Annotated in this window: 125 protein-coding genes and 1 pseudogene (2 of these 126 running past the window's edge); 75 read left to right on the forward strand and 51 right to left on the reverse strand. The window is 32.8% G+C overall.

Going from position 1 to position 115343, the window contains the following annotated elements; genetic code table 11:
* Window positions 1-338, reverse strand: the 5' portion of a protein-coding gene (locus tag AAHN03_RS06630; protein ID WP_342278554.1) for a mobile mystery protein A. The gene continues 115 nt to the left of window position 1, outside the view; the window shows 338 of its 453 coding nt (coding positions 1-338); its start codon is at window positions 336-338; its stop codon lies beyond the left edge, outside the window.
* A gap of 152 nt (window positions 339-490) precedes the next feature.
* On the reverse strand, window positions 491-1339 hold the full coding sequence (locus AAHN03_RS06635) for a transglycosylase SLT domain-containing protein (RefSeq protein WP_342278555.1): 849 nt from the start codon (window positions 1337-1339) through the stop codon (window positions 491-493).
* A 19-nt stretch (window positions 1340-1358) separates the two neighbouring features.
* Here AAHN03_RS06635 and AAHN03_RS06640 point away from each other — a divergent pair, with 19 nt between their 5' ends.
* Window positions 1359-1637, forward strand: a complete 279-nt coding sequence (locus AAHN03_RS06640) for a hypothetical protein (RefSeq protein ID WP_342278556.1) — start codon at window positions 1359-1361, stop codon at window positions 1635-1637.
* A 12-nt stretch (window positions 1638-1649) separates the two neighbouring features.
* On the opposite strand, the gene AAHN03_RS06645 is transcribed toward AAHN03_RS06640, so the two are convergent.
* The 6 genes from AAHN03_RS06645 to AAHN03_RS06670 form a co-directional block, all read right to left on the reverse strand.
* Window positions 1650-2138 (reverse strand): hypothetical protein, encoded by a 489-nt coding sequence (locus AAHN03_RS06645; protein ID WP_342278557.1) that lies wholly within the window; start codon window positions 2136-2138, stop codon window positions 1650-1652.
* Window positions 2119-4533, reverse strand: coding sequence for a conjugal transfer protein TraG N-terminal domain-containing protein (locus tag AAHN03_RS06650; protein ID WP_342278558.1), 2415 nt, complete (start codon window positions 4531-4533; stop codon window positions 2119-2121). The genes AAHN03_RS06645 and AAHN03_RS06650 overlap by 20 nt, the downstream gene beginning before the upstream one ends.
* A 44-nt stretch (window positions 4534-4577) precedes the next feature.
* On the reverse strand, window positions 4578-5396 hold the full coding sequence (locus AAHN03_RS06655; RefSeq protein ID WP_342278559.1) for a conjugal transfer protein TraH: 819 nt from the start codon (window positions 5394-5396) through the stop codon (window positions 4578-4580).
* Between the two features lie 72 nt (window positions 5397-5468).
* A complete protein-coding gene (locus AAHN03_RS06660) occupies window positions 5469-6659 on the reverse strand; it encodes an IS1634 family transposase (RefSeq protein ID WP_342278560.1) in 1191 nt (396 codons plus the stop codon).
* 63 nt (window positions 6660-6722) lie between these two features.
* The gene (locus AAHN03_RS06665; RefSeq protein WP_341760870.1) at window positions 6723-7076 is read right to left on the reverse strand and encodes a helix-turn-helix domain-containing protein; all 354 of its coding nucleotides are present in this window, start codon (window positions 7074-7076) and stop codon (window positions 6723-6725) included.
* Window positions 7077-7371: 295 nt separating this feature from the next.
* A complete protein-coding gene (locus AAHN03_RS06670; RefSeq protein WP_341760872.1) occupies window positions 7372-8394 on the reverse strand; it encodes a hypothetical protein in 1023 nt (340 codons plus the stop codon).
* Window positions 8395-8838: 444 nt separating this feature from the next.
* On the opposite strand from AAHN03_RS06670, the gene AAHN03_RS06675 reads away from it, so the two are divergent.
* Entirely contained in the window at window positions 8839-9123 is a 285-nt protein-coding gene (locus tag AAHN03_RS06675; RefSeq protein WP_342278561.1) for a hypothetical protein, read from the forward strand.
* Between the two features lie 275 nt (window positions 9124-9398).
* Here AAHN03_RS06675 and AAHN03_RS06680 read toward each other — a convergent pair whose 3' ends face one another.
* Window positions 9399-9734, reverse strand: coding sequence for a hypothetical protein (locus tag AAHN03_RS06680; protein ID WP_342278562.1), 336 nt, complete (start codon window positions 9732-9734; stop codon window positions 9399-9401).
* Window positions 9735-9924: 190 nt separating this feature from the next.
* Here AAHN03_RS06680 and AAHN03_RS06685 point away from each other — a divergent pair, with 190 nt between their 5' ends.
* On the forward strand, window positions 9925-10203 hold the full coding sequence (locus AAHN03_RS06685; protein WP_342278563.1) for a hypothetical protein: 279 nt from the start codon (window positions 9925-9927) through the stop codon (window positions 10201-10203).
* 341 nt (window positions 10204-10544) lie between these two features.
* Here AAHN03_RS06685 and AAHN03_RS06690 read toward each other — a convergent pair whose 3' ends face one another.
* Window positions 10545-13796: a tetratricopeptide repeat protein gene (locus AAHN03_RS06690; RefSeq protein ID WP_342278564.1), complete on the reverse strand. Its 3252-nt coding sequence runs from the start codon at window positions 13794-13796 to the stop codon at window positions 10545-10547.
* Window positions 13797-14005: 209 nt separating this feature from the next.
* Between AAHN03_RS06690 and AAHN03_RS06695 the strand changes: the two genes are divergently transcribed.
* The 17 genes from AAHN03_RS06695 to AAHN03_RS06775 all read left to right on the forward strand — a co-directional run bounded on the left by AAHN03_RS06695 (window position 14006) and on the right by AAHN03_RS06775 (window position 35430).
* On the forward strand, window positions 14006-15157 hold the full coding sequence (locus tag AAHN03_RS06695) for a hypothetical protein (RefSeq protein WP_342278565.1): 1152 nt from the start codon (window positions 14006-14008) through the stop codon (window positions 15155-15157).
* 144 nt (window positions 15158-15301) lie between these two features.
* Window positions 15302-16246, forward strand: coding sequence for an IS110 family transposase (locus tag AAHN03_RS06700; RefSeq protein ID WP_342278216.1), 945 nt, complete (start codon window positions 15302-15304; stop codon window positions 16244-16246).
* Window positions 16247-16410: 164 nt separating this feature from the next.
* Complete coding sequence (locus AAHN03_RS06705) at window positions 16411-17448, forward strand: tetratricopeptide repeat protein (RefSeq protein WP_342278566.1); 1038 nt, start codon at window positions 16411-16413, stop codon at window positions 17446-17448.
* Window positions 17449-17523: 75 nt separating this feature from the next.
* Window positions 17524-18714: a hypothetical protein gene (locus AAHN03_RS06710; RefSeq protein ID WP_342278567.1), complete on the forward strand. Its 1191-nt coding sequence runs from the start codon at window positions 17524-17526 to the stop codon at window positions 18712-18714.
* Complete coding sequence (locus AAHN03_RS06715; protein WP_341761148.1) at window positions 18707-18868, forward strand: hypothetical protein; 162 nt, start codon at window positions 18707-18709, stop codon at window positions 18866-18868. Before AAHN03_RS06710 ends, AAHN03_RS06715 begins: the two co-directional genes overlap by 8 nt.
* 145 nt (window positions 18869-19013) lie before the next feature.
* Window positions 19014-20075, forward strand: a complete 1062-nt coding sequence (locus tag AAHN03_RS06720; protein WP_342278263.1) for an IS110 family transposase — start codon at window positions 19014-19016, stop codon at window positions 20073-20075.
* A 479-nt stretch (window positions 20076-20554) separates the two neighbouring features.
* Entirely contained in the window at window positions 20555-25225 is a 4671-nt protein-coding gene (locus AAHN03_RS06725) for a DnaJ domain-containing protein (protein WP_342278568.1), read from the forward strand.
* Between the two features lie 63 nt (window positions 25226-25288).
* Window positions 25289-25459, forward strand: a complete 171-nt coding sequence (locus tag AAHN03_RS06730) for a hypothetical protein (protein ID WP_342278569.1) — start codon at window positions 25289-25291, stop codon at window positions 25457-25459.
* 68 nt (window positions 25460-25527) lie between these two features.
* Complete coding sequence (locus tag AAHN03_RS06735) at window positions 25528-26811, forward strand: Ulp1 family isopeptidase (RefSeq protein WP_342278570.1); 1284 nt, start codon at window positions 25528-25530, stop codon at window positions 26809-26811.
* Between the two features lie 131 nt (window positions 26812-26942).
* Window positions 26943-27784 (forward strand): IS5 family transposase gene (locus AAHN03_RS06740; RefSeq protein ID WP_342278571.1). Its coding sequence is split into 2 segments (ribosomal slippage): window positions 26943-27315 and window positions 27315-27784, totalling 843 coding nucleotides; the frame shifts between segments, so codons are not numbered across the junction.
* Window position 27785: 1 nt separating this feature from the next.
* Entirely contained in the window at window positions 27786-27998 is a 213-nt protein-coding gene (locus AAHN03_RS06745) for a hypothetical protein (protein WP_342278572.1), read from the forward strand.
* A gap of 588 nt (window positions 27999-28586) precedes the next feature.
* A complete protein-coding gene (locus AAHN03_RS06750) occupies window positions 28587-29762 on the forward strand; it encodes a nucleotide sugar dehydrogenase (RefSeq protein WP_342278573.1) in 1176 nt (391 codons plus the stop codon).
* The gene (gene wecB / locus AAHN03_RS06755; RefSeq protein ID WP_342278574.1) at window positions 29759-30871 is read left to right on the forward strand and encodes a non-hydrolyzing UDP-N-acetylglucosamine 2-epimerase; all 1113 of its coding nucleotides are present in this window, start codon (window positions 29759-29761) and stop codon (window positions 30869-30871) included. The genes AAHN03_RS06750 and wecB overlap by 4 nt, the downstream gene beginning before the upstream one ends.
* A complete protein-coding gene (locus AAHN03_RS06760; RefSeq protein ID WP_342278575.1) occupies window positions 30859-31965 on the forward strand; it encodes a glycosyltransferase family 4 protein in 1107 nt (368 codons plus the stop codon). Before wecB ends, AAHN03_RS06760 begins: the two co-directional genes overlap by 13 nt.
* A 118-nt stretch (window positions 31966-32083) precedes the next feature.
* On the forward strand, window positions 32084-33727 hold the full coding sequence (locus tag AAHN03_RS06765; protein ID WP_341760882.1) for a glycosyltransferase: 1644 nt from the start codon (window positions 32084-32086) through the stop codon (window positions 33725-33727).
* A gap of 78 nt (window positions 33728-33805) precedes the next feature.
* Complete coding sequence (locus tag AAHN03_RS06770; RefSeq protein WP_341760883.1) at window positions 33806-34729, forward strand: radical SAM protein; 924 nt, start codon at window positions 33806-33808, stop codon at window positions 34727-34729.
* Window positions 34726-35430 (forward strand): hypothetical protein, encoded by a 705-nt coding sequence (locus tag AAHN03_RS06775; protein ID WP_341757692.1) that lies wholly within the window; start codon window positions 34726-34728, stop codon window positions 35428-35430. Before AAHN03_RS06770 ends, AAHN03_RS06775 begins: the two co-directional genes overlap by 4 nt.
* On the opposite strand, the gene AAHN03_RS06780 is transcribed toward AAHN03_RS06775, so the two are convergent.
* From AAHN03_RS06780 to AAHN03_RS06795, 4 genes are all read right to left on the reverse strand, one after another.
* The gene (locus tag AAHN03_RS06780; protein WP_341762364.1) at window positions 35413-36201 is read right to left on the reverse strand and encodes a 2-phosphosulfolactate phosphatase; all 789 of its coding nucleotides are present in this window, start codon (window positions 36199-36201) and stop codon (window positions 35413-35415) included. The two genes, AAHN03_RS06775 and AAHN03_RS06780, sit on opposite strands and share 18 nt — an antisense overlap.
* Window positions 36202-36460: 259 nt before the next feature.
* Entirely contained in the window at window positions 36461-36763 is a 303-nt protein-coding gene (locus AAHN03_RS06785) for a HigA family addiction module antitoxin (RefSeq protein ID WP_341762363.1), read from the reverse strand.
* Between the two features lie 20 nt (window positions 36764-36783).
* The gene (locus AAHN03_RS06790) at window positions 36784-37062 is read right to left on the reverse strand and encodes a type II toxin-antitoxin system RelE/ParE family toxin (RefSeq protein WP_341760887.1); all 279 of its coding nucleotides are present in this window, start codon (window positions 37060-37062) and stop codon (window positions 36784-36786) included.
* A gap of 384 nt (window positions 37063-37446) precedes the next feature.
* Window positions 37447-37581 (reverse strand): ATP-binding protein, encoded by a 135-nt coding sequence (locus AAHN03_RS06795; RefSeq protein ID WP_342278576.1) that lies wholly within the window; start codon window positions 37579-37581, stop codon window positions 37447-37449.
* Between the two features lie 277 nt (window positions 37582-37858).
* On the opposite strand from AAHN03_RS06795, the gene AAHN03_RS06800 reads away from it, so the two are divergent.
* Complete coding sequence (locus tag AAHN03_RS06800) at window positions 37859-38005, forward strand: hypothetical protein (protein ID WP_341760889.1); 147 nt, start codon at window positions 37859-37861, stop codon at window positions 38003-38005.
* A gap of 42 nt (window positions 38006-38047) precedes the next feature.
* Here AAHN03_RS06800 and AAHN03_RS06805 read toward each other — a convergent pair whose 3' ends face one another.
* Window positions 38048-38344 (reverse strand): hypothetical protein, encoded by a 297-nt coding sequence (locus AAHN03_RS06805; protein WP_341762362.1) that lies wholly within the window; start codon window positions 38342-38344, stop codon window positions 38048-38050.
* Between the two features lie 378 nt (window positions 38345-38722).
* Between AAHN03_RS06805 and AAHN03_RS06810 the strand changes: the two genes are divergently transcribed.
* Window positions 38723-39244, forward strand: a complete 522-nt coding sequence (locus tag AAHN03_RS06810) for a helix-turn-helix domain-containing protein (protein ID WP_341762361.1) — start codon at window positions 38723-38725, stop codon at window positions 39242-39244.
* Window positions 39245-39343: 99 nt separating this feature from the next.
* Here the strand turns inward: AAHN03_RS06810 and AAHN03_RS06815 are convergent, their stop codons facing one another.
* The 3 genes from AAHN03_RS06815 to AAHN03_RS06825 are packed head-to-tail and all read right to left on the reverse strand — an operon-like array spanning window position 39344 to window position 40123.
* Window positions 39344-39445 (reverse strand): helix-turn-helix transcriptional regulator, encoded by a 102-nt coding sequence (locus AAHN03_RS06815; RefSeq protein WP_342278577.1) that lies wholly within the window; start codon window positions 39443-39445, stop codon window positions 39344-39346.
* A gap of 53 nt (window positions 39446-39498) precedes the next feature.
* Window positions 39499-39879 carry a PIN domain-containing protein gene (locus AAHN03_RS06820; protein WP_341762359.1) on the reverse strand — a complete coding sequence of 127 codons (381 nt, stop codon included), beginning with the start codon at window positions 39877-39879 and terminating at the stop codon, window positions 39499-39501.
* Window positions 39866-40123: an AbrB/MazE/SpoVT family DNA-binding domain-containing protein gene (locus tag AAHN03_RS06825; protein WP_375331219.1), complete on the reverse strand. Its 258-nt coding sequence runs from the start codon at window positions 40121-40123 to the stop codon at window positions 39866-39868. Before AAHN03_RS06825 ends, AAHN03_RS06820 begins: the two co-directional genes overlap by 14 nt.
* 226 nt (window positions 40124-40349) lie before the next feature.
* Between AAHN03_RS06825 and AAHN03_RS06830 the strand changes: the two genes are divergently transcribed.
* From AAHN03_RS06830 to AAHN03_RS06860, 7 genes are all read left to right on the forward strand, one after another.
* Window positions 40350-43124, forward strand: coding sequence for an ankyrin repeat domain-containing protein (locus AAHN03_RS06830; protein WP_342278578.1), 2775 nt, complete (start codon window positions 40350-40352; stop codon window positions 43122-43124).
* A gap of 196 nt (window positions 43125-43320) precedes the next feature.
* Window positions 43321-43932 carry a helix-turn-helix domain-containing protein gene (locus AAHN03_RS06835; RefSeq protein ID WP_341760894.1) on the forward strand — a complete coding sequence of 204 codons (612 nt, stop codon included), beginning with the start codon at window positions 43321-43323 and terminating at the stop codon, window positions 43930-43932.
* A gap of 36 nt (window positions 43933-43968) precedes the next feature.
* Window positions 43969-44193: a hypothetical protein gene (locus AAHN03_RS06840; RefSeq protein WP_341762356.1), complete on the forward strand. Its 225-nt coding sequence runs from the start codon at window positions 43969-43971 to the stop codon at window positions 44191-44193.
* Between the two features lie 148 nt (window positions 44194-44341).
* Complete coding sequence (locus tag AAHN03_RS06845) at window positions 44342-45292, forward strand: hypothetical protein (protein WP_342278579.1); 951 nt, start codon at window positions 44342-44344, stop codon at window positions 45290-45292.
* Window positions 45293-45342: 50 nt separating this feature from the next.
* Window positions 45343-45672, forward strand: coding sequence for a hypothetical protein (locus AAHN03_RS06850; RefSeq protein WP_342278580.1), 330 nt, complete (start codon window positions 45343-45345; stop codon window positions 45670-45672).
* Entirely contained in the window at window positions 45665-46942 is a 1278-nt protein-coding gene (locus AAHN03_RS06855; protein ID WP_342278581.1) for a hypothetical protein, read from the forward strand. Before AAHN03_RS06850 ends, AAHN03_RS06855 begins: the two co-directional genes overlap by 8 nt.
* Complete coding sequence (locus tag AAHN03_RS06860) at window positions 46935-47906, forward strand: hypothetical protein (RefSeq protein ID WP_342278582.1); 972 nt, start codon at window positions 46935-46937, stop codon at window positions 47904-47906. Before AAHN03_RS06855 ends, AAHN03_RS06860 begins: the two co-directional genes overlap by 8 nt.
* Before the next feature lie 98 nt (window positions 47907-48004).
* Here the strand turns inward: AAHN03_RS06860 and AAHN03_RS06865 are convergent, their stop codons facing one another.
* The gene (locus AAHN03_RS06865) at window positions 48005-48430 is read right to left on the reverse strand and encodes a helix-turn-helix domain-containing protein (RefSeq protein WP_342278583.1); all 426 of its coding nucleotides are present in this window, start codon (window positions 48428-48430) and stop codon (window positions 48005-48007) included.
* Window positions 48431-48555: 125 nt separating this feature from the next.
* On the opposite strand from AAHN03_RS06865, the gene AAHN03_RS06870 reads away from it, so the two are divergent.
* Window positions 48556-50226 (forward strand): IS1634 family transposase, encoded by a 1671-nt coding sequence (locus AAHN03_RS06870; protein ID WP_342278584.1) that lies wholly within the window; start codon window positions 48556-48558, stop codon window positions 50224-50226.
* Between the two features lie 164 nt (window positions 50227-50390).
* On the opposite strand, the gene AAHN03_RS06875 is transcribed toward AAHN03_RS06870, so the two are convergent.
* Complete coding sequence (locus tag AAHN03_RS06875; protein WP_342278585.1) at window positions 50391-50516, reverse strand: hypothetical protein; 126 nt, start codon at window positions 50514-50516, stop codon at window positions 50391-50393.
* Entirely contained in the window at window positions 50513-51379 is an 867-nt protein-coding gene (locus AAHN03_RS06880) for an Rpn family recombination-promoting nuclease/putative transposase (protein ID WP_342278586.1), read from the reverse strand. The genes AAHN03_RS06875 and AAHN03_RS06880 overlap by 4 nt, the downstream gene beginning before the upstream one ends.
* Before the next feature lie 216 nt (window positions 51380-51595).
* Here AAHN03_RS06880 and traF point away from each other — a divergent pair, with 216 nt between their 5' ends.
* The 4 genes from traF (at window position 51596) to AAHN03_RS07735 (ending at window position 53195) form a co-directional block, all read left to right on the forward strand.
* Complete coding sequence (gene traF, locus AAHN03_RS06885) at window positions 51596-52111, forward strand: conjugal transfer protein TraF (protein WP_342278587.1); 516 nt, start codon at window positions 51596-51598, stop codon at window positions 52109-52111.
* A gap of 121 nt (window positions 52112-52232) precedes the next feature.
* The gene (locus AAHN03_RS06890; protein WP_341762374.1) at window positions 52233-52454 is read left to right on the forward strand and encodes a protein-L-isoaspartate O-methyltransferase family protein; all 222 of its coding nucleotides are present in this window, start codon (window positions 52233-52235) and stop codon (window positions 52452-52454) included.
* A gap of 249 nt (window positions 52455-52703) precedes the next feature.
* On the forward strand, window positions 52704-52955 hold the full coding sequence (locus AAHN03_RS06895; RefSeq protein ID WP_341762375.1) for a ribbon-helix-helix domain-containing protein: 252 nt from the start codon (window positions 52704-52706) through the stop codon (window positions 52953-52955).
* A 90-nt stretch (window positions 52956-53045) separates the two neighbouring features.
* Window positions 53046-53195 carry a type II toxin-antitoxin system RelE family toxin gene (locus AAHN03_RS07735; RefSeq protein WP_375331227.1) on the forward strand — a complete coding sequence of 50 codons (150 nt, stop codon included), beginning with the start codon at window positions 53046-53048 and terminating at the stop codon, window positions 53193-53195.
* A gap of 49 nt (window positions 53196-53244) precedes the next feature.
* Here the strand turns inward: AAHN03_RS07735 and AAHN03_RS06900 are convergent, their stop codons facing one another.
* The 6 genes from AAHN03_RS06900 to AAHN03_RS06925 form a co-directional block, all read right to left on the reverse strand.
* Complete coding sequence (locus tag AAHN03_RS06900; protein WP_341751283.1) at window positions 53245-53478, reverse strand: helix-turn-helix transcriptional regulator; 234 nt, start codon at window positions 53476-53478, stop codon at window positions 53245-53247.
* Between the two features lie 328 nt (window positions 53479-53806).
* Window positions 53807-54235: a hypothetical protein gene (locus AAHN03_RS06905; protein ID WP_342278588.1), complete on the reverse strand. Its 429-nt coding sequence runs from the start codon at window positions 54233-54235 to the stop codon at window positions 53807-53809.
* Window positions 54236-54690: 455 nt separating this feature from the next.
* Window positions 54691-55752, reverse strand: coding sequence for an IS110 family transposase (locus AAHN03_RS06910; RefSeq protein ID WP_342278589.1), 1062 nt, complete (start codon window positions 55750-55752; stop codon window positions 54691-54693).
* Window positions 55753-55851: 99 nt separating this feature from the next.
* Complete coding sequence (locus AAHN03_RS06915; protein WP_342278427.1) at window positions 55852-56220, reverse strand: hypothetical protein; 369 nt, start codon at window positions 56218-56220, stop codon at window positions 55852-55854.
* A complete protein-coding gene (locus AAHN03_RS06920) occupies window positions 56207-57382 on the reverse strand; it encodes a hypothetical protein (protein WP_342278590.1) in 1176 nt (391 codons plus the stop codon). Before AAHN03_RS06920 ends, AAHN03_RS06915 begins: the two co-directional genes overlap by 14 nt.
* A 143-nt stretch (window positions 57383-57525) precedes the next feature.
* On the reverse strand, window positions 57526-57687 hold the full coding sequence (locus tag AAHN03_RS06925; protein ID WP_341761540.1) for a hypothetical protein: 162 nt from the start codon (window positions 57685-57687) through the stop codon (window positions 57526-57528).
* Window positions 57688-57804: 117 nt separating this feature from the next.
* On the opposite strand from AAHN03_RS06925, the gene AAHN03_RS06930 reads away from it, so the two are divergent.
* The 14 genes from AAHN03_RS06930 (at window position 57805) to AAHN03_RS06995 (ending at window position 66525) form a co-directional block, all read left to right on the forward strand.
* The gene (locus AAHN03_RS06930) at window positions 57805-57996 is read left to right on the forward strand and encodes a hypothetical protein (protein ID WP_342278591.1); all 192 of its coding nucleotides are present in this window, start codon (window positions 57805-57807) and stop codon (window positions 57994-57996) included.
* A gap of 150 nt (window positions 57997-58146) precedes the next feature.
* The gene (locus AAHN03_RS06935) at window positions 58147-58308 is read left to right on the forward strand and encodes a hypothetical protein (RefSeq protein WP_342278592.1); all 162 of its coding nucleotides are present in this window, start codon (window positions 58147-58149) and stop codon (window positions 58306-58308) included.
* Window positions 58309-58872: 564 nt separating this feature from the next.
* Window positions 58873-59034, forward strand: coding sequence for a hypothetical protein (locus AAHN03_RS06940; protein ID WP_341761540.1), 162 nt, complete (start codon window positions 58873-58875; stop codon window positions 59032-59034).
* A gap of 145 nt (window positions 59035-59179) precedes the next feature.
* The gene (locus tag AAHN03_RS06945; protein ID WP_342278589.1) at window positions 59180-60241 is read left to right on the forward strand and encodes an IS110 family transposase; all 1062 of its coding nucleotides are present in this window, start codon (window positions 59180-59182) and stop codon (window positions 60239-60241) included.
* A 435-nt stretch (window positions 60242-60676) separates the two neighbouring features.
* Window positions 60677-61165: a DUF6456 domain-containing protein gene (locus AAHN03_RS06950; protein ID WP_342278593.1), complete on the forward strand. Its 489-nt coding sequence runs from the start codon at window positions 60677-60679 to the stop codon at window positions 61163-61165.
* 384 nt (window positions 61166-61549) lie between these two features.
* The gene (locus AAHN03_RS06955; protein ID WP_342278594.1) at window positions 61550-61993 is read left to right on the forward strand and encodes a hypothetical protein; all 444 of its coding nucleotides are present in this window, start codon (window positions 61550-61552) and stop codon (window positions 61991-61993) included.
* Between the two features lie 20 nt (window positions 61994-62013).
* On the forward strand, window positions 62014-62598 hold the full coding sequence (locus AAHN03_RS06960; RefSeq protein ID WP_342278595.1) for a hypothetical protein: 585 nt from the start codon (window positions 62014-62016) through the stop codon (window positions 62596-62598).
* A gap of 314 nt (window positions 62599-62912) precedes the next feature.
* Window positions 62913-63149 (forward strand): type II toxin-antitoxin system prevent-host-death family antitoxin, encoded by a 237-nt coding sequence (locus AAHN03_RS06965; protein WP_341760854.1) that lies wholly within the window; start codon window positions 62913-62915, stop codon window positions 63147-63149.
* The gene (locus AAHN03_RS06970) at window positions 63149-63526 is read left to right on the forward strand and encodes a type II toxin-antitoxin system VapC family toxin (RefSeq protein ID WP_341760855.1); all 378 of its coding nucleotides are present in this window, start codon (window positions 63149-63151) and stop codon (window positions 63524-63526) included. Before AAHN03_RS06965 ends, AAHN03_RS06970 begins: the two co-directional genes overlap by 1 nt.
* 42 nt (window positions 63527-63568) lie before the next feature.
* Window positions 63569-64033: a hypothetical protein gene (locus tag AAHN03_RS06975; protein ID WP_342278596.1), complete on the forward strand. Its 465-nt coding sequence runs from the start codon at window positions 63569-63571 to the stop codon at window positions 64031-64033.
* Window positions 64034-64066: 33 nt separating this feature from the next.
* Window positions 64067-64438 (forward strand): phage terminase large subunit family protein, encoded by a 372-nt coding sequence (locus AAHN03_RS06980; RefSeq protein ID WP_342278597.1) that lies wholly within the window; start codon window positions 64067-64069, stop codon window positions 64436-64438.
* A complete protein-coding gene (locus AAHN03_RS06985; protein WP_342278598.1) occupies window positions 64428-65915 on the forward strand; it encodes a phage terminase large subunit family protein in 1488 nt (495 codons plus the stop codon). Before AAHN03_RS06980 ends, AAHN03_RS06985 begins: the two co-directional genes overlap by 11 nt.
* Window positions 65916-65987: 72 nt before the next feature.
* On the forward strand, window positions 65988-66239 hold the full coding sequence (locus AAHN03_RS06990) for a type II toxin-antitoxin system Phd/YefM family antitoxin (protein WP_341760858.1): 252 nt from the start codon (window positions 65988-65990) through the stop codon (window positions 66237-66239).
* Window positions 66229-66525: a type II toxin-antitoxin system RelE/ParE family toxin gene (locus AAHN03_RS06995; RefSeq protein WP_341760859.1), complete on the forward strand. Its 297-nt coding sequence runs from the start codon at window positions 66229-66231 to the stop codon at window positions 66523-66525. Before AAHN03_RS06990 ends, AAHN03_RS06995 begins: the two co-directional genes overlap by 11 nt.
* Window positions 66526-66554: 29 nt before the next feature.
* Here the strand turns inward: AAHN03_RS06995 and AAHN03_RS07000 are convergent, their stop codons facing one another.
* A complete protein-coding gene (locus tag AAHN03_RS07000; RefSeq protein ID WP_342278599.1) occupies window positions 66555-67034 on the reverse strand; it encodes a hypothetical protein in 480 nt (159 codons plus the stop codon).
* Between the two features lie 350 nt (window positions 67035-67384).
* Here AAHN03_RS07000 and AAHN03_RS07005 point away from each other — a divergent pair, with 350 nt between their 5' ends.
* The 8 genes from AAHN03_RS07005 to AAHN03_RS07040 all read left to right on the forward strand — a co-directional run bounded on the left by AAHN03_RS07005 (window position 67385) and on the right by AAHN03_RS07040 (window position 73488).
* Window positions 67385-67933, forward strand: a complete 549-nt coding sequence (locus AAHN03_RS07005) for a hypothetical protein (protein ID WP_342278600.1) — start codon at window positions 67385-67387, stop codon at window positions 67931-67933.
* Window positions 67930-69399 (forward strand): phage portal protein, encoded by a 1470-nt coding sequence (locus AAHN03_RS07010; RefSeq protein ID WP_342278601.1) that lies wholly within the window; start codon window positions 67930-67932, stop codon window positions 69397-69399. Before AAHN03_RS07005 ends, AAHN03_RS07010 begins: the two co-directional genes overlap by 4 nt.
* A complete protein-coding gene (locus AAHN03_RS07015; RefSeq protein WP_342278602.1) occupies window positions 69356-71239 on the forward strand; it encodes a phage major capsid protein in 1884 nt (627 codons plus the stop codon). Before AAHN03_RS07010 ends, AAHN03_RS07015 begins: the two co-directional genes overlap by 44 nt.
* A gap of 21 nt (window positions 71240-71260) precedes the next feature.
* On the forward strand, window positions 71261-71569 hold the full coding sequence (locus AAHN03_RS07020; RefSeq protein ID WP_342278603.1) for a hypothetical protein: 309 nt from the start codon (window positions 71261-71263) through the stop codon (window positions 71567-71569).
* Window position 71570: 1 nt separating this feature from the next.
* Window positions 71571-72014: a hypothetical protein gene (locus AAHN03_RS07025; protein WP_342278604.1), complete on the forward strand. Its 444-nt coding sequence runs from the start codon at window positions 71571-71573 to the stop codon at window positions 72012-72014.
* A gap of 21 nt (window positions 72015-72035) precedes the next feature.
* Window positions 72036-72425 (forward strand): phage tail tube protein, encoded by a 390-nt coding sequence (locus AAHN03_RS07030; RefSeq protein ID WP_342278605.1) that lies wholly within the window; start codon window positions 72036-72038, stop codon window positions 72423-72425.
* A 38-nt stretch (window positions 72426-72463) separates the two neighbouring features.
* Window positions 72464-72805, forward strand: a complete 342-nt coding sequence (locus AAHN03_RS07035; protein ID WP_342278606.1) for a hypothetical protein — start codon at window positions 72464-72466, stop codon at window positions 72803-72805.
* Between the two features lie 155 nt (window positions 72806-72960).
* Window positions 72961-73488, forward strand: a complete 528-nt coding sequence (locus tag AAHN03_RS07040; RefSeq protein WP_342278607.1) for a hypothetical protein — start codon at window positions 72961-72963, stop codon at window positions 73486-73488.
* 351 nt (window positions 73489-73839) lie between these two features.
* Here AAHN03_RS07040 and AAHN03_RS07045 read toward each other — a convergent pair whose 3' ends face one another.
* Complete coding sequence (locus tag AAHN03_RS07045) at window positions 73840-74901, reverse strand: IS110 family transposase (protein WP_342278608.1); 1062 nt, start codon at window positions 74899-74901, stop codon at window positions 73840-73842.
* A gap of 145 nt (window positions 74902-75046) precedes the next feature.
* Window positions 75047-75208 carry a hypothetical protein gene (locus tag AAHN03_RS07050; RefSeq protein WP_342278609.1) on the reverse strand — a complete coding sequence of 54 codons (162 nt, stop codon included), beginning with the start codon at window positions 75206-75208 and terminating at the stop codon, window positions 75047-75049.
* Between the two features lie 15 nt (window positions 75209-75223).
* On the opposite strand from AAHN03_RS07050, the gene AAHN03_RS07055 reads away from it, so the two are divergent.
* The 9 genes and pseudogenes from AAHN03_RS07055 to AAHN03_RS07095 all read left to right on the forward strand — a co-directional run bounded on the left by AAHN03_RS07055 (window position 75224) and on the right by AAHN03_RS07095 (window position 84116).
* Window positions 75224-75355 (forward strand): hypothetical protein, encoded by a 132-nt coding sequence (locus tag AAHN03_RS07055; protein ID WP_342278610.1) that lies wholly within the window; start codon window positions 75224-75226, stop codon window positions 75353-75355.
* A gap of 70 nt (window positions 75356-75425) precedes the next feature.
* Window positions 75426-75680, forward strand: a complete 255-nt coding sequence (locus AAHN03_RS07060) for a type II toxin-antitoxin system Phd/YefM family antitoxin (protein WP_341761051.1) — start codon at window positions 75426-75428, stop codon at window positions 75678-75680.
* A gap of 55 nt (window positions 75681-75735) precedes the next feature.
* Window positions 75736-76344 carry a DUF2460 domain-containing protein gene (locus AAHN03_RS07065; protein ID WP_342278611.1) on the forward strand — a complete coding sequence of 203 codons (609 nt, stop codon included), beginning with the start codon at window positions 75736-75738 and terminating at the stop codon, window positions 76342-76344.
* Window positions 76341-77198 carry a DUF2163 domain-containing protein gene (locus tag AAHN03_RS07070; RefSeq protein WP_342278612.1) on the forward strand — a complete coding sequence of 286 codons (858 nt, stop codon included), beginning with the start codon at window positions 76341-76343 and terminating at the stop codon, window positions 77196-77198. Before AAHN03_RS07065 ends, AAHN03_RS07070 begins: the two co-directional genes overlap by 4 nt.
* Before the next feature lie 6 nt (window positions 77199-77204).
* Window positions 77205-77666: an NlpC/P60 family protein gene (locus AAHN03_RS07075; protein ID WP_342278613.1), complete on the forward strand. Its 462-nt coding sequence runs from the start codon at window positions 77205-77207 to the stop codon at window positions 77664-77666.
* Window positions 77663-81262 (forward strand): glycoside hydrolase TIM-barrel-like domain-containing protein, encoded by a 3600-nt coding sequence (locus tag AAHN03_RS07080; protein WP_342278614.1) that lies wholly within the window; start codon window positions 77663-77665, stop codon window positions 81260-81262. Before AAHN03_RS07075 ends, AAHN03_RS07080 begins: the two co-directional genes overlap by 4 nt.
* 106 nt (window positions 81263-81368) lie before the next feature.
* Entirely contained in the window at window positions 81369-82601 is a 1233-nt protein-coding gene (locus AAHN03_RS07085; RefSeq protein WP_342278428.1) for an IS1634 family transposase, read from the forward strand.
* Window positions 82588-82956: a hypothetical protein gene (locus tag AAHN03_RS07090; protein WP_342278427.1), complete on the forward strand. Its 369-nt coding sequence runs from the start codon at window positions 82588-82590 to the stop codon at window positions 82954-82956. The genes AAHN03_RS07085 and AAHN03_RS07090 overlap by 14 nt, the downstream gene beginning before the upstream one ends.
* Window positions 82957-83055: 99 nt before the next feature.
* Window positions 83056-84116: pseudogene (locus AAHN03_RS07095) on the forward strand (IS110 family transposase).
* A gap of 639 nt (window positions 84117-84755) precedes the next feature.
* On the opposite strand, the gene AAHN03_RS07100 reads toward AAHN03_RS07095, so the two are convergent.
* Together AAHN03_RS07100 and AAHN03_RS07105 are read right to left on the reverse strand one after the other, a co-directional pair.
* Window positions 84756-85106, reverse strand: coding sequence for a hypothetical protein (locus AAHN03_RS07100; protein ID WP_342278615.1), 351 nt, complete (start codon window positions 85104-85106; stop codon window positions 84756-84758).
* Window positions 85107-85171: 65 nt separating this feature from the next.
* Complete coding sequence (locus AAHN03_RS07105; protein ID WP_342278616.1) at window positions 85172-85294, reverse strand: hypothetical protein; 123 nt, start codon at window positions 85292-85294, stop codon at window positions 85172-85174.
* Between the two features lie 538 nt (window positions 85295-85832).
* Between AAHN03_RS07105 and AAHN03_RS07110 the strand changes: the two genes are divergently transcribed.
* Window positions 85833-86033 (forward strand): transposase, encoded by a 201-nt coding sequence (locus tag AAHN03_RS07110; protein ID WP_342278617.1) that lies wholly within the window; start codon window positions 85833-85835, stop codon window positions 86031-86033.
* 139 nt (window positions 86034-86172) lie between these two features.
* Here AAHN03_RS07110 and AAHN03_RS07740 read toward each other — a convergent pair whose 3' ends face one another.
* The gene (locus tag AAHN03_RS07740; RefSeq protein WP_410521333.1) at window positions 86173-86460 is read right to left on the reverse strand and encodes an IS3 family transposase; all 288 of its coding nucleotides are present in this window, start codon (window positions 86458-86460) and stop codon (window positions 86173-86175) included.
* A 485-nt stretch (window positions 86461-86945) separates the two neighbouring features.
* Between AAHN03_RS07740 and AAHN03_RS07125 the strand changes: the two genes are divergently transcribed.
* On the forward strand, window positions 86946-88787 hold the full coding sequence (locus AAHN03_RS07125) for an AAA family ATPase (RefSeq protein WP_342278618.1): 1842 nt from the start codon (window positions 86946-86948) through the stop codon (window positions 88785-88787).
* A 600-nt stretch (window positions 88788-89387) separates the two neighbouring features.
* On the opposite strand, the gene uvrA is transcribed toward AAHN03_RS07125, so the two are convergent.
* Window positions 89388-92255: an excinuclease ABC subunit UvrA gene (gene uvrA / locus AAHN03_RS07130; RefSeq protein WP_342278619.1), complete on the reverse strand. Its 2868-nt coding sequence runs from the start codon at window positions 92253-92255 to the stop codon at window positions 89388-89390.
* 101 nt (window positions 92256-92356) lie between these two features.
* Here uvrA and ssb point away from each other — a divergent pair, with 101 nt between their 5' ends.
* The 4 genes from ssb (at window position 92357) to AAHN03_RS07150 (ending at window position 95186) form a co-directional block, all read left to right on the forward strand.
* Window positions 92357-92806, forward strand: a complete 450-nt coding sequence (gene ssb / locus AAHN03_RS07135) for a single-stranded DNA-binding protein (protein ID WP_341761173.1) — start codon at window positions 92357-92359, stop codon at window positions 92804-92806.
* The gene (locus AAHN03_RS07140; protein WP_342278620.1) at window positions 92787-93635 is read left to right on the forward strand and encodes an alpha/beta hydrolase; all 849 of its coding nucleotides are present in this window, start codon (window positions 92787-92789) and stop codon (window positions 93633-93635) included. The genes ssb and AAHN03_RS07140 overlap by 20 nt, the downstream gene beginning before the upstream one ends.
* A gap of 305 nt (window positions 93636-93940) precedes the next feature.
* A complete protein-coding gene (gene queC / locus AAHN03_RS07145) occupies window positions 93941-94639 on the forward strand; it encodes a 7-cyano-7-deazaguanine synthase QueC (RefSeq protein ID WP_342278621.1) in 699 nt (232 codons plus the stop codon).
* Window positions 94632-95186, forward strand: coding sequence for a GNAT family protein (locus AAHN03_RS07150; RefSeq protein ID WP_342278622.1), 555 nt, complete (start codon window positions 94632-94634; stop codon window positions 95184-95186). The genes queC and AAHN03_RS07150 overlap by 8 nt, the downstream gene beginning before the upstream one ends.
* Before the next feature lie 251 nt (window positions 95187-95437).
* On the opposite strand, the gene AAHN03_RS07155 is transcribed toward AAHN03_RS07150, so the two are convergent.
* From AAHN03_RS07155 to AAHN03_RS07165, 3 genes are read right to left on the reverse strand one after another with little or no spacing between them, the layout of a single operon-like run.
* Complete coding sequence (locus tag AAHN03_RS07155; protein WP_341761177.1) at window positions 95438-96199, reverse strand: 3'(2'),5'-bisphosphate nucleotidase CysQ; 762 nt, start codon at window positions 96197-96199, stop codon at window positions 95438-95440.
* A gap of 10 nt (window positions 96200-96209) precedes the next feature.
* Window positions 96210-97043, reverse strand: a complete 834-nt coding sequence (locus AAHN03_RS07160; RefSeq protein ID WP_342278623.1) for a DUF2608 domain-containing protein — start codon at window positions 97041-97043, stop codon at window positions 96210-96212.
* Complete coding sequence (locus AAHN03_RS07165) at window positions 97027-97923, reverse strand: DUF2608 domain-containing protein (RefSeq protein ID WP_342278624.1); 897 nt, start codon at window positions 97921-97923, stop codon at window positions 97027-97029. The genes AAHN03_RS07160 and AAHN03_RS07165 overlap by 17 nt, the downstream gene beginning before the upstream one ends.
* Window positions 97924-98676: 753 nt before the next feature.
* Here AAHN03_RS07165 and dcm point away from each other — a divergent pair.
* Window positions 98677-99678 (forward strand): DNA (cytosine-5-)-methyltransferase, encoded by a 1002-nt coding sequence (gene dcm, locus AAHN03_RS07175; RefSeq protein ID WP_341762319.1) that lies wholly within the window; start codon window positions 98677-98679, stop codon window positions 99676-99678.
* A 3-nt stretch (window positions 99679-99681) separates the two neighbouring features.
* Window positions 99682-101001, forward strand: a complete 1320-nt coding sequence (locus AAHN03_RS07180) for a type II restriction endonuclease (protein WP_342278625.1) — start codon at window positions 99682-99684, stop codon at window positions 100999-101001.
* Window positions 101002-101108: 107 nt separating this feature from the next.
* Here the strand turns inward: AAHN03_RS07180 and AAHN03_RS07185 are convergent, their stop codons facing one another.
* Together AAHN03_RS07185 and AAHN03_RS07190 are read right to left on the reverse strand one after the other, a co-directional pair.
* Window positions 101109-101909 (reverse strand): DNA polymerase III subunit delta', encoded by an 801-nt coding sequence (locus AAHN03_RS07185; RefSeq protein WP_342278626.1) that lies wholly within the window; start codon window positions 101907-101909, stop codon window positions 101109-101111.
* A gap of 193 nt (window positions 101910-102102) precedes the next feature.
* A complete protein-coding gene (locus tag AAHN03_RS07190; RefSeq protein WP_341761183.1) occupies window positions 102103-102378 on the reverse strand; it encodes an HU family DNA-binding protein in 276 nt (91 codons plus the stop codon).
* A 445-nt stretch (window positions 102379-102823) separates the two neighbouring features.
* Between AAHN03_RS07190 and AAHN03_RS07195 the strand changes: the two genes are divergently transcribed.
* Complete coding sequence (locus AAHN03_RS07195; protein WP_341761184.1) at window positions 102824-103339, forward strand: hypothetical protein; 516 nt, start codon at window positions 102824-102826, stop codon at window positions 103337-103339.
* Here AAHN03_RS07195 and ruvC read toward each other — a convergent pair.
* The 11 genes from ruvC to acnA all read right to left on the reverse strand — a co-directional run bounded on the left by ruvC (window position 103334) and on the right by acnA (window position 114357).
* Window positions 103334-103819, reverse strand: a complete 486-nt coding sequence (ruvC, locus tag AAHN03_RS07200) for a crossover junction endodeoxyribonuclease RuvC (RefSeq protein WP_341762323.1) — start codon at window positions 103817-103819, stop codon at window positions 103334-103336. The two genes, AAHN03_RS07195 and ruvC, sit on opposite strands and share 6 nt — an antisense overlap.
* A 78-nt stretch (window positions 103820-103897) precedes the next feature.
* Window positions 103898-104221 carry an HNH endonuclease gene (locus tag AAHN03_RS07205; protein ID WP_342278627.1) on the reverse strand — a complete coding sequence of 108 codons (324 nt, stop codon included), beginning with the start codon at window positions 104219-104221 and terminating at the stop codon, window positions 103898-103900.
* Window positions 104222-104334: 113 nt separating this feature from the next.
* Window positions 104335-104889: a hypothetical protein gene (locus tag AAHN03_RS07210; protein WP_342278628.1), complete on the reverse strand. Its 555-nt coding sequence runs from the start codon at window positions 104887-104889 to the stop codon at window positions 104335-104337.
* Complete coding sequence (locus AAHN03_RS07215) at window positions 104879-105376, reverse strand: DNA cytosine methyltransferase (RefSeq protein WP_342278629.1); 498 nt, start codon at window positions 105374-105376, stop codon at window positions 104879-104881. Before AAHN03_RS07215 ends, AAHN03_RS07210 begins: the two co-directional genes overlap by 11 nt.
* Window positions 105377-105423: 47 nt before the next feature.
* Window positions 105424-105936: a DNA (cytosine-5-)-methyltransferase gene (locus tag AAHN03_RS07220; protein WP_342278630.1), complete on the reverse strand. Its 513-nt coding sequence runs from the start codon at window positions 105934-105936 to the stop codon at window positions 105424-105426.
* Window positions 105937-106012: 76 nt separating this feature from the next.
* Window positions 106013-109045: an efflux RND transporter permease subunit gene (locus AAHN03_RS07225; protein ID WP_342278631.1), complete on the reverse strand. Its 3033-nt coding sequence runs from the start codon at window positions 109043-109045 to the stop codon at window positions 106013-106015.
* Between the two features lie 14 nt (window positions 109046-109059).
* Window positions 109060-109719 carry an amino acid ABC transporter permease gene (locus AAHN03_RS07230; RefSeq protein ID WP_341762325.1) on the reverse strand — a complete coding sequence of 220 codons (660 nt, stop codon included), beginning with the start codon at window positions 109717-109719 and terminating at the stop codon, window positions 109060-109062.
* A 49-nt stretch (window positions 109720-109768) separates the two neighbouring features.
* Complete coding sequence (locus AAHN03_RS07235; protein WP_341761188.1) at window positions 109769-110167, reverse strand: hypothetical protein; 399 nt, start codon at window positions 110165-110167, stop codon at window positions 109769-109771.
* A 226-nt stretch (window positions 110168-110393) separates the two neighbouring features.
* Window positions 110394-111227, reverse strand: a complete 834-nt coding sequence (queF, locus tag AAHN03_RS07240) for an NADPH-dependent 7-cyano-7-deazaguanine reductase QueF (RefSeq protein ID WP_410521365.1) — start codon at window positions 111225-111227, stop codon at window positions 110394-110396.
* The gene (locus AAHN03_RS07245; protein ID WP_342278633.1) at window positions 111224-111580 is read right to left on the reverse strand and encodes a hypothetical protein; all 357 of its coding nucleotides are present in this window, start codon (window positions 111578-111580) and stop codon (window positions 111224-111226) included. The genes queF and AAHN03_RS07245 overlap by 4 nt, the downstream gene beginning before the upstream one ends.
* A 125-nt stretch (window positions 111581-111705) precedes the next feature.
* Window positions 111706-114357, reverse strand: coding sequence for an aconitate hydratase AcnA (gene acnA / locus AAHN03_RS07250; RefSeq protein ID WP_342278634.1), 2652 nt, complete (start codon window positions 114355-114357; stop codon window positions 111706-111708).
* A gap of 131 nt (window positions 114358-114488) precedes the next feature.
* Here acnA and ccmA point away from each other — a divergent pair, with 131 nt between their 5' ends.
* Window positions 114489-115091, forward strand: a complete 603-nt coding sequence (gene ccmA / locus AAHN03_RS07255; RefSeq protein ID WP_342278635.1) for a heme ABC exporter ATP-binding protein CcmA — start codon at window positions 114489-114491, stop codon at window positions 115089-115091.
* Here the strand turns inward: ccmA and AAHN03_RS07260 are convergent.
* Window positions 115072-115343 carry the 3' end of an NTP/NDP exchange transporter gene (locus AAHN03_RS07260; RefSeq protein ID WP_342278636.1) on the reverse strand. 1267 nt of this gene lie beyond the right edge of the window, so only the last 272 of its 1539 coding nucleotides appear in the window; its start codon lies off the right edge, out of view; the stop codon is at window positions 115072-115074. The genes ccmA and AAHN03_RS07260 overlap by 20 nt on opposite strands.

The following is a 115343-nucleotide window of genomic DNA, read 5'->3' on the forward strand; positions in this document are numbered from 1 at the left end:
ATTTTCTTTAGCCTATCTATAGCAGTTCTTTCTGCTTGCTCTTCTATAATATTTAGTAAGTTTTTTTCTGGAACTATAGCATAAACTAACTTGCAACCCAGTTGACTTGCGACTTTTTCTAAAGTTGCAAGGGTTGTCTTCATCAATACCTCATCATTTTCTATACGCAAGATTCTTTGCTTGCTAACCCCACACCGACGAGCTAGCTGCTGACTTGTCATACCGATTGCAGTTCTTATGGTTTTTAACCATCCGTTACTTGGTATTATTATATTTTGTAATGGGCTTAATTGATTCATTAGCTGTTTGCAGGTTAATTTTCTTAAAGACCAATTCATAATTATAAACTCATAAGTAAACTTATATATTACTATAACATCATATAAAAACAATATACATATTGTTTTTATATGGATTCAGCACTACTAATAATTAAAAAAATACTACTACAAATAAACTAATGTAAATTTATAGTACCGTCTTATACCAATTAGCTCCCCAGCCAAGACAATAGTACCTTTCTTGAATATTGCTTATGATGATATGGCTTGGCAGAATGATAAAGTCTGACGACCTTTTGCCAATCACCATGTTGCAGATATAAATCAGTTAGTAGTTTGGCTGCATACTTAACATTATTTTTAGGAGTAAGCATTTCATCAAGACTAGAAAATTGTCTTTTATGCCAGTACCAATTGATCTGCATTACGCCAATATCAATATTTGTATGTCCTTTTCTCAGATAAGAACGTATATTTTTAGACGCTTCCGCCTTAGATTTGGCAATGAAAGCTTTACCACCTAAATTTACTGCATAAACTTTCATTTCAGACTCTACTTCAGCAATAGCTTTCAATAAACCGCTTGGAATGTTATGTTCTTTTTCAACTGTGCTAATTAATCCCGCTAAATCTTGTGCAAACACCATATTTTGTGAAAAACCAACTATTATAATAACCAAAATCTTGATTATTTCTTTACTTAAAATATCAAACCATGATATTATTGATTTAGGTATGCTAAACTTGAGGCTTGTTATGAATTGGATCAAATCACGGCTAAATAAAGATAATTTTTGGAACTTAATGTTTTGGCTGGGGATATGCTTTAGTATGGCAATGAGCAAAATATTTGACAGTATTTTTTTAATATTAATTACAATATTTGTAGTACCCAAATTTCTAGTGATGTTTAATAAAGTAACATATACTGAAGACAAAATATTCTTTAATAAACAAGACCAATCTCTAACTGATAAATTACCAAAAAATCTTGGAACAGCATTTGCACTTACAATAGTACTAACGGCTTTTGTATTTGTACCATTCTTTATGCTCAATGGAGTTATTTTGTTTGATTTGACAGCTACCACATTTCTTGGTTTTTTGCTTGCAATACCTACTTTATACTTCATATACAAAAATTGTCCTATTTCTATTTTATTTAACAAAAATGCTTGGCAAGAAGAAATTATTGGTATGAAAGCAGGAACATATCATGCTAATTTTCCCTCTTCTAGTTTTAATAGCAATTCCTATAGTAGTATTAGTCATAGTAATACTATAAGGTCTCCTGATATTATTAATGATCCTTCTTATAGATATTTAAGTTCTAATATCTATAACTCAGATCGTTAATTGACAACTAATTTATTCATCTTTTGGTTTACTCTGCCTTGCACTTTGATAAGCTCCTTTATTAAATTGCCAGCCTTTTGGAGTTCCTTTAGCTGGTCCTCCTATAGTTTCACCAGCATTTACTTTATTCAAGAACCATGCCGTTCCTCTTGCAGTTTTCCCTTGCCCAATCCTATCTTGTTCATACTTATCAACCTCTGCCTGTAAATCTTTTCGCTCAAGTTCATTAACTTGTCGGATATTATTATATTGTTCAGTATTTTTATCTGTTACTTCTTCAAACTTATTTTTTAGTTTTCCCTCTTTGCCTTTAATATTTGTCGTAAATTCTTCATTATTAATGTTAATACCTCTTTTTGCTGTTGCTTCTTTAACTTGTGAGCTTGGATTTCTATTAATTTTCTTATCATGTTCATTGCTAAAATCATTTAATGCTTTTTCTGCATGCTGACCTGAAACTTGTCGCCTACCACTATTTATTTCAGGTATTAAATTTTGCAAATTTTTCAGCGACCATTTTATTCCATACTTTCATTACGTCAGGATGCTGCTTGTCTGCTAGCTTCCTAACGGAGTTTGCATCCATACCAAACTCTATTACGCAGCGGTCTAACACTTCTTGATACATATCCTTGTTAACTGTTGCTGATTCTGATTCAAGTCTGCTTTTTGCTCTGTGCCAATTATCTACTGTCTCCTGACGCATTGATACTTGTTCTTCTAATCTTTGTTGCCGTTCATAACTGCTTCTTACCGCCTCGCTATAATGTTTTTCAGTACTATTATCCTGACCCCATGCTTTATTTGACGCAGCTTTAACAATATTAACATAGCTTTCATTAGTATTATTTTGTCTAGATATATCAATCTCCTCACCAAATGATTGATCACTAGAGTTTTGACCACTTATTGATCCTTCTATATTACTAGATATACCAACACCAGTAAGACCTTTTAGTGGAGTACTCAATGATGCACCTACTGTCAAAGCTGTTCTTGCAGCTTGATGCAAACCATAACCATATTTCTCGTTAAGCGATCTAGCATTATGTACTGCTTGCTGTAAAGATTTCGTATATTCTCCAGCTTTACTATAATCAATTGTTTCCCCACTATGTTCACGCTGTGCTATATTGGCAACAAAATCAGCTGTGTCACTAAAAGTATCATTCCTTGCCTCTGACAACGATCTTTGATCTGATTTAAGCAAACCTTCAGATGTTTGTATGCCTTGATTCACATGATTTTGATTTGTTTGCTCCAAATTAAATTTGGTGACACCCATAGAAGCAGTGAGACCTTGACCGCCTGTGTAGATTGTGCTGCCATCAGGGTTAATACGTACCATACTACCATCAGCTTGTTGCCAGCTATTGCCTCGTTCCACATATTGCATATTATAGTCCGTTTTATATCCCGACTTCATATAGTGTTGGCTATTTCCTTCTGAAACATTATCAATACTTCTGTTACCACTTGCTATCTCTGCTCCTATACTACCCGATGTTGCTTGCAGTCCACCAATAATTGATCCAGCTAAGTGACCAAGACTGCTAACGCCCGATTGCATAATAGCAAATGCCAAAAATGGTATTACCATTTGCAAACCTGCTGCTACTGTTACTATTGTATCAACGTGATTTAGGATTGTGCTGCTACTACTGAAACTTAACATTAAACTTGAGCCAGTTTTTAAATTACTATAAGTACCCATGATCATATTAATAATAGCATTTAATGACGACCATAATTGTAGTGAAGCAACTAAAGTCAGATAAGAAGTATATTTTGCTATGCCACCACTAAAGATTAACATTGGTACTAAAAACATAAACGAGGCATAGACTATGCATTTTATTACTACTAGTAACATTGGTAAATACAATGTCGCCATATCACTTGATAATAACCAACCACTTTCTTGGCTGGTTCGAGAACGTGCTACTGCATAGTTACTTGCGGTATAATCAGATATACTGTTAATCATCATTTGCTGCCTTAGTATGTCACCTGCTTTTTGACCACCTCCATAAAGACTACTAATATTTTTCTCGAGAATATTTGATAGGATGCTTGATGAACTGCTTGATGATCTAGCTGAAGGGACATAATCTGATCCACCTCTTGCCTTAGCAAATTCTGTATTAGCATTTTTTGATACTACCCTTTTGATCTCTCCATCAAAATAATTCTCAAAGAGATTTGCTGCATCTTGGCAAGTAACATTACGCAGATTCTTACCGTCTCTAATGTAAAGACGGGTCAATGTGCCAGCCTTGCTACTCACTAATTTCCAAATATCAGGAGTATCTATTAATTGTTTAGGAGTAAACTGATAACCTATCATTGCTGGTAGTACAACACATTGCTTGATAAAAGAACGCATATTTTCTACAAACTCTGGGTCTTTAATACGAACCTGACGTAATTCCTTTTTTAGTCTTGCACCAAATAACATACCATAATTATAATAAGAAAATATAGGTGACGTAGAATTAACAAGAGCTTCTATCGGTGCATATACTTGTTCAAAACCAATAGTGACCAAATGACCAAATTCTTCTAATATGCCAACGGGCAGGGCAAAAGCTATAGGAATATTATCAACCTTGCCTATTATTTTACTTACATGATCTTTAATAATCATTTCTGTTTTAGGCAGTAATAATGCGTTAATTAGTACAATCATACCAAGTACTTTAAGCACATATGCCCGCCACACCATAGAATTATTACTGTAAGTTATTCGGATACAATAATAGCAGCAAGTCAAAACACATAAACTATTGACTATATCTGTATAAAACTCACTATTGCGTAGCATTGCAAGGCCATTTAATATATAATACAAAGCATCGTAATAACCATAAGTATGAATTGTTAAATCAAGTTCCATATTTCTTTACCTATTTACCTTATTATCCTTTTCCTACCTAGCTTTTATCCATCCATTTGATTAGTGGACATAAACTCCTGAAATTTCATTTCAAAGTATTTTTCCTCTTGCAACATTCTCATCTTGGTTTGCTCAATAATATTATAACGCCTAAAGGCATTTTCTCTGTTACTTATCAAAAAGCTAATAGTGTTATTGACTTCCTGCTCAAAGTTGGTAAATACTCCTATATCTGCAAGCTGCAAGTAAGAAAGCTCTGATACTGCTTCAGAAGTTTGTTGTAATAATTTAGTAAGGTAGTTGGTTACTACGTCATAGCATAAGCTTTCAACAAATTCAGCTATCCGTACTGTTAAGTAAGCATTATCAGTATTAGTAGCAAGTTCTCTCTGTATCTTGTTAGTTAGTGGAATGGATGATAAAGCAATTAGATTTTCTTCATCCTCAGTAAAATTACCGTTATTATTCTTTATTTTCTTAACCATAGAAAATAGCATCTGATCAATGCTACCATATAGTGTATCTTTATCTGATAACCTAGTTTTGGCTTTTTGGGGGAGTAAGCATAAGTTTGTTTCATCACACTTATACAACTCTACATCTACATTACCACTACGAACTCCAATAAACTCCCCTATTAATTCCTTATTAACCAATGATTTTTTATGAGTTATTGAACGACGTCCTTCAGCATCTTTTTTGCCAATAATAGTCCCTGATATGCTCATGAGTAATTCTTTAAAAGTAGTAGCATCTCCTGAGCTACTTATTTTCTTATCAAGAGCCTTCCATACCAAATTAAAATTATCACCAAGTAAACTCTCAAGTTCTTTATTGCTTTTGGTTGGACCCGACTTCCGCATTTTTTAATAAGGCATAAGCTTAGAAGGCTCATAGTGCTGGGATTTTTAAAATTTAGGCACAACATTATTTTGTTATTTTAAATATATTGCAGCATGGTCTGAACGTTTGATGTTAAAGGTTTTATAGATTTTTCTAGCTTCGTTTTTTATTGCACTTGGTAGTCTATAAAGATCACCAGTCTTTGTATGTCTTAAGATTGAAGCCTGTACTGATATTAATAATTCAACGATGTTAGTTACACTGATCTTTTGGGTCAGAGCAACCTTGTATTCTATAGTTTTAAGCACTGCAAAACTCATATAACACACAGCTATGTGTGCTTCTATCCTTTGTTTAGTCCAGTGAAAAATTGGACGCATTTGTAAATTATGTTTATTGATTCTAAATTGCTCTTCAATTACCCATAATCTAGCATATTTTGCTATTGCTTCATGTGGAGTTATAGTTTGGTCATTGGTGATTACCCCATGCATGCCATCCCACAACGCATCCTGCTCTATCTTCTCTGCGTCAATATAGCTCTTGCCATTTTCACTAGAAGTATATTTTTTTACTCCACTATTAGATATAAGTTTTTTAGTACTACCAGACTCACCAATAGTCTTATTAATTTTATCTAAAATTTTTTGTCGCTCCTGTGCATCATTAATAGCCCTTTTAGATTTATAACTGGTAATTAGACGTTTACCATCATGCTCTAGATCGGCAATCCAAGTAAGATCATTGCCTATAACAGTAGGCTTATAGTTTTCCTCTGATAATATTTCTTCTTTCTTTTCTTTCTTGAGTGTTTTAAGCTTTGCTGCCACAATATAACGATAACCACCTTCATCGAGAGCTTGCAAGTTAGCTTTACTAAACATTGCACGATCAGCAATAAAACAGACATCTTTAACTTTAAGATACGCTTGCCAGCTGTTAATTGATTTAATTAAGGTGCTAACTTCTGCGGTATTACCACTAAACAGCTCATAGCCGAGTGGTAATCCATCCTCATTAGTTGCTAGGGCAAGAACTAGTTGGGTAGTATTAAAGCGATGATCTTTACTATAGCCAAAGGCTCTTAGCTCATCTATTTCTACTGATTCAAAGTATAGTGTAGTAACATCAAAAAATACTAGGCTAATCTCTTTATTAGGAATCAAGGTTAGGGTGTTTTTAAAGCATAATTCTTTAATTTTAGGTATTTGCTCATGTAATTTGTCCATCATCCGATAAGTAGCATCTAGATCATGATGCCTGTCAATTTTACAAACGTCCATTTGCACCCTTTCTCCTAGAATCTTGGAACTATAACGTTTAATCTGTTTACGATAATGACGTTTTTAATTCAACGGAGCTACATTATGTTTTTTAAGCACTTTATGTATAGTAGCTGTAGAAAATGAGATACCATATAAACGCTTTAATTCACTATGAATGCGTCGTGATCCTAGATTCCTTTCTTTCCTTAACTTAAGTATAAGATTTTCATCAACTTCACTTCTTTTTTGAAAAGGAAAGTTTTTGGGCTTACTACTAATATCACACAAACCATTTTTACCTAATACTTCATAGCGTTTGTACCACTTGCGTAATGTAAAGCGTGAAATACCATAATGTTCGCATACCTTTCCTGCATGCTCTAACTGTTTATATAACTTAATCCAACTCAAACGCAACTTAATCTTAGCATCCATTACAAATGACCTTATAAGTCTCTAACTTAATTCCTATTATAACAAGCTGTAGTAATCAAGTTTTTTAATAATTAGATACTATTTTATCTTACATCTCTGTTGCAACAAGGTCTATAAATCACACATATAAGGTACATAGAGCATCCTAGTTTATCGGCGGGAATTTGTGCTTTGGATACCACACACCTGTCTTGCTCCACCTTGCTCTGCAATAACTGCCTAAAGTCATCAGTGCCAGTTAGGATCATCCTTGGTGCTACTATAGTATTTGGAGCATTTGTTGTTGTTACAAATATCAACTTTTTTCTTCAGTCTTACTTGTACCCAAAGTCACAAAGCGTTGACCCGAAGTATCTAAGGCACGGCAAGCAATTGATTGTACCTGCTTAGTTGCATTATCTGCTTTCTCAGTCAGTTCTTTTATATATGTTTCCTGTTTCTTGATTTTCTCTTCAAGATAACCAATACTCTGCTCGTTTAGTTTTAATATGCCATCATATTCTTTCTGCTTCAATTGGCTATCAAACTCATATTGTTGTAATAATTGTGTACGTAACAATTCTTCGGCATTTGCCATAGCCTCTTTTATTTTGTTTGGCATTTCTTCCACTTGCACTTTTAAAACATCATAGTCCTGCTCTTTTGCTACTAAATCAGCTTCTCGTCTTAGTAAATTATCTTTTAAGTCAGATAATTCCTTTTCCATAATGGCTCTTTTGTTATTATATTCATCAGTTTCTTTGCGACGCTTTAATTCCAAAGCATAACTATATTCTTCTTCCTCACGCTTTCTAGTTTTTGCAAGAATATCTTTCTGTTCCTTGTAATCTTGCTCGAGAATTGTACGTTGTTGTTGCCAATGAGATTTTTCACTAGCCATTTCCTGTTGAAAATTCTGTTTTATTTGCTGCATTTCTAGCTCAAAACACTCTTTTTGTTCAGATTGAGCTTGCAATAAAGCTGATAAAGTATTTGCTGTTTCATGAATTTGATATAGTTCCTGTAGATGCGTTTGTTCTAAAATAATAGCCTCACGCAAATTGGCTAATTTTTGAAACTCATCCAACAATTGTTCTGATAAATTATCAATTTTTTTAATAGTCTTTGATTTTAAAGTACTTAAGTCAGCTAATATATCATCCGATGAATTATTGATTGCTTTGGTTACTATTTGTTGTTTCTCTTCCTGCTTTTTATGTTCTTGAGGACTCGCAACCTGTTTTTCAGTTAATTTTGTTACCACCTCATTATAGGCTGCTAAGATCTGATCCTTAGTACTTTTAACCGAAACTTCTTGAATATTCTGTTTTTTTGTCATCTTCTTAAAACTACTTATAATTTTTTACTATAAACACACGCATGGTAAACTTCTCTCTATTTCTTATAATTGTAATAGCAGATTAGATTGTAAACTAATATCAACCATTACACAAGTTAGATATAAAATACTTTTCTTTTTGAAAACATATTATTTTGCTAAAATAGGAGACCATTCAAAAGCAGGGGCAAAGCTAAATTTTGCTAAAAAATATGCCTAGCTTTAGTTGTTCCAAGGTATATATCTCAAGGAATGCATAGATGGGACGTTATAATTTATGCTATGATATGTTTTATAAAAAGAAGTTATTTTGGGCAAATTTCATGCTGCTAGTTCGCTTTTACCCCGTTTCTGTAATTTGACCCCATATTTGTTTTTTAGAAAAACCGCGTTGGTTAGAAATAAACATTTTTGTAAATGCATTTAAAATAATTAGGAATATCTATGAATAAAATGCAAAATAATCAGTTAGTTATTTATCAAACTGAAAGTGGTGAAACCAAAGTTGACGTACAAATATATGATGACACGGTATGGCTTACTCAACAACAGATAGCAGAACTTTTTGATAAAGATAGAACAGTAATTACTAAACATATTAATAAAATCTTAGCAGAAGAGGAGCTTAATAACACAGTATGTGCAATTTTTGCACATACTGCATCAGATGGTAAGAAATATGACACGAAATATTATAATTTGGACATGATAATATCCGTTTGTAATTAAAACTGACCCCATAAGAATTGAAAATTAAAACTCTAGAAGTTATATCTTAACTAGGTTTTAGCATGATTAGGTTAGGGGTCAACTTACATTACAATTTTTACTCAAAAAGGGGCAAAAGTTGATTACATTTTATACAAACTGTTGGTGGTAAGCTATGGTAAGAATAAAACCTTCTTTAGAACCAGTTTGTTAGAAATATGAAATGGCATAGCTATATCTTTTTTTTGGCTATACCTAATTTTTCTACCATTTACAACAGATACGACAGAACCTGATTAAGGAGTAACATCTTCTATTGGTGTTTTTCCCAATGTATCAACATTAGCATCTTGTTCATTTCTAGAATTCATATTACTGCTCTGTAAAAAATCATCAGGATTATAGTATAAATTAGTAGAATCAGGGCGATCACAATAAGGTGCAGAACCGCCTCTTTTACCAATAGTATCATTTAACCAAGGTCGTTTAGGATCACAATAATAAGAGTCTGCGTGTCGGTTACTAGATGATGAATCAGATGAAGTGGTTGTACTGTTTGAAGTGGTTATGCTGCTTGGAGTAGTAGTACTATTTGTAGTAGTAGTTGTGTTTTTTGAACTATCCTTTGACATAAAATACTCTCTATAATATTAGTTAATGGAACTATTGCAAGATAATCTTTTTTGATCATTTTGGCGTCGCGTTAATTTTCGAATCCTCACGTACATCTTAGTCACACTACTGGACAAAAGAGATGGAGGGGTTGCAAGAGCTAGTAAGTAGAGTATTTTAGATTGAATAGAAAAAAATCAGTGGTACTCTATGTTACTAGCTGAATTACTATATAATCATTTTGAGATGAAAGATTCAAGACTAAATACGTTCAAGGGCATAATAAAATCATTAATATTGTGTCGAGGAAGCAAATATAAAAATATGGCAGAAGGAATAGAAGGAGATAAATTATTAGATTCAAAAATAAAAGCGGTATATAGATTTCTGCAAGAAGACAATATCAATATTGACGATTATTATAAGTTTATGAGAAATTATATTCCTCAAGGAAAAGTGGGGTTCGGTCGCATCTGTTGTAAATGGTAGAAAAATGGAGACCATTCAAAAGCAGGGGCAGAACTAAATTTTGCTAAAAAATATGCCTAGCTTTTTATAAAAATATATTACAATATGAATCTATAACACCTGAAACATATTTTACCCTATTTGATGTAACTGATAAATTGCTTTTATATGTCTGATAATACTAAGATTTACCAATTCAAAGTACATCTTAAAGATATAACTCCAATGATTTGGCGTAGTTTTCTAATTCAAATTTAGTTTTGCCCCTGCTTTTGAATGCTCTCCATGTTCTAAATTAATTTTTTTAATGTACGAGGAATCTTCAGGAAAATTATCTTTTAGAATACTAAGGAGCTTGTTAATTAGGTATTTAGCTTTAGTGTAATAAATTTGACTTTGCTTAATATCGCCTTGCTGCTCTTCATAAATTGTCCTTTTTTATATAGGTCTATTAAGCTTTCCAATACTCTATATGCCTTGGGATGCCTTTTATTTTGTAGTATTGCCAAAGATTGATTTAAATATTCCTCAGCTATTGTCAGATCACCTTCAAGAATCTTTGTTTTTCCTATATTATATAACAGAAAAGCAACTTGAGCGGAATTAATACCATAGTATTTTTTACAAAGAATAAGACTTTGGTTGAATATATTATTAGCACTTATAAAATCCCCCAGTTCTCGATAGGTAACTCCTAACTTTTCTAATGCCCAAGCTATTTCATCATGATCCTTGCCATAATGTTGTATATAATATCCAAGGCTCTTTTGTATGAGCTGCTTTGCTCTTGACCAGTTACCAAGGTTACCATAAACTATAGCTAGATGTATCCGTGACCAAGCTACTTCTATATGTTCATCTTCTAAGGTTTCCTTGTAAAATGATAACCCTTTTTTGATTAATTTTTTTGCCTTTTCATTGTTTCCTAAGTTTTGGTGAACAATACCTAAATTAATAACCAACCAAGCACATTCTATCTGATTCTTTGCTTCATTATTTTGTTGAATAGTAATAGTTTGTTCAAGTAAATCTTTAGCCTTCTTATAATTGCCAAAACTTCTATAGAAACGCCCTAAATTTCCAAGTACCCATGATGTTTTTATATCATTTTCTCCATAATAATCTTTATAAATAGCAAGCCCCCTCTCAAAATACTCTTGAGTCTTTTGGTAATCTACTTTTCTATAAAAAGATGCTAAATTTACCAATAACCAAGCTATTTCAATATGTTTTTCCTCACCATAATAGCGTTGGTATAGTGCAAGGCTTTTTTCAAGGTACTCTTGTTCTTTTTTTCTATTACCAAGCATTTTATATGCTATTCCCAGCTGTCCCAAAGTATATGCTTTTCTAGGATTAGGAGTCTTATAATAACTTTTATAAAATCTTAAGGCTTGTTTAAGGCTGTCTACTGCCTTTGCACCATTAAGATATGTAGACCAATAGATATGTCCAAGCTTACTTGTTAAATGAGATTTAGTAAGTTCATTAACCAAATTTTTTTCTAAAAATGAAGTAAGATGAGGAAAAAGTTGTTTTATAATAATAATATCCTCAACTTCTAATATTCGATCTATATATGTTTCTAAAGTTGTAGCTATCGATTCAATTAGTTGGGAGTTTTTGTTTAAATTTAATACCTTAGTGAGGTAATGTAAAATGATAGCTTGCGTACTACGATGAAGGGAAAATGTAGAGTTAGTGTTGTTTTTATAACAATTCTTATTAATAATTGTATATTTACTTAGATTATGCAGAAAATTATCAACAGAGATTTTACCTTTATAAGAATCTAATAAACTTCTTGGAATATTTTGTGAATCCACCATACTTATCAGTAATAAAAGAGAGCTAAAACTAGGTTCTTGTTCCATAAGATGTTTTAACGATAATGTTATAATACCATAACGGTTTTTAATGTAGCTACTTTTTTCTTTTATAATCTCTCCTTGAGTAACAGCAAATTCCTCACTACACTGTTCTTTACGGTTCAAGTACTCCTCATATGTAATGCCTATTTCCTTAATATAGTAAGCTGCTGTTGTTACATCTAAAGGAAGAGGTGGGATGTTTTGTAAAAACTGTAATGTTCTCTCTTGTTCTGAAGTAGAGTAATTGTATCTGTCTTCTGAATTCAAAATCTTAGTAAAAAGATCAAATTGTTCTGAATGACTTAGTTCTTCTAGGAAAATTACTTGTCCTCCACTAACGTAACTGTTATTTGCAATAGTGCTATTACGTGTTGTGATGATAATTTGTCCTGATCCCCAAGCTTTTTGATCATAAGGGAAATAGTCTTTAATATCTGAGAAAGTTTCTACATTATCGTAAATTAGTAACCAATTAGGATGTATTTTGAGTTTATTTCTAATAAATAACACAAGCCTAGCTTGTTTTTTATCAAAGTCCTGTATTTCTTGTATGATCTTTAACTCTTGCTTCTGTTCTGCAGTTTGAGATAAAGCATAACCTAGATTCTCAAAAGAATTCATAATACTATCTTTGGTTTCTGCATTTATTTCCCAAGTAACATTAGCATTTTGTTTACTTGCATACAAACGAGCCAAAGTTGTTTTTCCTGCCCCACCTGTTCCAATTAGGACAACGGTTTGCATATTGTCTTTGTCGTTTAATTTCTCCTTAATTTCTGCAATTATAGAAGAACGTTCTAAAAGCGTACTCTTGTGGGGAATAATAAAATCTGATCTTATATTTTGAGTTATTATTTTATCTGAAACAAAAAAATTATTAGAAATAATCCATACTACTAAAATAGAAAAACAACTAATACACATCAATAAAATAATAAATTTTCTGCTTAATAACTTTTCTTTAAGTACGATAGATTGAGATGTAGGTATAATTTTATCTTTTAAATCTTCCTCTTCTAAATGAGAATTCAGCATATTTTGATATTCTGCTTTAAACTCCTTAATAATTTGATCTAAGTCAGTTTTATTTAAAATTTTCTTTATTAATCTCAGGGTAGAAAGGTAATAATCTTCTTCTTGTCTAAAATCTATATATTCAACAGCATTAATATCTAAAGGGTTTAAATTTTTATCAACTATTAAAACAATACTGGCATTTAACTTGTTGTCATTTACTAGTTCTTTTTCGAAGATACACAAGTTATGAGTAACTCCTGTAGTAGCTTGGTCTTTATCTTCCCTATTTATCAGAGTTATATTAGCTGTTTTTAAGTGTTCTTTTAACCTCTTTAGTAAATCTTCTTCATTTTTATTGATTTTTGTATAATGAAGTAGGCAACTACAATCTTGCCTATTTATAATCTTTCTTATTTTTTGCAATTGTCTTTCAAACAAATTCTGAGCTAATAAGTGCAAATAATATTTAGTTATACATTGTAATTTCCCAGATTTTCTCACAAGATCAATGATGTATTCACGTGAGTTATTGCCTAGCTTTTGCATTATGCTGCGAATATGAGTCTCTACAGTTCTAGGCGAAATTACTAATAAAGTCGCTATTTTCTTATCACCTCTATTATGAATTATACAAGCTATAATATCTATTTCTCTAGGTGTAAATTTTATGCCACCTATTTCATTTAACTTTTTTGAGAATATCTCTTCCCTATCGATATAGCTCACCTTAAATACCAAGTCTAGTTCAGAACTCTCCTACAGTTTAGCAGACTTATAATTTGATTCCTAGGTACTTTTAAACCTACTCATTTTGTACTTAAGGGGAAAAATTAAGGGTATTTTACTGATTACAGTTTGATAAATTGCAAATAATCTAATTTTCCTAACAAAGTGAAAGAAAATACTTTAAAAAATTAAAATTGTAGGAGAAATATATGGCAAAAGAACATTATTCCCCAAAAGTTATAACAGCAAGACTTAAGGGTAAGAGGTGGGAAGATCATCGAGAATATTTAGCTAATTATAATAAATATGAAGAACGTGGTTTTACCGTAATCGAATATGACGTTATGGAAAGGCAAGGAGACTATGCAGCAGCTAGCGTAGGTTCTGTTAATATATTTCATAAACTTGTACGTCATGATAAAAAATATATTGATTCTAATGATAATGAAATAAGAGAAGTAGAAGCACAGAAACTTCGGAATCAGTATATAGCAGAACAGCAAAAAGCAAAAGAAGCAGAAGAAAGAAAGCAGCAAGAAGCTAATAAACAAAAAGCCAAAGAGGAACAGGACAAACAACAAAAAGTCAAAGAGGAACAGGACAAACAACAAAAAGCCAAAGAGGAACAGGACAAACAACGAAAAGCCAAAGAGGAACAGGACAAACAACAAAAAGCCAAAGAAGAACAGGACAAACAACAAAAAGCCAAAGAGGAACAGGACAAACAACAAAAAGTCAAAGAGGAACAGGACAAACAACAAAAAGCTAAAGAGGAACAGGACAAACAACGAAAAGCCAAAGAAGAGGCTGAAGTTAAGGAGAAGGAAGAAGCAATAACTAAAACAGCCCATGAATGGGGAGAAACAGTAGGAGGAATATACGGTGGGTCTACTGGTGGAGAGATAGGCAATTATATAGGAAAAGCAGTAGGAGGAAAAATAGGGAAAAGTTTTGGATATCAAGGGGCTGGTGAGAAGACAGGAAAATGTTTTGGTAGTATCGCCGGAGCAGCAATTGGTGGAAATATTGGAGGAGCATTGGGAGGCTTAGTAAGTCAAGCCGTTGCTACTGAAATAGTAAAGATAGGAGGAATAGACACAGTAGGGACGACCTTACCACCATTAGTCGGAGCTGTGGTGGTAGGAGGGGTAGGAATAGCAACCTCTGCTTTCTGTAAGACTGCAAATAATCCACAAAGCTCTACCTTTAATAATGTAATAGATACAGCTAGTACAAGCATACCAATGGCAGCAATGGCAGTGGCTAGGTCTATACCATTTATAGATAACTCACCAACAGCATTAGGGGTATTAAGCTATGGCACTCAGCAGGCTTATATCTTAAAAACATGTTATAAGTAGTTGTAAGAGGGTGACTTGAAGCAATCTAGACTGAAATAGTCGTGAACAGAATAAGTACCCTCTATCGTTAAGTTTGCTTTGAACAAATTGCAGAAGGTACTGCAGTACAGTAGCCTTGCACAATAAGATGAAGGAGATTATACTATGAAAAAAATAATAGGTCTAGATGTAAGTAAAAAATGGCTTGATGTATGTATATATATTTCAAACAGTAAACCGGAATATCATCGTTTTGCAAATGATAATTTAGGTCATGAAGAGCTTATAAAATTAACAAAAGAGCAAAAAATTGAGCTAATAGTGTGCGAACCCACAGGAGGCTACGAGGATGAAATTTGCCAAAAATTATATAGTAATGAGCAACGGATTCATAAGGTAAATACCTATAGTTTTAATTCATTTAGTAAGTCAGTAAATTTTTGTAAAACGGACAAGCAAGATGCTTTTAAATTAGCGTATTACGGTGATAAGATGCAACTTACAGCAAATTATATACATCAAATTGAATCAGAAAATTTGAAGAGATATCAGCAAAGACGGGAAGATTTAGTATTGATGCTTAGTAATGAAAAAAAGAGGTTGCATAATAGTGTCGATGGTATTGACAAAGAAAGCATAGAAACATTGATGGGATGCTTACAAAAGGAAATATCTAAAATTGATGATAAATTAAATGAGATAATAGATGGATCAGAAGAACTACAAGAAAAAACAAAAATATTAGAAACTGTACCTGGCATTGGCAAATGTCTAGCTAGTAAATTAATTAGTTTTTTACCTGAGTTGGGAAATAAAAATTATAGCGGCAACGAATTATCAGCTATGGTTGGAATAGCGCCATATGCTCGAGATAGTGGTAATAAACAAGGTCGAAGATTCATTAGAGGAGGCAGAAAGATACCACGAGATGCACTATATATGGCAGTACTAACAGGTAAAAATGGCTTTCAATATTTAAAAGCTTTATATGACAGACTTATTAATAATTTTAAACCTAAAAAAGTTGCGACAGTAGCTTGTATGCGTAAATTACTGGAAGTTTGCCATAAGCTTATTCAACAAAAACGTGTATTTGTTGTTAATCAATAATATTTTTTATTTATATAAAATACAGATAAAAAATATTTAATTTTTTTAAAAAGATAATTGCTGTAAACTATTATAAGCACGGAAGTATTGATATAACGTTTACAAATGTAGCTAAAGGTCTTGGTAGCAGCATAGCAACTAGGACGATTTCTGCAGCGATAGCAGTGCCTGTAGGAGCTATCGTAGGTTCAACTATAGCAATAGCAGTACCTGTGCTTGCTGCGTCAGCAACGGCTGCTTTAAGTTATGGAGTTAATCAAGGTGTAAGGTGCTATTCCAATTCATGTGATGCGGAGAAAGCAAAGAAGTTAAACGTGGAAACGACAAAACATCATAGAGAAGGTCAATATGAAGAGGCTCTTGTAAAGTTTAATAAAGCTACAGCACTACAACCAAACAATAAGATTTATCACAAAAACAAGGCTGCGACTCTTATCAAACTAACTAAATATGATGAAGCCATAGAAGCTGCAGATAAGGCATTACATATAGACCTAAACTATAAACAAGCAAAAGAACAAAAAGCTTTTGCCTTGAATGAGTTGGCCAAGGTAGATTCTAATGCTCAAAATTATGAAGAAGCCCTTATAAAATTTAATGAAGCTATAGTACTACAACCAAACAATGAGATTTATCAAAAGAACAAGGCTACAGTTCTTAATGAACAAGGTAAAAAATTATGGAACGATGCTTGGACAGCAGAAGAAACAGCTAGCTTGGAAGAAATTGAAGAAACAGTAGAGCAATATCTTGCAGAAGCGAAAGAAAAGTTTAAGGAAACAAAAGTTAAGTTCAAACAAGCACATAAACTTGTACCTGACAATACTGAATATACACGAAACTTTCATATGATTAGTTTAAAGATAGAAGGTAATTCTAACTTTAATGAAGGAGTTAAATTACAATATGAAGCTAATAACCTAAGAGATCAAGGAAAATACGAACAAGCTTTAAAGAAGTATACAACTGCTATGCAAAAGTTTCAAAATGGTCTTAAGCATGACGCAAGATTTCAAGATTGTATAGACTTAGTTAAAGAATCTATCACAATATGTAATACAAAAATTGAAGAAATAGGTCAGCAACAACATTATGGAAATCTAGAAGAATACATACCTAATCCCAATAATTTATCAGATAATCCACTCACATCTTACGAGCATGTTGTTACTGTGATGGGAGTAGTTGATGTTGATTATTAGTATACAAGTTAATTGATAATAGAGGGAATCACATAAGCTAAATACTGATTTTTTACATAGAAAATGGAAGTAAAAATGAAAAGGTCTGAAGCAAAAAGAATTAATCGCAATACTGAGCTTGGCATAGAAATAACGTCAGAAATATTAACTAACCTTAATTCAGATAAGTGGTACAGTCAGGAAGATATTGCAAAAGTCATGGAACATCTTACTCGGAAATACGGATATGATTTTGTAAAACAATGTGAAGTTGCAGGTAGTATAGATCAATTAGGTAAATTTCTTGAAAAGTACGAAGAAGCTGATTCAGAGCCTAGATTTATTATATATAACAAAGAGGCTAATCACTGGGTTACTTTGTGCATTATGCATATTGGGCAGTCTACCACCATTTTATATAAAGATTCTTTTGGCAGAGAAATTCCCGGCGATATTCATGATGTTTTATTTAAAAAGTTTGGGCTAGGTACAAGACTTAAAGTACACGCGAACAAAGAACAACAAGATTCCACTAGTTGTGGTCCTATGTCTTTAAAGAATATGGAAATAATAATGTCTTCCATAAAAGGTAACCAATTAGACTTTATCGAACACTTTGAGACTACACAATTTTGTCAACATAGACAAGTACAACAAGTTAAAGAATATTTTAAATCAGAACTAGGTCAATACATACGAGTTACTATAAATAAATATATCCTAGAGTTATCAGAAAATGTGGCGTTTAAGGTAGCGATAAAGAACTTTGTAGAAAAAATACCCTACGAAGCTTTTGACAAGATTAATGCTTATGGTCAAGCTTTACAACAGTACTTTGAAAAGCAACCAAAAGAAGTATGCTCTGAAATAGTAGATCATCTGCAAAAAGAAGTGCCAGAGAAAGCCCGAGAAGAAGCAAGAGCAAGGTTAAAGCAACTGCGTAAAGAAGCATTAGAAAATTTACCAAAATTAATGGAGTACGTTAAAACCATACTGCCAGAAGGGATTAAAACTGCAGAGGATGTGGATAAATTAAAAAGAACATTACCAACAGAGGTATCTAAGGTAATACTGCCTTTGGTAACACCGGTTACAAATGGGATAATTGAAGCAGGTGTAGTTGTAATAGCAGATTACTTACCAACTCTGTTAGCAGAACCAATTAAAGTAGGGGGAAGATTTGTTGCACATCAAGTCACTAATAAAATACAAGGAGCAGTGGAAGACACAGTACAAAAAGGAGTAAATAAAGTTAGTGACTCATCTTCGAGACAAAAAAGTGCTTAAAACGTCTAAAGAATCAGGTTTGCAGTGGTTTTGGCATGAAGTTTGTAGTCATGTAAACATCACTTTTCTACTTGACATACTAAAAATTAGTCAACATAATGCTTCTTATGTGTATTACCATTGTTTTGTTTCAAATAAAAACTCTTGTCATTAAAGTACACTTTTATCAGTATTTCTTTATTATAAAATTCCACAGGTGAAAAAATAATGGTATGGATCTCCTGATATACAGAATGAAAAGCAGTTGCTAATCTTCTAAAGTTAATATTAAATATTAAAATAACAATCAGGATGCTAAGATGGAAGTTACCACAATTGGTATAGATATTGCAAAAAGAATTTTCCAAATTCATGGTGTAGATAAAAATGGTAAGACGGTATTAAAGAAAAAATTAATGAGAGATCAAGTTTTAACATTTATGGCTAATTTACCAAAATGTTTGGTAGGGATGGAAGCTTGCGGCGGAGCTAGTTACTGGGCAAGAGAAATAACTAAATTGGGGCATACAGTAAAACTAATGGCAGCACAATTTGTCAAACCGTATGTTAAAACTAATAAAAATGATCAAGCTGATGCAGAAGCTATATGTGAAGCGGTAACAAGACCAAATATGAGGTTTGTACCAATTAGAACTGTAGAACAACAAGATATTTTATCAATTCATCGAGTAAGAGAGAGATTGGTAAAAAATCGTACTGCCCTTGCTAATGAAATTAGGGGTCTACTACATGAATTTGGTTTTATTATTCCTCAAGGGATCAATAAGGTTATGACAAAATTAACCGAGATTTTAGATGAAGGAAATTTAAGCCAGCTGGGTTATCAAACATTTAGTGAACTGAAAGAGGAATTTTTGGATAATGACAAAAAAATAAAAGAGATAGAAAAAAGATTAAAAATAATAGCTAGCAACTTAACTCAATATCAACGATTAACAGCTATACCTGGTCTTGGTTTAATTACTGCTACTGCTTTAATAGCATCAATAGGTAATGCTACAAGTTTTGAGAATGGTAGGCAATTATCGGCATGGTTTGGATTAGTGCCAAGGCAGCATTCCAGTGGAGGGAAAGATAAGTTGCTTGGAATTAGCAAGCGAGGTGATGTTTACTTGCGTACTCTATTGATCCAAGGAGCTAGAGCTGTACTAAATGCCAAGATAAGATTTACATTGGAAGAACAAAAATCTAAAAAAGATTTTAGCAAATTTACGCAGTGGATGTTTAATTTATCTGAGCGAAATGGACATAATAAAACAGTAGTTGCTGTAGCTAATAAACTGGCAAGAGTGGTGTTTGCAGTACTAAGGTCAGGGGATGATTATGTAGAGAGTAAAGTTTGTAGCACAGAGCTATTATAATTAACATAAAATAAAATAAATAGTGGTTTATTAATTAATAGGTAAACAAAGAATATGTAAAAGATTCCAACCCGGAATATGCGTGAGATAATAATATTGATGGTAAATAAGACAAACCTTAGCTTACAAAAAAACTGATGACTACAATGGCTCTTTGAAGCCGATAAAATGATAAGTATATAGTAAATTTGTAAGCCAGCGAATTCCATCAGGGCTGTAGGATAAATTACACATAATTTATTAACTATAAGCCGGATACATGTATGCATTTGCATTTTTGCTATTAGATGTTATTTTTTTCTTGCATTTTACAGGAGGTTCATACATGTAGTCAGTAACGAGAATTTAATTCTACACTCCACTCGTCGCATAATACTCACGTTCTATAGCATAATTTCTGCTCATATTTATCTCGAAGATGAGTCGCGAGTAGTGTCAAAGAAAAAACAATAGAAACTATTGATACCCTACAAGAATTAGTGGTAGATAAAAGCTCGACACTTGCAGCAAATACTACTAAGTCGATAGCTAGTCTGTTTATACGCAAAGCTAACGATATAATAGAATCACAATACTCTGAAGAGCTAAGGAAATTTACTCAAATATTTGATTTGTTAGCAAGATATAAAGTAAACGAGGAATTAGAAAACCTACTTAAAGATACTTGCCAAAAACTAAATTTAGACTATGACAAAGTAAAACCATTTTTTGATTTAATAAAGGTTCGACAAGAAAATAGTTCGCAGCAAAATAATGGTAGTTTACAAATAGATAATGCTAATGCTGAAGAAACTAATCATCTAGAAAAAAGAACAGAGCCTCCACTTAGTACTAATAATAAGTCTACAGAGCCAAACGTTAAGGATTTAGAACAATTATTAAGCGAAATAGTCTTAGGAGAAGATGGTGATAATTCGTTAGAAAGTCAAACATTAAAAGACAAATTAAGAGAACAATTTAACCAAGTAAAAAGTTCTTCTCTGTTATGGAATAGTAAGAGTCTAACAGATATTAGGAGTTGGGCTGATTCAAAAAAGGGAAAGCTCACTGCTATTGATATATACGAAGCTATAGCCATAATGGATAGAGTTAATGAATTAATCACCACTGACGGACATCGTTTAAGAGACACTCAAATATTATCTATTTTGGTATTTTTACAAACAAAAAATAACCAAGGGAAATTATGTCAAATTCATACAGGTGAAGGTAAAACTACTATAGTATCATTATTGGCAGTTATTAAAGTACTTCAAGGAGAAACTGTAGATATTATTACCAGCAACCATGTTCTTGCAGGAGAGGGGGTAGAACAGAGAGAAAATTTCTACAACGCTTTTGGTATAAGCGTTGCCCATAATAATACTGATGAAAATAAGGAATGTTATAAAGCAAATGTTTTATACGGTAGTATAGGTAATTTTCAATTTGATTATCTCAAAGACACTTTTTTGGGCTTGGGTATCCGTGCAGGTAGAGAATTTGCTACTGTTATTCTAGATGAAGTAGATAGCATGATTATAGATAATGCTGGCAGTATTGCGAAATTGTCAACTCCTTTCCCTAGTATGGAAAGTTTAAGATATGTTTATATTAAAATATGGCAAGAGTTACTCAAAGCAGAGAAAAGTTTAGAAAAAGAAATTGATAAAAAACTAAGAGAAAAGGCACAAGAGTTACAAGTAAGCAGTAAATCTGAAAAAGACAAGGAAACAGAATATATAAGCTTCCAACATGAATTAACAAAATCCGCAAGAGAAACAATTAAAGCTCAAATAAAGGCAAGTGATTTTAGCCAAATAGATACTCTAATACCTGAGCATCTTCAGGTTTATAAAAAAGCAAAATTAGAGCAGTGGATTGATAACGCTATTTATGCAAAATATGGTTGTCATGAAAATAGACAATATATTATCAAGGAAAAGGAAGATGAGAACGTTATAATCCCAGTTGATTATGCAAATACTGGAGTCACACTAAAAAATACAGTGTGGTCGCATGGGTTACACCAATTTGTACAATTGAAGCATAATTTACATCTTACCAGTGAAAGCCTAACTAGTAGTTTTATCTCTAATCTTGGATATATCAAAAAATACGGCAATAAAATATTTGGTCTTACAGGTACTTTAGGTTCAATAGCAGAGCAAGAATTATTATCATCTATCTATAATGTAGATTACGCCAAAATCCCTACATACAAAGCAAAAAAGTTTAATGAATTAGGTGGTATAGTCGTAGCAGATGATCACTTTGTTACTGTTGTTGCTTTAGATGCTTTAGAAAAGATCGAAGGTGGCAGGGCTTGTTTAATTATTTGTGAGACGATTGAAGATTTAAAAAATATAGAGAAAGCATTAAAGGTTCTACAGAAATTAACAAAAACAATTTTCTCTATCAAGCCTTATGGAGATGATAGTGACATTATCCCAAAAGAGCTGAAAGCTGGTACTATAATTGTTGCTACTAACATAGCGGGCAGAGGAACAGATTTTCAAACTACTAAAGAGTTGGAAGAAAACGGTGGGTTGCATGTGTGCGTTGTTTTCCTTCTGTGCAACCAAAGAGTAGAAGATCAGGCTTTTGGTAGAACTGCACGTCAGGGTAAGAAAGGTACTGCACAATTAATAATCAAAGTAAGCGAGGTGAAAAATTTAGGTATTGATATTGAACGACTAAATGATAGTGATTTTACTTTTAAAAACATAAAAGAAGCGAGAAATCAGAAAGAACGGGAGAGAATAAAGGAGCTTCAAGAAAGTAAAATATTAGAGTTAAATTTCCAAGATTTATTATTTAGTCAATTTTCAGAAAAATATCAAGATTTGCAGGGTAAGAATCAAGGTATATTAGGCTTTCATTATGTATTAGAAGATATTAAAGAATTTTGGGCTTTTTGGCTTGAGGCAAAGAACTTTAAAGGCAAAGAGCTAACAGAAACAAAAGCTAAAGAAGAGTTTGAAGCTTTTATCTCACTTCCCAATACTAAATCTATAATGGGTGGGAAGATTTTACATAATCCTTATTATAGCATAAGACAGGCAGACGCTTTCTTATTAAATGAACAATTGCAGGACGCAGAGAATGCTTTAAATCACGCCATTGCATTAACTAAAACTCCTGAGATATTACACTCGGCTTACATCAAACTTTTTGAAATTGCCATGGAACGTGGTGGGCAAATGATGGAAAGATTTAAAAAAGCTCTAGCAAAGGTAATTTCTATAAATGTTGAAAAAGATGAAACATACAAAACCAAAGCCATATCGGCTTTAGAAAAAGCAAAAGAGGCTCTAGACCTAGAGGTTAGCTATATTCAGAAATATTTCTTTGCTAATCCTCAAACTGACGAGAGTCAAATTCAAGATTTTCAAAATATATTAATAGTACCTGAAGTACATGACAAAGAAAATATTTTCTTAAAGCATTTAGAGTCAAGAATGGTATGTCTAAATACTTACCGCAATATCATAGAGTGCCTAGACAAAGATGGTAAGGTAATTGGAGGTCTACTATATCAAATTAAAGAGGAATTTAAAGATGGGGTAACCATCCATAAAAAGATTCCTGATTACTTAAAAACCTTAGATACTAATGATAATGCAGATCAACAACTGAAGCAGGCAATTACTGAAGCTGAAATCTCAGAATTAAATTTTGTAGGGCTAAACGCAATCTATTCAACAAGAGAAGTACATGATGTTCCTGATAATGTAATTACAAGGGCACAAGCCCAAATTGGTTCAGGTTTAGCAGCTTTAGCAGCTGGGTTAGTATTCCCGCCCTTGCTAATAGTAACAGGTCCAGCTGCTGGGGTACTGATTTCTGAAGGGATATGCGATATTGTAATGGAGCTAATCAGCAGCGGCGAAACAGAATTTAATGAAGCCGAATATATTAAGGGAAAACTAATTAGTTATGGAATAAGTATAGCAACCATGGGTATTGGGGCGGTAGCAAGTTCTATGAAGATATTAAATAACTCAATAAAAGCTTGTAGAGGTTTATCCAAAGCATTTAAGAATAGTAAAACTATGAAGACTATATGCAATAAAGTCGCTGATAAAATAGACGATATAGAAAAAATGCTAGAGAAATCCTTAACAAAAATAAAGCTTGAAAAATCATTAAAAGCACAACAACTTGGTGAATTATCCCGACTTGAAAAGCTTTCTGTAGTAACAAAGAGTATAGGAAAGGAAACTATTATGGATGTTGCCGGATCTGTAATAATGGAAAAAATAGTAACAAAGGGGTTAGAGGAGTTACTCACTAGCTTAAAACCACAAATTCAAAAAAAAATTAGTGGTACATTATCTCAGAAAATAGATAGAATGAAGATACAGTTAGTAGAACAAATTAAGATATTCGAGTTAGCCTCAGAAATAATTACCGGTAGCAACGGACAAATAGCAGCGGAGATAGCAAAGGAAATAGCACTTGGAGTAGCAAGGCACGGGAATAATTGGAAAATAAAAGCAACTTCTTTGGTAATTGATAGTATAGTTACAGCAGATAGAATCAATCAGTATCCGCAAGATTTCTGTAAGAAATTAAACTATCGAATGGATAAAAAGTTGCAAGAGCAGAGGAGTAATATCCTAAAGAACGACAATGTTGATCTACTAATAGAGCAACTTAGCAAGCAAGTAACAGAAAAAATATACAGTTTAATTATCCATCTTAGTGGTAAATTTGCTCATACTTGTGTAGTAGAACCGACTTTAAGTAAAGTAAGCCAAGAGGTTTTTTCATCAGCAAGTAAGAGTAAAGCTAGTGATTCAATTGATAGTGAACAAAACCGGCAGAGGAAAAGTGAGGAAAGTGATGCACATAAAAATAAATGCCAAGAAGCCCTAAAATTATTAGGACTTGATGAAGGAGCTTCTTGGGTAGAGATACGTAAAGCTTATAAAACAAATGCACTTAGAAATCATCCTGACAAGAATCCAAATGAGGAAGCTAGTATAAGATTTCAACACATTAGGGAAGCATATGATTTTTTAGAAGTTAATCATTTTAACAAGGTCTTTGGGAATAGTGAAGCGGAGCTAAAGAAAACTTACCAAAAAGTAATCATAAACCTTCGTCGTGATAAAGACAGTACTACTGACTTTAACAAAGCATGTGACATGTACGAAATGTTATGACCTCTTAAGCAAATAACAAATGAAGCTGATGTCAGTACACATCGACAAGGTAATTATTTTGATTTGAATGCAATAAGTAAAGCCTTGAAAGTAACTATCACTGTACATTTTAAGGATAAACCTAATTGTAAACCAGTGGTTATTGGTGAAAAGCACAGTAACGGATCAGGCAATAAAGTGGTAGAGCTTGATTATAAGGATGCTCATTATACACCACATATAAGTAGAGGATAAGACTAAGATACAGTCAACTGGTGCGAATAATTGTTTATTTGATTCCCTAGCTGTTCAACTAGATCATCTTGGTTCGTTGGAAAGCAATTTATAGTAGTGGTGAATTAATTAAAATAGCTGATAAAGCAAAGAATAGCTTTAAACATAAAGTTTTTAGGAAAGTTATGGCATTTCTAGAGTCAATTGATCATGGAGTTCCACAATATCTATATGAAAAAGGTCAGTCTATTTGGTTAATGGGAGGAGCAACAAATGCTGATCGCCTTGAAAATGGACTAGACCTAGAATTTTCCATTTTTGGTGGTTCTTATGGACAATTGAACAAAGAGTTTGGTGGTATACGGCAAGGACATACTGAAATTAATCACGTGCCACCACAAGCTTCATACCAAGACACCCCATATTCGGAAATTAAATCACAACATATGCCAGCTATAGCAATGGAGCTAGTACACCATCGTAATGAAGCAGGCTCTCTTGGTGCAGCTTCCTCAACTGGATCAGAACCATATAGAGATATGCTTAAGAAGTATTTGATACAGGGAAAATTTTGGGAGGCTCTAAAAGTAGATTGCAACGATGTATTAAATACTCCTAAAGGAACTAAAGGAGTAGTTCGAGATTATTACGCATCATCAATCGTAGAGATGCTTAACTATATAAAAAATACAGATGTTCCAAATGCTCCAAATATTGTTGGAATACCTAGAGGACGCCTGATTAATGAAGAACAATATTGGCAAATAATTTATGATTTAAATCTAGAAGGCTTTCTAGCGAGGGAAGATCAAAGTAATGCAACTGGTAATGGTTTAAATGATTACGATTACTTGAATTACTGGAATGAATATAGCAAAGTAGCTATGGAAGCATTATTACAACTCAGGCTTGAAAGTGCTAACTTGGATAAATATAAAATAATCAGTCCAAATTATGTATGGGAAGGTTTTGAGGATGAAGGGGAAAAATTAATTAATGAAATTATCTCTAATTTAAAGGCAACTAAAGATAGATTATTAGTACCACTAAATTTATATGGTAAACACTGGGTAGGGATTGTAATAGAAAAGACTGCTAGTGATATCAACATTATTTACATGGATTCAGAACAAAACACTATACCAAGTTTATTGAAAGTGCAATTAACTCACCAAATGTCAACCACATACCCCGGTTATAGGGTCAATTTGGTAGAAACAGAGCTAGAACCACAAAAATATAATAATTGCGGACCAGAAGTAATCGAGAATTTACTCAGTTATTTAACCCATGGTGATCGCTTACCACAAGAATGTACAGTTTTAGGACATTCATTATTACTAGAAGATTTATTACTAATGGAGCTGTCGTGACGAATAAGTCAATCATTTAATTTGTAGTTGTATTTTTTAATTCCAATAAATTTTGTCTAAGAGCTTGTCCTCAAACTAAAATTAAGGTATGATGAAGTGAACAAAGTATTATTAGTAAGAAGTATAAAAGAATGAGCAGAAAAAATTATCCAACAGATTTAACAGATGAAGAATGGTTAAGGATAGAGGGGTTGTTTCAAGTATCGTATGTAAAGGGAGGTAGACCTTTAAAACATAGCAAAAGAGAGATTTTGAATGCAATTTTTTATGTATTACGTACTGGGTGTCAGTGGAGATATATGCCGCATGACTTTCCAATTTGGAAGACAGTATATGAACAATTTAGAAGATGGAAGAAGCAAGGTGTATTTGAACGTATGAACCATGAACTTATCAAGGATGTTAGAAGAAAATTAGGTAGAAATGAGTATCCTAGTGCTTGCATAATAGATAGTCAGTCTGTCAAGACAACAGAAAAAGTGGAGCTAAAGGTTATGATGGAGCTAAGAAAATTAAGGGCAGAAAGAGGCATATTATTACCGATACACAAGGCTTTGTGTTAGGTTGTTATGTCGGTTCTGCGAATGAGAATGATCGATACGGAGCTACAGTGCTACTCAGTAACATGCAAAAAGAGTACACTACTATTAAACAAATGTGGGCTGATATGGGGTATCAGTCTAAAGATTTAAAGGGTCTCATTAAGGAAAAGTATAACATAGATTTAGAAATTGTTAAACGACCAGTGTGCAGATTTTGGATACCAAAAAATACACCACTAGAACTATTGCCAACAAGGGAAGTTGGGTTTAAAGTACAGCCAAGGCGATGGGTTGTTGAGAGAACCTTTGCTTGGATAAATAGAAATAGAAGGCTCTCCAAGGAGTATGATTTTCTTACTGATTCTAGTGAAAATATAATTTTTTTGGCTATGAGTCGATTACTTCTTCGTAGGATTACTTCTATTACTTAGTTTGCGGACAAGCTCTAACTCCGTTATTTTATCTAGAGTGCTAGATAAATATGGAAACCTTGCCAATAATAAAAAATTTTTGACAATACTAAAGAAAATATCGCCAGTTGCTTGGCATCATCATATTCATTTTCTCGGTCAATATACGTTTTACAATAAAGGTAATTCTATAAATATAGGTGAAATAATGAAAGATATCGAATTAACTTATTAATACATCTAGCAATCTACTTGCTTTGTAAATTAAATGCTAGTAAATAACCATTTATTGATTTGTGCTGCAACGACCAACAGCAGAGATAAAAAGTAAATATAAACTTGTCAAACAACTAAATCTTCCATCGTGGGAGAAGGCATACAAAGGCTAAGCTAAGATATTAACCTAGGATTATGAAGACTATATCTTATTCTCATGACTGTCAATTAGTAATTTCAATTCTGCTCGTAATCAAAAAAATCTGGGGTTCTATGTCAGAACGCCTACTTATACAAGTAGTGTGATATTGTTACAACTAAAAACTTATTCTTACAATTTTCTATATTATTTTTCTTATTATCACTAGTAAAATTATTAATTCAATTTTAATATAAATTACTTATCATTTAACTTGACGGTGTAATATAAAGTTTTCAAAAAGAAAAGTATCTTATACCAGTACTCATTCTTGGTAGTCCTTTTGTCTTTGGAAAACGAATATTATCATACATTTTGTTCATAGAACCTAGAGAGTTTAATAAGTGCAATTTAATGTTGCATAAATAGTGTAAAATAATTTTGAAAATGACAGTTTAAGCCAAAATTATGAGTAAAATGGATAAAAAAGTTTGTATTATAGGGTTAGGATATATAGGTTTTCCTATTGCTTGTGTTTTAGCAAATTCAGGTTATTCAGTTCTCGGGGTAGATATTGATGAAAAGGTAATATTGAGAATAAATACAACTAATCATATTACTTTTGAAGCAAAAGTAAAAGATTTATTTATAAAAGGAATGCATGATGGGAATATCAAAATATCTACAAAGATTGAACATTCCGATATTTATATAATTACTGTACAAACTCCTTTAAATTTAGAAAACAAACCAGATATCTCTTATATAAATGCAGCAATTGAATCTATTACACCTTATCTTAGAACTGATAATTTGGTTATTATTGAATCAACATGTCCGATAGGAACAACCGAGATAATGGCTAAACAACTTCGAGCTGTTTGTGCTAATATATTTGTAGCTTATTGTCCAGAAAGAATATTACCTAGTAATATTCTTAATGAATTAATACATAATGATAGGGTTGTAGGGGGAATAGACAGACAATCTGGGATACGAGCATCTGATTTTTATAGATCATTTATTCATGGTGGGATAGAAGTTACTGATTCAAAAACAGCAGAAGCAGTTAAGCTTGCAGAAAATACCTATCGTGATATTAACATTGCTTATGCTAATGAGTTATCTATGATTGCTGATCATATTAATATAAACATAAATGAATTGATTTGGTTAGCGAACAAGCATCCTCGTGTAAATATTTTACAACCAAGTCCAGGTGTGGGTGGTCATTGTATAGCTATAGACCCGTACTTTTTAGCAAATGCAGCACCTAGATTTGCCCAATTAACACTAAAAGCAAGGGAAGTTAATATCAATAAAACTAATTGGGTAATTCAGAAAATAAATAAAGTAGCAAAAGAAAATAATGTTAGAACCATAGCTTGTTTAGGTCTAACTTATAAACCTAATGTACCTGACACTAGACAATCACCGGCTATCATAATAACTGAGACTCTTAAACAAGAATTTGATGTTATTGCTTTTGATCCATATGTTAAAAATATAAAATCAATAAATTATTTACTAATAAAAGCAGATATGGTGGTTGTGTTAGTTGCTCACAATGAATTTTTGGATATATCTAACCATTTGTTTCATGAAAAAATTTTTCTTGATTTTACCGGAGTATTTATAAAATGAAAACAGTAATGACAGTAATAGGGACACGACCTGAGGCGATAAAACTTGCCCCTGTTATTACAGCTTTTAAGGATAATAAGTATTTTAAGAATGAGATATGTATAACTGGACAACATACATCTTTACTTGATTCTTTGCTTTTAGATATGAACATTAAAGTCAGTTATCAATTTGAACCTATAGAAAGTAATGGTTCTCTTTGCCAAAGCACAGTGCATATGTTATCACAATTTAGTAATATATTAGAAAAATCAAGACCAAATTTAATTATTGTTCAAGGAGATACTACAACAGCTTTTGTAGCAGCCCTTGCTAGTTTCTATTTGCGTATACCATTAGCACATATTGAAGCAGGTTTGAGGACAGGTAATATATATTCACCATGGCCTGAGGAAGTACATAGATGTTTTATAGATAAACTTAGTACTTATTTTTTTACGCCAACCAATCAAGCAAAAATCAATCTTATCAAAGAAGGGGTACAAGTTGATAAAATTTGGGTAGTAGGTAATACATCCATAGATGCAGTAAGACTTATTAATAACAAATTATATAGATTGGAAACAGATTATAAATCAAAATTTATCTTAGTTACAATTCATAGAAGAGAAAATCATGGTGAAGTGCTAAAGGAAGTTTGTAATGCTTTACATAATATTTCTAAACGGTTTTTAGATATAAAAATAATATTTTGTTTACATCCTAATCCTTCTATAAGTAAGGCTGTGAAGAAGTTATTATCAGATATAGATAATATTGATTTAGTTTCACCAATAGATCATGTTCTATTTATTAAATTGCTAAAAGAATGTCTTTTTGTAATAACTGATTCTGGAGGGATACAAGAAGAAGTAACATTTATTGGAAAGCCTGTACTCATTATTAGAGATACAACTGAAAGATTAGAAGTAATTGAAGCTAATACAGGTATATTAGTAGGAACAAAATCAGTTAATATTATAAAGAATTGCAATAATTTATTAAAAAATCCGAATTTGCTGGCTGCAATGTCAAGAGTGCATTTTCCTTATGGGGATGGTTACGCAGCAGAGAAGATAGTTAATATCTTGGAACAAGAATTTAAAAAAGAAACTATATGCAAAAGTTAGGTATTCTATTTTTTGCTGATCGTCTTCCTCCATTAATCGGTGGCATGGAAATGCATGCCAAATATTTTACAGAATATTTCACTACTCATTCTAGGTTTCCTATTTTGAGTATAATTACAAAAAATGCTGAAGGGCAAGATTGTATTATATTAAACAAAGAAACTAAACCAATAAATTTAAATAAATTAGATAATGTATTTAATCCAGTTATTATATTTTTTAATAGTGGGCGATGGATAGAAGATCTTAAACAACTTCGTAATATATTTCCAAAAACTAAATTTATATACCGTACAGGTGGTAATGAAATTTTGAAAGCTTCTTTGATTAGTGGAAAAATGTCAGAATATATTATGCGGCGATCATATTGGGTTGATATTTTAAATGATACTGTAGATTTATTAATAACCAATTCTACTTACACGGAAAATCGTTTAAGTAAAATTGGTATAAAATGTCCTTTTAAACGTTTTGTAGGTGGAGTAAATATATCTGCATTAAAGGCAGCAAGGATTTTAGATAATAAACCTTTTACTATCTTCTGTGCCGCTCGTTTTGTTCCATATAAAAATCATTCATTAATGATATCTTTGGTTCATGAGTTAGTGTTAAGAGGCTATAGCTTTAAGTTGAGGTTAGCCGGGGAAGGTTCTTTACTTGAACAAATAAAAGGACTAGTAGATAAGAATGATCTGAGTTCAGTTGTAGAATTTCTTGGAGTACTCGAAAATGAAAAAATATGTGAAGAGATTATCAATGCAGATATTTACATGCAATTAAGTTGTGATAAAGTAACAGAAGTTCCCGGTGGTTCATATATTCATTCAGAAGGAATGGGACGTTCTATTTTAGAGGCTTTAACAGCAGGAACTTTTATAATAGCTGGTAACAGTGGTGCTTTGCCAGAGGTTATTACAGCCGATCGTGGATTACTGGTTAACTTCAATGATTTTCAACAAATAGTTAATCAGGTTGAACAGATTTTAAAATATCCTCAAGTTAGAAAGCCTTTGGACGATAAATTTTGTTGGTTAAAAATTTTTAAAGGTTATGAAGAATTATTTAAGGATATATCTAACCCGATAAGGGTTTAGATATAAAAATTTCTTTTACCAACATATTTTGTTTAATCAATGATTTTTGTAAGTATTTACATACAGAATAAAGTAAATCTTTTGTTACCAAATCCTAAAAGTAAAGGTGTATCTAAACATGAAAATATTATTAGTTACAGAAAAATTTAGTCCTGATAAAACTCAACGTGATGGTGGAGCTAGGTTGGTAGATACCCTAAAACGAGGTTTTAAAAATTGCTTAAGCATAATGCAATTTGGTGGACAAACCAATTCGTCAGCAACTTGGAGTTTTGATTATCCTGTGAATTTGGATAATCGGTTTGAAAAAAGGCTTGCTAATGCTGAGTTTATTGCAAAAAAAGTAAAATCTGTTGAACAGCAATTTACTCATATAATTTTTATCCATATATCAATGCAATTTGGGTTTATTGATATTAAATTACGGGAAGAGATAAAAACATGGACATTCCCTATGTTTTTGACGCCTTCTTACCAAGCATCTGGCGAAAACGTACCATCCAAATATACAGAAATGGAGTTTTTGACTCTAGCTAATACTCAAAATGTCTTAACACCAAGTTACTTGGAAAAAAAGCAATTAATAGAATTTTATGCAGTTTCGAAACGAAAGATTCAAGTAGTTCCAAGAGGTGTAGATACAAGTTTACTTATACCTAAAATTCGTTTTTTTAATAAACTACCGGTATTTTGTAGTTTAGGTAGCATCAAGCCTCAAAAAAATACTCTTGGATTAATAGATTTATTTGCTAAAGTGAAAAACAGATTCTCTGAGGCAACACTCCGTATCATTGGCCCAGTTCAAAATCAGGAATATTATAATGCGGTTAAGAATAAAATTAAAAAATTGGGACTTGATAACATTATAGAATTAACCGGCTATATACCTCCAGCTAAACTTGCATCGGCTATTGAAGATTCACACATTCATATCTCTACCTCAGCTTGTGAAACCTTTGGTCGCTCAATCTTTGAAACTCTTGCTTCTGGTATACCGAATATAGCAAGAATACAAAATAATGCTGCCGCTGAATTCTTATCAGATTTACCTTATGCTAAGTTCGTAAGTAATAATAATGAAGCACTAGATGCTATTGAAGAAGTGCTTAATAATCTACCTAAACTATCAGAAATGTCGCTTGAAATTGGTAAACTTTATAGTGATAAAATACTTGAGAGGTTACTTGTAGCAAAAATTCATAATAAAAAAGCTGTAGCTATAAGTGATTTTGACGGTACACTTTTTCATAAAAATGATTATGAAAGAACAAAAAAATGCATGTCAAAATTCCAGCAATTTTCAACAAAAATTATATGTAGTGCACGTTCACTTAATGATTTGCTTAAAGAGATTAGGCAGAACAATCTAAAAGTAGATTGGATTATAGCCTATAGCGGTGCTGTAATTGCTGACGGTGAAGGTAATATACTATTTATTACCCCAATTGATTTGAAAGATATTAAAAAGTTACAATCCTTAGTTCCAAAAGCAAGGAAGATAACTGTGTCAAAACAAGTTGTGCAAATGTCTATGCCAATAAGTTTATTACTAGATATTTTTGATTTGCATGTTGAAATTTATCAAGAAATAGCTTTTGTAGCTAATTGGCAGTCCTCAAAATTACGTGCAATTCATAGACTTTTAAATCATATTAGTTGGTCTGGAACAGTTGAAGCATTTGGAGATAGTGAATACGATAAAGAATTTTTAACTTACTTTGGTGGAAAGTTTGTTAAAACTATTAATAGAGTTCTTGTGTAATTAAACGATCGCTTAATTACACAAGAACTCTATTAAGGTATCAAAAAAATTAGTAGCTTAATAAAAACGGAGGAATGTATGAGTGATTCATATTACAAAGGCTATTGGATGATAACAAATCGTTGTAATTTAAGATGCAGTTATTGTGTACTTGAAGATGCACCGCATCAGCTCAAGGCAGAACTTAATCTAGAAGCCAAGAAAGAATTAGTGAGCCATTTGTATCACAAACTTAACTTTCGCCGTCTTACATTATCAGGTGGAGAAGTAATTATTTTTGGTAAACATCCACCAAAGGAGTTCATTGAGTTACTTCGTCATATTCGAAAATTTCGTTCAGAAGATCCAGCTAAAAACTTAACTATAGAGCTTTATACCAATGGTACTTACTTAGATGAAAATGTTGTTAATGAAATGCAGGGAGTAGTCGATATTGTTGCTGTTACGATTGATAGTACTGAAGATAGTTTTTTGACAGAAATTGGTAGAAATTTTGGTGGATATAAGGAGTATTATAAAAATATTATGAATAAATGTAGCTTAATTTCAAAGGCTGGTATTGAATTAAAGTTTCACAGTGTTATTAGTACTAAAAATTATTTAACATTACCGAGTCAAGTTAAAGATATTCTTAATTCTCTAAAAAGTGCAGGTGGTAACTTATCATGCTGGAAATTTTATCAGTATATGTCATACGACAACCCTGAAAAAGATAATGCCCATGCAATCTCAACTAAAATGTATGAACAGTTTAAGGATAGTAGTATGGAAGCCTTATCAGGAAGAAGAATAAGTTTGCATTTTAAGGATAATAAAGAAATGGATGCTTCATTATTTAATATCTTGTCTTATGGTAATGCACAATATATGAGAGATGATGATACATGGTCAACTAGTAAACGTACCGAAGACTTGCGTTCTTATGGTTCAATGTCAGAATTATTTGCAAAGCATGATATTAACGAAGAACGTTTTCGTAAATTTCATGAGATGTGCTTATGAGTGTTATAGTAACTGTTGACCTTGATTGGGCATGTGAACCTGCTATAGAAGGAATCTTAGCTTTTTTAGAAGATAAAAAGATTACTCCTACTATTTTTAGTACCCATAATTCATCTATAGTAGAAGCCGTTATAAATAAAATTGAAATAGGACTCCATCCGTATTTTGGTACAAATTCATCACATGGTACTACAATTTCAGAGGTAGTAAAGCACGTTATGGATTTGCCTCATAATTTGGCAGCTTTCCGTTGTCATCGGTTTGCCACATGTAATTTATCTAAGCAAGCTATGTTTGAGGCAGGTATGTTAATATCATCAAATGTATGTACGGATCTAGAAATAATTACTCCTTTTAAAGATCGGTTTGGTTTTCTTGAAGTCCCTATTTCTTTGGAAGATGGTGGATATTTGTGGCGTAATCACCCAATGCAACTGGATGAAAGGTTGCGGAATATTGTTTTGAATCAAGCAACAAAAGTTATTACTATTCACCCTATGCATTTTGCTATAAATACTCCCTATTTTGCTTACATGTATGATATTAAACAATCAGTAAGTCGGGAAGAATGGAAAAATATGACTAAATCTACCCTTAATAAGCTTAAGTGGCAAGGATATGGGATTAGAAATCTAATTATTGAACTATTAGGAATAGTACCGGAAACCTTACCTTTAAGAACGTTAATTACCACGAGTTAGGATTGCATAATTATCCATAATAGTTGCCTTGATTATAAAATTGAAGTGGTCTATTTTAAGACACCGAAAAAAATCTTCTTTAGGATATTGCCACTGGTCTTGAGAAAAAAAGTATTTGCCTGAACTTTCTCGAAGTATAGACAAAAATTTAGTCAAATTTGTCTTTTTTCCATTAATGAGATCTTTAATATATTCAGCACAAACATTATCTTCTAGGGAAGGAGTTGTACCCTCATGTCCCATAGGAATTATTATAACTTTTGCATTTGATAGTGTTTTAATATATTCGGCAGTTGCACCTGCATTAACAAAACCTGCGGCAAGTATTATATCTGCTTCCTTAGCAAGAAGAACTCCCCAAGCCCCTGCTTCTGTCCTATGTAATACACTTCTACCAGCTATAGTAACAGCTCTAACTCTTGTTGGAGAATTTGGAATATCATAAATGAGATCTACTCCTTTTTCTGATTTCCCAATTAATAAAGGGTTATTGAAATTTGTTGCCAAACGAGAAATGATAGTACTTTCTTTTGCCAGCATATATATTGTTGGATTACGGTCTAGGACATAAGCCGCTGTAGTAAAAGCACGAAATACATCAATAATTACTACCACCTGAATTTGGTGCTTTTTATTAAACCTTAATTGTGTTGGTGCTATTATATATATTTTTTGGCAACCTGAGTCACATAGTGAGGTCATCTTTTTTTTTTGTGTACAACCACTAAATATAAATAATATAATAATCACTAAGTAATGATATTGTTTCATAAGAAAAATTTAATTTTATTTAGTTTTTAAATCCTAATTACATATGTTGTACTTGCATGTATCTTAACACTAATAAGTCTATTCAAGACCATTCAAAAGCAGAGGCAAAGCTAAATTTGAATTAGAAATCTACATCAAATCATTGGACTTATATCTTTAAGATGTACTTTAAATTGGTAAATCTTAGTATTGTCAGACATATAAAAGCAATTTGACCTAATCACAACTTGCTCTATGATTAGATTTTTAGAATGAATGTTTAACTTGCTACAGATAAAGTACGTATTTTTTGTTCTGTGGTCTTCCAATCGTTATCTTCGGCAAATTCCAAATCGTATTGATTCTGCATGTTCATCCACCAGCGAGGATTCACATTAAAGTATTTCCCAAGCCTTAGAGCAGTATCAGCTGTGATAGAACGATGGTGTTTAATTATATTATTTATACGGCTAACAGGTACACCAATATCACGAGCTAGTTGGCTTTGACTTATTCCCATAGGCTCTATAAATTCTTCAAGAAGAATTTGACCAGGTGAAATAAGGGATAATTTCTTTGTCATAGCTAATACCTCTTAATAAATTAGTGATAATCAACAATTTCTACATCGTAAGCATTTCCGTCATACCAAACAAAACACACACGCCATTGCTTATTGATACGAATACTATATTGGGTTTTACGTACACCTTTAAGAGCTTCTAGACGATTTGAAGGCGGAACACGTAAATCTTCTAAATTAATGGTTGTATGCAACATATATAATTTTTTGCGTGCCTGCTCGCCAAAAGCCTCAAAACGTTTAACTAGTTCTCTATTATGTAATTTCTCAGTATGTTTACATTTAAAACTTACAATCATTTTATAACATTATCAGTTTAACTTCAAGCATTATAACATTTACTATCAGTAACATTTACATTAATTTTCATGCCGGTACACGTTAGCATTCGTATCTTAATTATTTGTGGTTAGGCGATTTAAAGTATCATACAAAGTAGAACGTTTAATGCCAAAGTTTCTACAGATAGAAGCTTTGGTTTTGCCAACTCTTAAAGCTTCTTGGATTTCTTGTAAATTGTAATCAGGTTTTGCCCCCCTATTGTAATGAACTATTGCCCCCCCTAACCGCATTAAAAATTAGTTAATTTAAGCACTTTTTAATTTAAATTCTAATCGAATCTAAATTAAAATTTAGATAATATTTAGTTACACTCAATTAGTGATTTTCAATTATAGTTTTTGCTAATTTACATCTTTTCCACCTCTAAAACTTTTATTACCGGTTTCTATGATGTGATAATGATGTGTCAGTCTATTGATAATTACTTTTGTTGCTTTAGCATTACCAAATATATCACCCCATTCTTCAAATCTCAAATGGCTAGTGATGATAAGCGAAGACTGCTCATATAATTTAGCAAATAGCCGAGTAACCCACCCCTACCTAGGTGTAGAATAGGGGGTAGTATGAGGGGGCGGTATGCCCCCTTCTTAAACCCCTTTATAATAAAAAAGATGGTAAAGATTTATATAAGGTGGTGAAATAATAGATATAGTCAGTTCATTTAGTTTTTGCTAACTGCGTGCTTATACATTGACTTTCGTCAATGGGTGCGTTTAAATAATGATGTGTACAAATCGAATACAAAAACTTATGAAGTTATTGGGAATAATAGACTTAGCTAAAAGATGGAACTATACTAAGCAAGGGGTGAATCAAAAAATAAAACAGGATAAAAATTTTCTAAAACCAATAGCTATAATTAATAAAAATACACTAGGTTCTTATATCATAATTTAAAGATATAAGAACCTAGTATTACATATTTTTTAATTAATGTTTTTAAGAACGCTCTCTTTCTAGTGTTTCAAGCTTACTCAAAACCATTTTTACGTACATTTCTATTTGCTCTAAATGAAAAGTTGTATGTAACATATGTTCTTCTCTTTTAATACTAAGGTTTATCAATTCTTGTAGCTTTTCAAATAAGGATAAAACCTCTTTTTTTTCATCATTAAAGACAATAGAGGTATTATTAGTACTAAGACTAAGGTAGATATGTTTCAGGAATTTCAAAGAAACTAATATAGATAATCCTTCAATAAGGATAAGTGATATCGTAATTATTTGGTACAACATATTAATTACCTCTATAATCTTTGTTAAAATAAAACACAAAGTGAAAGTATAAGAGGTTTCTATAAAGAATGAAGTTGATTTAACGGGTAAGTTTATTTATCATATTGTTTAACCTTGTTAACTATGGTTGAGACTGATTAACACATTTTGTGTTAATCAGTTTGTACTAAGTCTTCAGATATTTTTCGGTGGTCAAACTTTGAAATATGAAGATTTAGTACAGGACATTAGCACTCTAAGCAGAGATAAACTTTTATACTTGTTACGCTTATTCTTCGCTTTTTGCTTAATTGAGTTTAATATAAGGTTTTAGGAGCGTCAATAATAAATACTGCTTAGCGGTATTTATTTTTTAATTCATCTTATTTTTTTTATAGAATGTCACTTAGTATTAACTTACAAAATTTTTTAAGGATAAAATTTCAGGAAAAAAAACTTAAAAGAAAAGATTTTATATCTCAAAGTGGGATAAATCCAACTACAACAAACAAAATTATTGGTGGTAATTTCCGTAATCCCAGCCTGAAAACTCTATTAAAATTGGCTAATTACTTTAATTGTCACTTAGATGAAGTGATTGGCAGAGATAAAAAGTATTATACTGTTTTTACTAACAACTATAAGAAACTAACAGAAGATGAAATTAATACTAATCTCAAAAAACTAATTAAAGATAAAATTCAAGAAACTGGACTCAGTGCCTTTCAATTAGCTATTCGTATAGGATGTAGCCAAAATACTATTTTTAATTTTCTAGACGATAAAAGAGAGCAAAAAACTCTTGGTAGTCCTGTTATGGTAGCACTAGCCAATTATTTTCAGCTGTCAATAGATGAAATGATTGGCAGAATTTCCATTGAGTCTCTTAATAAAATTCCTAAAGATATTAATAGCCACTAAAGTTATGTTAAAAATTAAAAATCTAAGGTTCACGCTTAGAATCCCAGTATCAGAAGTAAAGGAACTGATTTTAATTACTATTATGGTTGCACATGCAAATCAATTGGCTTCTACTGCAATAGCATATCTATAAATTGTTTGTAGACTTGGAAAATGCTTGCCACTTTCTAAACGAGCAATTACAGACTGGGTAGTATTCATTTTTTCTGCTACCTTGCTTTGAATTTTGAAAGTGAAAGTCAGTTAATATGATTCTAATAACTTAATTCTTTTTGAAGCTTTTTATCAAAGGTTTTTATTTTGTGACTTTTGTTTTTTTTACCTTCTACTAAAATCATATAATCTCCAAAATCAGCTTTGCCAGTTACATATTTTTCTAGAGCTTCTAGTACTACTTCCCTTTGACCTATAACGATACCTGTTGAATCAGTTAGTGTTATTATTGCTTGATATATCTCATCCCTAGAGAATCCTTTTACTTTCAAAACCCATGCAAATTCTAAAATAGCGTAAGAAGAAATAAACAATGAGTTTTCCTGAGTAATTTTTAAAAGAAACTCTTGAGCTTCTTTTGCCTGCTCCGGATCATCCTGTAAGTAAGCTCTAACTAGTACATTGGTGTCAACTCCTATCATTTTCAGCTATCGCTTTACTAATTGCATCATCTATGTCTTCAATAGACATCGGTTTCTCTTGAGATTTACTTTTACCCATACCAAAAAAGCTGGTAATACTTTTCTTTACAGAAAAAATTTCTAAGCTATCATTGTTTTTTATATTAATTAGTAGTTCTGAGCCAGAATGTAACCCTAACTTTGTTCTTAATGTCTTAGGGATTACTAATTGACCTTTTGAAGATAAAATTGCTCTCGCACTCATAAATATAAACACTTAAATGAATAAAATGTATCTAAAGTAAGTTAACATAACTTACTTTAGATTGTCAACATGTTAAAAATTATAAACCAAGTTCACCATGTGAGCCAAGGCGGACTAATTGAGACCATTCAAAAGCAGGGGCAAAGCTAAATTTTGCTAAAAAATGTACCCAGCTTTTTATAAAAATATATTACAAAATGAATCTATAACACGGAGAAATTGAATTATGGCAAAAATTACAATAAAAGAAGAAGAGGTTACTAGATTCAAAGAAAATCCAAAAGCGTTACAGGAGATTTTTATGTATGCTATTTGGGCTGAGGATGTTGAGGCTATTAAATTATTATGTGAACTTACACCAATAAAGTCTCATATAGACAAAAAAGCATTATTTGATGCATTAACTTACGTAGTCTACAATGATAAAAATCTCAACTTAGTAGAATTAGTAATTGATGGTTTAGAGATTGATTTAAGTAAACAAACATTTCCGGATACTGGAGGCACTTTACTTACTCTAGCGGCTTGTTATGGGAGTGTAGAAATTGGTAATTTCTTGCTCAATCGTAACTTTGATTCTAACCATCAAGATATAACGAAGCAAACTGCCTTACATTACGCGGTAATTTATGACAAAAAACCTTTTGTCAATTTGCTCCATAATCATCAAGCTAACCTAAATATTCAAGATAGTAACGGTTATACTGCACTTCACTTGACAGCATTGTATAAACATCGTGCGATGGCAAAGAAATTAGAAGACCTAAGAGCTGATACTACAATCAAAGATAAGCGTGGATATAATTATAAAAAGCTTCGCGAAGATGTAATAAAACAAAAGAATGAATTTCCTCCCCCTAAGTTACCGTCAATTGAATCACTTGAATATTTAAATTTATACAAAGGAATAGTAAGTTTTTATAAAGCCATGTTATTGGACAAAAACAGAGAGGAATATATTCTAACTACTATTGATAGTTTAGAAGAGTTTCTAAACCCATTAACCAAACCTTCAGCAAATGTATCACCTGCCAAAGAACTGCCGGTGAGTGTACCTATCGAAAAAACATTACGTACATTAGCAGCAGTATATGAATGTTATAAAGAGAATAATAATAGTGCTGAACTAAAGGACTATATAATAGAGAAAGCAAAATATTGGGAAGCATTTGTTGTGCTAGCTATGTTATATAATACAATATGTGTAGAGTATTTAGACAATGCAGATTATTACAATGCTAGAAGATGTGCTGAACTAGCTTATGATAATATAAATCGTTGTACAAAAGCTCAAGATAACTCTTTGCAGGAATTATTGTATAATATTTTTTATAATCTTGGGAAAGTGTGGAAATATTTTGATAAAGAAATATCTATTCAATATTTTATTAAGGCAGAAGAATTAATAGCAGGTGATCAGGATACAGTGAAAGAATTATTAAACTATTACATTATTTGCCATAATGTTGAGAAATCCTTAGAGCAAATAAACAAAATAACCGATCCTGATCTTAAAACACTATACTCAATAAAACGGAAGTCCTATTTCCAACATGATGGTCATATTATTGATGAATTAAAGGAACATGCACAAAGTACAGAAGATGCAGAACTTAGAAAATTATACACTATCATGTTGGAATTTGTAGATCAAACAGATTCTACTATTGCAAAATTATGCGAAAAACATGGTTTTACATTTCCAAAACTTGGAAAGCCTGAAAACTTAAAATATGTTCTATGTGTAGAAACTTGGGCTGAAAAATTTTCCCAAGAACAACCTATTAAAGCCATTAATTGTTACCAAGAACTTAGTACCCATACAGAACGATATATCATACCAACATACTTATTTAAAATATTAGAGCTTTGCAAATACTCCAACTCTTGGAGAGAAGGGTTAGAGCATCTTACAACTATGTACGAGCAATATAGTGATATCTTATCAAATCATACTATGCTTCCTCTAAAATATTTAGAGTTTATTTTTTATGAAGCAAATGACTGTCAACAACAATCTAAAGATTGTTGGGATTTTCTAGAAACCCATGCTAAGTCAGGCGATATAGCTTCTAGATTGTTCTCTTATGCTAAAGATTTTGCCTTGTATATAGCTATAGAAAAGAATGATTTTACTAAAGCGTCTGAGTATTTAAATTCACCTCTTGTTTGGGACATAAAACAAACTGGCATACAGTCTCCAAGGTTAGATGAGGCAACCAAAGAAGCTACAAAATTACGGTTATTGCTAGAAAAACTACAAAAAATAGGTAGTTTGACAACAGAACAAACTCCATCTGTTGCCACAGAAAAAACTAGTTTTACAGAGGAAATTGTTGCCATTGAATCAACCGAAAATCCTGATGAATTAAATGAACTTGTTAATACCTTATATCCCAAAGCAATACATGCTTATTTTCAAGAAAAAAAGAAGGGGTTATTACAAAAGCCAATAGAGGCAACAGTAAAAGAACCACCATGCGTGTGGAATACACACACAGGAGTTGTTTACAGTTCTGATCAAGAAGATGTTTATCCTGTAACAGGTAAAGAAAATTTTTATGCAGTAATTAATCGCAAATTAGTTAAGAAATTAGAAAAAGAGGAGTTATTAACTAAATTTACTGATGCTTTATTAAAAGGTTTCACTGGCAGGGAGCAGGGTAGTAATGGGATAAAATTTCTCTCTACAACCTACGAACTCAAAATTACCGGTGATGATCGATTATATACCAAGCATGTATACACAAAGCAAGGTAAGTTTTTAATTGATTTTGATAATTGGGGAGGACATCAAGAAGTAACAGCAGCAATAAACGCAGGTCCTTTGGAAACTACTGAATGCGAGATATCTTATATTCCTAATATTCCTCAGGAGACTAAGAAAACAGAAACATCCTATTCACTTCAACATATCACTAGAGAGATAGAACATGTAAGCATTAGTGAAGAAGAAGGGACAGTTGAATTATCTGGATATAACAAATATTATGCAGATTGAGATGAAAAATAGTACATGGATTGAATGGAAACAAAAATGAGAACTTTTAGAAGGTTTAATTAATAACCAAAAAATACTCTGAAACTCGTATCATAAAAGACTTTGAGAATATATCAGTTTATCGGCGAGGATATGTATACTGCTCGTAAATGAAGGGTTGCAAAGATAGGAGAGATATTGTAGAGTTTAGGAGATTATGAGTAAGAATGTATTGACAGAAGAACAAAGAGAAAAGTTGAAGGAACGTCATAAGACAGAACGAGACGGACGCATACGTGATCGTATTAAGGCAGTTTTGATGTATGACGATGGGTATAGTAATGTAGAGATTGCTAAGGTACTACTCTTGAGCCACGAATCGATAAGAAAATATATTGTTGATTATCAAAAAGCCAATAAGCTTGATAGCAACAATGGAGGTAGCACAAGCAAATTAAGTGATGGTGAGAGGGAAGAATTAGCGAGTCACCTAGAAGCAAATAATTATGTTTATGCTAAAGATATCATGCATCACATTGAGAACAAATATGGGGTAACATATACGATAACGGGAGTAACAAAATTACTATACAAATTGGGTTTTGTTTACAAGAAGCCGAAAATAGTACCGGCTAAGCTGGATTTTGACAAGCAAGAATTATTTAAGTTAAACTACAGTTTACTAATTTATCATAATTTTGAACAATTTTCGGAAGCAATAAACAAATTTTTTAGCAACATTGGTGATTATAAAGATAGGTTACGTACCTTCATAAACGATAATTTCCAAACTATTACCGTTAACCATTTCTGCAACTCTTCAGGTTAATTGAGTATACCAAGCTATACAGTCTTTGTTCAGAGGTTGAATAAATTGGCTGATGCATTTATTGTAATTACTGAGATTTTGCATGAACAAATTCCAGTACATGAAAGTCAAAAAACATGCCAATTGATCAATTCTATGCCGGTAATTTTAGCACATCGTGGAAGAAGATTTAATGCAAAAGTAGCTCTAGAAATTGCCACAGCTAATGGTTATTGTGCAACTAAAAACTACATTACTATGGTGTCAAGTTGTATATTTTAGCTGGCTATAAGCAAGGTTTTCTGCTTATTATGTAGGTACAACAAAATGCATTAATTAATATTAATTATAAATTATGCGTGAACAATCATTGCATTGCTTAAATAGATTAACAAAAATTATATACGGAATATTTTTGTTAATCTTTATAATGTACACTATATTTAGTATATACATACATCAGTATTATCAAAAACAAGCTAGCCAAGAAAAGTTTCATATTTTACAAGAGTATTATAATAGAATATTAGAACTTACTTTAAACCATCTAAATTATTTAGCATTAAAAGTTCCTACAAATCTTGAAAAAAGTACTATTACAATAGATACAAATAACTACATCCAAATTTGTTATAATAAATGTATCAGTTATAACAAATTTAAATTTAGTACATTACTAGATAAATTTATTCCTAAGTTCATTTATTATAAGATTAAATTAAACAATGACATGCTTTGTGCAAATACCAATAAGTCAAAATATACAATTACAAAGGCTTATCGCATTAACGATCATACGCAACTTAATATAAGTATTTTAATTGACAAAGCATTTTGGAATAAAACAGAGCATAAGATTAAGAAACCATTTTATTTATTATCTTTATTTATATTAGTTAATTTCTTACTATTATATCTTTTATATAAAACAATGCTCAGTCATTGTAAAAAAGAATATAAATCTTATTATAAAAATGAAAATAGTGTTTATTTAAAACAACTAAAGGCAGAACATAAAAAAGAACTGTCAGATCGTGAAAAATCTTTAATGAAAAAGATATGGGATATTGAGTTTGCAAAACAAAAAGACTTAGAAATCAATTGCTTATTCTCTCAAGCAGCAAATAAGTTAGTATTTATGAATGAACAACATAGTAATTATGACGAAATGATTAAAAATTACGGAGTGCAGAATATTAGTAATCGTATGCCGTGTTCTATAGTATTATATCAAAACCATATGGTAGAGGAAGTAAGTACTAGTAAACTAATCGAGTTTTTTACAAATAGATTTAAGAAAGAAGATGAAAATATATCAATTAAAATATCAAGCTCATTAGAAGTAATAAAGTTTGTATCTCAGGCAGCTTATATCAGATAATATATAGTTTAATTAATTACATACTATTTTTATTAAAAAAACAATTTCCTGTGGTTAAACGCCAAATTAACTTGTCTTTGAACCAAAAAGATACAAAATTCAAGTTGAATCTAGAATATGATGGTATCCCTATTAAGAATGAAGAAGAATTATTGAATATGTCTAGTAATTTCTTTAAAACTCATGCAAATCCATTTTTATTAAATATAAATCAAATATTTAATATGCTAAGGTCGAATGATTTTTATTGTAAAGTTAGTTATGATAAGATAAACGTGATAGAAATAGCAGAGAAATTTCAAAAAAGTACACGAATTGTAGACAAGAAAAATGATAATATAGTTCACATTACCTCTTTTAAGAAAGAAAAAAATGAATAAATATTTAACATTAACAATATTATTAATCATGCATAGTACATCTCTAGCAGTAGAACGAATATCTAATCTTGTAATACCAGTAAGTTATTTTGTTAATCATGTTAGACAGCTAGAAGAACTTAAAGATAATCTAAATAAATACCGACAAGCTAGTATTATTGGTACTAGTGGCATAGGTAAAACACAACTTGTTAGAACATACGCTTATGACAATAAGACCACTTACAACATCATTTGGTTTTTTGATTGTAATCAAGATATTAATATAGAATTTACTAAATTAGCTAAACAGCTTAATAAGAATCTACAAGCTAATATATCAGAAGATGCTGATCTAGCTAAGAGAGATGTAATGGATTATTTAGTAACTCAAGATAAATGGTTATTAGTTTTTGATAATTTAAAAATTGGAGAAAATAAAAAAATTCAAGATTTAATCGATTGGGAACATAATGGCAATATTATATTTTGCTCTCAAGATGGTAAGATATTACCAAATACCATAGAGATGACTTTATTTGTTAATAGTGATGCTATTACTTTAACAACTAATTTATTAAATAATCCAGATAAGAAAGATATTAAGTTTTTAGTAGAAGCTTTTAATGGGTATCCAATACTAATAGTTCAAGGAACTCAATTGTTAAATCAAGTTAAGGGTTTAGGTAGAGAAGAATATAAGAAAAAGATTTACCAATCGGCTGACAAGATCAAGCTGAATATCGAATTAGCAATGCAAGAGTTAACACCTTCAGCTGTTCAATTACTTAAAAAAATAGCTTTAATAAATAATCAAGCTTTTTCCAAGCAATTACTTGTTATTATTACCGATCATCCAAATACCATAGATGACGATATTTTCCAGTTATCAAAATTTGTATTAATTTCTAATATTGACTCAGATCAAGATAATCCTGTTTTTGAGATGCATGATGTTATAGCTCAGAAAACAATAAAGATTAATGGTTATCAGGATAATAAAGTTTATTTAGAATATATTATTGATAAAATCACTAAAGCTATACCTAATAATGGTAAACAGCCTCCGGAACATACTTTTCGTAGTGGTAAAACAATAAATGAAAATTTGAAAATCATTACAGACTATCAGCAAAGTTATAATCTTAGCATATACAAGTTACTGCCACTCAATTTACAATTATTTATAAATTATATTAATATGTTTCAGTTTTATGAGGCAGAAAAATTATTTAATTGGTTTGATGAATTAGATAAACAAAGAGATATTGAAATTATGGTTAATGAATAATGAAGAAAAATTATTTTATGCTAGATATCTAGGAGTGATCGGAGGGTATTATAAAATTAGACTGGCGAATTGGTATAAAGCTTTAGAATACTCCTTAAGAGCTAATCAAGTGTTAGAAAAAGTAGAAGGTTATCAAGCTATTAAGTGTAACGTTCTTTACAATATAGCAAGTACTCGTATTTCATTAGGTCAAATTAACGAAGCTCAAAGTGAGATTAATGCAATAGAAAAGAATACTAATTTTATAGGTTTAGGGCAAGTAACGCGTATAATGAAATCAAAGTTATATCATTATATTGGTAATGAGCAACAAGCGTTAGAGGAATGTGATAAAGAGATAATGCAAATCTCTAGAAGTGGTACTCGACTCAATGATGTGTTGTATTTTTCTAATAATTACATATTAAAAGCTGAAATATTAAACTCACTTGGTAGATATCAAGAAGCCTATGTACAAATACAACAGTTATATGATACTCATAAACTAGTAACAAAAGAGCATTGTGAAGTATTTGGTCGCATTTTTACTCAAATGGCAAGATCTGAACTTGGATTAGGAGAAATCAATAAAGCCTTAGAACACGCAAAAAAAGCTATAATAATTTTTCTTGCTGATGAGAAAAGAAATCCTAAAAATACTACCTATCTCATTGATCCTGATTTAACAGCTAGTTATGTAGTTCAAGGTGATATTTTATTTGCTTTAAATAAGTTGGAGGAAGCTATAACATCTTATAGACAAGCTTATGGTATATATTTTTATCTATATAAGGATAGAAGAAAGAATGTTGCTTATACAAGTTACTTGTACCTTCAAGGTGCTAAAGCTGCATGTAAAAAACAAGATTTTCGTATTTATAAGGATTTTGGTAAATCACAAGTTGAAGAATTTGGAGTAGATCACCCTAACACTATCGCTATGTTTGAATATTGTAAACAGTATGGTATGAATTTAGAGAGGTGAAGTGCATTAGCATTTCAATTTGATGTATCTAATTTATAAGACAATGGTCAAGTTAACCTTAGCTTTGTATAATAACGCAAGCATCTGTAATAGAATATTTATGGTTCGTAGTATTTATCTATTAACCAATCAACAAATGATTTATTAATAGGCTCAGGCTGTTTTTTTAGAGAGTAGTGATATACTTCTTTTATTAAATTTATAAGGTTTGTAAGTGAAAAGTTTATATTTTTTTCAAGTATAGTTTTAATTGTCACTTCAGTTGCTTCAAAAAAGACGTTTATTTGAGCATGACTTAGTAACTCAAGTGGTATTGCTTTTTCATCAATAAGTATTGATTCTAATGATACATCTAACCCTTTTGCTATTAATTGTAGATTATGAGCCGTAGGATTTTTAGAATTACCTGCTACTATTCCATATATTGTATTTCTGCTTAATCCAGTTTTCTTTTCTATATCAGTAGGACTGATGTTCTTCCTGACTTCCGCAGATTTTTTGATATTAGTTGTTATAAGTGGCATTAGTAAGGAGGTGAAGTGGTACTCTCGTTCTGTTGTGCCTAGTAGATATTTTATTATTGACTTTAACTGCGATGTTGTTTATTATTTAATTAATTGAATATAGCCCCATATTTTATAGCCCTAATATGTACATACGTCGTAAAAAAAGTCCTAATAGTCCAAGGCAATCTATCCAAATAGTAGAAGGTTATCGTGATAGTAAAGGTAACGTCAAACAGCGTATAGTACGTCATTTAGGAGTCTTCGTAGATGAAGTAGAAGAAGCTAAATTAGTTGCCCTAGCACAAGATTTGATTGCCAAGATTAAAGCTGAGAGAGAAGCTGCAACTGGGCAGGGGAATTTGTTTACTGATGATACTAACAAGGTTAAAAGAGGTCGTCCAACTAACAAGCAGTTAAAAGATATTCTACCTGTTAATGAAGTAAAACTAAATGAGGTTGTAGAAGTCAAGCGAGTTGTTGAAGGAGTGCATCAAATAGGAGGGCATGTTTATGATCAAATGCATTTTAACCAGTTACTAGCAAGGAAACGTGACGCTGGGATGCTGAAGGATTTAGTGTTAGCCCGCATGGTAAGGCCAGATAGTAAAAAAGGGATAGTTGAGTATTTAAGCGATCAATTTGACCAGCATCATGATCTAGATGCTACTTATTGGATGATGGACAAATTACATGAGCAAATACCTAAAATTAAAGAATTATGCTTTAAAAACACCCTAACCCTGATTCCTAATAAAGAGATTAGCCTAGTATTTTTTGATGTTACTACACTATACTTTGAATCAGTAGAAATAGATGAGCTAAGAGCCTTTGGCTATAGTAAAGATCATCGCTTTAATACTACCCAACTAGTTCTTGCCCTAGCAACTAATGAGGATGGATTACCACTTGGCTATGAGCTGTTTAGTGGTAATACCGCAGAAGTTAGCACCTTAATTAAATCAATTAACAGCTGGCAAGCGTATCTTAAAGTTAAAGATGTCTGTTTTATTGCTGATCGTGCAATGTTTAGTAAAGCTAACTTGCAAGCTCTCGATGAAGGTGGTTATCGTTATATTGTGGCAGCAAAGCTTAAAACACTCAAGAAAGAAAAGAAAGAAGAAATATTATCAGAGGAAAACTATAAGCCTACTGTTATAGGCAATGATCTTACTTGGATTGCCGATCTAGAGCATGATGGTAAACGTCTAATTACCAGTTATAAATCTAAAAGGGCTATTAATGATGCACAGGAGCGACAAAAAATTTTAGATAAAATTAATAAGACTATTGGTGAGTCTGGTAGTACTAAAAAACTTATATCTAATAGTGGAGTAAAAAAATATACTTCTAGTGAAAATGGCAAGAGCTATATTGACGCAGAGAAGATAGAGCAGAATGCGTTGTGGGATGGCATGCATGGGGTAATCACCAATGACCAGACTATAACTCCACATGAAGCAATAGCAAAATATGCTAGATTATGGGTAATTGAAGAGCAATTTAGAATCAATAAACATAATTTACAAATGCGTCCAATTTTTCACTGGACTAAACAAAGGATAGAAGCACATATAGCTGTGTGTTATATGAGTTTTGCAGTGCTTAAAACTATAGAATACAAGGTTGCTCTGACCCAAAAGATTAGTGTAACTAATATTGTTGAATTATTAATATCAGTACAGGCTTCAATCTTAAGACATACAAAGACTGGTGATTTTTATAGACTACCAAGTGCAATAAAAAACGAAGCTAGAAAAATCTATAAAACCTTTAACATCAAACGTTCAGACCATGCAGAAATATATTTAAAATAACAAAATAATGTTGTGCCTAAATTTTAAAAATCCTAGCACTATGAGCCTTCTAAGCTTATGCCTTATTAAAAAATGCGGAAGTCGGGAGTTATATTTGTCTTTAATCTTAATATGGGTCTATTATACATAATATATCTTATCATTGGTAAGCGATATAGATAGAATTATCTAGAAGATTTTAGTTTTTGGATTTCTTCAATACTTAAACCAGTAACTTTGGCAATATATTCACACGTGGCATTTTCTGCCAATAATTTTAGAGCAGTAACAGTTTGAGGATCGTAAGTCATGATTTTAGATTTTCTATTTGAGATTTACTTAACTTAGTGTATTTAATAATTTTTTCCATCGGCTCATTGTTTAATAGCATTTCTTTTGCCATAGATATTCTTTCTTCCTCTCTACCTTCCTCTCTACCTTTTTCCAGTTGTTTTTTTAGAGTGTTAGCTTCGATACGCAGCCATTTAAGATGGTCTTCATAGGTCTCTCTTTCTTCGTCAGTAAAGTTCATAACATCTAGCACTGTTAGAGCTTTTTTTAAGGCAACATTGTCTAATTCTTTAGGTAAATTATCTTTGTTAAGTAGGTCATGTCTTGTTAGAAAAGCTGTCCACATGTCTAGAGAGTTTTTTACTTTTTTCAGTATATCAGGTAATTCCTCATAAGAATTATCAGTAAACTTATTAAGCTCAATAGTATGTAATTCGAGGTCTTTGAAATATAACAAGCCACTATCTTTTTCTACTATATGGAAAACATTGTGATATTTAGTTACATTCGGAATAGAAGTAAAGTTTAGAATATGAATACCAATGGCTTTGCTTAGGGTAGAATAGTCCTGAGCTACCTTTAATTGTTCAGTATATAATTTAGCCCAATAATATAAAGCTCGCTTATCATAATCAGCTTCGTCGCTAATTTGAATTTCAATATTGAACCTTTTGCCATCAACGGATTTGGCTTTCACGTCTAATATTGAGAGTTTATCATTCTTAAAGTTCTTTGGATTATATGGATTAAGTAGCGTTAGTTCTGCCACTTGATCTTCCTTAGATACAATTGAATTAATCAAGGATATCAGCAAGTCCTTATTCTCTTCTACGCCAAAGATTTTCTTAAATGCCAAATCAACTCGAGGAGTTATTTTATCCATATATGCTATTAGTAGTCATCAATTATAACACTAGTATAGCACAGAAATTATAAAGCACTAAGTAATATAATGTAAAAAAAATCGTAAAATGTGAATTACCAAGTGTCTTTTAGCCGTTTGGTATTCACTTTGCTGAAAGTGATACTAAACAAAAAGAGTTAATGATCAAGTTAATAATTAATTTAATTAGCAATGATTAAATGAGTATAGCAAGTTATGAGATTAATATTGTTTTTATCATTAATATCCTATTTGTCTACTAGCTATGCCCAAGGTTTCTTTGAACAGAGATATCGTGGTTGGTTATGGTTTGAGGAGAGGGAGTTGGCAAAAGAATTAGAGAAGCAACAAGAGACATTAGTCATAGAGCAACAAAGAGAACAAGAATACGCCAAAGCAAGGCAGGAAGTGGAACAATTTAGCAAAGAGTTAGAGGAGCTAAAGTTTATGATGATTAGATACCCAGAAAATATCGAACATGTAAGAAGATATAAAGAAAAGGAAGCCTCGATGTTAGATAATAGTTTAAAACTTGCTCATAGCTTTAGGATGGTAAATTTTCTGTACCCTGAGACTATCAATTTAATTGAGAATCCAATTAATCTGTATGGCAGAAGAATAAAAGAAGAGACTGAGCAACAAAAGCTAGCTAGCAAACTTAAGATACTTGCTACTCAGATAGAACTCTGTGTGATTACTCTCACTAAAAACTTAATAATAGTTGAAATCTAGAATTTTTAATACCTTAAATCAATAAATTTTTGTTATTTGACTGTAAGTTACCTAATTGAATGGCGTAATTTTAGCCATTAATGATAGAATAATGACTTAAACAAGTATTTGGTTTAGCACAATGAATCAAGATAGATTGTACTTTAAAAGATTACAAATGCTAGAAACTCAAATAAAAAGGCGAGGCATTCAAGATGAACAAGTGTTGCGTGCTATGCACATTATTCCTAGACACTTTTTTGTTCCTGAAACTCTTAAGGATTACGCCTATGAAGATGAACCTTTGAAAATAGGATATGGTCAAACTATTTCTCAACCATACATAACGCGAGTTGCCAATTAATTGTTAAGCACAAAGCTGAATTTCATCAAGCCTTTGAAGGTAACTTATAGCATTAAAAGGCTCAAAATTAGTTATATTTTAAAATATAGCTAATTATAACGAACATTTTAACTACGACTTCTAGTTGTAAGCTGTTTTAAATAAGGGTTTACCTATATAATTAATTGGCAACTCGCGTTTGTTTAGTAGTCTTGACAACTACATATGAATATATTAGAATACAATGTATTCACAATACATGACATTATTATGACCACAATTACTACACGTATTCCAAATGATTTAAATAACTCTTTATCTTTGATAGCTAAATCAATGGAAAGATCAAAAAGCTATATTGTTCATAAAGCAATTGAAAGCTACATTAAAGAACAACTAGAAGATATAGAGGATGCAGAAGATGCTTTAGCTAGGATGAAAAGTCCAAACAGAAAATTTTATACTTCTGAAGAAATGAAACAAAGATTAGAAGAAAGATATCGTACAAAGCATGCTTTATAAAACTAAATAGGAGGAAAAAGAAGATGCAGATTTATCAAATATTTCTCCTGATATCGCTTTAAAAATATACAATATAAGTGGAAAACATCGATGCCACAAAAATTAGGAAAGCCGTTAATTGGTAAATACAAAGGTCTTTATCGATATAGATACGGTAACTACAGAATACTTTATGAAATTGATTTAGAAAATAGTTTGGTCATTATAAATAAAATAGGACATAGAAGTAATATTTATTAGTTTAGAATTTCTATATTGATTTATATTATTAGTAAAGGTAGTAGGCTACTTATAACAGTTGGTAAGAAAATAAAAAATCTAATAATTGCCGGTGGTGATAGATGCCAATTTTATTTTTAGCATTTGTTATATGTTTTTCTGCAGTTCTATACGATATGCCTAGTCTAGCTGCTATGTGCTTTTTAGGAAAGCCAAGAGCTGCAAGTGTAAGACATTCCATAGCTCTTTGAGTAAGAATGAAAGACTTGCCTAAATATTTTACGTTAATTTTAGTTGTTTGCATAATAGGGTTATTTTAGTTAGTTGCTTAAAACCCTTTCAGGAAATAATTCTGCCAAGCTATTGGGGCTAAAAATTTTTACGTATAAGTTATTGTTGTGTAAGTTTTGGCAGTATGAATTACTGCATCTTATACTACCTAGAACTAGGTTAACATAAAGACTTACAAGACTAATAAACTGTTCAAAAGATTCAAAGTGGCTAAGGTAATAGCTAATAATTTCTGGACTATTAGTTGATGGCAAAAAATAAAACCCTTCAATTTTATCTTTTGTTCTTTGGTAAATGACAAAACTGTTACATGCTTGCTGACTGTAGAATTGTATTAGAGATTAGTAGCTGAGATTTTTATTTTGGATATTGTGGCTATTGTCAATATTTTTGGTGCAAAAATTTCGGGTACAAAAACCCATAGTTGTGCCATTGCTTAAAAATTGGCGATAGCCAAATTCTTGAATCTGTAAGTTAAACGTATCAGTTAATTGGTCAATCAGTTTTGCTTGTAATACATTTTTTACTAAACCAGTAAACACAACTTCATTGATTAAACACTGGTGCATTAGCCACTCACTCATTGAATATTTAATCATTTTTTTACCATTTTGTTTATGCTTACTCTCACTATTTTTGTAAATTTCGTTAGACTTCTCGCATAATACTACTTCTGTTGGTGATTTAGACAATGAGTCTAGACTCAAATCCGTAACAGAGTTTGAGTGTGCTGCGGGTTGAGGCTCTAGGTCTCCTTCAAATCCTTGCACAGAAGCGAATTCTGCAAGAAGTCTATTAACTGGCTCCTCATCTTCGAGATAAATATGAGCAGAAATTATGCTATAGAACGTGAGTATTATGCGACGAGTGGAGTGTAGAATTAAATTCTCGTTACTGACTACATGTATGGACCTCCTGTAAAATGCAAGAAAAAAATAACATCTAATAGCAAAAATGCAAATGCATACATGTATCCGGCTTATAGTTAATAAATTATGTATAATTTATCCTACAGCCCTGATGGAATTCGCTGGCTTACAAACTATATACTTATCATTTTATCGGCTTCAAAGAGCCATTGTAGTCATCAGTTTCTTTGTAAGCTAAGGTTTGTCTTATTTACCATCAATATTATTATCTCACGCATATTCCGGGTTGGAATCTCTTACATATTCTTTGTTTACCTATTAATTAATAAACCACTATTTATTTTATTTTATGTTAATTATAATAGCTCTGTGCTACAAACTTTACTCTCTACATAATCATCCCCTGACCTTAGTACTGCAAACACCACTCTTGCCAGTTTATTAGCTACAGCAACTACTGTTTTATTATGTCCATTTCGCTCAGATAAATTAAACATCCACTGCGTAAATTTGCTAAAATCTTTTTTAGATTTTTGTTCTTCCGATGTAAATCTTATCTTGGCATTTAGTACAGCTCTAGCTCCTTGGATCAATAGAGTACGCAAGTAAACATCACCTCGCTTGCTAATTCCAAGCAACTTATCTTTCCCTCCACTGGAATGCTGCCTTGGCACTAATCCAAGCCATGCCGATAATTGCCTACCATTCTCAAAACTTGTAGCATTACCTATTGATGCTATTAAAGCAGTAGCAGTAATTAAACCAAGACCAAGTATAGCTGTTAATCGTTGATATTGAGTTAAGTTGCTAGCTATTATTTTTAATCTTTTTTCTATCTCTTTTATTTTTTTGTCATTATCCAAAAATTCCTCTTTCAGTTCACTAAATGTTTGGTAACCTAGCTGACTCAAATTTCCTTCATCTAAAATCTCAGTTAATTTTGTTACAACCTTATTGATCCCTTGAGGAATAATAAAACCAAATTCATGTAATAATCCTCTAATTTCATTCGCAAGTGCCGTACGGTTTTTTACCAATCTCTCTCTTACCCGATGAATTGACAAAATATCTTGTTGTTCTACAGTTTTAATTGGTACAAACCTCATATTTGGTCTTGTTACTGCTTCACATATAGCTTCAGCGTCAGCTTGATCGTTTTTATTAGTTTTAACATACGGTTTGACAAATTGTGGAGCCATTAGTTTTACTATATGCCCCAATTTAGTTATTTCTCTTGCCCAGTAACTAGCTCCGCCGCAAGCTTCCATCCCTACCAAACATTTTGGTAAATTAGCCATAAATGTTAAAACTTGATCTCTCATTAATTTTTTCTTTAATACCGTCTTACCATTTTTATCTACACCATGAATTTGGAAAATTCTTTTTGCAATATCTATACCAATTGTGGTAACTTCCATCTTAGCCTCCTGATTGTTATTTTAATATTTAATATTAACTTTAGAAGATTAGCAACTGCTTTTCATTCTGTATATCAGGAGGTCCATACCATTATTTTATCATTTTGCAGATTTTGTCATTTGGGGCATCGTTAAATCAAATAAATTGAATAAATTTTGTTGAAACTCGCTTAATTTTGGTAATCTTGCAACTTTGCAACCCTTGATTGTGTAATATAAAAAACATACTTTATCCAGCTCTCTTAATGCTTCCTCAATGGTCACATTATATTTACCATCCTTGGTTACGCCACAACCTTGTTTCAACTTATTTTTCATATAGTGCCATATTTTTAATGCCAACATGCAAACAAATACATGTCCCTTCGTTCTGTTGCTTTTCCTTAAAAAGATCGGTCTTACTTCGAGTAATCCTGTCTTCATACTGCTAAAATTCGATTCTACTTCATGTAAATTATGCTTTATCAACCAATTCTTTACTCATCAGTTTAATTTCAATCTGTGTTTCAATCGCATAACAACCATCAAGAGCAAACAACTCTTTTTTCTTATCTTGATCAATTTCAACCACTATTTGGTTGCCGTCTAATTTTAGGTTGATAAATTTATCTATCCGCCATTCTTTGGCAATTTTTTGAATATTATTTAAACCAAGTTCTAGCTTTGCTTTCTTATGGGTTGATACATATATATTACGCTCTTCAATCTTTGCAACCAATTTTTCAACTCGGTTATTCCTATCAAACTCAACTTTTCGGGCTATAGAACCATTCTTCCTTAAAATATATCTTTTGCCATTATTGGTTACTTCGCATAGCTGTTCTTCAAAAAAACTATATTGCAAAACTCCGCTTTTCTTTAAGCTTTCAATCTCAACTTTACTTAAGGTTGTAATATAGTCCCATCCTTCTTTGCCTGTCCTCTTAATCATTCCTTTATCACCAACAAAGACTATATTCTTAATACCAAAATTAGATTTTACTAGCTCAATCTGCTCATAAATGGTAGAAGGATCAGCACTATTACCCTTAAAAACTCTAACAGCCAAAGGTTCGCCATGATCATCAGTTAATAGACCAATCACTATTTGCTTTTTACCCTTCTTTTTATCCCGATTGTACCCATATTCCGCAAGTTCATTCTCTGTTCCTTCGAAATAGCTGGAAGTGACGTCATATAAAAGCATAACAGGCGGCTTGTTATTTTTCTTTTGATAAGTTTTAAATAATTTTAATTCGATCTTTTCTTGGTTCTCTTCTAACCATTCTAGAGCCTGATATAAATGGGTTTCATCAAATGAATCGACAGATAATACATCAGATATCGCATGCGATTTCGCCCATTTCACGCTGGAAAGTCTAGACCCTTGGTGAGCAAAGCGTGCTAAAACCAAAAATAGACTCAATAAAGCTTCTTTGCTTCTAGTACCAAGAGCCTTAGTAATACCAATTTCATCAGCAATTCTTTTTAGTAGAAAAATAGTCCCAAAACTTTCACCAACCTCAGGAACACCATCTAAACCATCAAATTCACCTTTCAGCATCTTCTTAAAAGCCTCAATGCGTAAATCATCCCAGTTAGTTAAGTTAGCTAGGGTTTTATTTAATACTTTCCCGTCTTCGCGACTCATCTTCGAGATAAATATGAGCAGAAATTATGCTATAGAACGTGAGTATTATGCGACGAGTGGAGTGTAGAATTAAATTCTCGTTACTGACTACATTTTTTCACCTGTGGAATTTTATAATAAAGAAATACTGATAAAAGTGTACTTTAATGACAAGAGTTTTTATTTGAAACAAAACAATGGTAATACACATAAGAAGCATTATGTTGACTAATTTTTAGTATGTCAAGTAGAAAAGTGATGTTTACATGACTACAAACTTCATGCCAAAACCACTGCGAACCTGATTCTTTAGACGTTTCAAGCACTTTTTCGTCTCGAAGATGAGTCGCGATAAGAGGTACGAAGCAATATTGCAGGACGAGAATTTCTATTTGGAACAGTTGTAATATACATGAAAGAGATTATATCTCTAAATTCCAGCATTGTCAAATAAAAAATATCATTTACATGACTACAAATCTTATAGCAAAATCCTTATAAACCTTACTTTCCTACCTCTTCAAACACTTCTCCCTCTCGAAGATAAGAAACGTGACGGTGATGGTAAAAAAGATGAGGTACTTAATCCTAAAATTTGGCACATAGATTTAGAAGAAAGCATGAGGATTAAATGAAGAAAAAATACGGAACAAACAATTGCTAGAAAAAACAAAAGTGTAGCAAAGATGCAGCAAAAAAGTACTGCTTTTTTGGACTGCTCGTAAAGCCTTATATTGCAAGGCTTTCAGGGGATATTAAAAGTGCAGTAAAAACGTGCTGCTCTTTTGGAAATACTGCAAAACTTTTTAAAAGACTGGTTTGTAGAGAATTTTAAAAGTGCAGCAAAGATGCAGAAATTTCAAGACGCAGCAAAAAATACTGCTCTTTTGGATTACCTGCAAATCCTTATACTACAAGGCTTTCATGGGATGTTAAAAGTGCAGTAAAGATGCAGTAAAAACGCACTGCTTTTTTGGAATATCTGCAAAACTTTTTAGAAGACTGGCTTATATAGAATTTTAAAAGTGTAGCAAAGATGCAGAAATTTAAAGATACAACAAAAAAGTACGGCTCTTTTTGACTACCTGTAAACCCTTATATTACAAGGCTTTCAGGGGATATTAAAAGTGCAGTAAAGAAGCACTGCTCTTTTGGAAATACTGCAAACCCTTATACTATAAGGCTTTTAGGGGATAGCAAAAATGCATTCAAAAACGCAGCAAAGATGCAGTAAAAAAGCACTGCTCTTTTGGATTACCCGCAAACCCTTTTAGAAACTGGGATACAAGGCAAGCCAAAAAAGCAGTATGCTTTTAAATAAAAATGCGTTTTTGGACTACCCGCAAGACCTTATACTGCAAGGCTTTCAAGGTAGGTCAAAAAAGCAGGATTTTGTATATATATAAATATATATAGCAGACTTATAAAAAGTCTGCCGTAGATATATATTTTTGCTTCTGCTGGCAAAGTGGATCTGCAATAATTTTTACACTCATCTTCGAGACGAAAAAGTGCTTGAAACGTCTAAAGAATCAGGTTCGCAGTGGTTTTGGCATGAAGTTTGTAGTCATGTAAACATCACTTTTCTACTTGACATACTAAAAATTAGTCAACATAATGCTTCTTATGTGTATTACCATTGTTTTGTTTCAAATAAAAACTCTTGTCATTAAAGTACACTTTTATCAGTATTTCTTTATTATAAAATTCCACAGGTGAAAAAATAATGGTATGGACCTCCTGATATACAGAATGAAAAGCAGTTGCTAATCTTCTAAAGTTAATATTAAATATTAAAATAACAATCAGGAGGCTAAGATGGAAGTTACCACAATTGGTATAGATATTGCAAAAAGAATTTTCCAAATTCATGGTGTAGATAAAAATGGTAAGACGGTATTAAAGAAAAAATTAATGAGAGATCAAGTTTTAACATTTATGGCTAATTTACCAAAATGTTTGGTAGGGATGGAAGCTTGCGGCGGAGCTAGTTACTGGGCAAGAGAAATAACTAAATTGGGGCATATAGTAAAACTAATGGCTCCACAATTTGTCAAACCGTATGTTAAAACTAATAAAAACGATCAAGCTGACGCTGAAGCTATATGTGAAGCAGTAACAAGACCAAATATGAGGTTTGTACCAATTAAAACTGTAGAACAACAAGATATTTTGTCAATTCATCGGGTAAGAGAGAGATTGGTAAAAAACCGTACGGCACTTGCGAATGAAATTAGAGGATTATTACATGAATTTGGTTTTATTATTCCTCAAGGGATCAATAAGGTTGTAACAAAATTAACTGAGATTTTAGATGAAGGAAATTTGAGTCAGCTAGGTTACCAAACATTTAGTGAACTGAAAGAGGAATTTTTGGATAATGACAAAAAAATAAAAGAGATAGAAAAAAGATTAAAAATAATAGCTAGCAACTTAACTCAATATCAACGATTAACAGCTATACTTGGTCTTGGTTTAATTACTGCTACTGCTTTAATAGCATCAATAGGTAATGCTACAAGTTTTGAGAATGGTAGGCAATTATCGGCATGGCTTGGATTAGTGCCAAGGCAGCATTCCAGTGGAGGGAAAGATAAGTTGCTTGGAATTAGCAAGCGAGGTGATGTTTACTTGCGTACTCTATTGATCCAAGGAGCTAGAGCTGTACTAAATGCCAAGATAAGATTTACATCGGAAGAACAAAAATCTAAAAAAGATTTTAGCAAATTTACGCAGTGGATGTTTAATTTATCTGAGCGAAATGGACATAATAAAACAGTAGTTGCTGTAGCTAATAAACTGGCAAGAGTGGTGTTTGCAGTACTAAGGTCAGGGGATGATTATGTAGAGAGTAAAGTTTGTAGCACAGAGCTATTATAATTAACATAAAATAAAATAAATAGTGGTTTATTAATTAATAGGTAAACAAAGAATATGTAAGAGATTCCAACCCGGAATATGCGTGAGATAATAATATTGATGGTAAATAAGACAAACCTTAGCTTACAAAGAAACTGATGACTACAATGGCTCTTTGAAGCCGATAAAATGATAAGTATATAGTTTGTAAGCCAGCGAATTCCATCAGGGCTGTAGGATAAATTATACATAATTTATTAACTATAAGCCGGATACATGTATGCATTTGCATTTTTGCTATTAGATGTTATTTTTTTCTTGCATTTTACAGGAGGTCCATACATGTAGTCAGTAACGAGAATTTAATTCTACACTCCACTCGTCGCATAATACTCACGTTCTATAGCATAATTTCTGCTCATATTTATCTCGAAGATGAGTTACAAGGTAACAAACATGAAACATCATAAAACTGAAAGAACAGAATTAAACAAATTCGACAAAAGACCAATAGCTAGATTTTATCGTTGTTGGCTGGAGGATGAGGCAAATGGAGTAGCAGAAGGTAAGAGGCATGGGATCAACCATGAGCAGTTTAGGGCAGCTGATCGCCTAGCTTGTAATTTCCAAAGGGCAATCATGGTTGGTGGTAGAGGTATAATCCAAATTGAAGCAAACAAAGACTTTAGCAAAATGCTGGGGTTGGAGAGGCAAGTACAGGCGAATCAAGTTCATCAACGAATATTTGTTAAGCTTGGTAGGAAGTCACAGGAGATAGTTGAGCATTTTTGCTTACTGGAGCTGCCGTTGCGGCAATTTGAGCTAAAGCAAATACCACAGTGGCCTAAAGGTGCGGGCAGCACTAGATTACGTGAGGCACTAGATGATTTGATTGAGGTTTATCGGCAAGAGGGGCTAAAGAATTCTAGCAAAAGTGTAACTTAAAGTAACATTTTTTGCCTTGAAAGCAGTATATCTCTAAGGGTAAGTAGTAACTTGCAGTAACTTTTAGTTTTAGGCTATTGCAAGCTGGTAAACCTTAGGGTATAATGAAAGGTAATAATGGGATAGTAGGTTTGGTAGCTTGGTGTAAGGGGAAAAGAGGAATAAATGACGATAACAAGAGAAGAAAAAACAAAGAAGATGGCAAGAATTTTGGTAAAATGTAACTTAAAGTAAAATTTTTTGCCTTGAAAGCAGCATAACTCTAGGGGTGAGTAGTAACTTTTAATTAAAAATTATTGCAAGGTAATAAACCTTAGGATATAATAAAAGGCAAGAATGGGATAGTAAGCTTGGTAGCTTGGCGTAAGGGAAAAAGAGGAATAAATGGCAATAACGAGAGAAGAAAAAACCAATAGCAAACTGCAGCAATTGTTAGCACCAGTAGCGATTAATGTAGATAAACTTGATGTAGAGGCGGTGGATGTATCAGGTTTTGAAAGTGGTATTTTTACGGTAATGGTAGGAGCGGCTAACGTGAATCCGAATGATGACAGGCATGTACAAATCAGGTTGCAACATTCAAACGACAATGTTAACTTTACTGATTGCTTGGATACAGAGATTATAGGAGCTGTGCTTGGGGAAAATACTGGCACTTTTGCTTACCTTAAAACTAGACCTGATGATGCTACTGCTTTTATGGCAGGTTATATTGGTGATAAGAGGTTTGTAAGACCAGCAATTAAAGTAACAGGTGACCTTGGAGAGGGAGTTTTAATGGGTGTTGCTGCAATATTACACGGTCCTAAATATCGTCCAGTAGCTTAAAAATTAGAAAGGTTGCAGTTATGAGTTTTACTATTGATGTGAAAAGTGATATAAACAAGATAGCCCGTTATATGGATAATATCGAAAAGAAACAGTTACCATTTGCAGTTAACTTGACTTTGAACAAAATAGCATTGCTTGTTCAAGAGCAAATCTGCAAAAGAGTACCAATTATATTCAATAACAGCAAAAAATGGTGGGACAAACACCAAAGAACTGGTATCAAGGTGGCATTTGCTAGTAAATATGCCTTAATATCTGCTGTGTACACTAAGGCTCATTTTGCCTACATTCAGGAAGAAGGTGGAATTAAAGTGTCATATCGTGGCAGTATGATTGCTGTACCAACCAGTAATGTACCAAAAAAGCAAAGAAGTTCAAAAGCTTTGAGAGATCAACAGGGGAATAGAAGTATATTTAAACTTGGCAAATCTATTTATCGTAGGGTTAGTAGTCAAAGACTGGAAAGGCTATATAGCCTAACCCATGAAGCTAAAGTTAGTCCAAGGTTTGGGTTTAAGGCTACAGCAGTTAATACTTTTAATAGCCGCTTTGATAAGGTGTTTACGACTTCTTTTAACTTTGCCTTAGACACAGCAAAATAAAGGAGGCAGAAGCAATTTAACAAATAGTATGGAAAAAACGAAACGAAACAAGGTACTTTCTAGGCTTGTCGAACCTGGGTGACTGACCACCCCGACCCTTGCCTAGCGATAAAAATTTTTGGTATATTTCGTTTCTTTTAATTTAACAAAAGCTCTGTAACCCTTTAAATATAAGACTCTTACATTTAATGAGCTGTAGTAAAAAACGAAATTAAGTATAAACTTGTAAGCCATATATCTATTTTTAAACATTGTCTATACATATAATAAAATTTAGTTTAATCTTAATTTTTAAGAAGAATTAGAGAAAAGGAATGCAAATAGCAAGTATACATGAAGCGAAAATTCATTTTTCTGACTTAATTAAAAAAGTTCAAGAAGGAGAAGAAGTAATTATTTGCAAAGCAGGCAGACCAACAGTTAAAATAATAAAATATAATGCTTTATCAATTCCACGTAAAGCCGGAGTGTGGAAAGGAAAAATAAAAATTGCTAAAGATTTTGATCAATTGCCACAAAACTTATTGGCAAGTTTTATGGGGAAAGAGTAGTGAGTTATTTACTTGATACTCATACTTTATTGTGGTGGTTAGAAGACAACCCAACCTTAACAGTAGAATCTAGAAAAATTATTAGTAACCCTAATAACCTAATTTTTGTCAGTTCAGTAAATAGTTGGGAAATTACTATTAAAAAAGCTCTTGGCAAACTAGAAGCTCCCAATAACCTTGAACAAGTAATATTAGAGAGCGGTTTTGATCCTTTGCCTATAAATATCAATCATACAATTTTTGTAGAAAAGTTAGAAAATTATCATGATGACCCTTTTGATAGACTCCTTATATCTCAGGCTATTATAGAAGGTTTAACTATAATTACTAGAGATAATAAAATAACTCAATATTCAGTTCCTATTATTATTGCATAAGTATGATTTTAAGAATTGTTATTTTGAAATAAACTAAGTTTAATGAATAACCATAAAGTATCAGACATTGCCAAAGCTTTGCAATTAAGTGAACGTAGAGTGCAACAATTGGTTAAGGAAGCTATACTACCTACCCAAGTAGCTGGTAAGTATGATTTAGCTGACTGCATAAAGTCTTATGCACGATATCTTGAGTCAAGACCAGTTGGCAAAAATACCTCTGATAATTTAAACGCCCAAAAACTACGCTTACTCAAGGCTCAAGCTGATAAAGCAGAATTAGAAGTACAGATACTGGAAGGCAAATACTTAGCTAGCAGTGAGGTGGAACTTCATTGGTCTAATTTGATCATTGCCTTTAGAGCTAGGATGCTAAGTCTTCCAAACAATATAGCTCGGCAAATAATAGTACTTGATAATGATTTTGCGGCCATTGTGCATTGCTTAGAGACGGAGATACATAAGGCACTTTTGGAACTTAGCAATTATGGGACTGTTGTGAACTGATTCAAAAAATCTTCATCTTACAACAATCCCATTATGCCAACAAGCCAAATAATTTGGAGTCAGATTACCAAGAAAATAGCCAAACTAGTAGCACCACCACCAAAGTTAAGCGTAAGCCAGTGGGCGGATAATTATCGTAAGCTGTCAAGTGAGTCCTCGGCTGAGCCGGGCAGCTGGCATACTAGTAAAACGCCATATCAACGCGAAATCATGGATGCAGTAAATGATCCAAAGATAGAGATGATCGTAGTAATGTCATCAGCACAAGTTGGTAAAACTGAAGTGATCAATAATATTGTTGGCTATCATATTCATCAAGACCCAGCACCAATGCTAATAGTGCAACCTACTGAAAAGCTGGCAGGAAAGCTGGTCAACGGATCGTTTAACTCCTATGCTGCGTGATAGTGAGGTATTTAAGAACTTAGTCAAAGAACCAAAAAGTAGAGATTCCGGCAATAAGATTTTATACAAGCGTTTTCCGGGTGGACACATTACCATGGCTGGTAGTAATTCACCCTCTTCACTGGCAAGCAGGCCAGTCAGGATTGTGCTATGTGATGAGGTAGATCGTTATCCTGCTAGTAGTGGTTCAGAAGGAGACCCAGTTAATTTAGCCAAAAAAAGAGCCACAACTTTTTGGAATAGAAAAATTATTTTAACTTCCACCCCAACTATCAAATATTTTAGCAGAATAGAACTAGCTTATCTGCAAAGCGATCAAAGACGTTATTATGTTCCATGTAAATTATGCGGTGAGTACCAAACCTTAAAATGGCCTCAAGTACGATGGCCTAAAGACAAACCTGAAGAAGCACATTATGTTTGTGAGGTAAATGGCTGCATTCTGCACGATAATGATAAAATGTCGATGCTACAGCGTGGTAAGTGGATATCTGAAGCTAAAGGAGAAAGTAACAACATTGCTGGTTTTCATATAAGCGAGATCTATTCGCCTTGGGTTACTTGGTCTAGAATGACGGCAGAATTCCTGAAAGCGAAAATGATGCCTGAAACCTTAAAGACTTGGGTTAATACCAGTCTTGGTGAAACTTGGGAGGAAGGAGGAGATAAGGTAGATGAAACTTCACTATTGTCGAGAAAAGAAAATTGGGGCAATGTTGTACCTAACGGGGTTGTTATTATTACTGCTGGTGTAGACGTACAAAATGATCGACTTGAAGTGGAAATAGTTGGTTGGGGTGTAAAAGAAGAAAGCTGGTCGCTTGATTATAGAGTAATCTATGGTGATCCTGCTAGGAGTGAGATATGGGATGATCTTGATAATATCCTAGAGCAGAACATTAAACACCAAAGCGGCATTAACCTTAGGATTGCCTCAGTTTGTGTTGATTCAGGCGGTCATCACACCCAAGCAGTTTATGCATATTGTAAGAAAAGACAGTTACGTAGGATATTTGCCATAAAGGGTTCATCAATAGCAGGTAAAGCCTTGGTTAGCAGACCATCGATTGCCAATAGAATGCGAGTTAAGTTGTTTTCCATTGGCACTGATACAGCCAAAGAAATGATCTACAGCCGGTTAAAGATTACTGAACTAGGACCGGGATATTGTCACTTCCCAATAAATTATGACGCGGAATATTTTAAACAGCTAACGGCAGAGAAAATCGTTACTTATTATAATAAAGGCTTTCCAACTCGCAAATGGGAGAAGCCAGCTGGTAAACGTAATGAGGCACTTGATTGCAGAGTTTATGCCTTAGCAGCTTTGTACATACTAAACCCAAATTTAGAACTTTTAGCAAATAAAATGCTTGAGCCAACAGCAAAAGTAGAAGTTAAAGAAACTAAGAAAAAGCTGAGTTTAAACTTTATCAAGCCAATCAGAAAAACAACTAGCTTTGTCAAAAATTGGTAGATTAAAATATTGTTAAAACCTAAATTAAGTACTATAATAGGTATATAATTAAATATTAATCATGGTATAACAATGAATCATATTTATACTAATCTTACTGCCAGTATATCAGAATTTAAAAAAAGTCCTACAGCATTGCTTGCTAAGTCTAGTGGTGAGCCTATTGCTTTATTGAATCATAATAAACCAACGGCTTATTTAGTTCCAGCTGAACTATACGAACAAATGGTTGAAATATTAGATGATAGAGATTTACTTAAACTTGCTGAAGAAAGACTAAAAGAAAAGAAAGAAGCTATAGCAGTTGATCTAAATGATTTATAAACTTGAATTTGTTCCTGCTGCAAAGAAAGAATGGGATAAATTAGGTGAAGTTATTAAACAACAATTTAAAAAGAAATTATCAAGCAGATTAATTAATCCTCATATACCAAAAGATGCCCTAAGTGGAGGGACTAATTTATATAAAATAAAGCTAAAGTCTGCAGGATATAGGTTAGTTTATGAGGTTGATGACATACGAATAACAGTACTTGTTTTAAGCATAGGGAAAAGAAACCGTAACGAAGTATATAAACAATTAACTTCTAGGCTGGAAAAAAACAAGTAAGTACGGGAATTTAAAAAAACCTCGATATATTATGCATTGCCGCCTTTATGTAATTCTTCATCATCGAAATCTATTGTTGCTTTAGCAGCATGCATTATAACGTTAAAATATGAGAAACAGAATTTTAATAAATAATGCTTAGTTGCTAAAAAATTATCAAATTTATCTTTTTCAGTATTGGTAGTATGCAATATATTTTCTTGAATATAAAGCCTATTAATCAGCTTAGCTTCTAATAAAGTAGTAATTACCACCCAAGTTACGAAATAACAAATATTACCAAATATACTGTCATCGATGATTAGATTAATAGGACTATTATAATTATTTTGTTTGCTTACTGTATAAATTAATTCGCGAAGTATGCTGTCATCGTATTTATTTGGTGCGTCGATAATTTTTATTATTGTAAAATTATTTTCCTTACAAAAATTGATCAAAGATTGCCTTATGAGTTCAAAACGGGCATGTGATGAATATAATAAGATAATGGCTTGTTGGTTGTTCATAGCGATCCCTTCTCTAATGTTTTAATAATTAAGAGTTTTGATCGCCAAAGATAAAATGATAAAAGAAAAATTTATAGGTTATACATATCTTGGCGATCGGGAAGTTCGCAGAAACCGTCAACAGCCGGTATGGTAGCCTTTAGGCTTGAAGTTTACACCACAAGCCTTGAACATACGCTACCCCCCCCCGATCATAATAATCAAGGAACAACATTTTCGGTTGTTGTATACCGCTGTTGATAGGGGCTGCGAAACCCCAAAATAACCTTGCAGTTACTTCATTTTTAATTTTAAACTACAGTTAGCAAAAGTCAATAATAAGTTTTTTCAATTACTAATCATATCTTACGGTGATTTCTGAACCAACATCATTTTCTGTAGGTGAAACTGTTGAATGGCAACGATATTTAAACAAATATCCTGCTGCTGAAGGTTGGAATTTGTCTTACAACTTTCGTAATTATACCACTAGTTTTGACGTTGCTGCTATTGCTGAAGCAGATTATTACCTTGTGTTGCTAGATTCTGAAACAACAACTGCTTACCTAGCCGGTAATTATTGGTGGCAAGCAACAATACATAAAGAGAATTTGCGTTACATGATTGCTAAAGGTAATTTAGAAATTAAACCTAATTTAGCACTACTTGCAACTTATGATGGTCGCTCGCATGTTAAGAAGGTTTTAGATGCTCTAGAAGCTACCATTGTTGGCAAGGCAAGCCGGGATCAATTGTCATATTCGATCAGTGGTCGTAGCCTGTCACGGTTAAGCCCAGCAGAATTACTAAAATGGCGTGATATTTACAAAGATGAATATGCTAGGAATTTGCAAGAAGAAAGGATAAAGAATGGGCTTAGTTCAGGCAACCTGATTAAGGTTAGATTCAATAACTCATGAAGCTATTTGATTTCTTCAAAGGTAAATCGGTTATCAAGGAAAAGCGTAAATACGCAGCCGCTAGCGTTAATCGCTTTACTAATGATTGGATTACTGGGAATCTATCAGCAGATGCAGAGTTATATAGAGACCTCAAAATACTACGCAGCCGATCACGAGAACTATGTATAAATAACGATTATGCTCGACGGTTTTTAAAAAGAACTTCTACTAATGTTATAGGTGCTAATGGCATACGGTTACAACTACGTGCCTCTAGTAATAGTGAAAATTTTCTGCAAGATAAAAATAATTATATCCTAGAACAATTTGATAATTGGAGCAAAAAAGGTATTTGTACGGTAGATGGCAGATTATCTTGGATAGATTGTCAAAAATTATTTCTAGAATCAGTGGCTCGTGATGGAGAGGTTATTATTCGTTTAGTCAAAGGCTTTAATAATGAGTTTGGTTTTGCTCTGCAGTTTATTGAAGCTGATCATTTGGACGAGGAGTTAAATGAACCTCTAGCGGATGGTGGATATATTCGTATGGGGATTGAATTTAATAAATGGAATAGACCTGTAGCCTATTATTTACTTACCTCCCATCCCGGTGAAATCTTTAAAAAATATGACCATAACCCTAAGCAATACCAAAGAATTACTGCTAATGAGATTATTCATGGCTATATTTTAGGAAGACCTTCGCAAAGTAGAGGTGTGCCATGGATGCACAGTGCCATGTTACGTCTGCGGATGCTGGGAGCTTATGAAGAAGCAGAGCTGGTAGCAGCTAGAGTTGGTGCATCAAAAATGGGGTTTTTTGTTTCTCAAGATGGTAGTGGTTATCTTGGTCAAGATGATGGTTTTGGTGGCAAGATAATGGAAGCTGACCCCGGGACATTTGAACAACTGCCTGCTGGTATGGATGTGCGGCTATTTGATCCTAATCATCCAACAAGCAGCTTTGCTGATTTTGAGAAGTCAATACTCCGGGGAATTGCTAGTGGGCTGGATATTTCCTATGCGACCCTTGCCAATGATTTAGAGAATGTAAACTTTTCTTCAATTAGGCATGGTAGCCTAGAGGATCGTGATACTTGGCGTATGCTGCAAAATTGGGTGATAGAGCATTTTTGTAACTCGGTATTTGAGAACTGGTTATTAATGGCCATTACTACTGGTCGAATTAAAATACCGCTATCAGAATTTGATCAATACAACAAACCAATATGGCGAGCTAGAGGATGGGCTTGGGTTGATCCACTTAAAGAAAGCCATGCCAATCAAATTGCGATTGCTGAGAAAACTAAAACTAGGAGTCAAATATCAGCAGATCAAGGTATGGATATAGATGAATTATTTCAGCAGATAGTATTTGAACAACAATTAGCTAAAAAATATGGCTTAGATTTAACATTAACAACTACCAACAAAGAAAATGAACAGCAAACAATTAGCACAGAAGAATCTAATGACGATTAAATGTAAAACTGAAATGCTATACCGACATACGGTTTTAGATCAACTAGTTAGAGAAGATCGCAGTTTTGAACTGTCTTTTTCAAGCGAAGAACCAGTAGAGAGATTTTTTGGTCTTGAGATACTTGACCACAAACCTGAAAGCGTCAAGCTAGATTGGTTAAATTCTGGCCACGCTCCCCTACTTCTTGACCATGACCCAACTAAGCAAATTGGTATTGTTGAAGCTGCTGAAATAACTAGTGATGGTAAAGCTAGGGGCAAAATAAGGTTTGGTAAGAGTAGTTTAGCTGAAGCAGCTTACCAAGACGTGCTAGATGGTATTAAAAGTAACATATCAGTAGGCTATTGTTATTTACCAAATGGCATAGTACTTGAGCAAGAGTCAAAAGGGGATAATCCTAACATTTATCGGATCAACAAATGGAAACCACTAGAAGTATCATTAGTATCAATACCAGCTGATCATACAGTAGGCATTGGTCGAAACCAACTAGAAATAATTGCTAATAATATGATTAATATGAGGGAAAACATGCAAAATGAAGTAATAGAAAATAGTCAACCATCGATTACCGTTAATACCGAACAAATTACCAAAGACATTAGGCAGAATGAAGCTACTAGACTTAGTGAGATATTAACTATCGGTGATAAACATAATATGCACGATATGGCGATAGAATTTATTCGTGAGGGCAAAAGCATTGATGCTTTTAGGCAGAAGGTTCTCGAAATATTGAGCAACAATCCAATTATCAACACTACTTCACCAAAATCAGCTATTATCGGGATGAGTACAAAGGAAGCAAGAAGCTTCTCTATTTTAAGAGCCATTAGAGCAACAGTGACAGGCAATTGGAGTGATGCTGAGCTGGAAAAAGAAGCATCAATGGCAGTTGCTAAAAAAATTAATCGAGAGCCTTCTAGCTTTTTTGTACCTCTTGATGTCAATTTAGAACAAATAGAGCAAAGAAGTTATGTAGGCAGAACGCTGGAAAAATTATCAAATGTTGCCGGTGGTTACTTAGTTAGTACCGATTACCTAAGCAACAATTTTATTGAACTGCTGCGTAACAAAATGCTTGTTAAGCAAATGGGAGCTAAAGTAATGAGTGGCTTGCATGGCGATGTAGCAATACCAAAACAAACTGGTGGAGCTACTACTTTTTGGGTATCAGAAGGGAGAGGCCCTGAGCATAGCGAGCAAGCCTTTGCCCAAGTAACACTCTCCCCTAAAAGCATTGCGGCATATACTGATTTTACTCGCAAATTAGTGCTACAATCCAGTCCTGATATAGAAAATCTAGTACGCAGTGACCTTGCTACCGTTATTGCTCTTGAAGTTGATCGAGCTGCGATAAGTGGTAGGGGCATTGGGGCTGAACCACTAGGTATTCTTAACACAGTTGGCATTGGTAATGTTACTTTTGATGACGATAATCCAATAAGCTGGGGTAATATCGTAGACCTTGAAAGCCTAATTGCTGCAGGGAATGCTGATATTGGCACGCTTGGCTATTTATGCAATGCCAACATACGAGGAATTTTAAAGCAAACAGAAAAAGCTGAAGGAACTGCCCAATTTGTTTGGGAAAGTAGTAGTGAGCTAGGTTTTGGTTACCTTAACGGCTATAGAGTTGGAACAACCAACCAAATACCAGCTGATACTATATTATTTGGCAATTTTGCTGATCTAATTATTGGACAATGGGGAGTGCTGGATGTATTAGTAGACCCTTACACTTTAGGAACTAGCGGTGGCATTAGAATAAGAGTCATGCAAGATGTAGACATTGCAGTTAGACACGCTGAGAGTTTTGCAGTGCTAACTAGACAATAATTAATATTATAGTAACATAAAATGGCATTTCAAGAAGATTTTGCTGAGTTTTTAGATACAGAACAAGGGTTTGCAGTAGAGGCAACAGTAACGCCAAAAGATGGACTAGCTTACCAACTCAAAGGGATATTTGTTAGCAACTACTACCCTATAGATATTGGAACAAGTGGCTTTGTCGGATTCAATCCAAGCTTTGAATGCTGTGAAGAAGAGGCAAGAAAAATCAATGATGGAGATATACTAACTATCCGGCAAACAAAGTACAAAATTGTTGAAATCAAACTAGATGATACTGGTTGGGTAGTGCTGGGATTAGAGCGACAAAGCTGATATGCTGCATGCTAGAACCAGCATAAGGCAAAGTTTTGTGGATATCCTTAAAGGAAAAACGGCAGCAAAAGATAAAGTTTACGATAGTCGTTTATATAGCATGAATGACAGCAGTTTGCCGGGGATTATCATATTTTCTAGCCAAGAAGAAATAGTAACCAGCACTATCAGTCCACCAAGATGTCAGAACAGGACGGCACGAATAACGGTAGAATGTTATGCCAAGGCTACTACTTCGGTTAATATCATAGTTGATAATATGACAGCTGAAGTGGAAAGTTTAGTGTTAAATAATCCTGAACTAAAGAAGCTTTGCAAAGATTGCCGTTTGGAATCAACCGATATTAGCCTAAATTCAGATGGCGATCAACCAGTAGCAGTAGCAAGCCTAGTATTTGCAGTAAGCTACCAAACTAAAGAGACTTCACCGAATATAATAATATAAATCCAATAATGAGAAACCAATATGTCAACACATGCAGGATCAGAAGGAATAGTTAGAATTGGTACAACACAGGTAGCCGAAGTTAAATCATGGTCGCTGGAAGAGGTATGCGATACGGTAGATGCCAGCACTATTGGCACTGAGTGGCGTAAGTCTCAGGCTACTATTAAGAGTTGGTCAGGTTCGATAGAGGCCTTTTGGGATGAAGCTGATACTGAAGGTCAAGGAAAGCTTACCATTGGAGTGAGTGTACAGCTAAGTCTTTACCCAAAAGGCGAAAATGAAGAAAAGATATATTTTACGGGCATAGCAATTGTTACTGGCATTTCTCGGCAAGCTTCTTTTGATGGGTTAGTTGAAAGTTCCTTTACCTTTCAGGGCAATGGTAAATTATTAGAAGTAAAACAGTAAAATTTAACAATACTAATAGAAAGTAGGAGAAGACAATAATGACTGAAAAAATTATTGACAGGATTAAAGCCCATTTTGATGCTAAGGAGATCAAGGTAATTGAGGTAGCAGAATGGGGAGATGATGAGAATCCGTTATATATTCACTGTTCTCCTTTGACCTTAGCACAGAAGAACCGTCTATATAAAATGGCTAAAGAAGATGATTTGGGCTTAATGGTTGAAGCATTGATTATGAAGGCTAAAGATACTGAAGGTAATTGTTTGTTCAGCAGAGCAGATAAACCAAATTTAATGAGAAACTGTGATCCTGATGTGTTAATTCGTGTCGCAACCTCGATCATGGAGAGCAATGATACTGAGGTAACAGAAAAAAACTAACTAGCCAGCCAGCATTACTTAACATGTTTGCTTTAGCTGAGCATTTAGGAAAAACCATAGCTGAAATCGAACAAATGACAATAGATGAGTGGCATCATTGGCTGGCATATTTTAAAATTAAAAAACAGCACCAATATAACAAATTAACAAAATAAATGAGTTCTAACAATAAAGAAGTCAGAGTAACTTTTAGAGGAGTTGATAAAACCAAAGAAGCATTTGGCAGAATCAAGCAGAATTTCAAGAAACTGCAAGATCAGCTTAGCAGAATTAAACTAGGCTTTGGTAGAATCGGTACGGCAATAACTGCGGCATTTAGTGTAGCAACTTTAAAGAAAATTATCGATAGCGGTGAGGAGATTGGTAAACTTGCTAATAAGCTAGATATTAGCACCCATAGTTTATCAGAGTTAAAATATGCTGCAGAGAGATGCGGGGTGGAGTTTAGTACCCTTACTTCAGGTCTTGAGCAAATGGCAATGAGGGTGTCAGATGCAGCAAGAAACTCCGGAGAGGCAAAAGATGCTTTGAGGTTACTGGGTTTATCAGCTAAAGAATTGAATCAAGTAGCACCCAATGAGCAGATTGGACAAATTGCTGAAAACTTGCTACTCATCTTCGAGATAAATATGAGCAGAAATTATGCTATAGAACGTGAGTATTATGCGACGAGTGGAGTGTAGAATTAAATTCTCGTTACTGACTACATGTATGAACCTCCTGTAAAATGCAAGAAAAAAATAACATCTAATAGCAAAAATGCAAATGCATACATGTATCCGGCTTATAGTTAATAAATTATGTGTAATTTATCCTACAGCCCTGATGGAATTCGCTGGCTTACAAATTTACTATATACTTATCATTTTATCGGCTTCAAAGAGCCATTGTAGTCATCAGTTTCTTTGTAAGCTAAGGTTTGTCTTATTTACCATCAATATTATTATCTCACGCATATTCCGGGTTGGAATCTCTTACATATTCTTTGTTTACCTATTAATTAATAAACCACTATTTATTTTATTTTATGTTAATTATAATAGCTCTGTGCTACAAACTTTACTCTCTACATAATCATCCCCTGACCTTAGTACTGCAAACACCACTCTTGCCAGTTTATTAGCTACAGCAACTACTGTTTTATTATGTCCATTTCGCTCAGATAAATTAAACATCCACTGCGTAAATTTGCTAAAATCTTTTTTAGATTTTTGTTCTTCCGATGTAAATCTTATCTTGGCATTTAGTACAGCTCTAGCTCCTTGGATCAATAGAGTACGCAAGTAAACATCACCTCGCTTGCTAATTCCAAGCAACTTATCTTTCCCTCCACTGGAATACTGCCTTGGCACTAATCCAAACCATGCCGATAATTGCCTACCATTCTCAAAACTTGTAGCATTACCTATTGATGCTATTAAAGCAGTAGCAGTAATTAAACCAAGACCAGGTATAGCTGTTAATCGTTGATATTGAGTTAAGTTGCTAGCTATTATTTTTAATCTTTTTTCTATCTCTTTTATTTTTTTGTCATTATCCAAAAATTCCTCTTTCAGTTCACTAAATGTTTGATAACCCAGCTGGCTTAAATTTCCTTCATCTGAAATCTCGGTTAATTTTGTCATAACCTTATTGATCCCTTGAGGAATAATAAAACCAAATTCATGTAGTAGACCCCTAATTTCATTAGCAAGGGCAGTACGATTTTTTACCAATCTCTCTCTTACTCGATGAATTGATAAAATATCTTGTTGTTCTACAGTTCTAATTGGTACAAACCTCATATTTGGTCTTGTTACCGCTTCACATATAGCTTCTGCATCAGCTTGATCATTTTTATTAGTTTTAACATACGGTTTGACAAATTGTGCTGCCATTAGTTTTACTGTATGCCCCAATTTAGTTATTTCTCTTGCCCAGTAACTAGCTCCGCCGCAAGCTTCCATCCCTACCAAACATTTTGGTAAATTAGCCATAAATGTTAAAACTTGATCTCTCATTAATTTTTTCTTTAATACCGTCTTACCATTTTTATCTACACCATGAATTTGGAAAATTCTTTTTGCAATATCTATACCAATTGTGGTAACTTCCATCTTAGCCTCCTGATTGTTATTTTAATATTTAATATTAACTTTAGAAGATTAGCAACTGCTTTTCATTCTGTATATCAGGAGGTCCATACCATTATTTTTTCACCTGTGGAATTTTATAATAAATAAATACTGATAAAAGTGTACTTTAATGACAAGAATTTTTATTTGAAACAAAACAATGGTAATACACATAAGAAGCATTATGTTGACTAATTTTTAGTATGTCAAGTAGAAAAGTGATGTTTACATGACTACAAACTTCATGCCAAAACCACTGCAAACCTGATTTTTTAGACGTTTTAAGCACTTTTTTGTCTCGAAGATGAGTAGCAACAACAATATTGTAGTTAACATGAATATTCAAACCCCGGATATTAGCTCATTTAACCAAAGCAGAAGTCAAATTGCCGCTGATATGGCAAGGCAGATAGCAAGGAGTTCTAGAAATCTGTGACATATAACTTGACAAAAATTTGTACGTAACGTACATTTGAGTAGTAGATTTAAAAGGGTACAATCCTACTATGAATTTTATTACCACTGTAGAAGCAAGAGAACATTTTTCTGAAGTACTGAATCGTAGTGCTTATGGGAAAGAAAGAATCATTTTTACAAGGCGAGGAAAAAACCTTGTTGCCGTAATACCTATGGAAGATTTAAATTTGCTTGAAGCTCTTGAAGATAAATTAGATGTAGAGGATGCAAGAAAATCCCTAGAAGAAGCCAAGCAACATGGCACTATATCTCTAGCTGACTTTAAGAAAAATGAAGATATTTAGAAGATATATATATAATAATCTTAACTCTCTGATTAACAAGCTAATTTAATCATTTATGATAGTCTTTGCTGAGGTGCAATTTCCGCCTGAGATATCTTATGGTTCTAAGGGTGGGTCAATATTCTCAACTAACATCGTTACAACATTTAGTGGTCATGAGCAACGCAATATTAACTGGCAAATGGCAAGAAGCAGATATGATATTGGTAGTGGTATCAAGACGCAAGCCCAGTGGCAAGAGCTAATAAGTTTTTTTCGGGCAAGACGTGGCAGAGCTATAGGTTTTCGTTATAAAGACTGGTCTGATTATCAAGGTATAAATCAGTTATTAGGCAAAGGGGACGGTCAAACAAAAAAATTCCAATTAGTTAAAAATTATATTAGTGGTGGATATATTTATGCTAGAATTATAACTAAACCAGTAAAAAATAGTTTTTGCAAGATTTATCTTGATTCTTGTGTAGTACAAACAGAAGAAATTGACATTGATTTTACCACTGGCTCAATTGTCTTTGCTCAACCTCCAAGAAGAGATGAAGAAATAAAGGCAGATTTTGAATTTGACGTACCAGTTAGGTTTGACACGGATCACCTTGATTTATCGATGGATAGCTTTAACATAGGCTCTTGGGGTAATATTCCTCTCATTGAAATTAGAATATGAGAAATTTACCGCCAACATTAACTCATCACTTAAAATCCGAGGTGACAAGTCTTGCTACTTGCTGGAAAATTACTAGACTGGATAAAATAATTTTAGGATTTACTGATTATGACCAAAATTTACTAATTGATGATTTGCAATATGACTCTATTGCTAGTTTTACTCCAACCAATGTTGAGAGTAGCAGTAACATGGCAGTAGATAATCTTGACTTATCAGGGCAAATTTTTACCCCTAAAATAAATGCTAGCGATTTACTTGCTGGTAAATATGATTTTGCTGAAGTTGAAATATTTTTAGTGAATTATCAAGAGCCAAATAGTGGTAAGCTAATACAAAAGCGGGGAGTATTAGGGGAAGTAACTTTAAACAGTAACATGTTTTGTGCTGAAATAAGAGGGCTTACACAATTCTTATCACAAACAATGTGTGAAACTTATCTGCCTCATTGTCGAGCTAATCTTGGTGATACAAAATGCAAGTTTAACTTGCAACAGCCAGGATTTACTGTGGAAGAAACAGTATCGAAGGTGATTGACCAGCAAAGCTTTTTTGCCCAAAGCCTTAATCAGCCCAATGGCTGGTTTACTGGAGGTTACGTTATTTGGTATAGCGGTAATAATCATGGACTAAAGATGGAAGTAAAAGATTTTGCTGATACAAAGATAATATTAGCTCTACCAATGCCTTTTGCTATTAGTGTATCTGATAAATTTGCTATTATTGTTGGTTGTGATAAAAATAGTAAAACATGCATAGAGAAATTTCAAAACATTGTCAATTTCCGTGGTGAACCTGATTTGCCCGGCATAGATAGACTGATGAGTACTGCTGGAACACGTAAATGTAACTAAGTAATAATGATCAGCGGTAAAGATATAGTAACAGAAGCAAGGACATGGCTTGGCACTAAGTATCATCACCAAGGCAGACTGAAGAGAAGTTATGCCAGCAATGGCGGTGTTGATTGCATTGGGCTGATTATGGGAGTTGCTATGGAACTAAGGCTAGTTGGGGCAGATGGCAAACTATTAGCAGAATTTGATGAAACTAGCTATTCTCCTCACCCTGATGGGGTAAGATTAAAGCAGTTTCTAGATTTACATTTAAAAAACATTGATACCAACCAAATAAAACTAGGTGATGTGCTATTGTTTAAGCTATTTAGGCATCCCCAACATGTTGGTATAGCCAGCAACTATTTTAGTGGAGGTATAGGCATTATTCATTGTTATTCAGGTTCAGGTCAAGTAGTTGAACATTATTTATCAGCTGCATGGCAAAGAATGCTAGTTGCAGCTTATAGGTTTAGCTACCAATGACCAATGCCATATTACCAGTAGCAGGAGCGGTAGGCGGCTTTTTCATTGGTGGATCTGTTGGAGCGATTATGGGTGCTAATTTGGGTATGGCAGCCAATAATCTTTTTTTACCAAGAAAAAAGCAAAGTATTAAATTACCTACCCAAGAAGGGTCAAGGCTTAGTGACCTAAGAGTGCAGCTATCAAGTTACGGTGAAGTAATACCTAAAATATACGGCTCAATGAGGCTTGCTGGCAATATTATTTGGGCTACTGATATTAAAGAAGTGGCAACTGAGCATGAGCATTCTGAATGCCAAAACAGTGGTGGTAAAGGTGGCGGAGGTAGGCAAACAGTTATTACTACTCAAAGTACTATCACTTATAGCTATTTTGTTAGCCTAGCAATTAGCATATGTGAAGGTGAAGTTAATGAAATTATCAGAATTTGGGCTGATAGCAAGTTGCTTACTGAAGATATCTTAAGAAGTGATCAGGGGAAATTTAACATTCATCTTGGTACTGAAGAACAAATGCCCGATGATATTATTGGTAAGTACAAATCTGCTCAAACATATCCAGCCTATAGAGGTTTATGCTACGTGGCAATAGAGGATTTTCCTCTTGAGCAGTTTGGCAATCGCATTCTGAATTTTACCTTTGAGGTTAAACGTTTAGTTAAGTTTAAGCCAGCAGTAGAGGATAAAATTAAAGAGGTAGTATTAATCCCGGGAGCTGGGGAATTTGTTTATGCTGATCAGCTTTATACTAAACAAGATGGTATGAATATTGGCAATAGCTGGACGCCACTAAAGAACAAACACTATCTTAACATGCATAATTATGCAAACAAACCTAATATGTTTGTAGCACTGGAGCAAATGGCAAGGACTTTACCGAACCTTGAGTGGGTGGCATTAGTAGTAACTTGGTTTGCAACCTCTAGCAGAGCTGTTGATTGTTGCATTGTACCTAAAGTAGAATATTATGGTGATAGCACAAAAATGTTACCAAATGATTGGCAAGTAGCAGGAGTTGCTAGGTCACAGGCTGAAGTAGTGCTTTACATCAATGAATTTACTCCAACCTATGGTGGTACTCCTTCTGATGATAGCGTAGTAGCTATTTGTCAACATCTTAAGAAGTGTGGATATAAAGTAATGTTTTATCCCATGATCTTTGTAGATGAACTTGAGCCAAAGGCGAAGCCTTGGAGAGGGAGGATAACAGCTACCAGCGTCAGTGAAATTGATAACTGGTTTAATAACCCGGTCTCAGGATATAATAGTTTTATTATGCATTATGCAGACCTTATGGTTGTACAAGTTGATGCATTCATTATTGGCTCTGAAATGGTTAGCCTAACCTCCTTTACCGATAGAACTGGATCATACCCAGCAGTTGAGCAATTTATTCAGCTAGCTTCTATGGTAAAAGCAAAATTAGGTAATACTCTAGTAACATATGCTGCTGATTGGACAGAATACCATCATACAAATGGTGGTTGGTTTAATCTTGATCCACTTTGGGCTAGTCCAAACATTGATTTTGTCGGTATTGATGCCTATTTTCCGCTTACTGAAGATTTGCCACATTCTCAGATTACCGAAGAGCTTATTAAAAAAGGCTGGGAAAGTGGTGAAGGATGGGACTATTATTGGGACTGGCAAAGGAAGCAAAAATATTATTTTGCCGCTGAATCACCACAAACCCCTGATAAATATGCTTGGAAAAATTTACAACATTGGTGGACAACTGTACATCATAACCCGAATGGTAGAGCTACTAATTGGCAACCGAAGATGAAGCCTATATGGTTTACTGAATTTGGTTTTCCGTCAGTAGATGCTTGCAGTAATCAGCCTAATGTATTTTATGACCCGACTTCTGTTGAATCGTACTTTCCTAGAAATTCTAAAGGTAGAGTAAATTTTTTAGCTCAACGTCATGCACTAAATGCCACACTAGATTATCTAGCAGAACGTAATAGTAAAGAAGGCTGTGAGCAACTGATACCAAAAAGATTTGTTTGGACTTATGACGCAAGACCTTTCCCTTTTTGGCCTGACTTTAAAAACATATGGCAAGATGGAATATTATGGTCAACTGGTCACTGGATTAACGGTAAGCTGGGAGGTTCAAGCCTTGGGGCTATTGTTGCTGAAATTTTAGCAAGTGTTGGATTAAAGCCTACTGATTATGATGTATCTAGACTGACTCAAGATGTTTATGGCTATATTATCAATCAGCATATAACGGCAAGAGAAGCAATAGAACAATTGCAAAGTGCCTATTTTTTTGATGTAGTAGAAAGTGATGGTATTCTTAAGTTTATGCTAAGACTTGAGTCTATGAGTAATATAGATATAGAAGAAGATAATTTAGTTACGGTAGGTACAGATAGCAAAACTACTATAGAAATAAGCATTACTCAGGAATTAGAGCTACCACAAAAAGTAAGTGTTACTCATATCGACTGCCAACAAAATTATGATTTAGTCACTGTCCAATCACAACGGCAGGCAGTTCAAACCACAGAACAAGTAAATTTTTCATTACCAATAGTGTTAGATGAACAATCAGCCAAACAAATCGCTGACATTACCCTATACAATGCTTGGCAGGAGCGAATTAGTTACCAACTAACTCTGCTTCCCCAATATGGCTTTTTAGAACCAACAGATATTATCAATGTTATCTGTACAGCAGACGACAATCAAGTGCAGCATCAGTTAAGGATTGTTAAAACCGATATGCAGCGTTCAGGGTTGATGAAGATTTTTGCTACTAGCTTTAATATGGCTATGTATGACTTTCATAGCGACACAAATTATCTTACGTCAAATTATGAATTACCAAAACCAGTAGCTGCAACCATCATGGAGCTAATAGAGACGCCTACGCTGCCAACTGATGCCAAGTCAACCCAACCAATTCTACGCATAGCCATAGTACCTGATGGTAGCAACTGGCAAGGAACAGCTATATATAACAGTAGGGATGATGGTTACGATTACAAATTGCTAGCAACTACCACTGTACCATCAGTTATGGGCGTGGTAACTAATCAGCTGTCTTTTGGATATACAGTAATTTTTGATTATCATAACGAAATAATTGTACAATTGCTTTATGGATCATTATCAAGCGTCAGCGAACTTGCGTTACTAAATGGATCAAATGCTGCCTTGATAGGTGATGAGTTAGTACAATTCCAAAATGCTGAATTAATTGGTGACCATAAATATAAGTTAACAAAATTGTTGAGAGGTAGACAAGGAACAGAATGGGCTATTAATAAACACCAAGTTGCAGATAAATTTGTTCTTCTAAATTCAGCAGTTATGGCAGTCAATCTAAATCATCACTTAATTGGTCGGAAGTTACTCTACAAACCCGTGTCAGTCGGTAATTCATTTGGTGAAACTAATACTATAGAGAGCAGGTTTATGGCTAGAAATCTTAAACCTCTTGCACCAGTACATACCAAGTCTGAAAAAGATAAGCAAGGTAACATTATTATCAGTTGGATTAGACGGAGTAGAATAGATAGTGATTGGCGTGATTATGTTGATGTACCACTTGGCGACTTATCTTCGAGAGGGAGAAGTGTTTGAAGAGGTAGGAAAGTAAGGTTTATAAGGATTTTGCTATAAGATTTGTAGTCATGTAAATGATATTTTTTATTTGACAATGCTGGAATTTAGAGATATAATCTCTTTCATGTATATTACAACTGTTCCAAATAGAAATTCTCGTCCTGCAATATTGCTTCGTACCTCTTATCGCGAAGACGGGAAAGTATTAAATAAAACCCTAGCTAACTTAACTAACTGGGATGATTTACGCATTGAGGCTTTTAAGAAGATGCTGAAAGGTGAATTTGATGGTTTAGATGGTGTTCCTGAGGTTGGTGAAAGTTTTGGGACTATTTTTCTACTAAAAAGAATTGCTGATGAAATTGGTATTACTAAGGCTCTTGGTACTAGAAGCAAAGAAGCTTTATTGAGTCTATTTTTGGTTTTAGCACGCTTTGCTCACCAAGGGTCTAGACTTTCCAGCGTGAAATGGGCGAAATCGCATGCGATATCTGATGTATTATCTGTCGATTCATTTGATGAAACCCATTTATATCAGGCTCTAGAATGGTTAGAAGAGAACCAAGAAAAGATCGAATTAAAATTATTTAAAACTTATCAAAAGAAAAATAACAAGCCGCCTGTTATGCTTTTATATGACGTCACTTCCAGCTATTTCGAAGGAACAGAGAATGAACTTGCGGAATATGGGTACAATCGGGATAAAAAGAAGGGTAAAAAGCAAATAGTGATTGGTCTATTAACTGATGATCATGGCGAACCTTTGGCTGTTAGAGTTTTTAAGGGTAATAGTGCTGATCCTTCTACCATTTATGAGCAGATTGAGCTAGTAAAATCTAATTTTGGTATTAAGAATATAGTCTTTGTTGGTGATAAAGGAATGATTAAGAGGACAGGCAAAGAAGGATGGGACTATATTACAACCTTAAGTAAAGTTGAGATTGAAAGCTTAAAGAAAAGCGGAGTTTTGCAATATAGTTTTTTTGAAGAACAGCTATGCGAAGTAACCAATAATGGCAAAAGATATATTTTAAGGAAGAATGGTTCTATAGCCCGAAAAGTTGAGTTTGATAGGAATAACCGAGTTGAAAAATTGGTTGCAAAGATTGAAGAGCGTAATATATATGTATCAACCCATAAGAAAGCAAAGCTAGAACTTGGTTTAAATAATATTCAAAAAATTGCCAAAGAATGGCGGATAGATAAATTTATCAACCTAAAATTAGACGGCAACCAAATAGTGGTTGAAATTGATCAAGATAAGAAAAAAGAGTTGTTTGCTCTTGATGGTTGTTATGCGATTGAAACACAGATTGAAATTAAACTGATGAGTAAAGAATTGGTTGATAAAGCATAATTTACATGAAGTAGAATCGAATTTTAGCAGTATGAAGACAGGATTACTCGAAGTAAGACCGATCTTTTTAAGGAAAAGCAACAGAACGAAGGGACATGTATTTGTTTGCATGTTGGCATTAAAAATATGGCACTATATGAAAAATAAGTTGAAACAAGGTTGTGGCGTAACCAAGGATGGTAAATATAATGTGACCATTGAGGAAGCATTAAGAGAGCTGGATAAAGTATGTTTTTTATATTACACAATCAAGGGTTGCAAAGTTGCAAGATTACCAAAATTAAGCGAGTTTCAACAAAATTTATTCAATTTATTTGATTTAACGATGCCCCAAATGACAAAATCTGCAAAATGATAAAATAATGGTATGGACCTCCTGATATACAGAATGAAAAGCAGTTGCTAATCTTCTAAAGTTAATATTAAATATTAAAATAACAATCAGGAGGCTAAGATGGAAGTTACCACAATTGGTATAGATATTGCAAAAAGAATTTTCCAAATTCATGGTGTAGATAAAAATGGTAAGACGGTATTAAAGAAAAAATTAATGAGAGATCAAGTTTTAACATTTATGGCTAATTTACCAAAATGTTTGGTAGGGATGGAAGCTTGCGGCGGAGCTAGTTACTGGGCAAGAGAAATAACTAAATTGGGGCATACAGTAAAACTAATGGCAGCACAATTTGTCAAACCGTATGTTAAAACTAATAAAAATGATCAAGCTGATGCAGAAGCTATATGTGAAGCGGTAACAAGACCAAATATGAGGTTTGTACCAATTAGAACTGTAGAACAACAAGATATTTTATCAATTCATCGAGTAAGAGAGAGATTGGTAAAAAATCGTACTGCCCTTGCTAATGAAATTAGGGGTCTACTACATGAATTTGGTTTATTATTCCTCAAGGGATCAATAAGGTTATGACAAAATTAACCGAGATTTCAGATGAAGGAAATTTAAGCCAGCTGGGTTATCAAACATTTAGTGAACTGAAAGAGGAATTTTTGGATAATGACAAAAAAATAAAAGAGATAGAAAAAAGATTAAAAATAATAGCTAGCAACTTAACTCAATATCAACGATTAACAGCTATACTTGGTCTTGGTTTAATTACTGCTACTGCTTTAATAGCATCAATAGGTAATGCTACAAGTTTTGAGAATGGTAGGCAATTATCGGCATGGTTTGGATTAGTGCCAAGGCAGCATTCCAGTGGAGGGAAAGATAAGTTGCTTGGAATTAGCAAGCGAGGTGATGTTTACTTGCGTACTCTATTGATCCAAGGAGCTAGAGCTGTACTAAATGCCAAGATAAGATTTACATCGGAAGAACAAAAATCTAAAAAAGATTTTAGCAAATTTACGCAGTGGATGTTTAATTTATCTGAGCGAAATGGACATAATAAAACAGTAGTTGCTGTAGCTAATAAACTGGCAAGAGTGGTGTTTGCAGTACTAAGGTCAGGGGATGATTATGTAGAGAGTAAAGTTTGTAGCATAGAGCTATTATAATTAACATAAAATAAAATAAATAGTGGTTTATTAATTAATAGGTAAACAAAGAATATGTAAGAGATTCCAACCCGGAATATGCGTGAGATAATAATATTGATGGTAAATAAGACAAACCTTAGCTTACAAAGAAACTGATGACTACAATGGCTCTTTGAAGCCGATAAAATGATAAGTATATAGTTTGTAAGCCAGCGAATTCCATCAGGGCTGTAGGATAAATTATACATAATTTATTAACTATAAGCCGGATACATGTATGCATTTGCATTTTTGCTATTAGATGTTATTTTTTTCTTGCATTTTACAGGAGGTCCATACATGTAGTCAGTAACGAGAATTTAATTCTACACTCCACTCGTCGCATAATACTCACGTTCTATAGCATAATTTCTGCTCATATTTATCTCGAAGATGAGTCGCGAGCCACAAAGTGGCGTGGCGATCCAAATAAATAGCTTGCTGTTTTATTTTTGCCACTGCAACTTTATTGCAAAGCACAGTTAAGCACTGTGGCAATCTTCATTAAGCAAGGCCTCCTTCACAAGATTGCCACGTCGCCGCTTTTTCGCGACTCTCGCAATGACGGTTAATTCTTAAACTGACGTCTATGCACTTTCGCAGGGATGGCAATGACTTTTAAATTCCCCCTTCCCCTAATAAATTTATTGTATAATCATCGTGATCGTAATAATAACCTGCATTATGACCTACATCTTCGTTTAAATATCCTGCATTACCGTTGTGTTCATATCTTTCTTTATATGAAATAGTAGCAGTAAATATTTTTTTTACAAGATTGAACTCATCATCCGAGTAATTTAATACTAATGCTGTTGATAATTCTGAGTTAAAAGTGTCTTTATCACTGTTTGGATAGCGAAGAAACTCACTTATCTTTTTTACAACTCTATCGATCTTTGAGTAACCTAGATTTAACTCTTGCAGTTTATTGAATACTGGTTTTGTATTAGGGTAATTTTCCAACAATTGTTGAATTTTTACTTTTTCGGCAACTTGAACTGCCTGTAGTTTGTTTGTTGCTACCCTTGCCGCTATATTTGTTGTTGTTTCAACTTACTTAATATGTTAACATCATTACCATTAGGCTCCTGCTCCTCTAAATTATTAGTAAGTGCTAGGTATTGTTTAATATTAAAGTCTTTAATTTTTGCCATGATTTATAATCTTTTAAAGTTATTTTTTCTATTTTGATAAACTAATATTACCGGCACAAACGGTTTTTATTAAAAATCCAGCACATTATATGAAGTATTTTAGAAATTGCAAGTATTTTTATTGAAATGTTGAACCAAGGCAGTTTAAAAGTTACAACTAACGATAGAAAATACTAAATTACAGAAACAAATAATTGTCATCGCAAGCCACAAAGTGGCACAACTGTTGAAAGTTTACAAATACCTATACCACAGAGTCTATTAGCGAGCGTAAGCGAAGCAATTGTAAGTTAAAAGTATGATATAATAGATATTGAAGTCAATGTAAATACTGACTTATAAGGGGGTATTACAGCGATAGTCATTAATAATATAAATGACTATCGCTGTGCAGGCGTGAGCGACCGTGAAGCAATTGGTTTTAAGATCGTATAGATCCTAGTACTCTAGCCCAAATCCCCGAGACGTTTGAATAGTTGATTGGGATGCCTTTGCACGCCCGCTTACAATCGTAAACATTAAAAGTCTTCGAGGTATTATGCTATTATACAATAATTTTATCGGTTTTGATATAGGAAAATTCAATTTTGTTGTTGCTATTCATGGAAAAAAAGAAACTAAAGAATATAATAACAACTCTAATGGAATAGCTGATTTTATCAAGGATTACAAAAAAGAGATTAGTTCTGCATTGTGTGTTTTAGAAACTACTGGTGGATATGTACTAGTTACGACTTAATCTGACAATAAGTAATAATCAGGCAGCTTGATAAGTAATAGCCAAGTTGTCTGATATTCTCTCTATATTACTAATATTTTTATCTTTAGCAATATATAAGTGAATCTCTAAAAGTTTGCATTAGACTTCTTTCGAAACTCTACTTCTGCTGGTGATTTGTACGTCGATGCGGTACTCGAATCCTCACGTACATTAGAGTACGCTGCGGGTCGAGGTTCCGCGTCTCCTTCAAATCCCTCAGCATAAGCGAGTTTCGAAAGAAGTCTATTGGTGTTTTACCAAAACCATGTTTACCTGAATGAGACCTTTCGTTATTATAATTTGTAAGCCAAGTATCTATATCAGCTTGTAACTCATCTAATGTATTATAGAGCTTTTTACGGAATAGAATGTGATAGCACTCTTCAGAAGCTCTGACAAGGAGCAAGCCTTATGGCAAGATTACTTCCAAAAAGATTTTAGATTTATTATGTCAACAAAAAAAATATGATGTGGCAGTGATTAAAAATTTTAATCACTGTATACCATGCAAACAATTTGAGCTAAATCACCAAAAAAAGCTAAAAAGGTAGTGTACTAGAGATGTCTGTCCTTTTGCATTCATCCTTGAGGCAATCTTTTTAGCAATTATAGAATTCATGCTATTTCTGCATTATATTATTTAGTGCTTTATAGTTTATGTGCTATACTTTATCGTATAAAATGATTGATATAATTTTGATTATCTAGTATGGCTATTTCCCATTTTCTCAATCCAAAAAGATTGAACAAGCTGCAGAAACTAGCGGAGAGGAAAAGAAAAAATTGCTATAGCTAAAAATTTACTTAAAAAAATATGACATCTGAGCATATAGCTCTGATTACTAGTTGAAATATTAAAGAAATCAACAAGCTACTAAAATATCAAGTAATATGATTAACAAACTTTCTGATATCAAGACAAATCTCAAGAACATTAATATTATTGAGAGTAGCAAGACCCCTAGAATGAGGGTAGGTACTGATGACTTTAAAACATTATTGTTAAATAGCGATGTATTTATTGACAAAAGTCTAATGATCAAAGAATTCCTAGAAGATAGTGGAGATGTTATCTTAATCACTCGACCAAGACGTTGGGGTAAAAGCCTTAATATGGATATGCTCAAGAAGTTTTTTGAAATAGAAGTGGATCAAGACGGCAAGCCTTTACCACTAGAACAAAAGATAAATAACAAATTATTCCTTGGAGGTACAGTAGATTTAGGTTTTGATGAAACTAAAGAGTTAAAGTCCTTAAAAATTGCAGACATAGCAAGTAGCATGAAACGCCAAGGGCAATATCCAGTTATTTCTATAAGTTTTAAGGATGTTAAGGGTAGCAGTTACCAAGACATTGAGAACGGGATAAGAAATCAAGTTATTAAGTTATTTGTAAAACATCGTTATTTAAAACATTATATAGCAAAAAATAAGAATTTACTGGATGAGGTACAAAAGGAACAACTAAAACGATATTTTACAGGAAAATTTGATAAAGACGATCTTAAAGATAGTTTAGGCTTCTTAAGCGAACTATTGTTTAAACATTTTAACCAAAAAGTCTACATACTAATTGATGAATATGACACTCCTATCAATAGTTCCTATATTAAATTTGGTGATAAATCAAAAGAGTTTGAACAAGTACTTGAATTATTTCGAGGGATGTTTGGCAGCAGCCTAAAAGGTAATAGTTGTGTAGAAAAAGGAGTAATAACTGGCATATTAAGGATTGCTAAGGCTAATTTATTCTCAGATTTGAATAATGTTACTGAATATACATTACTTGATGATGATTTTTCTAAGTTTTATGGCTTTACCCAAGCAGAAGTTGATGATTTATTGACTAAAGTACCTACAAAAACGGGTCACGAAGAGATTAAAGACTGGTATAATGGTTACACCTTTGGTGGCGAGATAATTTATAATCCGTGGTCAATAATGCAATGTTTAGCACACAAAGGTAAGCTCGATCATTATTGGCTTGATAGTGGGGGGACAGGTTTGATAGATAAAGTATTATTATCAGATGAAATGCAAGAAGATTTACAGAGCTTAGCTGCCGGGAGAAGTATTATCTCACCTATTACCAAACAAATAAGTTTTGCTGATATCAATGAACCAGTAGGTTTACTTAGTTTATTATTGTTCAGCGGTTATTTAAACCCTACTGCCAAAATACCGGAAAAAAATGTTTATGAGCTATCTATCCCTAATTATGAAGTAAAATATATCTATGAAACAAGAGTACTACAATGGGTAACAAACCAACTAAAAATCGATAGTTCTAGATATTATTCGTTTGTTAGCTTGTTAACAGCAGGTAAAGTAGAAGAATTTAAAGAACGGTTACAAGAATTGTTGGTAAATTCTACCAGTTTTTACCAAACAGGGGAGAAAAAGGCAGAATTATTTTATAGTGGCTTTATGCTAGGGCTTGTTAACATGTTAGCCCCTAGTTACATAATAGCAAGCGAACAAGAGTCAGGTCGTGGTAGAGCTGATATTATCATGATCCCCAAAGCTGGTAGAGAAGATAAAGCAATTATTATTGAGTATAAGATTGCTAAAAATGCAGAAGATTTGCTTTCAGTAGCCAAAATGGGCTTAAAGCAAATTATAGATAAACAATATGACACTAAGATAAGAGAACACAAACATGTCAAAAAGATCATTAAAATCTCTATGACCTTTTGTGGCAAAAAAGTAGTACTAGAATACCAAATTGATTAAGAAAAATATTACATACATAAATTCTTTACCCCTATGATTAAAATTTACTCTTTAGTTAGGTTATTTGGGGCTAACTATAAAAGTCCTGTTAAGGCTAGAGCTTTGTTATAATTAGGCTTTAAAGGGATTTGCAAAAATTCTAACCTAAACTGGTAAAAAGTTCGCAACGTATACCATGTGGCATCCTGCTGTAAAATTGCCCCCATGAGAATTGAAAATTAAAACTCTAAAAGCTTATATCTTAACTAGGTTTTAGTATGACTAGGTTAGGGCTTTAGTCACATTACAATTTTTTTTCAAAAGGGGTCAAATCTACACTTTAAAATTATTCAGGCAAGATACTCCCAAAGATTAATTAAATTGATACATCTATACAAATGTACGATAAGGATGCTGGTTTATCACATTCTTACTTCGGTTTGGGTTCTAAAATCATCCACTACGCCCCACCATTCTTCGATTTTAGTGCATTTTACGAACGCATTAAAACTGGCTAGAATATCAGAAAAATGTATTCTTGAAGCGGCTGGCACGAATGCATTTTAATCTATTATCGCTAATAATCTTAGCTAATGAAAATGGCAGCTCATCGCAGCTACCTTAACACTGGTCTAGATAATGCTTTAAATATTGTCCAGTATAACTCTCACTACAAGCAGCGATATCCTTTGGAGTGCCGGTAGCTACTATTCTACCGCCTTTATCTCCACCTTCAGGTCCAACATCTATAATATAATCCGCTGTTTTGATAACATCTAGGTTATGCTCAATAACTATAACAGTATTACCCATATCAACTAACTTATGCAGCACTTTAAGCAATTTATTAATATCATCTATGTGCAACCCTGTTGTTGGTTCATCAAGTATATATAAAGTTTTACCGGTTGAGCGTTTTGATAACTCTTTAGCTAACTTTATTCTTTGTGCTTCGCCTCCAGACAAAGTGGTAGCAGATTGTCCAATTTTTATATAACCAAGTCCTACCTCATTTAAAGTAACAAGTTTTTCGTAAATTAGTGGTACTTTAGCAAAGAAACTCATTGCATCCTCAACTGTCATCCTAAGAACGTCAGCTATAGATTTATCCTTATATTTAACTTCAAGGGTTTCTCTATTATATCTGTCTCCATTACAAACATCACATTTTACATAAATATCAGGTAAAAAATGCATTTCTATTTTAATCAGACCATCACCTTGACATAATTCACATCTTCCACCTTTAACATTGAATGAAAACCTACCAACTTTATAACCCCGTGCTTTTGCAGTTGGTAGTTCAGCAAACCAGTCTCTAATATGGGTAAACGCACCAGTATAAGTTGCTGGATTTGATCTTGGTGTGCGACCTATTGGTGATTGGTTTATATCAATAACCTTATCAATATATTCAAGACCTTTAATTGACTTATATTCTCCTGGAAAATTTTTTGAAGAGGGTTCTAAAAATTTTAAAGCGGCTTTATATAAAGTATGAATTATTAAACTTGATTTACCGCTACCTGATACCCCCGTTATTGCTGTAAAACTGCTCAGAGGAATTGTAATATTAACATCCTGTAAATTATTAGAAATAGCCCCAGTTAATGCTATTACCTTACCCGCAGGTGATACTCTAGTATTTGTTGGCACTTCAATAGATTGTTTACCGCTTAAATAGCTACCCGTTATACTATTGGGACATTGTTTAATTTCCTCAATAGTTCCTTGTGCTATTATATGCCCACCGTGAATACCGGCGCCTGGTCCGACATCTATAATGTGATCCGATTCGTACATTGTCTCTTCATCATGCTCAACAACAAGCACTGTATTACCAAGGTCTCGAAGACTCTTGAGAGTTTCTATTAATCTAGCATTATCACGTTGATGTAAACCAATTGAGGGTTCATCAAGTACATACAACACACCACTAAGCCCTGAACCAATTTGTGATGCCAAGCGAATACGCTGACTTTCTCCACCAGACAGAGTTCCTGATTCTCTAGACAAAGCAAGATAATCAAGACCAACATTCATAAGAAATTGTAATCTTTCCTTAATTTCCTTTAATATGCGTTCGGCGATAGTCATTTGTCTTTTATTGAGCTGTTTGTCTAATTGATTAAACCATTTCTGTAGTTGCAAAATACTCATGGTAGATACTTGTCCAATATGCATATCAGCGATTTTAATACAAAGAGACTCCATTTTTAGTCTATAACCTTCACAAGATGTGCATTTGTACTCTGCTTTGTATTTTAATAATTCTTCTTTTACTAAAGAAGAATCAGCCTTACGCTCCTTTTCTTGTAAGCTAGGTATTATTCCAGCAAAAGGTTGCTGTACCACCTGAGATTTAGAACCATCATGATACTGAAATTTTATAACATCGTCACCTGATCCATGGAATAATACTTGCTGTACAGTATTTGGTAGTTCTATAAAAGGAGTGTCTAATGAGAACTCGTAATGACTTGCTAAAGCTTTTAATGTTTCTAAAAAAAACTTTGAGGATATTTTCCCCCAAGGTGCTATAGCTCCATCTTTAATACTAATTCTGCTATTTGGAACAATTAATTCTTTATCAAGACACAATTCTGTGCCGATACCCTCACATTTAGGACAAGCACCAAATGGGCTATTAAAGGAAAAAATTCTTGGTTCTATTTCAGTAATTTGAAAACCAGAAACTGGACAAGAATATTTTTCTGAGAAAATGATTTTCGAGCCTTTAGTAAGGTTGGTTTCTAATCCGTTTGGTAGGTCAACAATTTCAACATATACTATACCATCTGCTAACTTAAGAGAGATTTCTAAACTATCTGCAAGCCTGTTACCTAAATCATCTTCTAGAGAAATCCTATCAACAATTACTTCAATATTATGTTTTTTATTCTTATCAAATTTTGGAAGATTATCGATCTCATAAATTTCATTGTTAATGAATAATCGCCCAAAACCCTGTTTTTTAAGATCAAGCATTTCACGTCTGAATTCACCTTTTTGTCCTCTGATAATTGGAGCTAATATGTATAATTTAGTACCCTTAGGAAAATTATGAATGGCATCTATCATCTCTGATATGGTCTGATTCTTGATTGGTAGACCTGTTGCTGGAGAGTAAGGTACTCCTACCCTTGCATATAATAATCTTAAATAATCATAAATTTCAGTTATAGTCCCCACTGTAGAACGAGGATTTTTAGATGTGGTTTTTTGATCAATAGCTATTGCAGGTGACAAACCAGAGACCGATTCAACATTAGGCTTATCCTGAAGGTGTAAGAATTGCCTAGCATATGAAGATAAACTTTCAACATATCTACGTTGTCCTTCTGCATAAATAGTATCAAAAGCTAGTGAAGATTTTCCAGAACCACTAAGCCCTGTAATTACTACAAACTTATTTCTTGGAATATCAACATTTACATTTTTTAAATTATGCTCCTTAGCACCACGAACTTTAATATATTCTTGTATCATAATTTGTTATAAATTTTTAAGGAACTTATCAAAAAACTTGTAGCATTATAGGTTGTTTTGAATTACTATTGCAATAGTAATTTTTAAATAGGTAATGATCTGTGGCTGGTAGTTTAAATAAGGCAGTATTAATAGGTAATTTAGGGCGTGATCCAGAAATTAGGCACACGGCTGATGGTAAAGAGATAGCAAATTTCAGTATCGCTACTTCTGAAACTTGGAAAGACCGTGTTACTGGAGAGAAGAAAGAAAAAACCGAATGGCATAGAATAGTAGTATTTAACGAAGGTTTGGTGTCTGTTGTAAAGAATTATGCCAAGAAAGGCACTAAAGTTTATTTAGAAGGTAATTTACAAACTAGAAAATGGGTAGATAACCTTGGTCAAGAAAAATATACAACAGAAATAGTACTACAAAATTTTAACTCACAATTTATATTATTAGATTCTAAAGGTAGTGGGACTAACTCCCTAGATTCTATTGTACCAAAAAGCACAGTTGGTAACAGTAACTTTGACCATAGTGATCTAGATGATGAGATACCTTTTTAAAATTGTTCTACTTTCTATATCCCTGTTATTTTCTGCGTGTGTTTCATCTATAGATACTAGGATTAAGGAGGCAGATAAGGTAGCCTCAATAAACAACTTTGAGAAAAAACTAGTTAAGGCTGGCGATTTTGTTATTACAACTTACCAACGTGTTTCAGATAAAGATAGCCCTTACGTATTTTATATTGAAGGTGATGGTAGCATTAGTATAGGGCGTTACGCAGTTTCTAGCAATCCAACCCCTTCCAAGGTTATGTTGCTTAAGCTTGCAGCTCTTGATACTAGACCTAATATAGTTTATATAGCTCGTCCGTGCCAATATACGCCAGTAGAACTTAACCCCAATTGCAGTCAAATCTATTGGACAGACAAAAGACTTGCCAAGGAGGTTATAGAATCAACAAATATAGTAATAAATAGTATAAGTAATGGTAAACCAGCTAGTTTGGTTGGTTTTTCCGGAGGTGGTGGAGTTGCTGTCTTGGTTGCAGCAAGAAATAAGCATATTAAAGATATAATAACTATAGCTGGTAATCTTGATATTGAGAATTTCAGTAAACATCATGGGATATATGCGTTAAAGGAGTCATTAAATCCCATAGATTATGCCATAAAAATTAGCAATATTCCGCAATTACATCTTTCGGGAGCTAAGGATGCAATAGTACCAAGTAAAATTATGCAGGGCTATATAAAAGCTAGTTCTTCAGATTGTATACAGCAAAAGATTTTCCCTAATATTACTCATACCAAAGGTTGGGATAAGGTGTGGCAGGATGTGCTAAAAATTAATCTTACCTGTGGTATAACAAACCCCAATTCGGGATAATAATTAACTAATTCTTATCCCGAATTAGCTTTAATATAAGGAAAAATGCATTCTTAAAGCGGTTTTGCGAATGCATTTTAAACCTTTCTAAAGCTAAAAACATGATTTTAATCTTTTAAAATCATGTTTTTAGCAAAATGGATTGCCACGCTCACGTACGTTCGCTCGCTAATAGACATATACGACTATAAAACGTCATTGCGAGGAGACCATAGGTCGACGAAGCAATCTATAATTTCACCGAATTTGGGATAAGAATTGACAAATTCTTATATCGAATTAATGGTTAATCATGGGAGATTTTTATGCAGAAGGCAGTAGCTTTAGTTAGTGGCGGTGCAGATTCAGCCACAGTACTAGCAATGATAGAAAAAATGAATTACGAAATTCATGCCATAAGTTTTAACTATTCTCAACATAATAATATTGAACTTGAGAAAGTTAAAGAGTTAGTTAAGAACTATAATATCAAACAACATAAAATTGTAAATATTGATTTACGTAGCTTTGGCGGATCAGCTCTTACTGATGATACCATAGAAGTACCAAAATATAAAGATCATAGTGATTTAGGGGATAATATACCAATCACTTATGTACCAGCACGTAATACTATATTTTTAAGTTATGCTTTGGGATTTAGTGAAATAATAGGAGCCTTTGATATTTTTATGGGGGTACACGCAACTGATTATGCTAATTACCCAGATTGCCGTCCAGAGTACCTAGACGCTTTTGAAAAGCTTGCTAATCTTGCAACTGCGGTAGGAGTATTGGGTACACGAATTACCATTCATGCTCCTTTAATAAATATGACAAAAGGGCAAATTATCAAAACCGGTCTAGAATTAGGAGTAGATTACTCCAAAACAATTTCTTGTTATGACCCATTTAATGGGTTATCTTGTGGGACATGTCATTCCTGCTTACTTAGACTTAGGGCCTTTGAAGAAAATAATACAATTGACCCAATTAATTATAAAATCGCTTCTACACATGCTTAATCATTCTATATCTATATATCACCAATTTCCTATGTTAGACCTAGACAACATAGTGCTGAGAGAATTAACTAGTGATGATTCAGAAGACTATTTTGGTTATATGAGTAAATTAGAGATGCGTCCTTTCTTGACAGATAACAACATTCCATCAACTATCCCACAAGCTGCTGATGAACTAAAATATTGGTCTAGCTTATTTCATCACCAAAGAGGATTTTACTGGGGTATTTCCCTTAAAGATAATAATAAACTTATAGGTACGGCTGGGTTTAATACTGTTTCTACAATGCACCTCAAAGCAGAAATAAGCTACGATCTTGATCCTGCATTTTGGGGTAAAGGAATTATGCTAAAATCTATCAAAGCTATTTTAAGATTTATAGAATATGCTGGTATTGTTCGAACCCAAGCTACTGTAATAAATGACAATATACGTTCAATTAATGCTTTAGAACGATGTAATTTTGTCAAAGAGGGTTTGCTTAAGAAATATGAAATTGTTCAAGGAGTACATAGGGATTATTATATTTACGCTAGAGTGCTTTAGGTTTCTGTAAAAATTTTCAACCTAAAACAAATCAGTTTGATGTAAGACATTGGTTTAATAGCCTATGGTGTCGTCCTTGCAGGCGTTATGTCATTCCTGCGTAGGGAGGAATCTAGAAAAATGACCAAGATAGCTTGTGTTGAGTTATTTTAGACCCCTGCCTACGTAGGGGTAACATCACCCCTAATGGCGATGATTACTTGAGTCTACTATTAACTTATTATATCAATACTTGAGGTTATAAATCAATATCAAAACGAAGTAAAGATAGGGAAATATCGACTATAAGCATAGAAATGAGGATTTTGGAAGTTCTTCTTTTGATAAACTAATTCATTTCCATCTATATCCACAATATTTCCACCACTAGCTTTAATTAACGCATGTCCCGCTGCAATATCCCATTCCATAGTTGGACCAAACTTGGGATAAATATCCGCCTTCCCTTCTGCTACTAAACATAATTTAATTGAACTTGGTATAGTAACTATTTCAGTAATTAGATGTTTCTTTAGGAATTTCTTGATATCTGAATTTGACGAACGTGAGCTAACAACAGCCCTATAATGAGTTTTAGGTAGGGCATCAAAGCTTGTTTCTACGCCATTTTGTTCAATTCTTAAAGCATTATTAGCATCTGTATAATGTAATTTTTGCACGGATGGTTGATAGATAAAACCAATAATAGGCATACCATTTTTTATCAATGCAATATTTACTGTATACGTATCCTCACCTTTGATATAACTTTTTGTACCATCAATCGGATCAATCAACCAAAATTGATTGCTATTCAAAGCAATTATATCTCTTTCTTCACAAACTACAGGAATATTAGGTGCTAGGTCCTTTAAACCATCATATATAAAGCTACTAATTTCCTTATCAGCATTTGTCACGGGAGAATTATCATCTTTATAAGAAACTATTAACCCTAAATCTCTTCTAATTAGAGCAATCCCACCAGCTTCAGTAATTAAACTTTTTAAAGACTTAATTAAATTAAGCATCATTTATTATTCATTATTTGCTATTTGTTATAAATTGTTTAGCCTCATCATCTTCTAACCACTTTCCTGTTTTTAATAATATTTCCTGTTGAAATTTCACTATATCCTCCTGTGGAGTACCTTGTAATTCTGTAACGGCTAAATATTCTACCCCATAACAATCTAGATCAATTGTTCTTAAAAAATTATCTATGTTATCTAATTCACTTTTTTTATTCTCAAAGAGAATAATGTTATTAGGTAAAATATTTGTGATACTCATAAACTCACGTAGTGCCTGAGCTTTATTTAGATAGTCGGTAAATATTATACCCTTATGAAAAATTGGTGACCTTTTATCAGTTTCATCGAATTTTAATATTTCTTTATTATTAACTTTATCAGTAAATTTAATACCGAGTCTACTTAGCTTCTCATATTGCCATTCCTCATAATTTTTAATTAGTCTACATGCTGGGTTAATTTTAGTAAACCCAAAAACCAAAGCCCCTGAACTTTTCAGTTTCTCGATAAATTTTGGCCAACTAGCTTCTACTAACATAACTTGTCTTTGCAATAGCAACTTAGCAATTATCTCATTCATATTAGAATGATATTTTGCCAAACTTGCCAGCTCTTCAACAAACCCTCTATAAGGATTAGCATAACGAAACATCTTAGACTTAGGCGTAACTATTGTATCATCAATATTGATTAGCACTAAGCTAGATGCATCAATTTTTTCAAGTAAATTTTTTACCGTAACAGAATCTATAGAATAAGTGGGAATAATTATTGCATAACTTGTATATGGTAACATGATAAAAATTAACAATAATTTTAATAAAAAGTTATTTTTTATTATCATATGGATTTACACTCTCTTGATTCTTAACTTTGATTTTGTCATTGCTTCTCTTTACTGCATTTACCTTATTAACCAATTCATTAAGTGATTTTTTTAAATCACGAGAATTGAACATTGATTCTTTTTGGTCAGATAATTTATAATTATAGCCAATAAACATCACATTATCGTCATAATTTCTTAGTTGACTTTCCATTGCAGTCAACTCACTGGAATTCCCATCGACCATTATTAAAACTTTTGGCATAAACTTCACTTCTATTAAAAAATTTAATATCAACTGAAATGAGGCATTATTATTACTACTCAATATACCCTGATAAAATGTTGGATAAGTATTATCAAAAGGCTTCATATTATTAAAAATAAGATAATTATGTTGTGGGAAACTATTGGACAAATCAATATTAAATTTCTTTAAATACTCAGCTTCCCATATTTCTAGTTTCTTTATATTGTTAAAGTTACCAGTTAAACCATGATCACTCACAATTACTGGACTACCTTTATCCATTATATTTTTTATAAAATTAGGCAAATTGACATCTAATAACTCATTTTTGTATTCTGTAAGCAGTATTGTATCAAAATAAGTATCCTTTGAGGGTTTAACTGATTTGAATATTTCCTGTAGCTTAGATAATTCATTTTTATTCAATTGGATAATTGGGGGGAAGAATGATTTGAATATAACTTTTTCTCTACCCAAAACCATTAAGATATCTTTAGGGGAATAATTATTGCATAATTCTTCATAGTCCTTATTTATTTGGTCTAAACTATTAGTATCAACAATCTTGCTATTTGCTATTAAAGGTAATAGTAATATTATGTAAGAGATGAGTTTATATGTTTTAAATGTAATTCTTCTAATTAGCATAGAAATTGCTCTTATTTTTTGTTTATAACAAAAGTAGTTGTCCTACATCTTTTATGTCATACGCAGGTCATCTAACTCAATGTCATTCCCGCGTAGGTAGAGGAATCCATATTATCTAACGACCTTTGCAGGTTATTTTTTGGATTGTATCTTGAATATTAGCTCTTTATGGAGTTAATATGGTCAGGAAGGAGTGACACCGTTTAAATTAGATAGGTCTTTAAAGACCGAAGGGATATTGATGCCCTCCTCCCTTGAATCACAAAATATGATATACTCTTCTACTTTGAAGAATTGGTTTCGCAAATACTTGCGGGGTATTCGCGTACTCACGTACTTCATGTACGCCTAGTCCGCTCACCCCTTGTTTGTTGTCCCCATTCTCCAAATCATTTGAGTATACGAACGGTAGCAGAATCCTTTAGAGATCGAATTTATAATCATGTATCAAAACTTTGCAAAACAACCACTAATTATAGGTAAAGCAAATGACTGAAAAAAGCAAGATATTTATGGGAATAGATGTTTCAAAAAATACGCTTGATATATCTATGAATAATAGATATCTTTGGCAAACTTGCTTATGCTGAGGAATTTAAAGAAACCACAAAACCTCGACCCGCAGCGGACTATGATGTACGTGAGAAGCAGAGTACCGGTAGCACGAATAAATTACCAGCAGAAGTAGAATTTCGAAAGATATCTATTGAATATATTTGTAATATTGTGGTTAATTGCATTATAATGAGGTTTATGTATAATAACTTTACTTTTATTGACTTATTCGCTGGAATTGGTGGTGTAAGAAGATCATTTGAGTCTGTTGGTGGTAACTGCGTTTACACTAGCGAGATTGATACATCGGCATTAAAAACATATAGAGCTAATTTTAGCTGTGATCATAAAATTGATGGTGATATAACACAAGTACACGAACAAAATGTACCCCCTCACGATATTTTATGTGCAGGATTCCCGTGTCAACCATTTAGTATAGCTGGGGTTTCAAAGCGTTGCTCTTTAGGAATTCCACACGGGTTTTTATGCAATACTCAGGGAACTCTCTTCTTTGATGTTACAAGAATTATCAGCTACCATAAACCAAAAATCGTCTTTTTAGAGAATGTAAAAAATTTATTATCACACGATAAAGGTAAGACATTTGCAATTATTAAAAAAACACTCAGAGATTTAGGTTATACTGTTTCTGAAAGGGTTATTGATGCACGATATTACGTACCACAGCACAGGGAAAGGCTTTTTATAGTAGCAAATAGGATAGATGCAAAAATAAATTTACATAAAATAGATTTGCCCAATACAAAACATATAATTAAAACAATATTTCATTGCCAAAATAATTCAAATAAAGATGACATTACTAATGGCTATGTCGAAAAAAATGGTAAAATTAATAAGAAATATACCCTTACGGACAAACTGTGGCAATATCTACAAGATTACGCAAAGAAACACCGTGCAAAGGGCAATGGTTTTGGTTTTAGTCTTTGCATGGATGATGACATTAGCAGAACTCTGTCAGCAAGATATTATAAAGATGGGGCTGAAATATTAATACATCAAGAAAACTCAAATCCTAGAAGATTAACTCCTAGGGAATGTGCAAGATTGATGGGGTTTCCGGATGATTTTAAAATTGTTGTTAGTGACACGCAAGCATACAAACAGTTTGGTAATTCTGTGGTAATTCCAGTTGTTAGGGAAGTTGCAGAATATATAACAAAATTTCTATAATTCATGAGAACTAACGTGCTATATTTTGGATTATTATCAGACTATTTTGAAATAGTAGCATTTAAAACATTAAGTAAAGTTGATACGATACTCGGTTCTAATCAACATGAATTTAATGGTGACCATGCATTAAAAGAACTGTTTCGTTTGTGCAATAATAATACACTCGAAAAGAAGCGAATATACTCTACTTTTATTTACTTAAACGAAGATGAATCACAAAATATCTTGCAAGATGCTTTCCTGACTTGGTACGATGCTAGAGCAAAGAGTCATGATAAAACTGGGAGGAGTGAGTATCGACTATATTACCAAACAAATGATGCTACAAAACGAATGAAGAAAGGTGATTTCTTGGCTATTGCAAGAAAAAATGATGTATTTCATGTAATTATAGCACAGCATAACAGCACTGCAGAAAAACAAATTATGTGGCTCTTTGGAGTTGAAAAAATAGAAGATAATAATAAATTTCAGATTAAGAAAATTCAAAATACAAATAATAAAGTTACCTTTGCATCACGATTTATTTTGGATATTTTAGGCATAAAAGTCCAAGAATTGAATGAAAATTACTTAGAGATAATGCAGAAAAGATTTGACAATAAAATACCAAGTACGAGTGAACTTTCGCAATTCACACTAGAGTTAATGCAAAAAGAAATTGACCCAATTGAAGAGCCGGATGTTGCAATTGTGAGATTATTTGAAAAGGAAGAGGTTCTATACAAAACTCTTGAGAGGATCAAGATAGTTCATAAATTACAAAATGGCTTTATTGAAAATAACAATGTTGATGTTGACAGCTTCTTACAATTTTCATTATCTATACAAAATGCAAGAAAATCTCGTGCTGGTAAAGCTCTTGAGAATCATTTATCTTTTATTTTTAATGCAAACAAGGTGATGTATACACACAGCGGAATAACAGAAAATAAGTCAAAACCAGATTTTATTTTTCCAAATATTGCCAAATATCATGATATACATTTTGCAGATACTGGTTTATCAATGCTGGCAAGTAAAACAACTTGTAAAGATAGATGGAGGCAAATCTTGTCTGAAGCAAAACGAATCAAGAAGAAGCATTTATTTACTTTAGAGCCAAGTATTTCAGAAAATCAAACTCAAGAAATGAAGTCAAATGATTTAACGTTAGTTTTACCGAATGAAATAAAGGCAACTTATACGATAAATCAACAACAAGATATTATAAATTTAAAAGATTTCCTACTACTTGTTAAAACAAGACAAAATAAATATATTAATCTCAAGTATCGATGTAATAAATTAATAGTAGGCTCAAGTAATCATCGCCATTAAGGGTGATGTCAACCCCTTAACTGTTGAAAGTTAAAAAATCGCCTATTAGCGAAATGCCGTTAGGTGCTGTGGCAATCTTCATGATAGTCAAGACCTCCTTCACAAAATTACCATAACTCTTCTATTAATGCTATAGTATTAGCCCTTAGATCTAGGTCATAATCTATGGTGTTATTTATTATTCGCTTGATATTTGCAAATTTTGTTATCAAATAATCAGGGGAATTAGAACGCAATTGATTAAATATTTTATTCTCTAATTCATTGAATTCAATATTGATATTGAGAGATTTTTTAGTAATTCTATTAACTAAATATAGCATGCTACAAGCAAAATCTCCCCATAATTCCTTGTTTTTACTGGTAAACTCTTCGATAAGATATAACCTCACTTTAGGATTTGCATAGTTAGCAATATACGTCGTAATTTTAACATATATATCACTTCCCACTAAGCGATTTTGTGATTTTATGTTAATTTTAGCACATCTAGATCTTATAGTACTTATTATTCCAACACCCCTTGAGGTAATCAAGAAAATAAAACTATCCTTTGGCGTATCTTCTAAAAGTTTAAGACAGGAATTTGCTGCATTGAGATTCATTAGATCTGCTTGATAAATAACAGCTACTCTATATTTAGAGATTGATGATGTTCTATAAAAAAATTGCTGTAAATCTCTAATTTGGTCAATAGATATGTCTTTGACACTGCTAGTCACAGAATTATCCCTAGCTACTAACCGATAATCCGGATGATTTGTTAATTGAATTTTATCTACAATCAAACTGCTTTCTATAAATATAAGCAAATCTTCTAAAGCTTTTGCGGTATCATCAACATCAATCAGCCAACTATTATAAAGCCTAGCCTGTTTGAATCTACATTCAAGATATTCTTTGATCATTCTACTAATGGCATAATAAAAAATAGGTTTCTAGGCTTTGCCAACATACGCAAACTCGGGATAAGAATTAACTAACTCTTATCCCTAACATGGGTCAGAAATGCCAACGTAAGTAATGATACTTGTATGGCAAAAGCAATGTCAACCCCTACGTAGGCAGGGATGACACTAGTTTTGTTGTATTGAACTCAGGTTACTTATTATTACAGGCTTCCTTCATTTTCTTACCGGCTCTAAAGACTGGTTGTTTATAGGCAGCAATATGCATTTTCTCACCAGTTTTTGGATTACGACCTTCACGTGCAGCTCTACTTTGTATATGGAAAGAACCAAACCCCACTAGGTTAACGTCCTCACCACGACTAAGTGCTTTAAGTACACTATCTACAACCCAAGTAAGGGCTTTTTCTGCATCACTTTTTGAATGACCTGCTTCAGCCATTAATGCTACTAATTCTCCTTTATTCATATGATCAACTCTCCAAATAAATTGTTAACATTTCAGACATTAATGTATTTAGTATACTCAAATGATTTAGAGAATGGGATTTAAAAATGAAGAACAAGCGGGGCGTACATAAGGTACGTTGTTACGTTTGTCCTTGATATTTTAAAAAACAATTCTTCAAAGCATTCGAGTATATACTAACATACCAGCAAGATTTGTTATATCTCGTTGGCTAGATTATAGCAAACACTAAATTGACTGCAACTGAGACTTCTTTAGAACTTTTGAATATATTATTTTATAATCTAATTTCAATAAAATTGTATCTATTTTACATCAAGTTAGTTTCTTATCCTGTAGTTAGGAGGATAGTATATTATTTTTGCTTAAATGAAATAATTAATTGAAAATCATGATAATTTATATATTATAACTTTCTTATTTAATATATAAAAAGGTAACTTTTATGATCACTAGACTATTCTACATATTATTTATTTCAATTTTTAGTTTAAATACTAGTGCTAATCCAGCTCCATTGGGTTTTGAATTAAATAAAGCAAGTATAGCAGATGTAGAGCAAGTATATCAGATTACCAAAAAAGAGAGGAATCATTGGGATGGATATAATTATTATGTTAATGTTAGAGATGTCAAATTAGAAGGGCTGACTGAGTTATTAGTAATATGTAATGATGATAATATTATCCAAGCAATCATCTTAATGATAAATAACGATAAATTTACAGAGTTTTATGAGTTACTTTCAGAAAAATACAAACTCACCCATAGCCAAAACCCTAATTTAGGTAATAAGGAGATTAGATTTGCCGATGGTAGTTGTACTATTATATTAGATGCTCCATTCCTTAGCTTTAGTATGAGTCTTATATACATAACAGATGAGTTTCTAACAAAATTTAAAGGTAAGCAAAAAGAAGAAGAAAAAGTGAAAAAAGCAAAAGGTAAAGAATTGCTATAATTCAATTATGGGAGTTTTTGAAGTATAAGCCCAACAAACATAAGCCACTGCAAGGGCATCTGCTTCATCAAAGTTACTGATTGCAATTGCTCCTGGTAGTAAAAGTTTAATCATTTGCAGAACCTGATTTTTTTCAGCATGACCATAACCCACTACAGATTTTTTGATAACATTAGGTTTAAATTCTTGAAAAGCAATATCATATCCTCCTATAAGTGACATGACTGCTCCTCTAGCATATCCCAATTTTAAAGATGAAACATTATTTATATTAACAAATGTCTCCTCCATAGCAACAATAGCAGGTTTATATTGTACTATTATCTTTTGCAAGGACGAGCTAATGAAAGCTAACCTTTTATGCATTGCTTCGCTTGATTTAGTCTTTATGACCCCACTATCTAAATATTTCAGAGGCTTGGTATCAATTACCCCCCATCCCATACCAGCTAAAGATGGGTCAATTCCTAGTATAATCAAAATTATTCCCCCACTAATAGATTTTTGTAAAAAATTACTTCAGAAGAATGAAGTTTTACATCTTTTATTATCTATTCATTAACCTTTTTTAAAAATACATTGTCTGTGATATTCTAAATAATCTGAACGTCTTTCATGCAACGATAAATCATATTGCTTATTTGGAATTAATCCCAATCTTTTTGTATTCAACGGTGATAAATAAGGTGAAACAAAAATTGTACCTTCATTTGAAAAAGTTATAAACCCTTGGTCAAATAACCTATCATAAGTTGGTGTTAAAAGTAATCCATTGTATTTATCAATGCGTTCTCTGTCATTTTCGCAAACCGCCCAAGGTTTTATATGGCTTGCAATCAGCATTCTCTCATCATTTACTCTTGTTATTAAACATTCACCCATTTCATCAATAACGCTAGTACGATATTTACCTTGTCCTTTTCTTGCGTAAATGATTTCTTTCTTCTTATCTTGTCCTAGTGTTTTATCTTCTTCAATTTCCTTTTCTTTTTCTGCTATAATTGCACTATGATGCCTTGGATCATAAAAATTAAATATGGTCTAAAATAAAAAACCTCTTTATTATCAATATTTTTCAGTTTTAAGATTGATATATAAGTAATTTCAGGTAAAACAATTTTTCTAAATTCTTTATAAAATATGTCTCCATGCATTGAAGTGATGTAATATCTTGAATCTCCACCGGCCGGCGATTCAGTAAATTCAAAAAACAATACCTCCTCTTTTTCTTCAAGCATTTTGTTATTTTCAAGCCAGTAATCAGTTATATTCTCACGATAAACTTGTTCTTTATTCTCATATTCAAATTTTGCGTCTTGCAAATACTCTAACAAATCTCTTTTTAATAAAAATCCCGTCATTGAGATTTTTTTAAAAAACGATTGTTTTTCTATGCTTTTTCTTGAACCAATGTATAATTTTGCTTCTCCATTACCTCTTGAATAATCAAGTTTATTTCGTCTATGCACAAAACAATCAGGTATTACAATACTATCAAATGTATTAATATTAATGTATTTCTGCCCCAATAATGTTAGTTCATTTTCCATAAATAGACTTAAGTAAATTTACTAATACATCAACAACAATGCTATTACCAGTTTGTTTATATGCTTGCGTATCGCTAACAACAATTTTGAATTCATCAGAAAAACCCATTAATCTTAAACATTCTCTAGGGGTTAGTTTTCGTAATTTATCGCCTCGTGTAATGTAATTATCAACTCCTGCCCTATGCATTTTTGCCATTGTTGATAAAAGAGGTCTTGCAATTGATAAATCTATTGCAGGTTTTGAATAAAAATCCCTTGTTCCACTTGATAAAACGTAGTTTTTTACTTTCTCAGAAAGATAATATTTATCCATCACAAAATCCCCGTGCCAATTAAATTGTTGATTGGCTTTTTGACATAATGCAATTTTACCGTCAATTTGTGTATATTTCTTACTTAAGTTCTTGTTATCTGAAACAAATTTAATACCCTTTTCAGGTAAAAAATATTTTACCTCAGGGTTATCAACCAATAAATTTTGCATTGTTATCTCAAGGGGGATTGGTTTTGGGAATTCAAAACTTTGTTCTTCTAAAAAACCACAATAACAAATAGTCTTTCTCTATTTTGTGGTATGCCATAATCTCTTGAATTCAAAACTTGTTTATAATATGTATAACCTAGTCCTTTTATGGTTTCTTCAATTGTTTCCCAAGTCTTACCACTATTATGAGATAATAGACCTTTTACATTCTCAAAAATAAAAATCTTGGGCTTTATTTCGTCAACTAATCTTGCAAACTCAAAGAACAAATTTCCTCTATCATCCTCAAGACCTTTCCTTTTTCCAACCATTGAAAAAGATTGGCAAGGACTTCCCCCTACAAATAAATCTATTTTATTTTTATATTTATTGCCATCGAGTACTTTTATGTCATTGTACCATTGATTTTCGTTGATTTTATAATTAGCAAAATATGTTTGTTTGCAATATTTATCAATATCACAAGCAAAAACAATATGGTGGTCTATTTGCAATCTTTGCAATGCGTGTTCTATTGCACCAATTCCACTAAATACGGTTGCTATGTTAATTTTCTTCATGTAATCAAACTTAAATATGTGTTAGGTTTATCTATGTCTGCAAACCATTTTGTATACCTAAGATATTTCACTTAAATCACCCTTTTTTAAAACTTTGATATAAAACTGGAATAACGAATATAGTGAAAAGAGTTCCTATACTCATTCCACCAACTATTACTAAACCAATAGAATTTTGTGCGGCTGCTCCCGCTCCAGAACTAATCACTAATGACATTGCCCCAAAAATAGTTGCTAGAGTAGTCATTAGAATAGGTCTAAGTCTTAAGCTAGAGGCCCTAGTTACAGCTTCTCTAACAGTTAGTCCTTGGTCTCTTAAGTTATTAGCAAATTCTACTATCATAATAGAATTTTTTGTTATCAAACCAATTAAAGTGATCAAACCAATATTACTATACATATTAAGCGTATTACCACATATTAAGAGCATTAATACCCCTCCAGTAATTGAGAATGGTACAGCAATAAGTATTAATATAGGATCAGTAAAACTTTCAAATTGAGCCGAAAGCACTAAATAAATAAACAACAAAGCAAATAAGAAAGTAACAATAAGATTACTTTGTGATTCTGTCATTCTTTTAATCTCTCCAATATATTCTAATGTAGTTGTGCTACTATCCAATAATTCATCAGCTATAGTATTTATCGAATTTATGGCATCGGTAATTTTTTGCTTTGGAGCTAAACCTGACGAAATCGTTACAGATCTAGAATTATTATAGTGGTTATAAGACTCAATAGACACTTTCTCAACCATATTAGCAACTACACTTAATGGCAGCAAATTATTAGTTGGTTTATTGGTTGGTATCAGTATCTTACTAAAATGATCGGTACTATTACGGTATTTTAGGTTATATTGCATAGTTATATCATAGAGATTATTGCCCATTCTGAAATCACCAATTTTTCTTCCTGCCAGCAAATATTGCAATGTTATTCCTATATTTTCTAAACTCACACCAAGCAGATAAGCTTTATCTCGGTTAACAATTACGTCAATTGTCGGCATAGAAGAATTTAAATCACTACCCACATTGATAAAAACTGAGTCTTTCTTCATTCTATTAACAAATTTCTGTGATATTTGATCTAACTCATCATATTCAAGTGAGGTCTGTAAAGTAAATTCGACAGCATTCCTAGCATCACCACTAACCAACGAACGTGGATTTTGAGCAAAAATCGACATTCCCGCTATTTGTTGAAATTGCTTATTAAGCATATTTTTTATAGCTTCTTGTGACATTGACCTTTCCTTCCAATCTTTAAGAGGTACGAAAGCAAAAGCACTGTTACTACCTCCAGAGCCAATTATTGTCAAATAACCTGCTATATCTTTATGAGGACTAAGTATTTTCTCAGCTTCTGCTACTATTTTTTCTGATTGTTTAATACTAGAACCTTGAGGACCAGAGAAGAAAACTTCTAAGAAACCATCATCTTCCTGAGGAATAAAAACTTTTTTGACAAAAATAAAACTAACAACTAGTACAACTAAAGATAGTGCAATAATAAGTGAGAATTTCTTTTTATGATCAAGAGCAAGATCTAAATAGTACAAATACTTGCTTTGTACTAATTTAATGAACTGATCAAATTTAACTAAAAACCTTAAAGGAGGTTGAACATTTTTGTTAATCATTCGACTTGCCATCATTGGCGTTAAAGTAATCGCCACAAAACCGGAAAATAAAACGCAGAATGCTAAGGTCCAAGCAAATTCAATGAATAACTTACCAATAAATCCATCTATAAAACCTATTGGTAAGAATACTGAAACAAGTGTTATAGTCATCGCTACAATGGCAAAACCAATTTCCTTAGATGCAAGAAAGGCAGCTTCTATAGGAGAATGCCCCATTTCATTGTACCTAAAAATGTTTTCTAACATTACTATTGCATCATCTACTACCAAACCAATAGCTAATATCATTGCTAAAAGGGTAAATATATTGATAGAAAATCCTAAATAATACATAACAATAAACGTACCAATTAATGATATCGGAACAGTTACAAATGGTATGAGGGTGATTTTTACTGATGCCAAGAACAGGTATATTACTACCATAACCAAAACTAGTGCTTCCATGATAGTGAAGAATACTGATCTGATTGAAGCCCTAACTGGAATTGATGAATCATGGGCTATATCAATTGTTATACCCTTAGGTAGATTTTTTTTTATTTTATCTAGTAAATATCTAACCTCTTTGGATAAATCAAGTATGTTTGCCTTCGATTGTTTTATAAGACCAAGTGCTATCGAACTTTTGCCATTATATCTAAAAATTACCTCAGTATCTGGAGGGGCTAAATATATTTTAGCAATATCTCGTAACTTTAATATATTAGCATCTTTCACTTTTAGTATAATTTTTTCAAACTCTTCCGGTTTACTTAAAGAGCCATCTAATCTTACAGTAAAATCACGTGCAGCTGTTTTAATAGTTCCTGCTGGATAATAGATATTTTGTTTTTTTACAGCACTCTCAATTTCTAACACTGACATTTTATGCTGATATAATTTTACCGGGTCTGGTTCTATACGCATAGAGTAATCTTTCGCACCATATATCTCAACCTGACCTATTGTTTCAAGTTTTTCTAAAATGGTTTTTACGCTATCTTGAACAATTTGGGTTAATTGTAAATCATCATATACATCACTACTGATACTTAAATACAAACTAGGGAAATTATCTGCATCCATCTTAGCAACATAAGGCATACTCATACCTTGGGGAAATATATAACTTATATCAGAGATTTTAGACCGAACATCGTTTAAGGCTGTTTCTATATCAACCGATGATAGAAATCTTAAAACTATATGACTGCTACTTGTAGTACTTTGTGAAGTGATAGTATCAAGGTTCTTGACAGTTTTTAGTGCTTTTTCAATACGAGTTGTTATCTCTTTCTCCATATAAAGAGCATCTGCCCCAGGGTAATTTGCATATACTGTTATTACAGGAAAAGAAATATCGGGAATACCCCTAATTTGTAGTTTAGTAAAAAATACCGCCCCTAAAATAACAACCACTAGACTCAACACTGTTGCAAATACCGGACGTTTTATACATATTTCACTTAAGTACATATTATCAATAAATCCTACTCAGCTCCAATTACTAGTCTTTTCTCAATAATTTTAGCTAATTTACTGATAATTATTACCATAACATAGTAACAAAGTCCTGCTATTAACATAGGGGTAAAATAAGTATAACTTTCAAGCGATACTAATTGAGCTCTACGCATTAAATCCATTTCACCGATCATTGATATAATCGATGATTCTTTGATTAAATTAATAAGCTCATTAACCAGTGAAGGTAAGATATTTCTTATGGCCTGGGGCAAGATAATATCTTTCATCATTAATCTCTCGGGTATAGCTAATGCTTTAGCTGCCTCAATCTGTCCTTTATCAACACTATTAATTCCAGCTCTAATTATTTCCGAAACATATGCCCCGGAGTTTAATGAGAAAGCTATGCTACCAGCAACGAAGACACCAAGCTTAATGCCAATTACACTAGGTAAACCAAAATAAATTATGCTAAGTTGTATAAGTAACGGAGTACCACGAAAAATAGATGTATAGAAATTAGCAAACAGTCTTAACGCACAACTTTTACTTACCTTACAAATTGCTAGTAAGATACCAATAATCAACCCTAATAACACTGAAACTATACTGTATTTCAGTGTTACTACCATCCCTTGCATAATAAAATATATAGAAGAAAAATCAAGTAATTGCTCAAACATCTAACACTCTTAAATAACCTCAATTTTGGAATTGTGCCAAACTTACTACCTATTCAAATTTTCGTATATTACGAGCAACCTCAATGGAAGAATTCATCATATTAGTACAATATATTTCAAACATTTTCCGCTGTAACAAAGCTAAATCTAGTAACCCATTACATTTCAACAAATCTTTAGTAAGTACAACATTATCCTGCATTCCTTTACTCATCGATGATAAGAGTTGACTAAATATATCTTCGGTTATTCTAATACGATTATTAACAACTGCTAAGTTTTTAGAAATTGCAGAATTTACTATATCAGTATACTCTTTTGATAATCTCGATAATTGACTAACCAAATTGTCTATTGTTTCAGATTTCATTTCAGAACTATCTGAATTGTCCTTTAATTGAACACCCGGAGGTAGTTTTTTATTCGAGTTTAACTTATTTTTGCCCATATTTTCTCCAATATTTTCTCCACTTTAACTCGATAATCAAGCTTTTCCTTAACCGTCATTGCAAGCGAACGTATGTGAGCGTGGCAATCCATGAAGCTTGTCATATGGATTGCTTCGTCGACCTACGGTCTCCTCGCTAATAGACGTATTTTTTAATAATTCTAAAAAACTTGATTATCGAGTTTAATATAAATATACTCTAAATTGATACTACCACTAAGCATTATTATTGACGAATATGTCTTATATTACTAAGTTTTGTAACCTCTAGGTTGCAATTGGAGCGTATAGGGTTAATATCTATGCCACCACGTCTTGTATATCTCGCATAAACAGTTAATTGATCGGGAGTACAAAACTTATTAATATCACAAAAAATACGCTCAACGCATTGTTCATGAAACTCATTATGATTACGAAATGATACAAAATATTTTAATAAAGAACTATGGTCAATTTTTTTGCCTCTGTAACTAATTTGTACCGATGCCCAATCTGGCTGGTTAGTAACTAAACAATTCGATTTTAGCAAGTTAGAATATAGTACTTCATTTACTACTTGCGTATCGTCTTCAGATAATTTTAGCAAATTTTGACTAGTCTCAAAACTAGTAATTGTCACCTCCAGCCTATCCAAATTTATGCCTGAAAAGGACTGCAGCTTTGTTCCCTCATATGATTCTAAATCTTTTATAGAAACAGTTACAGGTGCTTGAAATATCAAACTTAAGTCCTGGACAATTAATTCCTTTACTTGCTCTCTATTATCAAACTTAGTATTATTAAAAGAATTTAAATAAAGCTTTAGTGATTTTGATTCTATAATATTAGGCGACTCACAACTTACCATGAACTCCAATATTTTTACTTCAGGTTTACCACTTGGGCTTAGCCAAGAAACTTCATAACAATTCCAAATGTCAAATCCATTAAACGGCAAAGAACCTACTATCTGTAAACTATCTCTAGCAAATTTACGACTGATTGGGTATAGTAAACTATTGTCATACAAATCTGCATATTTAGTTTGCTTTCCAAGTACGGTTTCAATAAACATTATTTTATCCAGTAAGTCATATAGTTTGGATGTCCTGTATCATTCAACAAATATTTGAGACCTATAGCGATTCTTAATATAAACCAAACAAACAAGCATGCGTATAACACCGGACCAATTAGTATTATAGTGGTTATCATAGATATTATAATACCAATAAATCCTATGCAAAAAGTACGTAATATAAAAGTGTAATGGCTAGCTAAAAGTCTATCTTTAATATCCTTATTAATATATGCAAAAACTGCTCCAATAATAGGTAATAATGGTGCAACTACTCCGCACAGAAATAATATATAAATTACTATAAGGTTTGTTTTCCCTGCATTTATGTATTTCTTAATCTCCTTATCCATGTTCATCTCTTTAAAATTAGCGTGTCTAAGGTCATTGCGAGACCACGCAGTGGTCGTGGCAATCCATTTCTAATCACTTTTATGGATTGCTTCGTCGCCACTAAAGTGACTCCTCGCAATGACAACTAGGTAAGTCTACTAAAATTCTTAACCACTAAGTGCATTATACTACCATGTTTTATATAGTCTATCTCATTATCTGTAAAAACTTGTAATATTACTTTGATAGTCTCAACTATACCACTTTTTCTCTTTATGATACAATTAAGTTGCTCATAAGGCGTTATTTCATTACTCAAGCCAGTAATGGTGACATACTCAGAACCATCAAGTTTTAAGTCATTTACAGTAGAAGAAGAAAGAGCAAGCGGTAAAACACCCATACCCACTAAATTTGACCTATGAATTCTTTCAAAACTTTCAGCAATTACTGCTTTTACTCCAAGTAAACTAGTACCTTTTGCTGCCCAATCTCTTGATGAACCAGAGCCATATTCTTTACCTGCAAAAATTACTAAAGGCACAGAATGAGATTTATAATCCATTGCAGCATCATAGATACTCTCTTGATTACCTAGTTGGTTTATAGTTACCCCTCCTTCAATTCCGGGACACATGGCGTTTTTTATCCTATTATTGGCAAAAGTGCCTCGCATCATTACTTCATGATTGCCACGCCGTGATCCATAAGAGTTAAAATCGAGAGGTAGAATGCCATGCTCAGTTAAATACTTAGCGGCAGGACTTGTTTTACTAATATTGCCGGCTGGAGATATATGATCAGTCGTAATAGAATTGCCAAAAATAGCTAATATTCTAGCAGATTCTATATCGTGCAAGCTACTAGATATATGTTCAATACCTTCAAAATAAGGAGGATTGTTGATATAAGTACTATCTTTACTCCAATTATAAGTATCGGTTTTAGTTACCTTAATATCTTGCCACTCTTTATCACCTAAAAATACTTCACTATATTTGTCTTTGAACATTTTAGAGTTAATAGATTGATCTATTAACTCTTTTATCTCTTGGTGGGTTGACCAAATATCCTTAAGATATATATCCTTACCATTATGACCTTTACCTATCACGTCAGTTTCAAGATCAATGTTCATAGTACCTGCTAGGGCATAAGCAACGACTAAGGGAGGAGAAGCCAAATAACTAGCTATTGTCAAAGGGTGTATCCTTCCCTCAAAATTCCTGTTACCAGATAACACCGAAGCAACAACAAGATTGTTCCCGGCAATAGTCTCTTCTATTTCCTGCATAAGCGAACCAGAATTGCCTATACAAGTAGTACAACCATAGCCGACAAGATTAAAACCTAAATTATTTAGATACTGGTCAAGTCCAGTTTTTTTTAAATATTCCGTTACTACTTTTGAACCAGGGGCCAATGAAGTCTTAACCCATGGTTTTTTCATCAACCCAAGTTCTACTGCTTTCTTAGCAAGCAAGCCTGCCCCGATCATCACAGTAGGATTCGAAGTATTTGTACAGCTTGTGATTGCAGCTATTACGACATCACCATGTCCTATACTATATTGCTCATCAACAGAGTACTTTTTATCAATATCAACATCACCTCTAGTTAGAGAAGGTAGTTCAGTTTTAAAATTACTAGCAGCATTTTTTAGGTTAACCCTATCTTGTGGACGTCTTGGACCAGCTAGGGAAGATTCTAAAGCGGATAAATCCAATTCTAATATATCAGTATATTCTGGAGTAATTATTGGATCAAACCATAATGATTGTAGCTTGGCATATTGCTCTACTAGCTTTATTCTATTTTGATCTCTAGCTGTAAAATTAAGGTATTTTATAGTCTCATTATCAATTGGGAAGAACCCACAAGTAGCACCATACTCAGGAGCCATATTTGATATAGTCGCCCTATCTGCCAAGCTAAGTGATTCTAACCCATCTCCATAAAATTCAACAAATTTGCCGACTACATTTCTCTTTCTTAGCATTTGGGTAACTGTTAGCACCAAATCTGTAGCAGTAATCATACCATTTAAAGAACCACTTAACTTAAAGCCAATTACCTCTGGTAAAATCATTGATAAAGGTTGACCAAGCATGGCTGCCTCAGCTTCAATTCCCCCAACTCCCCAACCAAGAACTGCTAAACCATTAATCATCGTAGTATGACTATCTGTGCCAACTAATGTATCCGGATAAGCGAAAGTTACACCATTTTGTTGTTTGCTCCACACAACATTGGCTAAATATTCCAAATTAACTTGATGACAGATTCCTGTTCCTGGAGGTACTACTCTAAAATTATCAAATGCTTCTTGCCCCCATTTCAAAAACTCATAACGCTCTAGATTGCGTGCTACTTCCATTTTGACATTCTTAGCAAACGCATCACTTGTTCCATAATAATCAACTTGTACAGAATGATCTATGACAAGGTCAACCGGAATCAGAGGATTAATCTTTAATGGATTACCCCCTAGTTTTTTTATAGCATCACGCATAGCAGCTAAATCAACAATAGCAGGGACTCCGGTAAAATCCTGCATTAGTACCCTAGCCGGCATAAACGGTATTTCAGCATCGGATTTTCTAGCCTTAAGCCATTCTTTAAATAGTAACAAGTTTTCTTTACTACCAGTTAGACGAAGGACATTTTCAAATAATATCCTTAAACTATAAGGTAGACGCTTTAACTCAAGATTAATATCACTTGCTGCTTTATTTATATCAAAAATTTTATAAAGAGTATCTCCTACAGATATTTCTTTAAGATAATCAGGATTCATTCCCGTTCCTCCAATTTTTTAAAATTCAAGTATACACTAAAAATACCTACCACTAAGGGCTTCATTTAACTTAACTTGAAAAAATAAATATTTGAAGTAAATTATATAAAAACTTTCTTAGAATCGTATAAATGCTGTCATTTGAACAACTAACTCTTATTATAGACGAAAAAACTATCTTCACTAATATTAGTATGACTTTTTTACCATCATCTATAGTTTATTTACAGGGAGCAAATGGTTGCGGGAAGACTTCACTACTTAGAATTGTAGCTAATATACAAAATCCAACAAGTGGCAATGTTTTGTATAGATCATTGAACTGTAAATATTTAAAGAAACCTTATTGTAATTATATTGGACATAATCTTGGATTAAAATCCCAAATAACTGTATTAGAGCATCTAAAATTTTGGTCTACAATTTATGATTCCCTTGAAGCTTTAGAATCTTCGATATACTATTTCAAGTTACATAATATTTTGCATGAGAAATGTTACAAGCTGTCTGCTGGTAACCAAAAGAAAGTTGCCTTAGCAAAACTCATTGCTTGCCAGTCAAATTTATGGCTATTAGATGAAGTAGAAGCAAACCTAGATCAAGAAAACAAAGAATTACTATATAACTTGATTATTTTGAAAGCAAATAATGGTGGAGTTATTGTGGCTACCTCCCACTCTAATATAGATATTAAGACAGCACAAATAATCAACCTTAAGGATTATAATTGTTAGACCTTAGTAAGTTTTTGTAATATCGATTTAAGACTTTTACACCCAAAATCCAAGCTACACAAACAACAAGAAAAACAACCATCAAAAAACCAGCTAGATCGTTATGTACAGCATTTGGGAAAATACTGAAAGAGACAAATTGAATAATTGCTCCAGAAGATTTTCCTACTTTGTATCCAAGTACATCTACTGCTGCCTTTCCCTTAGTTTTCATTTCATTATCAAGAGGTATATATACCATTTCTTTAGTAG

It is taken from the genome of Candidatus Tisiphia endosymbiont of Myopa tessellatipennis, from assembly GCF_964031105.1.
Lineage (GTDB): Bacteria > Pseudomonadota > Alphaproteobacteria > Rickettsiales > Rickettsiaceae > Tisiphia.

What these genes read in the sequence shown, in the direction of transcription:
- AAHN03_RS07055 (WP_342278610.1), top strand. Translation starts at nt 75,224, where the DNA reads ATGAGTAGCAACAACAATATTGTAGTTAACATGAATATTCAAACCCCG.
- AAHN03_RS06870 (WP_342278584.1), top strand. Translation starts at nt 48,556, where the DNA reads ATGTACATACGTCGTAAAAAAAGTCCTAATAGTCCAAGGCAATCTATC.
- AAHN03_RS06800 (WP_341760889.1), top strand. Translation starts at nt 37,859, where the DNA reads ATGAAGTTATTGGGAATAATAGACTTAGCTAAAAGATGGAACTATACT.
- AAHN03_RS07125 (WP_342278618.1), top strand. Translation starts at nt 86,946, where the DNA reads ATGATTAACAAACTTTCTGATATCAAGACAAATCTCAAGAACATTAAT.
- AAHN03_RS07230 (WP_341762325.1), bottom strand. Translation starts at nt 109,719, where the DNA reads ATGTTTGAGCAATTACTTGATTTTTCTTCTATATATTTTATTATGCAA.
- AAHN03_RS06950 (WP_342278593.1), top strand. Translation starts at nt 60,677, where the DNA reads ATGAAACATCATAAAACTGAAAGAACAGAATTAAACAAATTCGACAAA.
- traF (WP_342278587.1), top strand. Translation starts at nt 51,596, where the DNA reads ATGAGATTAATATTGTTTTTATCATTAATATCCTATTTGTCTACTAGC.
- AAHN03_RS07190 (WP_341761183.1), bottom strand. Translation starts at nt 102,378, where the DNA reads ATGAATAAAGGAGAATTAGTAGCATTAATGGCTGAAGCAGGTCATTCA.
- AAHN03_RS06815 (WP_342278577.1), bottom strand. Translation starts at nt 39,445, where the DNA reads ATGAATACTACCCAGTCTGTAATTGCTCGTTTAGAAAGTGGCAAGCAT.
- AAHN03_RS06865 (WP_342278583.1), bottom strand. Translation starts at nt 48,430, where the DNA reads ATGCCACTTATAACAACTAATATCAAAAAATCTGCGGAAGTCAGGAAG.
- AAHN03_RS07070 (WP_342278612.1), top strand. Translation starts at nt 76,341, where the DNA reads ATGAGAAATTTACCGCCAACATTAACTCATCACTTAAAATCCGAGGTG.
- AAHN03_RS07150 (WP_342278622.1), top strand. Translation starts at nt 94,632, where the DNA reads ATGCTTAATCATTCTATATCTATATATCACCAATTTCCTATGTTAGAC.
- AAHN03_RS07020 (WP_342278603.1), top strand. Translation starts at nt 71,261, where the DNA reads ATGGCATTTCAAGAAGATTTTGCTGAGTTTTTAGATACAGAACAAGGG.
- AAHN03_RS06860 (WP_342278582.1), top strand. Translation starts at nt 46,935, where the DNA reads ATGAATAATGAAGAAAAATTATTTTATGCTAGATATCTAGGAGTGATC.
- AAHN03_RS06765 (WP_341760882.1), top strand. Translation starts at nt 32,084, where the DNA reads ATGAAAATATTATTAGTTACAGAAAAATTTAGTCCTGATAAAACTCAA.
- AAHN03_RS06995 (WP_341760859.1), top strand. Translation starts at nt 66,229, where the DNA reads ATGATTTATAAACTTGAATTTGTTCCTGCTGCAAAGAAAGAATGGGAT.
- AAHN03_RS06980 (WP_342278597.1), top strand. Translation starts at nt 64,067, where the DNA reads ATGCCAACAAGCCAAATAATTTGGAGTCAGATTACCAAGAAAATAGCC.
- AAHN03_RS06975 (WP_342278596.1), top strand. Translation starts at nt 63,569, where the DNA reads ATGAATAACCATAAAGTATCAGACATTGCCAAAGCTTTGCAATTAAGT.
- AAHN03_RS06910 (WP_342278589.1), bottom strand. Translation starts at nt 55,752, where the DNA reads ATGGAAGTTACCACAATTGGTATAGATATTGCAAAAAGAATTTTCCAA.
- AAHN03_RS07235 (WP_341761188.1), bottom strand. Translation starts at nt 110,167, where the DNA reads ATGGGCAAAAATAAGTTAAACTCGAATAAAAAACTACCTCCGGGTGTT.
- AAHN03_RS07025 (WP_342278604.1), top strand. Translation starts at nt 71,571, where the DNA reads ATGCTGCATGCTAGAACCAGCATAAGGCAAAGTTTTGTGGATATCCTT.
- AAHN03_RS06655 (WP_342278559.1), bottom strand. Translation starts at nt 5,396, where the DNA reads ATGCGGAAGTCGGGTCCAACCAAAAGCAATAAAGAACTTGAGAGTTTA.
- AAHN03_RS06650 (WP_342278558.1), bottom strand. Translation starts at nt 4,533, where the DNA reads ATGGAACTTGATTTAACAATTCATACTTATGGTTATTACGATGCTTTG.
- AAHN03_RS07180 (WP_342278625.1), top strand. Translation starts at nt 99,682, where the DNA reads ATGAGAACTAACGTGCTATATTTTGGATTATTATCAGACTATTTTGAA.
- dcm (WP_341762319.1), top strand. Translation starts at nt 98,677, where the DNA reads ATGTATAATAACTTTACTTTTATTGACTTATTCGCTGGAATTGGTGGT.
- AAHN03_RS07110 (WP_342278617.1), top strand. Translation starts at nt 85,833, where the DNA reads ATGCTATTATACAATAATTTTATCGGTTTTGATATAGGAAAATTCAAT.
- AAHN03_RS06825 (WP_375331219.1), bottom strand. Translation starts at nt 40,123, where the DNA reads ATGAGTGCGAGAGCAATTTTATCTTCAAAAGGTCAATTAGTAATCCCT.
- AAHN03_RS07185 (WP_342278626.1), bottom strand. Translation starts at nt 101,909, where the DNA reads ATGATCAAAGAATATCTTGAATGTAGATTCAAACAGGCTAGGCTTTAT.
- AAHN03_RS06985 (WP_342278598.1), top strand. Translation starts at nt 64,428, where the DNA reads ATGCTGCGTGATAGTGAGGTATTTAAGAACTTAGTCAAAGAACCAAAA.
- AAHN03_RS06805 (WP_341762362.1), bottom strand. Translation starts at nt 38,344, where the DNA reads ATGTTGTACCAAATAATTACGATATCACTTATCCTTATTGAAGGATTA.
- AAHN03_RS07195 (WP_341761184.1), top strand. Translation starts at nt 102,824, where the DNA reads ATGATCACTAGACTATTCTACATATTATTTATTTCAATTTTTAGTTTA.
- AAHN03_RS06955 (WP_342278594.1), top strand. Translation starts at nt 61,550, where the DNA reads ATGGCAATAACGAGAGAAGAAAAAACCAATAGCAAACTGCAGCAATTG.
- AAHN03_RS06665 (WP_341760870.1), bottom strand. Translation starts at nt 7,076, where the DNA reads ATGGATGCTAAGATTAAGTTGCGTTTGAGTTGGATTAAGTTATATAAA.
- AAHN03_RS06920 (WP_342278590.1), bottom strand. Translation starts at nt 57,382, where the DNA reads ATGAGTCGCGAAGACGGGAAAGTATTAAATAAAACCCTAGCTAACTTA.
- AAHN03_RS07060 (WP_341761051.1), top strand. Translation starts at nt 75,426, where the DNA reads ATGAATTTTATTACCACTGTAGAAGCAAGAGAACATTTTTCTGAAGTA.
- AAHN03_RS07220 (WP_342278630.1), bottom strand. Translation starts at nt 105,936, where the DNA reads ATGAAGAAAATTAACATAGCAACCGTATTTAGTGGAATTGGTGCAATA.
- AAHN03_RS06855 (WP_342278581.1), top strand. Translation starts at nt 45,665, where the DNA reads ATGAATAAATATTTAACATTAACAATATTATTAATCATGCATAGTACA.
- AAHN03_RS07205 (WP_342278627.1), bottom strand. Translation starts at nt 104,221, where the DNA reads ATGGGTGAATGTTTAATAACAAGAGTAAATGATGAGAGAATGCTGATT.
- uvrA (WP_342278619.1), bottom strand. Translation starts at nt 92,255, where the DNA reads ATGATACAAGAATATATTAAAGTTCGTGGTGCTAAGGAGCATAATTTA.
- AAHN03_RS07080 (WP_342278614.1), top strand. Translation starts at nt 77,663, where the DNA reads ATGACCAATGCCATATTACCAGTAGCAGGAGCGGTAGGCGGCTTTTTC.
- AAHN03_RS07735 (WP_375331227.1), top strand. Translation starts at nt 53,046, where the DNA reads ATGCCACAAAAATTAGGAAAGCCGTTAATTGGTAAATACAAAGGTCTT.
- AAHN03_RS06660 (WP_342278560.1), bottom strand. Translation starts at nt 6,659, where the DNA reads ATGGACGTTTGTAAAATTGACAGGCATCATGATCTAGATGCTACTTAT.
- AAHN03_RS07105 (WP_342278616.1), bottom strand. Translation starts at nt 85,294, where the DNA reads ATGGCAAAAATTAAAGACTTTAATATTAAACAATACCTAGCACTTACT.
- AAHN03_RS07215 (WP_342278629.1), bottom strand. Translation starts at nt 105,376, where the DNA reads ATGCAAAATTTATTGGTTGATAACCCTGAGGTAAAATATTTTTTACCT.
- AAHN03_RS06710 (WP_342278567.1), top strand. Translation starts at nt 17,524, where the DNA reads ATGAAAAGGTCTGAAGCAAAAAGAATTAATCGCAATACTGAGCTTGGC.
- acnA (WP_342278634.1), bottom strand. Translation starts at nt 114,357, where the DNA reads ATGAATCCTGATTATCTTAAAGAAATATCTGTAGGAGATACTCTTTAT.
- AAHN03_RS06890 (WP_341762374.1), top strand. Translation starts at nt 52,233, where the DNA reads ATGAATCAAGATAGATTGTACTTTAAAAGATTACAAATGCTAGAAACT.
- AAHN03_RS06700 (WP_342278216.1), top strand. Translation starts at nt 15,302, where the DNA reads ATGAAAAAAATAATAGGTCTAGATGTAAGTAAAAAATGGCTTGATGTA.
- AAHN03_RS06760 (WP_342278575.1), top strand. Translation starts at nt 30,859, where the DNA reads ATGCAAAAGTTAGGTATTCTATTTTTTGCTGATCGTCTTCCTCCATTA.
- AAHN03_RS06945 (WP_342278589.1), top strand. Translation starts at nt 59,180, where the DNA reads ATGGAAGTTACCACAATTGGTATAGATATTGCAAAAAGAATTTTCCAA.
- AAHN03_RS06835 (WP_341760894.1), top strand. Translation starts at nt 43,321, where the DNA reads ATGAGTAAGAATGTATTGACAGAAGAACAAAGAGAAAAGTTGAAGGAA.
- AAHN03_RS07035 (WP_342278606.1), top strand. Translation starts at nt 72,464, where the DNA reads ATGACTGAAAAAATTATTGACAGGATTAAAGCCCATTTTGATGCTAAG.
- AAHN03_RS06875 (WP_342278585.1), bottom strand. Translation starts at nt 50,516, where the DNA reads ATGACTTACGATCCTCAAACTGTTACTGCTCTAAAATTATTGGCAGAA.
- AAHN03_RS06750 (WP_342278573.1), top strand. Translation starts at nt 28,587, where the DNA reads ATGAGTAAAATGGATAAAAAAGTTTGTATTATAGGGTTAGGATATATA.
- AAHN03_RS07165 (WP_342278624.1), bottom strand. Translation starts at nt 97,923, where the DNA reads ATGCTAATTAGAAGAATTACATTTAAAACATATAAACTCATCTCTTAC.
- AAHN03_RS06775 (WP_341757692.1), top strand. Translation starts at nt 34,726, where the DNA reads ATGAGTGTTATAGTAACTGTTGACCTTGATTGGGCATGTGAACCTGCT.
- AAHN03_RS06780 (WP_341762364.1), bottom strand. Translation starts at nt 36,201, where the DNA reads ATGAAACAATATCATTACTTAGTGATTATTATATTATTTATATTTAGT.
- AAHN03_RS07030 (WP_342278605.1), top strand. Translation starts at nt 72,036, where the DNA reads ATGTCAACACATGCAGGATCAGAAGGAATAGTTAGAATTGGTACAACA.
- AAHN03_RS06880 (WP_342278586.1), bottom strand. Translation starts at nt 51,379, where the DNA reads ATGGATAAAATAACTCCTCGAGTTGATTTGGCATTTAAGAAAATCTTT.
- AAHN03_RS06810 (WP_341762361.1), top strand. Translation starts at nt 38,723, where the DNA reads ATGTCACTTAGTATTAACTTACAAAATTTTTTAAGGATAAAATTTCAG.
- AAHN03_RS07040 (WP_342278607.1), top strand. Translation starts at nt 72,961, where the DNA reads ATGAGTTCTAACAATAAAGAAGTCAGAGTAACTTTTAGAGGAGTTGAT.
- AAHN03_RS06790 (WP_341760887.1), bottom strand. Translation starts at nt 37,062, where the DNA reads ATGATTGTAAGTTTTAAATGTAAACATACTGAGAAATTACATAATAGA.
- ccmA (WP_342278635.1), top strand. Translation starts at nt 114,489, where the DNA reads ATGCTGTCATTTGAACAACTAACTCTTATTATAGACGAAAAAACTATC.
- AAHN03_RS07010 (WP_342278601.1), top strand. Translation starts at nt 67,930, where the DNA reads ATGAAGCTATTTGATTTCTTCAAAGGTAAATCGGTTATCAAGGAAAAG.
- AAHN03_RS06675 (WP_342278561.1), top strand. Translation starts at nt 8,839, where the DNA reads ATGAATAAAATGCAAAATAATCAGTTAGTTATTTATCAAACTGAAAGT.
- AAHN03_RS06680 (WP_342278562.1), bottom strand. Translation starts at nt 9,734, where the DNA reads ATGTCAAAGGATAGTTCAAAAAACACAACTACTACTACAAATAGTACT.
- AAHN03_RS06695 (WP_342278565.1), top strand. Translation starts at nt 14,006, where the DNA reads ATGGCAAAAGAACATTATTCCCCAAAAGTTATAACAGCAAGACTTAAG.
- AAHN03_RS06770 (WP_341760883.1), top strand. Translation starts at nt 33,806, where the DNA reads ATGAGTGATTCATATTACAAAGGCTATTGGATGATAACAAATCGTTGT.
- AAHN03_RS06960 (WP_342278595.1), top strand. Translation starts at nt 62,014, where the DNA reads ATGAGTTTTACTATTGATGTGAAAAGTGATATAAACAAGATAGCCCGT.
- wecB (WP_342278574.1), top strand. Translation starts at nt 29,759, where the DNA reads ATGAAAACAGTAATGACAGTAATAGGGACACGACCTGAGGCGATAAAA.
- AAHN03_RS06685 (WP_342278563.1), top strand. Translation starts at nt 9,925, where the DNA reads ATGTTACTAGCTGAATTACTATATAATCATTTTGAGATGAAAGATTCA.
- AAHN03_RS06785 (WP_341762363.1), bottom strand. Translation starts at nt 36,763, where the DNA reads ATGACAAAGAAATTATCCCTTATTTCACCTGGTCAAATTCTTCTTGAA.
- AAHN03_RS07085 (WP_342278428.1), top strand. Translation starts at nt 81,369, where the DNA reads ATGTATATTACAACTGTTCCAAATAGAAATTCTCGTCCTGCAATATTG.
- AAHN03_RS06845 (WP_342278579.1), top strand. Translation starts at nt 44,342, where the DNA reads ATGTACACTATATTTAGTATATACATACATCAGTATTATCAAAAACAA.
- queC (WP_342278621.1), top strand. Translation starts at nt 93,941, where the DNA reads ATGCAGAAGGCAGTAGCTTTAGTTAGTGGCGGTGCAGATTCAGCCACA.
- AAHN03_RS07210 (WP_342278628.1), bottom strand. Translation starts at nt 104,889, where the DNA reads ATGGAAAATGAACTAACATTATTGGGGCAGAAATACATTAATATTAAT.
- AAHN03_RS06820 (WP_341762359.1), bottom strand. Translation starts at nt 39,879, where the DNA reads ATGATAGGAGTTGACACCAATGTACTAGTTAGAGCTTACTTACAGGAT.
- AAHN03_RS07140 (WP_342278620.1), top strand. Translation starts at nt 92,787, where the DNA reads ATGATGAGATACCTTTTTAAAATTGTTCTACTTTCTATATCCCTGTTA.
- AAHN03_RS06990 (WP_341760858.1), top strand. Translation starts at nt 65,988, where the DNA reads ATGAATCATATTTATACTAATCTTACTGCCAGTATATCAGAATTTAAA.
- AAHN03_RS07045 (WP_342278608.1), bottom strand. Translation starts at nt 74,901, where the DNA reads ATGGAAGTTACCACAATTGGTATAGATATTGCAAAAAGAATTTTCCAA.
- AAHN03_RS07245 (WP_342278633.1), bottom strand. Translation starts at nt 111,580, where the DNA reads ATGGATAAGGAGATTAAGAAATACATAAATGCAGGGAAAACAAACCTT.
- AAHN03_RS07075 (WP_342278613.1), top strand. Translation starts at nt 77,205, where the DNA reads ATGATCAGCGGTAAAGATATAGTAACAGAAGCAAGGACATGGCTTGGC.
- AAHN03_RS07015 (WP_342278602.1), top strand. Translation starts at nt 69,356, where the DNA reads ATGAACAGCAAACAATTAGCACAGAAGAATCTAATGACGATTAAATGT.
- AAHN03_RS07225 (WP_342278631.1), bottom strand. Translation starts at nt 109,045, where the DNA reads ATGTACTTAAGTGAAATATGTATAAAACGTCCGGTATTTGCAACAGTG.
- AAHN03_RS06830 (WP_342278578.1), top strand. Translation starts at nt 40,350, where the DNA reads ATGGCAAAAATTACAATAAAAGAAGAAGAGGTTACTAGATTCAAAGAA.
- AAHN03_RS06895 (WP_341762375.1), top strand. Translation starts at nt 52,704, where the DNA reads ATGACCACAATTACTACACGTATTCCAAATGATTTAAATAACTCTTTA.
- AAHN03_RS07160 (WP_342278623.1), bottom strand. Translation starts at nt 97,043, where the DNA reads ATGATAATAAAAAATAACTTTTTATTAAAATTATTGTTAATTTTTATC.
- AAHN03_RS06670 (WP_341760872.1), bottom strand. Translation starts at nt 8,394, where the DNA reads ATGACAAAAAAACAGAATATTCAAGAAGTTTCGGTTAAAAGTACTAAG.
- AAHN03_RS06720 (WP_342278263.1), top strand. Translation starts at nt 19,014, where the DNA reads ATGGAAGTTACCACAATTGGTATAGATATTGCAAAAAGAATTTTCCAA.
- AAHN03_RS07065 (WP_342278611.1), top strand. Translation starts at nt 75,736, where the DNA reads ATGATAGTCTTTGCTGAGGTGCAATTTCCGCCTGAGATATCTTATGGT.
- AAHN03_RS07155 (WP_341761177.1), bottom strand. Translation starts at nt 96,199, where the DNA reads ATGATGCTTAATTTAATTAAGTCTTTAAAAAGTTTAATTACTGAAGCT.
- AAHN03_RS06965 (WP_341760854.1), top strand. Translation starts at nt 62,913, where the DNA reads ATGCAAATAGCAAGTATACATGAAGCGAAAATTCATTTTTCTGACTTA.
- AAHN03_RS06900 (WP_341751283.1), bottom strand. Translation starts at nt 53,478, where the DNA reads ATGCAAACAACTAAAATTAACGTAAAATATTTAGGCAAGTCTTTCATT.
- AAHN03_RS07000 (WP_342278599.1), bottom strand. Translation starts at nt 67,034, where the DNA reads ATGAACAACCAACAAGCCATTATCTTATTATATTCATCACATGCCCGT.